Annotated in this window: 111 protein-coding genes and 1 tRNA gene (2 of these 112 cut by a window edge); 64 read left to right on the top strand and 48 right to left on the bottom strand. The window is 62.9% G+C overall.

Going from position 1 to position 111,863, the window contains the following annotated elements:
- From MUN81_RS05890 to MUN81_RS05915, 6 genes are all read right to left on the bottom strand, one after another.
- On the bottom strand, positions 1–591 hold the 5' portion of the coding sequence (locus MUN81_RS05890; protein ID WP_245115856.1) for an ATP-grasp domain-containing protein. 468 nt of this gene lie to the left of the window's left edge; 591 of the gene's 1,059 nt are visible here — the first part of the coding sequence; the start codon lies at positions 589–591; the stop codon falls past the left edge of the window.
- Positions 592–598: 7 nt separating this feature from the next.
- Complete coding sequence (locus tag MUN81_RS05895; RefSeq protein WP_245115858.1) at positions 599–838, bottom strand: PqqD family protein; 240 nt, start codon at positions 836–838, stop codon at positions 599–601.
- Positions 839–997: 159 nt separating this feature from the next.
- On the bottom strand, positions 998–2,929 hold the full coding sequence (locus MUN81_RS05900) for a gliding motility-associated C-terminal domain-containing protein (protein ID WP_245115860.1): 1,932 nt from the start codon (positions 2,927–2,929) through the stop codon (positions 998–1,000).
- Positions 2,930–3,043: 114 nt separating this feature from the next.
- A complete protein-coding gene (locus MUN81_RS05905) occupies positions 3,044–3,214 on the bottom strand; it encodes a hypothetical protein (protein ID WP_245115861.1) in 171 nt (56 codons plus the stop codon).
- 103 nt (positions 3,215–3,317) lie between these two features.
- Positions 3,318–4,496, bottom strand: coding sequence for a cytochrome-c peroxidase (locus MUN81_RS05910; RefSeq protein WP_245115862.1), 1,179 nt, complete (start codon positions 4,494–4,496; stop codon positions 3,318–3,320).
- Positions 4,497–4,789: 293 nt separating this feature from the next.
- Positions 4,790–5,544 (bottom strand): IS5 family transposase gene (locus MUN81_RS05915; RefSeq protein WP_245110381.1). Its coding sequence is split into 2 segments (ribosomal slippage): positions 4,790–5,214 and positions 5,214–5,544, totalling 756 coding nucleotides; the frame shifts between segments, so codons are not numbered across the junction.
- Between the two features lie 38 nt (positions 5,545–5,582).
- Between MUN81_RS05915 and MUN81_RS05920 the strand changes: the two genes are divergently transcribed.
- The 14 genes from MUN81_RS05920 (at position 5,583) to rpiA (ending at position 18,746) form a co-directional block, all read left to right on the top strand.
- Positions 5,583–6,698 (top strand): sensor histidine kinase, encoded by a 1,116-nt coding sequence (locus tag MUN81_RS05920; protein ID WP_245115864.1) that lies wholly within the window; start codon positions 5,583–5,585, stop codon positions 6,696–6,698.
- On the top strand, positions 6,677–7,456 hold the full coding sequence (locus MUN81_RS05925) for a LytTR family DNA-binding domain-containing protein (RefSeq protein WP_245115866.1): 780 nt from the start codon (positions 6,677–6,679) through the stop codon (positions 7,454–7,456). The genes MUN81_RS05920 and MUN81_RS05925 overlap by 22 nt, the downstream gene beginning before the upstream one ends.
- A 73-nt stretch (positions 7,457–7,529) precedes the next feature.
- The gene (locus MUN81_RS05930) at positions 7,530–7,754 is read left to right on the top strand and encodes a hypothetical protein (RefSeq protein ID WP_245115868.1); all 225 of its coding nucleotides are present in this window, start codon (positions 7,530–7,532) and stop codon (positions 7,752–7,754) included.
- 131 nt (positions 7,755–7,885) lie between these two features.
- Complete coding sequence (gene kaiC / locus MUN81_RS05935; protein WP_245115870.1) at positions 7,886–9,628, top strand: circadian clock protein KaiC; 1,743 nt, start codon at positions 7,886–7,888, stop codon at positions 9,626–9,628.
- A 47-nt stretch (positions 9,629–9,675) separates the two neighbouring features.
- Positions 9,676–9,987 carry a circadian clock protein KaiB gene (gene kaiB / locus MUN81_RS05940; RefSeq protein ID WP_245115872.1) on the top strand — a complete coding sequence of 104 codons (312 nt, stop codon included), beginning with the start codon at positions 9,676–9,678 and terminating at the stop codon, positions 9,985–9,987.
- Between the two features lie 9 nt (positions 9,988–9,996).
- Positions 9,997–10,335 carry a circadian clock KaiB family protein gene (locus MUN81_RS05945; protein ID WP_245115874.1) on the top strand — a complete coding sequence of 113 codons (339 nt, stop codon included), beginning with the start codon at positions 9,997–9,999 and terminating at the stop codon, positions 10,333–10,335.
- Entirely contained in the window at positions 10,328–12,043 is a 1,716-nt protein-coding gene (locus MUN81_RS05950; RefSeq protein ID WP_245115876.1) for an ATP-binding protein, read from the top strand. Before MUN81_RS05945 ends, MUN81_RS05950 begins: the two co-directional genes overlap by 8 nt.
- Positions 12,044–12,093: 50 nt before the next feature.
- Positions 12,094–12,513, top strand: coding sequence for a response regulator (locus MUN81_RS05955; protein ID WP_245115878.1), 420 nt, complete (start codon positions 12,094–12,096; stop codon positions 12,511–12,513).
- A 30-nt stretch (positions 12,514–12,543) separates the two neighbouring features.
- On the top strand, positions 12,544–12,996 hold the full coding sequence (locus MUN81_RS05960) for a GNAT family N-acetyltransferase (RefSeq protein ID WP_245115880.1): 453 nt from the start codon (positions 12,544–12,546) through the stop codon (positions 12,994–12,996).
- Between the two features lie 44 nt (positions 12,997–13,040).
- Entirely contained in the window at positions 13,041–13,952 is a 912-nt protein-coding gene (locus MUN81_RS05965; protein WP_245115882.1) for a LysR substrate-binding domain-containing protein, read from the top strand.
- Positions 13,953–14,037: 85 nt separating this feature from the next.
- Positions 14,038–15,057: a putative sulfate exporter family transporter gene (locus MUN81_RS05970; RefSeq protein ID WP_245115884.1), complete on the top strand. Its 1,020-nt coding sequence runs from the start codon at positions 14,038–14,040 to the stop codon at positions 15,055–15,057.
- 138 nt (positions 15,058–15,195) lie between these two features.
- Positions 15,196–17,481, top strand: a complete 2,286-nt coding sequence (locus MUN81_RS05975) for a heavy metal translocating P-type ATPase (protein ID WP_245115886.1) — start codon at positions 15,196–15,198, stop codon at positions 17,479–17,481.
- A gap of 118 nt (positions 17,482–17,599) precedes the next feature.
- A complete protein-coding gene (locus tag MUN81_RS05980) occupies positions 17,600–17,977 on the top strand; it encodes a cupredoxin domain-containing protein (RefSeq protein ID WP_245115888.1) in 378 nt (125 codons plus the stop codon).
- Positions 17,978–18,002: 25 nt separating this feature from the next.
- A complete protein-coding gene (gene rpiA, locus MUN81_RS05985; RefSeq protein ID WP_245115890.1) occupies positions 18,003–18,746 on the top strand; it encodes a ribose-5-phosphate isomerase RpiA in 744 nt (247 codons plus the stop codon).
- 127 nt (positions 18,747–18,873) lie between these two features.
- On the opposite strand, the gene pgl is transcribed toward rpiA, so the two are convergent.
- The 3 genes from pgl to gndA all read right to left on the bottom strand — a co-directional run bounded on the left by pgl (position 18,874) and on the right by gndA (position 22,691).
- On the bottom strand, positions 18,874–19,599 hold the full coding sequence (gene pgl, locus MUN81_RS05990) for a 6-phosphogluconolactonase (RefSeq protein WP_245115892.1): 726 nt from the start codon (positions 19,597–19,599) through the stop codon (positions 18,874–18,876).
- Positions 19,600–19,603: 4 nt separating this feature from the next.
- Complete coding sequence (gene zwf, locus MUN81_RS05995; RefSeq protein WP_245115894.1) at positions 19,604–21,124, bottom strand: glucose-6-phosphate dehydrogenase; 1,521 nt, start codon at positions 21,122–21,124, stop codon at positions 19,604–19,606.
- A gap of 67 nt (positions 21,125–21,191) precedes the next feature.
- Positions 21,192–22,691 carry an NADP-dependent phosphogluconate dehydrogenase gene (gndA, locus tag MUN81_RS06000; RefSeq protein WP_245115895.1) on the bottom strand — a complete coding sequence of 500 codons (1,500 nt, stop codon included), beginning with the start codon at positions 22,689–22,691 and terminating at the stop codon, positions 21,192–21,194.
- A gap of 365 nt (positions 22,692–23,056) precedes the next feature.
- On the opposite strand from gndA, the gene MUN81_RS06005 reads away from it, so the two are divergent.
- Complete coding sequence (locus MUN81_RS06005; RefSeq protein ID WP_245115896.1) at positions 23,057–23,326, top strand: DUF202 domain-containing protein; 270 nt, start codon at positions 23,057–23,059, stop codon at positions 23,324–23,326.
- Positions 23,327–23,502: 176 nt separating this feature from the next.
- Here the strand turns inward: MUN81_RS06005 and MUN81_RS06010 are convergent.
- Positions 23,503–23,576, bottom strand: a tRNA-Arg gene (locus MUN81_RS06010).
- Between the two features lie 108 nt (positions 23,577–23,684).
- A complete protein-coding gene (locus MUN81_RS06015; RefSeq protein WP_245115898.1) occupies positions 23,685–24,407 on the bottom strand; it encodes a VTT domain-containing protein in 723 nt (240 codons plus the stop codon).
- Positions 24,408–24,616: 209 nt separating this feature from the next.
- Here MUN81_RS06015 and MUN81_RS06020 point away from each other — a divergent pair, with 209 nt between their 5' ends.
- From MUN81_RS06020 to MUN81_RS06070, 11 genes are all read left to right on the top strand, one after another.
- Complete coding sequence (locus MUN81_RS06020; protein WP_245115900.1) at positions 24,617–25,756, top strand: cystathionine gamma-synthase; 1,140 nt, start codon at positions 24,617–24,619, stop codon at positions 25,754–25,756.
- Between the two features lie 192 nt (positions 25,757–25,948).
- The gene (locus tag MUN81_RS06025; RefSeq protein ID WP_245115902.1) at positions 25,949–26,899 is read left to right on the top strand and encodes an alpha/beta hydrolase; all 951 of its coding nucleotides are present in this window, start codon (positions 25,949–25,951) and stop codon (positions 26,897–26,899) included.
- 38 nt (positions 26,900–26,937) lie between these two features.
- The gene (locus tag MUN81_RS06030; protein WP_245115904.1) at positions 26,938–27,534 is read left to right on the top strand and encodes a hypothetical protein; all 597 of its coding nucleotides are present in this window, start codon (positions 26,938–26,940) and stop codon (positions 27,532–27,534) included.
- The gene (locus MUN81_RS06035; RefSeq protein ID WP_245115905.1) at positions 27,521–28,669 is read left to right on the top strand and encodes a histidine kinase; all 1,149 of its coding nucleotides are present in this window, start codon (positions 27,521–27,523) and stop codon (positions 28,667–28,669) included. Before MUN81_RS06030 ends, MUN81_RS06035 begins: the two co-directional genes overlap by 14 nt.
- Positions 28,669–29,412: a LytTR family DNA-binding domain-containing protein gene (locus MUN81_RS06040; RefSeq protein WP_245115907.1), complete on the top strand. Its 744-nt coding sequence runs from the start codon at positions 28,669–28,671 to the stop codon at positions 29,410–29,412. Before MUN81_RS06035 ends, MUN81_RS06040 begins: the two co-directional genes overlap by 1 nt.
- Positions 29,413–29,547: 135 nt before the next feature.
- Positions 29,548–30,378, top strand: coding sequence for a metallophosphoesterase (locus MUN81_RS06045; protein WP_245115909.1), 831 nt, complete (start codon positions 29,548–29,550; stop codon positions 30,376–30,378).
- Positions 30,379–30,382: 4 nt separating this feature from the next.
- Positions 30,383–31,009 (top strand): hypothetical protein, encoded by a 627-nt coding sequence (locus MUN81_RS06050; protein WP_245115911.1) that lies wholly within the window; start codon positions 30,383–30,385, stop codon positions 31,007–31,009.
- A gap of 127 nt (positions 31,010–31,136) precedes the next feature.
- On the top strand, positions 31,137–31,862 hold the full coding sequence (locus MUN81_RS06055) for an SGNH/GDSL hydrolase family protein (protein ID WP_245115913.1): 726 nt from the start codon (positions 31,137–31,139) through the stop codon (positions 31,860–31,862).
- Between the two features lie 121 nt (positions 31,863–31,983).
- On the top strand, positions 31,984–32,712 hold the full coding sequence (locus tag MUN81_RS06060; protein WP_245115914.1) for a hypothetical protein: 729 nt from the start codon (positions 31,984–31,986) through the stop codon (positions 32,710–32,712).
- A gap of 43 nt (positions 32,713–32,755) precedes the next feature.
- Positions 32,756–33,766, top strand: coding sequence for an MBL fold metallo-hydrolase (locus MUN81_RS06065; RefSeq protein ID WP_245115916.1), 1,011 nt, complete (start codon positions 32,756–32,758; stop codon positions 33,764–33,766).
- 637 nt (positions 33,767–34,403) lie between these two features.
- Positions 34,404–37,175 (top strand): TonB-dependent receptor, encoded by a 2,772-nt coding sequence (locus MUN81_RS06070; protein WP_245115918.1) that lies wholly within the window; start codon positions 34,404–34,406, stop codon positions 37,173–37,175.
- 77 nt (positions 37,176–37,252) lie between these two features.
- Here MUN81_RS06070 and MUN81_RS06075 read toward each other — a convergent pair whose 3' ends face one another.
- Positions 37,253–38,614 (bottom strand): hypothetical protein, encoded by a 1,362-nt coding sequence (locus tag MUN81_RS06075; protein WP_245115920.1) that lies wholly within the window; start codon positions 38,612–38,614, stop codon positions 37,253–37,255.
- Between the two features lie 188 nt (positions 38,615–38,802).
- Positions 38,803–39,825 carry an OmpA family protein gene (locus MUN81_RS06080; protein WP_245115922.1) on the bottom strand — a complete coding sequence of 341 codons (1,023 nt, stop codon included), beginning with the start codon at positions 39,823–39,825 and terminating at the stop codon, positions 38,803–38,805.
- Positions 39,826–40,175: 350 nt separating this feature from the next.
- Between MUN81_RS06080 and accD the strand changes: the two genes are divergently transcribed.
- The 6 genes from accD (at position 40,176) to MUN81_RS06110 (ending at position 45,343) form a co-directional block, all read left to right on the top strand.
- Positions 40,176–41,084 (top strand): acetyl-CoA carboxylase, carboxyltransferase subunit beta, encoded by a 909-nt coding sequence (accD, locus tag MUN81_RS06085; RefSeq protein ID WP_245115924.1) that lies wholly within the window; start codon positions 40,176–40,178, stop codon positions 41,082–41,084.
- A gap of 108 nt (positions 41,085–41,192) precedes the next feature.
- Entirely contained in the window at positions 41,193–41,939 is a 747-nt protein-coding gene (locus MUN81_RS06090; RefSeq protein WP_245115926.1) for an OmpA family protein, read from the top strand.
- 171 nt (positions 41,940–42,110) lie between these two features.
- The gene (locus tag MUN81_RS06095) at positions 42,111–42,389 is read left to right on the top strand and encodes a YMGG-like glycine zipper-containing protein (RefSeq protein WP_245115928.1); all 279 of its coding nucleotides are present in this window, start codon (positions 42,111–42,113) and stop codon (positions 42,387–42,389) included.
- Between the two features lie 215 nt (positions 42,390–42,604).
- Positions 42,605–43,321 (top strand): OmpA family protein, encoded by a 717-nt coding sequence (locus MUN81_RS06100; RefSeq protein ID WP_245115930.1) that lies wholly within the window; start codon positions 42,605–42,607, stop codon positions 43,319–43,321.
- A gap of 135 nt (positions 43,322–43,456) precedes the next feature.
- Positions 43,457–44,230, top strand: a complete 774-nt coding sequence (locus tag MUN81_RS06105) for an endonuclease III (RefSeq protein WP_245115932.1) — start codon at positions 43,457–43,459, stop codon at positions 44,228–44,230.
- Between the two features lie 129 nt (positions 44,231–44,359).
- The gene (locus MUN81_RS06110) at positions 44,360–45,343 is read left to right on the top strand and encodes a radical SAM protein (RefSeq protein WP_245115934.1); all 984 of its coding nucleotides are present in this window, start codon (positions 44,360–44,362) and stop codon (positions 45,341–45,343) included.
- Here MUN81_RS06110 and MUN81_RS06115 read toward each other — a convergent pair.
- Complete coding sequence (locus MUN81_RS06115) at positions 45,340–45,819, bottom strand: hypothetical protein (RefSeq protein WP_245115936.1); 480 nt, start codon at positions 45,817–45,819, stop codon at positions 45,340–45,342. The genes MUN81_RS06110 and MUN81_RS06115 overlap by 4 nt on opposite strands.
- 73 nt (positions 45,820–45,892) lie before the next feature.
- Here MUN81_RS06115 and MUN81_RS06120 point away from each other — a divergent pair, with 73 nt between their 5' ends.
- Together MUN81_RS06120 and MUN81_RS06125 are read left to right on the top strand one after the other, a co-directional pair.
- Complete coding sequence (locus tag MUN81_RS06120) at positions 45,893–46,405, top strand: gamma carbonic anhydrase family protein (RefSeq protein WP_245115938.1); 513 nt, start codon at positions 45,893–45,895, stop codon at positions 46,403–46,405.
- 187 nt (positions 46,406–46,592) lie between these two features.
- The gene (locus MUN81_RS06125) at positions 46,593–47,291 is read left to right on the top strand and encodes a TM2 domain-containing protein (protein ID WP_245115940.1); all 699 of its coding nucleotides are present in this window, start codon (positions 46,593–46,595) and stop codon (positions 47,289–47,291) included.
- Positions 47,292–47,327: 36 nt separating this feature from the next.
- Here MUN81_RS06125 and MUN81_RS06130 read toward each other — a convergent pair whose 3' ends face one another.
- Positions 47,328–48,662 (bottom strand): hemolysin family protein, encoded by a 1,335-nt coding sequence (locus tag MUN81_RS06130; RefSeq protein WP_280638274.1) that lies wholly within the window; start codon positions 48,660–48,662, stop codon positions 47,328–47,330.
- Positions 48,663–48,928: 266 nt separating this feature from the next.
- Between MUN81_RS06130 and MUN81_RS06135 the strand changes: the two genes are divergently transcribed.
- The 8 genes from MUN81_RS06135 (at position 48,929) to MUN81_RS22675 (ending at position 61,147) form a co-directional block, all read left to right on the top strand.
- Positions 48,929–51,145: a thioredoxin family protein gene (locus tag MUN81_RS06135; RefSeq protein WP_245115944.1), complete on the top strand. Its 2,217-nt coding sequence runs from the start codon at positions 48,929–48,931 to the stop codon at positions 51,143–51,145.
- A gap of 403 nt (positions 51,146–51,548) precedes the next feature.
- Positions 51,549–52,013 carry an Lrp/AsnC ligand binding domain-containing protein gene (locus MUN81_RS06140; protein ID WP_046244611.1) on the top strand — a complete coding sequence of 155 codons (465 nt, stop codon included), beginning with the start codon at positions 51,549–51,551 and terminating at the stop codon, positions 52,011–52,013.
- A 149-nt stretch (positions 52,014–52,162) separates the two neighbouring features.
- A complete protein-coding gene (locus tag MUN81_RS06145) occupies positions 52,163–53,176 on the top strand; it encodes a glycosyltransferase family 9 protein (RefSeq protein WP_245115946.1) in 1,014 nt (337 codons plus the stop codon).
- 123 nt (positions 53,177–53,299) lie between these two features.
- Positions 53,300–54,538, top strand: coding sequence for a pitrilysin family protein (locus MUN81_RS06150; RefSeq protein ID WP_245115948.1), 1,239 nt, complete (start codon positions 53,300–53,302; stop codon positions 54,536–54,538).
- On the top strand, positions 54,535–54,990 hold the full coding sequence (locus MUN81_RS06155) for a YDG/SRA domain-containing protein (RefSeq protein WP_245115950.1): 456 nt from the start codon (positions 54,535–54,537) through the stop codon (positions 54,988–54,990). Before MUN81_RS06150 ends, MUN81_RS06155 begins: the two co-directional genes overlap by 4 nt.
- 118 nt (positions 54,991–55,108) lie before the next feature.
- The gene (locus MUN81_RS06160) at positions 55,109–55,753 is read left to right on the top strand and encodes an O-methyltransferase (protein ID WP_245115952.1); all 645 of its coding nucleotides are present in this window, start codon (positions 55,109–55,111) and stop codon (positions 55,751–55,753) included.
- A gap of 89 nt (positions 55,754–55,842) precedes the next feature.
- Entirely contained in the window at positions 55,843–58,947 is a 3,105-nt protein-coding gene (locus tag MUN81_RS06165; protein ID WP_245115954.1) for an outer membrane beta-barrel protein, read from the top strand.
- The gene (locus tag MUN81_RS22675; RefSeq protein ID WP_280638267.1) at positions 58,838–61,147 is read left to right on the top strand and encodes a LysM peptidoglycan-binding domain-containing protein; all 2,310 of its coding nucleotides are present in this window, start codon (positions 58,838–58,840) and stop codon (positions 61,145–61,147) included. The genes MUN81_RS06165 and MUN81_RS22675 overlap by 110 nt, the downstream gene beginning before the upstream one ends.
- Before the next feature lie 28 nt (positions 61,148–61,175).
- Here MUN81_RS22675 and MUN81_RS06180 read toward each other — a convergent pair whose 3' ends face one another.
- Both MUN81_RS06180 and MUN81_RS06185 read right to left on the bottom strand, forming a co-directional pair.
- The gene (locus MUN81_RS06180; protein ID WP_245115956.1) at positions 61,176–61,874 is read right to left on the bottom strand and encodes a nucleotidyl transferase AbiEii/AbiGii toxin family protein; all 699 of its coding nucleotides are present in this window, start codon (positions 61,872–61,874) and stop codon (positions 61,176–61,178) included.
- A complete protein-coding gene (locus tag MUN81_RS06185; protein ID WP_245115958.1) occupies positions 61,858–62,310 on the bottom strand; it encodes a hypothetical protein in 453 nt (150 codons plus the stop codon). The genes MUN81_RS06180 and MUN81_RS06185 overlap by 17 nt, the downstream gene beginning before the upstream one ends.
- A gap of 260 nt (positions 62,311–62,570) precedes the next feature.
- On the opposite strand from MUN81_RS06185, the gene dnaE reads away from it, so the two are divergent.
- Positions 62,571–66,284 carry a DNA polymerase III subunit alpha gene (gene dnaE, locus MUN81_RS06190; protein WP_245115960.1) on the top strand — a complete coding sequence of 1,238 codons (3,714 nt, stop codon included), beginning with the start codon at positions 62,571–62,573 and terminating at the stop codon, positions 66,282–66,284.
- A gap of 68 nt (positions 66,285–66,352) precedes the next feature.
- Here the strand turns inward: dnaE and MUN81_RS06195 are convergent, their stop codons facing one another.
- Positions 66,353–66,766 carry a T9SS type A sorting domain-containing protein gene (locus MUN81_RS06195; RefSeq protein ID WP_245115962.1) on the bottom strand — a complete coding sequence of 138 codons (414 nt, stop codon included), beginning with the start codon at positions 66,764–66,766 and terminating at the stop codon, positions 66,353–66,355.
- Between the two features lie 653 nt (positions 66,767–67,419).
- On the opposite strand from MUN81_RS06195, the gene trxA reads away from it, so the two are divergent.
- Positions 67,420–67,749, top strand: coding sequence for a thioredoxin (gene trxA, locus MUN81_RS06200; protein WP_046244603.1), 330 nt, complete (start codon positions 67,420–67,422; stop codon positions 67,747–67,749).
- A gap of 80 nt (positions 67,750–67,829) precedes the next feature.
- Here the strand turns inward: trxA and MUN81_RS06205 are convergent, their stop codons facing one another.
- Both MUN81_RS06205 and MUN81_RS06210 read right to left on the bottom strand, forming a co-directional pair.
- Entirely contained in the window at positions 67,830–68,216 is a 387-nt protein-coding gene (locus MUN81_RS06205) for a hypothetical protein (RefSeq protein ID WP_245115964.1), read from the bottom strand.
- 214 nt (positions 68,217–68,430) lie between these two features.
- Complete coding sequence (locus tag MUN81_RS06210) at positions 68,431–68,754, bottom strand: hypothetical protein (RefSeq protein WP_245115966.1); 324 nt, start codon at positions 68,752–68,754, stop codon at positions 68,431–68,433.
- Positions 68,755–68,946: 192 nt separating this feature from the next.
- Between MUN81_RS06210 and MUN81_RS06215 the strand changes: the two genes are divergently transcribed.
- On the top strand, positions 68,947–69,399 hold the full coding sequence (locus tag MUN81_RS06215) for a hypothetical protein (RefSeq protein ID WP_245115968.1): 453 nt from the start codon (positions 68,947–68,949) through the stop codon (positions 69,397–69,399).
- Between the two features lie 130 nt (positions 69,400–69,529).
- Entirely contained in the window at positions 69,530–70,822 is a 1,293-nt protein-coding gene (locus MUN81_RS06220) for an aminopeptidase P N-terminal domain-containing protein (RefSeq protein WP_245115970.1), read from the top strand.
- A 155-nt stretch (positions 70,823–70,977) separates the two neighbouring features.
- Here the strand turns inward: MUN81_RS06220 and MUN81_RS06225 are convergent, their stop codons facing one another.
- The 8 genes from MUN81_RS06225 to MUN81_RS06260 form a co-directional block, all read right to left on the bottom strand.
- Entirely contained in the window at positions 70,978–71,532 is a 555-nt protein-coding gene (locus MUN81_RS06225; protein WP_245115972.1) for a DUF4252 domain-containing protein, read from the bottom strand.
- Between the two features lie 179 nt (positions 71,533–71,711).
- Positions 71,712–73,301 carry a hypothetical protein gene (locus tag MUN81_RS06230; protein WP_245115974.1) on the bottom strand — a complete coding sequence of 530 codons (1,590 nt, stop codon included), beginning with the start codon at positions 73,299–73,301 and terminating at the stop codon, positions 71,712–71,714.
- A gap of 103 nt (positions 73,302–73,404) precedes the next feature.
- Positions 73,405–73,815 (bottom strand): EVE domain-containing protein, encoded by a 411-nt coding sequence (locus tag MUN81_RS06235; RefSeq protein WP_245115976.1) that lies wholly within the window; start codon positions 73,813–73,815, stop codon positions 73,405–73,407.
- A gap of 135 nt (positions 73,816–73,950) precedes the next feature.
- Positions 73,951–75,315, bottom strand: a complete 1,365-nt coding sequence (locus MUN81_RS06240; protein ID WP_245115978.1) for a DUF3570 domain-containing protein — start codon at positions 75,313–75,315, stop codon at positions 73,951–73,953.
- Between the two features lie 20 nt (positions 75,316–75,335).
- Positions 75,336–75,539, bottom strand: coding sequence for a DUF4266 domain-containing protein (locus MUN81_RS06245; protein WP_198979307.1), 204 nt, complete (start codon positions 75,537–75,539; stop codon positions 75,336–75,338).
- A 57-nt stretch (positions 75,540–75,596) separates the two neighbouring features.
- The gene (locus MUN81_RS06250) at positions 75,597–76,640 is read right to left on the bottom strand and encodes an FAD:protein FMN transferase (RefSeq protein ID WP_245115982.1); all 1,044 of its coding nucleotides are present in this window, start codon (positions 76,638–76,640) and stop codon (positions 75,597–75,599) included.
- An 86-nt stretch (positions 76,641–76,726) separates the two neighbouring features.
- Entirely contained in the window at positions 76,727–77,377 is a 651-nt protein-coding gene (locus MUN81_RS06255) for a thioredoxin family protein (protein WP_245115984.1), read from the bottom strand.
- Between the two features lie 234 nt (positions 77,378–77,611).
- Positions 77,612–78,034 (bottom strand): hypothetical protein, encoded by a 423-nt coding sequence (locus tag MUN81_RS06260; RefSeq protein ID WP_245115986.1) that lies wholly within the window; start codon positions 78,032–78,034, stop codon positions 77,612–77,614.
- Between the two features lie 139 nt (positions 78,035–78,173).
- Here MUN81_RS06260 and polX point away from each other — a divergent pair, with 139 nt between their 5' ends.
- Positions 78,174–79,931 (top strand): DNA polymerase/3'-5' exonuclease PolX, encoded by a 1,758-nt coding sequence (polX, locus tag MUN81_RS06265; protein ID WP_245115988.1) that lies wholly within the window; start codon positions 78,174–78,176, stop codon positions 79,929–79,931.
- A gap of 1 nt (position 79,932) precedes the next feature.
- Positions 79,933–80,994 carry a glycosyltransferase family 9 protein gene (locus tag MUN81_RS06270; protein WP_245115990.1) on the top strand — a complete coding sequence of 354 codons (1,062 nt, stop codon included), beginning with the start codon at positions 79,933–79,935 and terminating at the stop codon, positions 80,992–80,994.
- Here MUN81_RS06270 and MUN81_RS06275 read toward each other — a convergent pair.
- The 3 genes from MUN81_RS06275 to MUN81_RS06285 are packed head-to-tail and all read right to left on the bottom strand — an operon-like array spanning position 80,991 to position 82,974.
- Positions 80,991–81,707: a hypothetical protein gene (locus tag MUN81_RS06275; RefSeq protein WP_245115992.1), complete on the bottom strand. Its 717-nt coding sequence runs from the start codon at positions 81,705–81,707 to the stop codon at positions 80,991–80,993. The two genes, MUN81_RS06270 and MUN81_RS06275, sit on opposite strands and share 4 nt — an antisense overlap.
- Positions 81,685–82,218 carry a hypothetical protein gene (locus tag MUN81_RS06280; protein ID WP_245115993.1) on the bottom strand — a complete coding sequence of 178 codons (534 nt, stop codon included), beginning with the start codon at positions 82,216–82,218 and terminating at the stop codon, positions 81,685–81,687. Before MUN81_RS06280 ends, MUN81_RS06275 begins: the two co-directional genes overlap by 23 nt.
- A gap of 21 nt (positions 82,219–82,239) precedes the next feature.
- On the bottom strand, positions 82,240–82,974 hold the full coding sequence (locus tag MUN81_RS06285; RefSeq protein ID WP_245115995.1) for an intradiol ring-cleavage dioxygenase: 735 nt from the start codon (positions 82,972–82,974) through the stop codon (positions 82,240–82,242).
- 218 nt (positions 82,975–83,192) lie between these two features.
- On the opposite strand from MUN81_RS06285, the gene MUN81_RS06290 reads away from it, so the two are divergent.
- Complete coding sequence (locus MUN81_RS06290) at positions 83,193–83,459, top strand: UBP-type zinc finger domain-containing protein (RefSeq protein ID WP_245115996.1); 267 nt, start codon at positions 83,193–83,195, stop codon at positions 83,457–83,459.
- A 51-nt stretch (positions 83,460–83,510) separates the two neighbouring features.
- Here MUN81_RS06290 and MUN81_RS06295 read toward each other — a convergent pair whose 3' ends face one another.
- Together MUN81_RS06295 and serS are read right to left on the bottom strand one after the other, a co-directional pair.
- Complete coding sequence (locus MUN81_RS06295; protein WP_245116003.1) at positions 83,511–83,795, bottom strand: hypothetical protein; 285 nt, start codon at positions 83,793–83,795, stop codon at positions 83,511–83,513.
- 77 nt (positions 83,796–83,872) lie between these two features.
- Positions 83,873–85,144: a serine--tRNA ligase gene (gene serS / locus MUN81_RS06300; RefSeq protein ID WP_245116005.1), complete on the bottom strand. Its 1,272-nt coding sequence runs from the start codon at positions 85,142–85,144 to the stop codon at positions 83,873–83,875.
- A gap of 434 nt (positions 85,145–85,578) precedes the next feature.
- Between serS and rho the strand changes: the two genes are divergently transcribed.
- Positions 85,579–87,804 (top strand): transcription termination factor Rho, encoded by a 2,226-nt coding sequence (rho, locus tag MUN81_RS06305; protein WP_245116007.1) that lies wholly within the window; start codon positions 85,579–85,581, stop codon positions 87,802–87,804.
- A gap of 164 nt (positions 87,805–87,968) precedes the next feature.
- Here the strand turns inward: rho and MUN81_RS06310 are convergent, their stop codons facing one another.
- Positions 87,969–88,871: a DUF3667 domain-containing protein gene (locus tag MUN81_RS06310; RefSeq protein WP_245116009.1), complete on the bottom strand. Its 903-nt coding sequence runs from the start codon at positions 88,869–88,871 to the stop codon at positions 87,969–87,971.
- Positions 88,872–88,969: 98 nt separating this feature from the next.
- On the opposite strand from MUN81_RS06310, the gene MUN81_RS06315 reads away from it, so the two are divergent.
- Positions 88,970–89,641 (top strand): DsbA family protein, encoded by a 672-nt coding sequence (locus MUN81_RS06315; RefSeq protein WP_245116011.1) that lies wholly within the window; start codon positions 88,970–88,972, stop codon positions 89,639–89,641.
- A gap of 20 nt (positions 89,642–89,661) precedes the next feature.
- Here MUN81_RS06315 and MUN81_RS06320 read toward each other — a convergent pair whose 3' ends face one another.
- From MUN81_RS06320 to MUN81_RS06335, 4 genes are all read right to left on the bottom strand, one after another.
- Positions 89,662–90,291 (bottom strand): hypothetical protein, encoded by a 630-nt coding sequence (locus MUN81_RS06320; protein WP_245116013.1) that lies wholly within the window; start codon positions 90,289–90,291, stop codon positions 89,662–89,664.
- 79 nt (positions 90,292–90,370) lie between these two features.
- Positions 90,371–91,243, bottom strand: coding sequence for a UbiA family prenyltransferase (locus MUN81_RS06325; RefSeq protein ID WP_245116015.1), 873 nt, complete (start codon positions 91,241–91,243; stop codon positions 90,371–90,373).
- Between the two features lie 73 nt (positions 91,244–91,316).
- Positions 91,317–92,114 carry a class I SAM-dependent methyltransferase gene (locus MUN81_RS06330; protein WP_245116017.1) on the bottom strand — a complete coding sequence of 266 codons (798 nt, stop codon included), beginning with the start codon at positions 92,112–92,114 and terminating at the stop codon, positions 91,317–91,319.
- A 70-nt stretch (positions 92,115–92,184) separates the two neighbouring features.
- Entirely contained in the window at positions 92,185–92,697 is a 513-nt protein-coding gene (locus MUN81_RS06335; protein ID WP_245116019.1) for a hypothetical protein, read from the bottom strand.
- Positions 92,698–93,127: 430 nt separating this feature from the next.
- Here MUN81_RS06335 and MUN81_RS06340 point away from each other — a divergent pair, with 430 nt between their 5' ends.
- From MUN81_RS06340 to MUN81_RS06385, 10 genes are all read left to right on the top strand, one after another.
- Entirely contained in the window at positions 93,128–93,811 is a 684-nt protein-coding gene (locus MUN81_RS06340) for a hypothetical protein (RefSeq protein WP_245116021.1), read from the top strand.
- The gene (locus tag MUN81_RS06345) at positions 93,808–94,101 is read left to right on the top strand and encodes a transcriptional regulator (RefSeq protein ID WP_245116023.1); all 294 of its coding nucleotides are present in this window, start codon (positions 93,808–93,810) and stop codon (positions 94,099–94,101) included. The genes MUN81_RS06340 and MUN81_RS06345 overlap by 4 nt, the downstream gene beginning before the upstream one ends.
- Positions 94,102–94,283: 182 nt before the next feature.
- Positions 94,284–95,756 carry a radical SAM protein gene (locus tag MUN81_RS06350; protein ID WP_245116025.1) on the top strand — a complete coding sequence of 491 codons (1,473 nt, stop codon included), beginning with the start codon at positions 94,284–94,286 and terminating at the stop codon, positions 95,754–95,756.
- 403 nt (positions 95,757–96,159) lie between these two features.
- On the top strand, positions 96,160–96,960 hold the full coding sequence (locus tag MUN81_RS06355; RefSeq protein WP_245116027.1) for a ferritin-like domain-containing protein: 801 nt from the start codon (positions 96,160–96,162) through the stop codon (positions 96,958–96,960).
- A gap of 87 nt (positions 96,961–97,047) precedes the next feature.
- Positions 97,048–98,673 (top strand): DUF4173 domain-containing protein, encoded by a 1,626-nt coding sequence (locus tag MUN81_RS06360; protein ID WP_245116029.1) that lies wholly within the window; start codon positions 97,048–97,050, stop codon positions 98,671–98,673.
- A 56-nt stretch (positions 98,674–98,729) separates the two neighbouring features.
- Positions 98,730–98,951 carry a hypothetical protein gene (locus MUN81_RS06365; RefSeq protein WP_245116031.1) on the top strand — a complete coding sequence of 74 codons (222 nt, stop codon included), beginning with the start codon at positions 98,730–98,732 and terminating at the stop codon, positions 98,949–98,951.
- Positions 98,936–99,289: a hypothetical protein gene (locus tag MUN81_RS06370; protein ID WP_245116033.1), complete on the top strand. Its 354-nt coding sequence runs from the start codon at positions 98,936–98,938 to the stop codon at positions 99,287–99,289. The genes MUN81_RS06365 and MUN81_RS06370 overlap by 16 nt, the downstream gene beginning before the upstream one ends.
- Before the next feature lie 20 nt (positions 99,290–99,309).
- Entirely contained in the window at positions 99,310–99,669 is a 360-nt protein-coding gene (locus MUN81_RS06375; RefSeq protein ID WP_245116043.1) for a hypothetical protein, read from the top strand.
- A 282-nt stretch (positions 99,670–99,951) separates the two neighbouring features.
- Positions 99,952–100,344, top strand: coding sequence for a hypothetical protein (locus MUN81_RS06380; protein WP_245116045.1), 393 nt, complete (start codon positions 99,952–99,954; stop codon positions 100,342–100,344).
- A 49-nt stretch (positions 100,345–100,393) separates the two neighbouring features.
- Positions 100,394–100,855 (top strand): hypothetical protein, encoded by a 462-nt coding sequence (locus tag MUN81_RS06385; RefSeq protein ID WP_245116047.1) that lies wholly within the window; start codon positions 100,394–100,396, stop codon positions 100,853–100,855.
- 3 nt (positions 100,856–100,858) lie between these two features.
- Here the strand turns inward: MUN81_RS06385 and MUN81_RS06390 are convergent, their stop codons facing one another.
- Together MUN81_RS06390 and MUN81_RS06395 are read right to left on the bottom strand one after the other, a co-directional pair.
- Positions 100,859–101,728, bottom strand: coding sequence for a lipase family protein (locus MUN81_RS06390; RefSeq protein ID WP_245116049.1), 870 nt, complete (start codon positions 101,726–101,728; stop codon positions 100,859–100,861).
- Entirely contained in the window at positions 101,662–101,955 is a 294-nt protein-coding gene (locus MUN81_RS06395; RefSeq protein ID WP_245116051.1) for a hypothetical protein, read from the bottom strand. The genes MUN81_RS06390 and MUN81_RS06395 overlap by 67 nt, the downstream gene beginning before the upstream one ends.
- 259 nt (positions 101,956–102,214) lie before the next feature.
- On the opposite strand from MUN81_RS06395, the gene MUN81_RS06400 reads away from it, so the two are divergent.
- The gene (locus MUN81_RS06400; RefSeq protein ID WP_245116053.1) at positions 102,215–104,611 is read left to right on the top strand and encodes a transglycosylase domain-containing protein; all 2,397 of its coding nucleotides are present in this window, start codon (positions 102,215–102,217) and stop codon (positions 104,609–104,611) included.
- Here the strand turns inward: MUN81_RS06400 and MUN81_RS06405 are convergent.
- The 5 genes from MUN81_RS06405 to MUN81_RS06425 form a co-directional block, all read right to left on the bottom strand.
- Positions 104,608–105,063 (bottom strand): hypothetical protein, encoded by a 456-nt coding sequence (locus MUN81_RS06405; RefSeq protein ID WP_245116055.1) that lies wholly within the window; start codon positions 105,061–105,063, stop codon positions 104,608–104,610. The genes MUN81_RS06400 and MUN81_RS06405 overlap by 4 nt on opposite strands.
- A 113-nt stretch (positions 105,064–105,176) precedes the next feature.
- Entirely contained in the window at positions 105,177–105,902 is a 726-nt protein-coding gene (locus tag MUN81_RS06410; RefSeq protein ID WP_245116057.1) for a DUF2625 domain-containing protein, read from the bottom strand.
- Between the two features lie 387 nt (positions 105,903–106,289).
- Positions 106,290–107,222: a TIGR01777 family oxidoreductase gene (locus MUN81_RS06415; RefSeq protein WP_245116059.1), complete on the bottom strand. Its 933-nt coding sequence runs from the start codon at positions 107,220–107,222 to the stop codon at positions 106,290–106,292.
- Between the two features lie 93 nt (positions 107,223–107,315).
- Positions 107,316–107,975 (bottom strand): GTP cyclohydrolase I FolE, encoded by a 660-nt coding sequence (gene folE / locus MUN81_RS06420; protein WP_245116061.1) that lies wholly within the window; start codon positions 107,973–107,975, stop codon positions 107,316–107,318.
- Positions 107,968–108,375 (bottom strand): 6-carboxytetrahydropterin synthase, encoded by a 408-nt coding sequence (locus MUN81_RS06425; RefSeq protein ID WP_245116063.1) that lies wholly within the window; start codon positions 108,373–108,375, stop codon positions 107,968–107,970. Before MUN81_RS06425 ends, folE begins: the two co-directional genes overlap by 8 nt.
- 339 nt (positions 108,376–108,714) lie before the next feature.
- Between MUN81_RS06425 and MUN81_RS06430 the strand changes: the two genes are divergently transcribed.
- Together MUN81_RS06430 and MUN81_RS06435 are read left to right on the top strand one after the other, a co-directional pair.
- A complete protein-coding gene (locus MUN81_RS06430) occupies positions 108,715–109,350 on the top strand; it encodes a DNA repair ATPase (protein WP_245116065.1) in 636 nt (211 codons plus the stop codon).
- A gap of 155 nt (positions 109,351–109,505) precedes the next feature.
- Entirely contained in the window at positions 109,506–109,913 is a 408-nt protein-coding gene (locus MUN81_RS06435) for a hypothetical protein (RefSeq protein ID WP_245116067.1), read from the top strand.
- A gap of 108 nt (positions 109,914–110,021) precedes the next feature.
- Here the strand turns inward: MUN81_RS06435 and rplS are convergent, their stop codons facing one another.
- From rplS to rimM, 3 genes are all read right to left on the bottom strand, one after another.
- The gene (rplS, locus tag MUN81_RS06440) at positions 110,022–110,402 is read right to left on the bottom strand and encodes a 50S ribosomal protein L19 (protein ID WP_190927796.1); all 381 of its coding nucleotides are present in this window, start codon (positions 110,400–110,402) and stop codon (positions 110,022–110,024) included.
- Between the two features lie 168 nt (positions 110,403–110,570).
- Positions 110,571–111,245, bottom strand: coding sequence for a tRNA (guanosine(37)-N1)-methyltransferase TrmD (gene trmD / locus MUN81_RS06445; RefSeq protein ID WP_245116069.1), 675 nt, complete (start codon positions 111,243–111,245; stop codon positions 110,571–110,573).
- Between the two features lie 83 nt (positions 111,246–111,328).
- Positions 111,329–111,863 carry the 3' portion of a ribosome maturation factor RimM gene (gene rimM, locus MUN81_RS06450; protein WP_245116071.1) on the bottom strand. 47 nt of this gene lie beyond the right edge of the window, so only the last 535 of its 582 coding nucleotides appear in the window; its start codon lies off the right edge, out of view; it ends in the stop codon at positions 111,329–111,331.

Genomic DNA, 111,863 nt, shown 5'->3' on the forward strand with positions numbered 1-111,863 from the left:
CCAAAGCCCGCTCAGCCGCAAGAACGCCTGCTCGGCCTGGGCCAGCGAGTGCACCACGGCGGCGTCGTAGTAGCGGCCTTTCAGCACCAGCGGCCAGCCCAGGGTTTCGGCGGCGGCGGCCAGCTCGGCGGCGTGGTGGAGCGGGCGGCTGGCCGGCACGTGCAGCCCGTGGGCCGCCCCAAAAGCCGGCAGGTTCAGCTTGTCGCGGGCTTCGAGCTGCGCCAGCGTGGGCAAAAAGGTCTGAATGCCCAGCGCCCGCAGCTGCGGCGCCAGCTTGATAAAGTTGTACAGCTCGGCGTCGAAATTTGGAATGAGTACCGCCACTTCTTCCTGTTGCCGAATGTAGCTCAGTCGCTCCAGCAGTGCCGTGGTGCCGGCCGAAGGGTAGGGCAGCTGGTAGGTGCGGTCCACCATTTCGCGCAGGTAGATGCCCGGCTCCAGCGCCTCGTAGCTCAGCCCGATGATGCGCAGGTCAAAGTCCAACGTTTCGCGCAGGGCGCGGATAACGGCCACGCCCGGGCCGGGGCTGTCGGTGGCGTTGAGGCCGGTCACGGCCACGGTGAGCCGGGGGCGGGCAGCGGAAAGAGGCACAGTGAGATTAGTCTAGCAGGTTGAATTCGCGCAGCTGGGCCAGCAGGTCGTCCCAGTCTTTTTCGAGCTGGCCGGGGGCCACGTCGTAGCGCTCCAAAATGGTGGCCTTGATGGCGGCGGGCGCCAGCCCTTCCTTGGCGCGGGCCAGAATATCGGCTGCCAGCGGGTTGGCCGCGAACGAGTCGCCGGTGGCGGGATTGAAAATGAAGCCGGATTCGCTGGTGGCAATGTTCTTTTTAAGCTTCATGCGTAGGAGTGAGGAACAGCGAACGAGGTAGAGACGCACTATTTTGCGTCTTGTCGTCGAACGGCCGGAGCCGTGCCATTTGCGGTTCGTGCTTGGTCGTTTAGGCGTTGTCGTTCAACGGCGAGACGCAAAATGTTGCGTCTCTACCTCAATTAGTAATTACGGTATCACCTCCACCCAGCCCTTGTACTTCTGGCCGTCGGTGTACGTCACGAGGTAATAATACATGCCGCCCGCACCCGCGCCATTCCATTTGAAGCCGCGCTCCGCCGACGAAAATACCGCCTGGCCCCAGCGCGAGAAGATTTTGATGCTGGCAAACTTACGGTCGCAGAAATCCACGGGCAGGCTGGGCATCATGAAAAAGTCGTTCTGGCCGTCGCCGTTCGGCGTGATGACGTTGGGCGGGCGGAAGGCGAGCGAATCGCCCTTCGGCGCCACCACGAAGCGGATGAGGCGCTCCTGCGGCAGCGGCTCGCAGGGGCCAGCTTCGGCCAGCCGGAAGCGCACCAGCAGGCTATTGTTCGTTTTGGCCTGGGCCACGGCGGCGCAGGTGGGCTCCCAGCTGAAGGTGGCGCTGGCCCGGCCCTGTCCGTTCTGGGCGATGAATTTCATGTCGGCATCGGCGAGGTCGAAACCTGAGCCGGTGGCGCTGAGCGTGAGAAAATTCTGGTCGGCGTCGGTGCCAGTGAGGGTGGCGGTGTAGCGCTCGCCCAGCGTGAGGCGCACCACGGCGGGCGCGTCGTCGGACACGGGCAATGGAGCAGGCGGAAACGTGGTGCTGAGCACCGGCGCGTGGTTGGGCAGCGAGGCCGCCGTGAAGGCAATGCGGATGGTGTCGTGTTTGGGCAGGCTGCAGCCGTTGTCGGCCACAATGACGTCCACCAAGTACACTTTGCCCTTGGTATCGATGCAATCCGGAAAGCAGAGCGTGGTGACCAGCGTATCGGGCTGGCCCGCTGCGTGTACCATGCCGGTGGTGGTGGTGCTGAAAATGGGCCCCGTGGTGGTGAAATTCACCGCCCGGCTGCTCATGCTCAGCACCGAGCTGGGGTCGGGGTCGGTGTAGCGAATGGTGAGGCAGCGGTTGCCGCCCGGCTGCAGGCGCAGGGTGTCGCGGCCGGGGCGGTAGGCGGTGGGGCTGCCCGGCGCCCGCACCTGCAGGGTCGGGGCCACGTTGGTGGGGCAGTTCAGCACATAAAGCTGGAAATCGCGCCGCGTCTCGCCAATTTTCACGCCGCGCCGGTACTCCGAGCAGCGCACCCCAAACACGTACAGGCCCAGGTCGCGGGGCCGCACCGTAAGGCGGCCCGTGCGCGCATCAATGCCCAGGGCGGGGCTGCCCGGAATCTGGTTGTTCACGTTCAGGCCCGCGTTCCAGGTGATGGGGGAGTAGGGTGCCGCGCCGGCCTGCGGCAGCAGCGGGTTGGCAAAGGTGGCGTGGCCGTTGAGGGGCGTCACCATGTCGTAGGCCAGCGAGTCGCCGTCGGGGTCCTGCCCGCCAAAGTCGTAGTAAAACAGTTCGTTGCGGCAGGCATAGTCGCCCAGCGGCGGAAAGATGCGGGGCGTGGAGTCAATAAAAGCCGCGCCGTTGCGCACCACGGCCGGAAATTCGAGGTAGAAGGTTTGGGCCGCGTTGCCAGGCGCCACAATGTTGGTGATGGTCACGTTGCGGCAGCAGCGCTCCACGGCCACGTAGTAGCCGCCAGGATTGTTGAAAACGCTTGCGCTCAGCGTAATGTCGGTGGTGTACACCAGTTTGCGGGTGCTTAGCGAGCCCACGGTGCAGGCCGGGTTGGTGTAGTTCACAAACGTGTTGCTCACGCGGGGCAACACCACGTCGGCAAGGCGCTGGTTGGTGGTTTTATTAAAAATACTGGCCGTGAGATTGTCGTCCAACGCGCCCGCGCTGCCATTGATGGCGTCGAAATACAGATTGAGGGTGAGAGCATACGTGCTGCCGGACTTGTACTGCAAATCCAGCTCGCCGCCCACGATGTGCGTGGCCGAAGCCGCCAGCGGCGCCAGCAGAGCCAGCAAGGCCAGCCACCACCCCCGAAAGTTGCCCCAAGCCGTCCGTGTAGATTTCATAACCAATAAGATAGCGAAAAAGAATAATAGCAGCTCCGTCAGGGCCTGGCCGTGCATTAAAGAGCTCAGCCAGGCCCAATCGAAGCCCGGACCCGCGGCCCGGCAACCAGCAAGTTAGTTGGCGCCGCCGGTCTTGGTGGAGTCGGCCGTGGTGGTCGTGCTCGGCTTCTTGCAGTCTTTGCCGCCGGCCGGGCGCACGCATTCTTTCTCGCAGCCTGAGAAGCTGCTCATGGAGCACAGCAGCGCGGCAGCGCTGAGCAAGCGAAGGGTGGTGGATAAACGCATAAGGGTGAAAAATGAAAAAGGGTGAAAAATTGAAAATGTTGAAAAGAAGGGTGTAAGGGTAATGGAATAGGCAAGCGGAAATAATGATGACGAAGGGGTTGGTCTACTGAATGTTGCCGCCCACGGCCAGGCCGCTGGGCACGGTGGCGGGCACGCTGCGGTCGAAGCTGGAGGCCGTGAGCGACTGCAGGAAGGCGATGATGGCCTGCGGGTCGTTCACGCGGGTGGGAAACAGCGGGTCGCGTTGGCCGGGCGCCACGCGGGGGTTGGCGGTGGGCGGGGCGCCGGGCGGCGGCGCGTAAAAGGCCAGCACCGCGCCTAGGTTGGGCAGGGCACCGCTGTGCATGTAGGGCGCCGTGAGGGCCACGTTGCGCAGGCTGGCCGTGCGGAAGGCGTAGGAGTTGTTGGCGCCGGCGTCGGAGGCAGCGTTTTTGGGGTTGTCGGGCACGCCCAGCACGTGCAGCTGGTAGTCCGACAGCATGGGGCCGCTGTGGCACTTGGCGCAGCCGCTGCTGATGAAGGCGTTCAGGCCCTGCACCTGCTGGGCGCTGAGGGCGGTTTTGTCGCCGCGCAGGTACTTGTCGAAGGGCGCATCGGTCGCCAGCAGGGTGCGCTCGAAGCTGGCCAGAGCTTTGCCGATGTTGGTGGCCGTGACGGGCACGGGCTCGGCAAAGGCGGCGCCGAACATCGTAGTGTACGCCGGAATGCGCCGCAGCCGGGCCACGGCCGTGTCGAGGGCCGCGCTTTCGCTGCAGGCGGTGCCGCGCATTTCTTCCAGCGCCGCAATGGGCTGCACCGACTGCGCTTCGAGCGACTGCGCCCGGCTGTCCCAGAACATGGCCGCCCGCGTGGGGTCGTAAGTACCGTTGTTGGCGAGACCGTTGAAGGCCGTGTTGAGGACCGTGGGCGTGTTGCGCTTGGTGAACGGAATGGTGTTGGGCTGGCGGAACCGGCGGGCCGTGCCCAGGCCCTGCCCGTTCACGCCAATGGCCAGGTCGATGGCGTCGGCGTAGCCGTTGGCGGGGTGGTGGCAGCTGGCGCAGCTCACGTCCTTACCACCCGAGAGCACCGGGTCCCAGAAAAGGGCGCGGCCCAGCGCGATTTTGGCCGGCGTGCCGGGGTTGTCGGCCGGCGCCGGGGCCGAGAGGGGCAGGGCGCCCAGCACGCTCAGGTCGTCGTTGGAAGGCGTGGCGTTTTCCGATTCTTTATGGCAGGCCACGGCCAGCAGCAGTGTGGCCGCTGCCAGCATGGAGGCAACCCGGGGAAGTAGTGATGCGGCCATGAGCAGGGAAGCAGGCGGGTTGGAGAATAGGGAGTTGCGGCTTGTTTTTTCAAAGTTGCTTCTCACCTTTCCGCAGCGCCCGCTGCAATCGCCGAGTTGGGATGGGGCGTCGCCCATTTCCCGCATTCAGCAGCCAAATCCCGCCACCAAAACCCCGGCTCAGCCCGATTTCCCGGCAATTGGCCCAAAAACGCCGACTGGCCGGCAAACTTGCCCGGCTGGCCGATGTGGCCCGCACCGCCACAGGCGTGGGTTGTAGCTTGCGCCGTCTTCAATTGATAGTCTAGGAAGTGTTAACAGTCGCGTAGCCACAGGACGGTTGCAGCGAGGTGAATAAAGGCCAAAAAATGCGCATCGAGTTTGTCATACCGGGTGGCCACGCGGCGAAACTGCTTGAGGCGGCTGAAAAGGCGCTCAATGGGGTGACGTTGGGCGTAACGCGCCGCGTCGTAGCCCCGCGGGTAGCGGCGCTTGCACCGGGGCGGAATCACGGCACAGGTGCCGCGGGCAGCCAGGGTGGCCACGAGCGGGTCGGAATCGTAGCCCCGGTCGGCCACGAGGTAGGCCGGGGCCAGCCCGTCGAGCAGCGGCAGCGCTTGCGGGGCGTCGTGGCGCTGGCCGGCTGTCAGGCTGCCGCGCACGAACCGGCCCCCAGCGTCGGCCACCGCGTGCAGCTTGGTGGTCAATCCGCCGCGGCTACGCCCCAGGGCTTGCGGCCCGTTTTTTTGCGTGCCCCGCTCGCGTGTTGGTGCACCCGCACGGTGGTCGAGTCGACCAGCAGCGTGTGCAGCGCGTCGTCCTCTTGCACGGCGGCCAGCACCCGGGCCCACACGCCCGAGGCGGTCCAGCGCTGGAAGCGCGTGTATGTTGTGTGCCAGTTGCCCCACGCGGCCGGCAAGGCACGCCAGCGGCAGCCGTTGCGCAACAACCACAGCACCGCTTCTACAAAACGGCGGTTGTCCTGGCCCCGGCCACCTTTCGTGCCTTCCCGACCCGGCAGCAGCGGCGCGATGCGGGCCCACTGCGCGTCTGTGAGCAAATAATCCATACCCCAAATTAATACCTACTGTTAACACTTCCTAATCAATGCCCCTCCCGCCGCTCCGCTCCGCCTCCACGCTGCTGCTACACGCCTTGGTGTGGGGGCTGGTGGCGGTGCTGCTCTGGGCCCAGCAGCCCGATTACCCCGGGCCGAAGCCGCCGGAGTTCTGGCTGACGCAGACTGTGGTTTTTGGCCTGCTGGGAGGCGTGTTTTACCTCAACGTGGGCTGGGCGGCGCCCCGCCTGCTCTACGCCCGCAAGGCCTGGGCCTACTTGCTCCTGAACGCCGGCCTGGTGCTGGGGATAGCGCTAGTGCACCACCAGGTGGAACAGCGACTGCACGTGCCCGAGCTGGTGGCTGCCGCCCGCGAAGCCGTCCTCAACCCGCCCAACCCGTGGTCGAGCCCGCGCCCGCACCCCCTCACCGGACCCGACGAGGGCAGCCCCGTCGTCAACACCGGCGTGCTGCTCATCACGCTGCTGGTGCTGGGCATTGCCACCAGCCTCGCGGCCATGCAAAAAGGCCAGCGCGACGCCGAGGTGCGCCTGGAGCTGGAGCGCCGCCAGGTGGCCACCGAGCTGAGCCTGCTCAAGGCCCAAATCAACCCGCACTTCTTCTTCAATACCCTCAATAACATTTACGCCCTCACGCTGCTCGACGGGGAGCAGGCCCGCGTGGCCCTGCACCGCCTCTCGCGCATGATGCGCTACGTGCTGTACGAGTCGCCGGCCGGCCACACGCGCCTGAGCCAGGAAATCAGCTTTTTGCAGGACTACATCGACCTCATGCACCTGCGCCTCACCACCAAGGTGCGGGTGCAGTTTGAGCGGCCCGACCCGCTGAGCCCCGACCCGTTCATCGCGCCCATGCTGTTTCAGCCCTTCGTCGAGAATGCCTTTAAGCACGGCGTGAGCGCCACCGCGCCCAGCTGCATCACCATTCAGCTGCGCCAGCCCTCGGCCAGCACCGTGGAGCTGCGCGTGCGCAATACCGTGTTTCCCGACCGCCCCGACGACGAAGCCGACGACGAGCCCGGCGGCATCGGGCTGGCCAACACCCAGCGCCGCCTCAACCTGCTCTACCCGCACGCCCACACCGTCACCGTCACGCCCCGCAACGCCTCCAACGAGTACGAAGTATGTCTGAATCTGAAGCTGTAGCCCCGTTCATCATCAACTGCGTGGCCGTCGACGACGAGCCGCTGGCCCTGGGCCTGGTGTGCTCCTTCATCGAGCGCACGCCGTTTATGCGCCTGGTGGGCCGCCACGAAAGCGCCGTGGCCGCCCTGCGCTCCCTGCACGAGCGCCCCGACGCCCACCTGCTGTTTCTCGACATCAAGATGCCCGACCTCAGCGGCCTGGAGCTGGCGCGGGTGCTGCAGCACGGCCCGCGCGTCATCTTCACCACGGCCTTCAACCAGTATGCGCTGGAAGGCTTCCGCGTCGATGCGCTCGACTACCTGCTCAAGCCCTTCAATTACGAGGAGTTTTTGCGCGCCGCGCTCAAGGCCAAGGCCTACTTCGAGATGAAGCAGGCCAGCGAGGCCGCCCCCGCCGTGGCCCCCGCGCCCGCGGCGCCCCCCGTGGCCCAGCCCGAAGAAGACCACATCTATCTGAAGGTGGAGTACCAGCTGGTGCGCGTGGCCCTGGCCGACATTGTGTACGTGGAAGGCCTCAAGGACTACGTGAAGGTGCATTTGGCCAGCCAGACGCGGCCGCTGCTCTCGCTCACCAGCCTGCGCAGCATGGAAGAAAAGCTGCCGGCCGGCAAGTTCATGCGTATTCACCGCAGCTATATTGTGGGGCTGGGCCACATCCAGGCGGTGGGGCGCGGCACGGTCCAGATTCAGGGCGAAACCTTGCCCGTGAGCGACGGTTATCGGGAGAGTTTCGACCAATTTTTCAGCCGCTGGAAATAAGCAGAAAACGCACCGGAAAATGGTGATAAATTCACGCTGACTTAATAAAAGACGACCTAACTTGCAAGGGTCTATGAGCGAGTCTTTGCCCAACTATTTCGACACCGACGGCCGCCCCGAGCCGGCCGCCAACGCCAGCGCCGACGCCGAGCGCAAGCTCAAGGTGTGGGCCGCCCTCAACGCCGTGGACCAAGGCTTGCTCAGCCCCGAGGAAGTGCGCGACGCCTACGGCATCAGCGCGCAGGAAATGGAGCAGCACCGCGCCGGCTGGCAGGATTTTGAAACCGGCAGCCGGTAGGCGCAACGACCTGCTTACCGCTCGGGGCGGGCGCAGTTGAGGCGGTGTAGCCAGTGTCCTGCGAGGCCCGCGCGAACCGGCCCGCCATGTGCGGTCCCGCCGATTACCTTTGCAGGCTAGCCTTCCTATCCATGCAAGAATATTCTTCTTCCGCCTCTTCTACGCTGCCCCAACTCCCCAAAGCGCCCACCGGCATCGAAGGGCTGGACGAAATCACCGAAGGCGGCCTGCCGCTGGGCCGCCCCACACTCATTTGCGGCAGCGCGGGCTGCGGCAAAACCCTGATGGGCATTGAGTTTCTGGTGCGCGGCATCACCGAGTTCGGCGAGCCCGGCGTGCTCATGGCCTTCGAGGAAACGGCCGAAGAGCTGGCCGCCAACGTGGCCTCGCTGGGCTTCGACCTGAAAGACCTGCAGGCGCGCAAAATGCTGCGCGTCGACCACGTGCACGTCGACCGTTCCGAGATTGAAGAAACCGGCGAGTACGATTTGGAAGGCCTGTTCATTCGCCTGGGCTACGCCATCGATTCCATCGGGGCCAAGCGCGTGGTGCTCGACACCATTGAGTCCTTGTTTTCGGGCTTTCCCAACGAAAGCGTGCTGCGCTCCGAGATTCGGCGCCTGTTTCGCTGGCTGAAGGACAAGGGCGTGACCACCATCATCACCGCCGAGCGCGGCGACGGCACCCTCACCCGCCAGGGCCTAGAAGAGTACGTGTCGGACTGCGTGATTCTGCTCGACAACCGCGTGATTGACCAAATCACGACCCGCCGCCTGCGCGTGGTGAAGTACCGCGGCAGCACCCACGGCACCAACGAGTACCCCTACCTCATCACCGGCGAAGGCATTTCGGTGCTGCCCGTGACCTCGCTGCGCCTCGAGCACCAGGTGTCGAACGAAATCGTGTCGTCGGGCGTGCCGGCGCTGGACGAGATGTTTGGCCGGCGCGGCTTCTACGAAGGCAGCAGCGTGCTCATCACCGGCACCGCCGGCACCGCCAAAACCACGCTGGCGGCGGCTTTCGCCGAAAAAATCTGCAAAGACGGCAAGCGCTGCCTGTTTTTTGCCTTTGAAGAATCGCCGCAGCAACTCATCCGCAACATGGCTTCGGTGGGCATCGACCTGGAAAGCCACGTGCGCGAAGGCCGCCTGCGCATCGAGGCTTCGCGGCCCACCCTCAACGGCCTGGAGCAGCACCTCGTGACCCTGCACCGCCTGGTGAAGGAGTTCCGCCCCGACGCCGTCGTCATCGACCCCATCACCAACCTCATCACGGTAGGCAACCTGTCCGAGGTGCGCAGCATGCTCACCCGACTCATCGACTTCCTGAAGGTGAGCGGCATCACGGCCTACTTCACGGCCTTGGTGAACGGCGGCATGGGCCGCGCCGAGATGACGGAAGAAGGCGTGTCGTCGCTGGTCGATACGTGGATTTCGGTGCGCGACCTGGAAGGCGTGGGCGAGCGCAACCGCGGCCTGAGCATCCTCAAATCGCGCGGCATGGCGCACTCCAACCAGGTGCGCGAGTTCATCGTGACCGACAAAGGCATCGAATTGCTCGACGTGGTGCTGGGCCCCACGGGCATCGTGACCGGCGCCAGCCGCCTCACGCAGCAGCTGGAGGAGCACGCCCAGGCCCTGGCCGCCCAGCAGGAAGCCGAGCGCCGCGACCGCGAGCTGGAGCGCCGCCGCCGCATGCTGGAAGCCAACATTGCCAACCTGCGCACCGAGTTTGAGAGCGTGGAAGAGGAGCTGCGCCAAATCAGCACCCACGAGCAAACCCGCCACGAGGCCCTGCTGAGCGGCAAACAGCGCATTACCGCGGCCAACCCGCCGGCGATAAAAACGCCTTCGGCCGGCGAAACCGGTAAGTAATCCGTATACCCGAGTTGCCTCCGGCCTCCGATTTTAGTACCCTTTCCATGGCTGAAGATTTTAACGACCCCCTCGACGAAGAGACTTGGGAACTGCGCCTGTACGTGGCCGGCCAAACGCCCAAGTCGGTGACGGCCGTGGCCAACCTGCGCAAGTATTGCGAGCAACACCTCAAAGGCCGTTACAAGCTGGAGGTCATCGACTTGCTGGTGAACCCGCAGTTGGCCGAGGGCGACCAGATTCTGGCCATCCCCACGCTGGTGCGCAAGGTGCCCGAGCCGATTCGCAAAATCATCGGCGACCTCTCCAACGAAGAAAAGGTGCTGGTGGGGCTCGACGTGCGCCCCGTGCTGAAATAACCCTGGCCGATGGAACCTGAACCATTTCCGGACTCTCTGGAGCCGGCCGGCCCCGAGTACCTGCTGCACCTCTACATAACGGGGGCCACCGTGAACTCGACGCGCGCCGTGCGCAACATCAAAGACATTTGCGAGCAGTACCTGAAAGGGCGCTACGAGCTGCTCATTGTCGACATTTTTCAGCAGCCCGAGCTGGCCCAGGAGCAGGACCTCATCGGCGTGCCCACGCTTATCAAGCTGCGCCCGGGCCTGGTGCGCCGCCTGGTGGGCGACCTTTCGGACCGCGAGCGGGTGCTAAAGGCCTTGGGCATAGTCTTGCCCCCCGACGAAGCTCCTGCCCATGAGTGAGCCCCGGCCCGCCTCCGACCTGGCCCGCGAAAACGAGGAGCTGCGCTACCAGCTAGAGGAAGCCCAGGACCTGATAAACGCCATTCGTTCGGGCGCCGTGGACGCGCTGGCCGTGCAGGGCAGCGAAGGGCCGCGCATTTTTACGCTGCAGGGCGCCGACCAGGGCTACCGCACCCTCATCGAGCAGATGAACGAAGGCGCCCTGCTGCTGAGCGAAGACGCCACCGTGCTCTATTGCAACGCCTGCCTGGCCGGGCTGCTGGGCCTGGCCATGGGCGAAATCATGGGCAGCGCTTTCGAAAGCTTTGTGCCGCTGGCGTTTCGCGACTACTGGACTGAGCTGCTGCGGCAGGGTTGGGAGGGCAAAAGCAAGGGCGAGCTGCCGCTGAAAAACCGGGCCGGCGCACTGGTGCCGTTTTCGGTAAGCATGAACGTGCTGAGCTTCAACGAGACGCCCACGCTGGCCATGATAGTGACGGACCTTTCGGCCCAGCGCGAAATCACGGCCATTCGGGCGCAGGTGGAGGAGCAAAACGCCCTGCTCGACCGCCAGAGCGAGGAACTGAAGCGGGAGGAAGCCGCTCGCCTGGCCGGCGAGCGCGCCGCTGCCGAGGCCAGCCGCCTGCTCGAAGGCATCTCGCAGATAGCCTGGACGGCCAGCGCCGCCGGCGAAAACACGTATCGCAACCGCCGCTGGTACGACTACATCGGCCTCGAGCCCGGCCAAGGACCCGCCGCCGACCGCTCCTGGCGCGCGCGCCTGCACCCCGACGACGCCGACGCCGCGCATGCCCGCTGGCAGCACAGCCTGACCACCGGCGAGCCCTTCGAAGTGGAGTGCCGCATCCGCAACGGGGCCGGCGAATACCGCTGGATGCTGGGCCGCGCCCTGCCCTCGCGCACCGAACACGGCGAGATTATGCAGTGGATTGGTACCTATACCGATATCCACGAGCACAAACTGGCGCTCGACCGCATCGACCAGGCCCAGCGCCAGCTGCGCGAAAACAACGCCCAGCTCAGGCGCGTGAACGTGGACCTCGACAACTTCATTTACACGGCCTCGCACGACCTCAAAGCCCCCATCAGCAACATCGAGGGCCTGCTCGACGCCCTGCTGCTGGAACTGCCACTTCCCACCGTGCAGAGCGAGCCTGTGCGGCCCATTCTGGACCTGATGCAGGACTCGGTGAACCGCTTCAAGCGCACCATTGAGCAGCTCACCGACGTGAGCAAGCTGCAGAAGGAGCACGGCCTGCCCACCGAGCCCATAAACCTGGCCGAAGTGGTGCGCAACGTGTGCCTCGACCTCGACCCGCTTATCCAGAGCACTGGCGCGCAGCTGCTGGTGGACGTGGACGCGGTGCCCACGGTGCTGTTTTCGGAGAAAAACCTGCGCTCGGTGGTGTTCAACCTGCTCAGCAACGCCCTCAAGTACCGCGCCCCCGGCCGGGCGCCGCGGGTGCGCGTGCAGGCCCGGCCCGAGGGTGCGGGCGCCGTGCTCGAAGTAGAAGACAACGGCCTGGGCCTGGACCCGGCCAGCGAGCAGAAGCTGTTCGGCATGTTTCAGCGCTTTCACGACCACGTGGAGGGCTCGGGCATCGGGCTCTACATGGTGAAGAAAATGGTGGAGAACGCCGGCGGCCGTATTGCCGTGCGGAGCGAGCTCGGCCGGGGCACCACGTTTTCGGTGTACTTTAGCCGGTAATCCTTGGACCCGCGTGCGGTTCAGGCGCCCGTTTTTCGTCTGTCCCGCTCATGCAAAAGCTTACCTGCGCTCTCCTTGTCGACGACGACCAGACGACGAACTATCTCAACAGCTTGCTGATTAAGCGCTTGGATATTACCGACCAGTTGCTGGTGGCGCTCAACGGCCAGGAAGCGCTGGAGCTGGTGAAAATTCATTGCCAGGCCGCCAGCCCCGACTGTCCGGTTTTGATTCTGCTCGATGTGAAAATGCCCGTCATGGACGGCTTTCAGTTTCTGGAGGCTTACAACCAGCTGCCGCTGGCCGAGAAGCAGGCCATCGTCATTGTGATGCTCACCACCTCGTTGCACCCGCAGGACGTGGACCGCGTGCAGCAACTCAACATTGCCGGCTTTCTCAACAAGCCCCTGACCCGCGAAAAGCTCAACGACGTGCTGAAAAACCATTTTAACCGCCACCTGCCGGAGTAGGGACCAAGTCGATTATACTTGCCGTTCAGCATGCCACGTCTCCTCCGCACCACTTCCGACCACGCCGATTTTCGCGCCCTCGTGCAGCTGCTCGACCAGGACCTGGCGCGGCGCGATGGCGACGAACATGCGTTTTACGCGCAATTCAACAAGATTGACCGCATCAAGCACGCGGTGGTGGCCTATGCTGTCGATGAGCCCGTAGGCTGCGGCGCCATGAAAGAATTCGGCCCCGGCCAGGTGGAAATCAAGCGCATGTTTGTGCAGCCCGCGCACCGGGGCACGGGCGTGGCCCCGGCCGTACTGGCGGAGCTGGAGCGCTGGGCCCGCGAGCTGGGCTACGCCGCTTGCGTGCTCGAAACCGGCAAGAAGCAGCCCGAAGCCATTCGGCTGTACGAGAAAAGCGGCTACGTCCTCACGCCCAACTACGGGCAGTACATCGGCGTGGAAAACAGCGTGTGCATGCGCAAGGAGTTGCGCTAGGCCACTATTCTCACGGTTTTCAGCCGGCCCCGTACCTTGCGGGCATGTCTGATTTCCGTTTGCGCGTGTTTGCGGCCGTGGCGCGGCACCTGAGTTTCACGAAGGCGGCGCAGGAACTCTTTGTGACCCAGCCCGCCGTGACCAAGCACCTGCACGAGCTGGAAAAGCAGCACGGCCAGCGCCTGCTGGAGCGCCGCGGCAACCGCGTGGCCCTGACTGAAGCCGGCCGCCTGCTGCAGGCCCACGCCGAAGCCGTGGCGGCCTCGGCCCAACACCTCGAAGACCAACTGCTGGCCCTGCGCGACCCCGACGAAGCGGCCGGCCGCCTGCGCCTGGGCGCTAGCACCACCCTCAGCCAGTACGTGCTGCCGGGCCTGCTGCCTGCCTTCCAGGCCCGCCACCCCAAGGTGCGCCTCACCCTGCTCAACGCCAATTCCGAGCGCATTGCCGAGGCCCTGCTGCGCAACGAGTTGGACCTGGGCTTTGTGGAAGGCCGCACCAAAAGCCGCGACCTGCACTACGAGCTGCTGCTGCCCGACGAGCTGGTGGCCGTGCGCCGCGCCACGGCCGCCGGCCCGCCCGCCAAGCCTGTGCCGCTGGCCGAGGCGCTGGCCCACCCATTGGTGCTGCGCGAGCGCGGCTCGGGCACGCTCGAAGTGCTGGAGTTTGCCCTGCGGGAGCTGAAAATCAAGCTCAGTAGCCTACAGGTGGCATTTTACTTCGATAATACCGAAGCCATTAAGGCGTACCTGGAGGCGGCGCCGGAGGCCTTGGGCTTCGTCTCGCGGCGAGCGTTGACGCGGGAGCTGGCCGCCGGGCTACTCGAAATAGTGCCGATTGAAGGACTGCAACTGGCCCGGCAGTTTGAGGCCTTGTGGGTGCAGGGGCAGCCGTTAGCGCGCGCGGCGCAGCGGTTTCTCACCTTTGCGCAGGCCGAGTGCAAGCCTTTGGTATAACCGCAGGTTATTTCAAATAACATTTTGCCATTAACCAGCGGATAGGCAAGGGCGTAATTTTGCGGGCACAACTTCCTTCCGCCCCATGCCCCAGCTACTCACCAACCCCACTGAAAATGCCGGCGCGGCCCACGAGGGGCCGTTTGGGCAGTTTCACACGCCGCACACCCTGCTGGGGTTCACGTTCACGCTGCGGCAGGTGGTGTTTGGGCTAGTGCAGCTGTATTGCGTTTCGCCGTGGGCGTCGCCGCCGGTGGCGCTGGCGCTGGGCCTGGTGCTGGCCCAAACCGTGGGCAACCCATTCAGCGCCCAAACCAAAAAGGCCACGGCCAAGCTGCTGCAGTTTTCAGTTATCGGGCTGGGGTTTGGGATGAACGCGCACGCGGCGGTGCAGGCCGGGCGCGAGGGCCTGCTGTTTACGGTGGCGTCCATTTGCGGCACGCTGGTGCTGGGCTACTTCGCGGGCCGCTGGCTGAAGCTGAACCGCTCGGTGACGCACCTGATTTCGTGCGGCACGGCCATTTGCGGGGGCTCGGCCATTGCGGCGGTGGCCCCGGTGCTGCGGGCCAAGGACGAAGAAATCTCGGTGGCGCTGGGTACGGTTTTCGTGCTCAATGCGCTGGCGCTGTTTGCGTTTCCGCCCATCGGCCACGCCCTGGCCATGACGCAGAACCAGTTCGGCCTGTGGTGCGCCATTGCCATTCACGACACCAGCTCGGTGGTGGGCGCGGCCGCAGCCTACGGCGACCAGGCCCTGCAGGTGGCCACCACCGTGAAGCTGGCCCGCGCCCTCTGGATTATTCCCGTGGCGCTGGGTACGGCCTTCGCGTTCAAGCAAAAAGGCGTGAAGGTAAAGATGCCCTACTTCATCCTCGGCTTCATCGCCGCCATGCTGCTCAACACCTGGCTGCCGGAGCTGAAGCCGGTGGGCGATGTGCTGGTGCGCCTGGCTAAGATGGGCCTCACCGTGACGCTGTTTTTTATTGGCGCGGGGCTGTCGGCCGGGGTGCTGCGGGCGGTGGGCGCGCGGCCCTACGTGCTGGGCGTGCTGCTGTGGACGGTGGTTTCCGTAGCGTCGCTCTACGTTATTCTGCACGCGGTGTAGGCGGGAATTTCGCAGGTTTGGCGCCGCATTTCGCACCGATTGCGGGAGCGGCGGCTTGTTCCTTTGCAACGCGGTTCGGCCCCTGGTTGTTAGGAGACGGTGCCGCCGTATAAGCGGACGTTAGCCGTTGCCTGCGCCATGTCTCCTACCTCTGAAAATACCGAAACCGCGACCCTTGACATCGAAGGCATGACCTGTGCCTCGTGCGCGGCGGCCGTCGAAAAGTCGCTCAGTCGCGCCCCCGGCGTGCAAAGCGCGCTGGTCAACTTCGCCACCGAGAAAGCCACCGTGCAGTACCTGCCCGGCCAAGCCAGCCCCAGCACGCTCAAAGAAGCCGTGGTGAACGCCGGCTACGGCGTAGTGGAGCGCGCTCTCGACACCAGCGCCGCCGACCGCCAGGCCGAAATCGACCGCCAGAAAGCCCTGGCCTACGCCAAGCTCAAGCGCCGCTTCTGGGTGGCGGTGGGCCTGGCCGCCGTCATCATGCCGCTGAGCATGCTCATGCTCTGGCCAGCCGCCATGCAACGCGTGAACACGCAGTGGCTGAACTACGGCCTGCTGCTGCTCACGCTGCCCGTGCTGCTCTACAGCGGCCGCGAATTTTACAGCTCGGCCTGGAACGGTTTCCGGCACCGCTCGGCCAACATGGACACGCTCATTGCGGTGGGCACCGGCGCCGCGTTTCTCTACAGCGTGGCGGCCACGGTGGCGCCCGGCTTTTTCATGCGTCACGGCCTGATACCGGAGGTGTACTACGACACCACGGCCACCATCATCGCCCTCATTCTGCTGGGCAAATTGCTGGAGCTGCGCGCCAAAACCCAGACTTCGGCCGCCATTCGGGGCCTGATGGGCCTGCAGGCCAAAACCGCCCGCGTGGTACGTCCCGGTGGCCAGGAAATGGACGTGCCCATCGAGCAGGTGCAGCTCGGCGACGTGGTGCTGGTGCGCCCCGGCGAGAAAGTGGCCACCGACGGCGTCATCACCGAAGGCCAGTCGGCCGTGGACGAAGCCATGCTCACCGGCGAAAGCCTGCCCGTGGCCAAAAAGGCCGGCGACGCCGTGTTCGGCGCCACGCTCAACAAAACCGGTGCCTTCCGCTTCCGCGTCACCAAAGTGGGCGCCGACACCATGCTGGCCCAGATTGTGAAGCTGGTGGAAGACGCCCAGGGCAGCCGCGCGCCCATCCAGCGGCTGGCCGACAAGGTGAGCGCCATTTTCGTGCCCACGGTGGTGGTTATTGCCATTCTCACGTTTGTGCTGTGGTTCGATTTGGCGCCCGTGGCCACGCGCCTGCCGCTGGCCCTCACCAACTTTGTGGCCGTGCTCATCATTGCCTGTCCCTGCGCGCTGGGGCTGGCCACGCCTACGGCCATCATGGTGAGCACCGGCAAAGGGGCTGAATACGGCGTGCTCATCCGCAACGCCGAGGCGCTGGAAAAAGCCCACCAGGTAAACACCGTGCTGCTCGACAAAACCGGCACCATCACGCGCGGCGAGCCTACCGTGACCGATTTCCTGACTGCGCCGGGCCAGGATGCCGCGTCGCTCCTACAACTGGTTGCCGCCCTGGAACGGCAGAGCGAGCACCCCCTGGCCGAAGCCGTGGTGCGCTACGCCGACGCGCAGGCCGCGCCCGCGCTGCCCGCCACCGACTTCCGGGCCATCGAAGGCAAGGGCGCGGCCGCGACGGTGAATGGCCAGGCCGTGCTCATTGGCAACCAACGGTTGCTGCAGGATGAAAACGTGGCCCTGCCGGCCGACTTGCTCCAACAATCCGAGCAATTGCTGAATCAAGCCAAAACGGTGCTGTACGTGGCCGTAGCCGGCCAGGCGGTGGCCGTCATCGGCGTGGCCGACGTGGTGCGCGAAACTTCCAAAGCAGCCATTCAGCAGTTGCAGGCGCTGGGCATAGAAGTGGTGATGATGACCGGCGACAACGCCCAGACGGCCGCCAAAGTAGCCGCGCAGGTGGGCATCACGCGCTATTTCGCCGAAGTGCTGCCCAGCGGCAAAGCCGCCAAAGTGAAGGAGCTGCAAGCCGAAGACCGCACCGTGGCCATGGTCGGCGACGGCATCAACGACGCGCCCGCGCTGGCCCAGGCCGACATCGGCCTGGCCATGGGCGGCGGCACCGACGTGGCCATGGAAGCCGCCGGCATCACCCTCATGCGCTCCGACTTGCAGGGCGTGGTGACGGCCATCGCGCTGTCGCGCCAAACCATTCGCACCATAAAGCAAAACCTGTTTTTTGCCTTTGTATACAACACGCTGGGCATTCCCATTGCGGCGGGGCTTCTGTATCCGTTTTTTGGCTGGCTGCTGTCGCCCATGCTGGCGGCGGGAGCCATGGCGCTGAGTTCGCTGTCGGTGCTCACCAATTCGCTGCGGCTAAAGGGCTTTGCTCCTGTCAGCAAAGGATAGTAATGTCATGCAGAGCGCAGCGAAGCATCTCGCCCGCGCAATCCAACTAACTAAATGAATAGTGGTGGCGAGCAAGATGCTTCGCTGCGCTCTGCATGACCGTAAAGAGTAAATAAGCATGGACTCATCCGAAATCATTGTCACCGTTGCTGGCTTGGTACTGGCGGCCTTCGTCATCTGGTATTTCTTCTTTTCAACCCGCCAAACGGCCAGCGCTGTGTCTTCTTCGGGTGGCGTGCAGGAGGTCGACATCACCGTGAAGGGCGGCTACTCGCCCGATGTGATTGAGGTGGAGCGCGGCAAGCCGGTGCAGCTGCACTTCTACCGCGACGAGGAAAACAGCTGCTCCGAAGAGCTGCTGATGCCCGATTTCAGCATACGGCGCGACTTGCCCGCCTTCCAAACCACGCTCGTGGAGCTGCTGCCCCAAGAGGCCGGGCGTTTCGACTTCACCTGCGGCATGGGCATGCTGCGCGGCACGCTCGTAGTCAAATAAGCCCAACCATTTCCCAACCTTTGCCATGAGCGCACAGCCCGAACAACTCGCCCGCGAAAAACAACTAGCCGCCACCGCCGCCCTCCGCTGGGTGCGCGATGGCATGGTGCTGGGCCTGGGCAGCGGCAGCACCGCCGCCTGCTTCATCACAGAACTGGGCAAAGCTGTGCGTGAGCAAGGCCTCCGGGTGCATGGCACGGCCACCTCGCTAGCCAGCGAAAAGCTGGCCCGCGAAGCCGGCATTCCGTTGCTGGAGCCGCGCCGCGGCCTGCGCTTCGACCTGACCGTGGACGGCGCCGACGAGCTGGACGCGCACCTGCGCCTCATAAAAGGCGGCGGCGGGGCGTTGCTGCGCGAAAAAGTGCTGGCCACGGCGTCCGATTACCTGCTCATCGTTGCCGATTCCAGCAAAGAAGTGGCGCAGCTGGGCCGCTTCCCCCTGCCGTTGGAAGTCGTGCCGTTCGCCCTGCCCTGGGTGCTCGACGCGGTGGCCGCCCTGGGTGGCGCGCCCGTGCTGCGCATGAGCAAAGAGGCCTCAGCCGAACCGGCCAAATCTGACCAGAACAACCTGCTGGTGGATTGCCATTTTGAGGTGATTGCGGAGCCCGAACAGTTGGCTGCGCAGCTGCAGCGCATTCCAGGCATTGTGGAGCAAGGCTTGTTTCTGGGCCTGGCGCGCGCCGCAGTTGTGGCGAAAGGACAGGACGTGCAGGTGCTCCGGCCGGGCCAGCCGCCAGTGGCAGCCGGCAGTTTTGGAGAACTGCCATAACGGGGCTGACAGGGTCGTGAAAACGATGTAGAGACGCAATATTTTGCGTCTCGTCGGCCGCATCGTTAGCGCAATGCCCAAAATGTTGTTCAACGACGAGACGCAAAATATTGCGTCTCTACCCGTTCTATTGTTTGGGCAGGAGGGAGGCGGCCGCCTGGTCCAGAAACCAGTGCGTTTCGCCGGCGGGGGCAATGAGTTGGGCCGGAAACTCTTCCACGTCGCGGGCGTCGTGCAGCACGTGGCGCACGGCCGCCGCTTTGTCTTGGCCATACACCAGGAAAGCCACGGCACGGGCCTGGTTGATGAGGGGCGCCGTCAGGGTGATGCGGAAGACGTTTTTATCGGTCAGAAAAACCTTCCGGGCGCCTACGCTGGCATCGTGCAGTACGGGCGTGTGCGGAAACAGCGAGGCCGTGTGCGAGTTGTCGCCCAGCCCAAGCAGTACCAAATCAAAACGAGCCTCTTCTGCGCCGAAAAATTGCCGGATAGTCTCAGTATAAGCCGCGGCAGCTTCGGCGGGCGGGAGTGTTGTATCAACCGCAAAAACCTGCGCGGCGGCGATGCCTAGCGGCTTCAGCAGCGCTTCGTTGGCCATGCGGTAGTTGCTTTCGGCGTCGGTGGCGGGCACGTTGCGCTCGTCGCCGAAAAAGAAGAACACCTGCGGCCAGGCCACCTTTTCGCGGTAGGCGGGCGAGGCCAGCAGCTCGTACAGCTTCTTCGGTGAGCTCCCGCCCGACAGCGCCACCACAAACCGGCCGCGCGCCGCAATGGCCTCGGCAGCCTGCGCCACAAAAAAATCAGCCAAATCAGTCAGAACCCGTTCGGCTGTGGGGTGAATGTGCAGCTGCATGGCGCTAGTGCTTGGCGCCGTTCAGCGGCAGGGTGTACCAGTGGAAACCGTCGCGTGCAATGAGCGCCTCGGCCGTTTCAGGACCCCACGAGTCGGCCGAGTAGTTGGGGAAGCTCTGGCTGGCGCGGCCCTGCCAGGAGTGCAGAATGGGCATAATCAGGTCCCAGGCCGCCTCCACCTGGTCGCCGCGCATGAACAGCGTCTGGTCGCCGAGCATGGTGTCGAGCAGCAGGGTTTCGTAGGCTTCGGGGGCTTCGCTGGTGTAGGTGCCTTTGTAGTCAAACACCATGTCGACGGTGTTGAGCATCATGTCGAGGCCGGGGCGCTTGGCCTGCACCTGCAGGCGGATGCTCATCTCTGGCTGAATGCTGATGATGAGGCGGTTCTGCTGCCAGCTTTCGGCCGTTTCGGGCGGGAAGATGTTGTGCGGCGCGTCGCGAAACTGAATCATGATGATGGACGCCGAGCGGTGCATGCGCTTGCCGGTGCGCACGTAGAACGGCACGCCCTGCCAGCGCCAGTTGTCCACAAAAAACTTCACTGCCGCAAAGGTTTCGGTGTTCGATGTGGGGTTGGCGTCCTTTTCCTGGCGGTAGCCGGGCACCTGCTCGCCCTGCATCCAGCCCTCGCCGTACTGCCCGCGCACGGCCGACTCGCGCACGTCTTCGGCCCCGAAGCGGCGCATGGCGCGCAGCACGTCCACCTTGCGGTTGCGCACCTCGTCGGCCGTGAAATCGACCGGCGGCTCCATGGCCACCAGGCACAGCAGCTGCAGCAGGTGGTTCTGAATCATGTCGCGCAGGGCGCCGGCGCCGTCGTAGTAGCCGCTGCGGTCGCCCACGCCGAGCTGCTCGCTCACCGAAATCTGCACGTGGTCGATGTAGTTGCGGTTCCAGAGCGGCTCCATCAGGGCGTTGGCGAAGCGGAAGGCCATGATGTTCTGCACCGTTTCCTTGCCCAGGTAGTGGTCGATGCGGTAAATCTGACGCTCGTCGAAAATCTCGCCCAGCAGCTTGTTCAGCTCGCGGGCCGACTCCAAATCGTGCCCAAAGGGCTTTTCCACCACAATGCGCGTGCGGTCCGAATCGTCGGCCAGCTTGCTCTTGGCCAGGTTGGAGGCGATGATGGGGAAGAACTCCGGTGCTACGGCCAGGTAATAAATGATGTTGGCCGGGGCTTGCCATTCGTGCTCGTAGGCCTTGATGTGCTTGCCAAACTCTTTGTAGGTACCGGCGTCTTTCACATCGGCCACCTGGTACACAATGTGCTGGCTGAAGGCCGCCCATTGCTCCTTGGCGGCCTTGCCGTTGCGCGAAAACTGGTTGATGCCGTCCAGGATTTTCGCCCGGAACTCCTCGTCCGTGAGCTTGGTGCGACCCGTGCCGATGATGGCAAACTGCGCGGGCAGCCAGCCGTCCAGAAACAAGTTGTAGAGCGCCGGGGCCAGTTTGCGGGCGTTCAAATCGCCGGTGCCGCCGAAGATGACGAAAATCGTGGGCGGAATTTTTTGAGAGGAAGAGCTCATGCGCAAAGGAGAAGCAGATGCTGTTGATTAATTAGTAAAGGGCCGGCCGTCATGCCGGGCGCCACCGCTACGAATTCGGCGTCACGGGTTTCTCACCGGTGTTTTCCGGGCCCACGGCCACTTCCTGCTTGTTGGCCGCGTCTTCGTGCGCCGGCGTCCATTGGGTATGGAACACGCCTTCCTTGCCAATCAGCTCGTAGGTGTGGGCACCGAAGTAGTCGCGCTGTGCCTGAATGAGGTTCGAGGGCATGCGCGCGGTGCGGAAGGAATCGAAATAGCTCAGGCATGCGGCGTAGGCCGGCAGCGCCAGCCCGGCCGTGACGGCCGCCACCACCACCGTGCGGGCGCCGGGCACGCTGGCTTTCGCCAACTCCTGCACGTGCCCGTCCAGCAGCAGGTGTTGCAGGTCCGGCGCCTGCTGGAAGGCGTTGAAAATGTCGTTCAGGAACGTGGAGCGGATGATGCAGCCGCCGCGCCAGATTTTGGCAATTTCGGCCAGGTTCAGGTTGTAGGAAAAGTCCTTCGAGGCCTTGGCCAGCAGGTGCATGCCCTGGGCGTAGGTGACGACCATGTTGAAATAAAACGCCTGCTCCAAGCTGGCCAGGAAGGCTTGCTGGTCGACTTCCAGCGGCGCCGCCTCCGGGCCGTACAGCCCGGCCAGTTGCTCGCGCAGGGCCTTGTACTTGGACAAGTCGCGCATGGCCACAGCCGTGTCGATGGTCGGGATGGCCATTTCCAAATCCATGGCCACCTGCGAGGTCCACTTGCCGGTGCCCTTGGAGCGGGCCTCGTCCTTGATGTCGTCGAGCAGTAGGTGGTCGGTGCCGGGCGCGATGAAGCCGAAAATGTCCTTCGTGATGTCGAGTAGGAAGGACTGCAGGCGGCCCTCGTTCCACTCGGTGAACACCCGGCCGATGGCGGCGTTGTCCAGGCCCAGGCCGCGCTGCATCACGGCATACGTCTCGGCAATGAGTTGCATCAGGCCGTACTCGATGCCGTTGTGCACCATTTTCACAAAGTGGCCGGCCGCGCCGGGCCCGATGTAGGTCACGCAGGGCTGGCCGTCGACCTGCGCCGCAATGGCCTCAAACATCGGCCGCATGGCCTCGTAGGCCTGCTTGTCGCCGCCGGGCATCATGCTGGGGCCGAAACGGGCGCCTTCCTCACCGCCCGAGATGCCCATGCCGAAGAAGTGAAAGCCCTCGGCGGCCAGGGCCGCGTCGCGGCGGTTGGTATCGGTGAAATGCGAGTTGCCGCCGTCGATGATGACGTCACCGGGCGCCAGCAGGGGCCGCAGCTCGTCAATCACACTGTCCACAATCTTGCCAGCCGGCACCAGCATCATGATGGCGCGGGGCGTGCGCAGGCTGTTCACGAACTCGGTCAGCTCGGTGAAGCCTTTCACGGGCTTGCCGGCGCCTTCTTCGGCCAGCAGGCTGATTTTGGCGGCGTCTTTGTCGTAGCCGGCGCCGGCAAAGTGGTGGTCGGCCAGGTTCAGCAGCAGGTTGCGGCCCATGGTGCCCAGGCCAATCATACCGAAGGAAAAAGTGGTTGGCGTGTCGCTCATCAGAAGAAAGTTTTCGGGAGGTGAGGGGGTATGGACGCAGCAGGACGAGGCGGCCGACGCTGCGGAGCATTGCTGCGCGGTATAGCCTACTAAGTTCAGAAGCGTTAGGTTGTTTGCGCCCCGTAACACTTTGTGCACCTCGGCCGCTTTTGCTGCCCACAGCAGGGCCACAATCCACTTGCGCAGAGGCGAAAAAGGCAAGTCGCCGACGATTGCCGGTCCCGTGCAGGACTCGAAGCCGACGATAAGCGCCCGGGCTCGCAATGGGCTCACAGCCCGCCCGACAAAGCAGCCTCCTGCATCACCCCAACTTTACCCGAAAGCAAAACCAACGTAAGCCAGTTGGTACCCTTGCGTAGTTATCGATGCCTGACCCACTTTCTCTCACCGACCGCCTTGCCCTCCAACGTACCCGCTTGGCCAACGAGCGGACTTTTCTTACCTACGTGCGCACCAGCCTGGCCATGGTAGGCTTTGGGCTGGTGCTCATTCAGTTACATCCGGTGCGTACAGGCGTGCTGGGCTACGGAGCCGTCATGGCGGCCGCGGTGGTGATGCTCGTTGGGTACATCCGTTTCCGGCAGCGGCGCCGCGAAATTGCCGCTGCTGCTGAGGAGCCAGCGGGAACCGCTTGATGGGCCTTACGAGAGTATTTGCCTTTGATATTCCGTCAAAAAGTAAGGCAACGCTTTGAGACAAAGAAGCGCAGAAGCCAAGGCGCTGGCAGCTTGCAAAGCTGGCGGCGATAAAAAAACTCCCTGCACCCCACGTATGCAAAAAGGCCCTCACATTGCTGTGAGGGCCTTTTCTGTGGTCGCATAAGGAGTCGAACCTTAAACCTTCTGATTCGTAGTCAGATGCTCTATCCAATTGAGCTATGCAACCCTGTTCCCGTGTTGGGAGTGCAAAGGTAAGACGAGAAAAAGTGGCCGTACAAGCCCAGTGCGTATTTTTCTGCAAATAAATTTCAAAAAAAACGCAAGCGGCTCACAATCAGGGAGCCGTTGGGGTGTTCGCGGCGCTTTTGTTCAGGGCGCGCTTCAGGGCCTGGTTGAAGAGGTAGTAGAGGCCGAAGAACGAGGCGGCCACCAGCGCTAGCAGCAGGAGCTTGCCGGTGGTGCCGGTGCCGGGGTCTTTGAGCAGCGCAAACACGTCCTGCGCCTTGGTGCCGAGCCAGTAGAAGAACAGGCTGCGCGGCAGCATGCCCGCCACCGACGCAAACAGGAATGGCCCGCGCCGCACCCGCATGATGGCGAGCACAAACGTCATGAGGGCAAACGGCGTGACGGGCGAGATGCGCGTGAGAAAAATCAGCTGCCAACTGTCGGTTTTCAATTCCTTCATCACGGCGTCGACCTTGGGAAAGTGGCCGAGGAAGGCCAGCATCTTGCCGTGGTCGAGGGTGGCGGCAATCTGGTAGCCCACCAGCGCGGCCAGCGCGTAGGCCACCACCATGCCCGGAAAGCCGCTCCAGCCCAGGTAGAAGCCCGTGATGAGCACCACGGCCGTGGTGTTGACCAGCGAAAACGCCATGGCCACCCCCACGATGAGGAAATAGAGCAGGCTCTGGCCGGTGGTGAGGTTTTCGAGCAGCTGCTGGTTGCGGTAGAGCACGAAGCTGAGCGACGAGCTGCCTACCAGCGGCACGGCCACCAGCAACAGCATCGACAGCAGCGTGGAAAAGTTTTTACGAAGAAGCTCGCGCAGAAATTTCATGGGCAGCGAAGGTAGCGGGGATGCCCGTCATGTGCTGCTTACGCGCTGCGGGGGCCAATGGCTGGGTGGCTCGCCAGCCAGCGCACGGGCACGGGGGCGGAGCGCGCCGGTTCGGCATTGCCTTGGCTGGCTTCCGTAACTTGCCGGCCCAACGCGCCGACGCTTGCCGCGCGCCGGGCCCATTTTCATAAAATCCCACCTTCTCCCGCATGAAATTCGCCACCAAAACCATTCACGCCGGCGTGCACCCGGACCCCCACACCGGGGCCATCATGACGCCCATTTACCAGACTTCGACCTACGTGCAGACCTCGCCCGGCCAGAACCAGGGCTTCGAGTACTCGCGCACCCACAACCCCACCCGCTCGCAGCTGCAGGACGCCGTGGCCGCCCTCGACAACGGCAAGCACGGCATCGCTTTCGCCTCGGGCATGGCCGCCATCGACTGCCTGATGAAGCTGCTCAAGCCCGGCGACGAGGTGATTTCGACCAACGACCTCTACGGCGGCTCCTACCGCCTGTTCACGAAAGTGTACGAGCCCTTCGGCATCAAATTCCACTTCGTGCCCATGCACGACATGGCAGCCGTGCGCGCCGTTGCCAGCGAGAAAACCAAGCTCATTTGGGTGGAAACGCCCACCAATCCGCTCCTGAACGTCATCGACATTGCGGCGGCTTCGGCGGTGGCCAAGGAATGCGGCGCGCTGCTGGCCGTGGACAATACTTTCAGCACGCCCTACCTGCAAACGCCCATGGACCTGGGGGCCGACATTGTGATGTACTCGCTCACGAAGTACATGGCCGGCCACTCCGACACGGTGATGGGCGCCTTGGTGGTGAACGACGACGAACTGCACCAGCGCCTGAGCTTCTACCAAAATGCCTGCGGCGGCACGCCCGGCCCTCAGGACTGCTTCCTGGTGCTGCGCGGGCTGAAAACGCTGCACATCCGCATGCAGCGGCACTGCGAGAACGGCCGCGCCGTGGCCGAGTACCTGCGCCAGCACCCCAAAGTGGAGAAAGTGTACTGGCCCGGTTTTGAGAACCACCCCAACCACGCCGTGGCGGCCAAGCAGATGCGCGATTTCGGCGGCATGATTTCCTTCGTGCTGAAGGGCGACCGGCAGGAGGATGCCATTGCCGTGCTCGAGAAGTTCAAGTACTTCACCCTGGCCGAAAGCCTGGGCGGTGTGGAAAGCCTGAGCGGCCACCCCGCCACCATGACGCACGCCAGCATTCCGGCCGAGCAGCGCCGCAAGTCGGGCCTGAGCGACTCGCTCATTCGCCTGAGCGTGGGCATTGAGGATGCCGAGGACCTGATTGAGGACCTGGCCCAAGCCATCGGCTAGCCCGATACCACAACTTTGCAATCAGGGCCCTGGAGGAAATCTCCGGGGCTTTTGCGTTGCTAAGGCTTCCGGTTCGGCGGGGTTTTCGCCCGTTCGCGGGGCAGAATCCCCGTTGGCGGAAATTGACTTTCGGTGGGGGAGGGGCGGGGGTAGGTTTGAGCCATCAATCACACCTCAATCCACGCTTTCGCCATGAAATTCGCTACTCTCCGCCGCTCTTTTGCCGCTCTGCTGCTGGGCGCTGCCTTTGCCCAGCCGGCTTTTGCCCACCCCTCCGCTACCAGCCGGCCGGCGGCTGTGGTGGCCGATAATCCCGCCGCGCATCCCGCCTTCACGGTGCGCGTGGTGGGCAAGGGGCGGCCCGTGCTGCTGATTCCGGGCCTGACCTGCCCTGGCGCGGTGTGGGACGAAACGGTGGCCCGCTACCAAAGCCGCTACCAGTGCCACGTGCTCAGCCTGGCCGGTTTCGGCGGCGCGGCGCCGATGGCCGGAGCCCCCACGGCCGATTTCTTGCCGGCCGTGCGTGACCAGTTGCTGGCCTACATCAAAACCCAGAAGCTGGACCGGCCCGCCGTCATCGGGCATAGCCTGGGCGGCTTTATGGGCCTGTGGCTGAGCACCACCCAGCCCGAGGCAGTGGGCCCGCTCGTGATTGTTGATTCGCTGCCCTTTCTGGCCGCCGTGCAAAACCCGGCCCTGACCGCCGAAGCCGCCCGCCCCATGGCCGCCGGCATGCGCCAGCAGATGAGCGCCGGCAAGTTGCCCCTGGCCCAGCAGCGCCAGATGGTGGCCAGCATGGTGACCGATACCGCCCGCCAGCGCTTGGTGGCGGCCTGGGGCCAGGCCTCGGCGCCGGCCAGCGTGGGCCAGGCCATGTACGAGCTCTACACCACCGACCTGCGCGCCGACCTGGGCGCCGTGCGCCAGCCCGCGCTGGTGCTCGGCAGTTGGGCGGCCTACGAGCCCTACGGCTCCACCATGGCCTCGACGCGGGCCATCTTCGCGGCGCAATACGCCAAGCTGCCGCAGCACCGCATCGAGATGTCGCGGGCCGGCCGGCACTTTTTGATGTATGACGACACGGCTTGGTTTTTCGAGCAAACCGATGCCTTTTTGCAGGCTAATTATGCGGCCCGCAAGTAGCTTAATGCGCTTTTCTCTCCTTTTTTCTGCTGTTGTTCATGCTCGCCGCCGTTAGTCCCGCCCTTGTTCTGAACCAGCTCCGGCTGGAGGTGTCCGTGAAAGCTAAGAATGGCCTCGACTTCATTGTGGCCGCCACGCTGGTGTGGGCCGCCATTGCCGGGGTGTGGCTGCTGCCCAATTCGACTAGCCGCAGCGGCTTCATCACCTTCTTTGTGGGGGCGCTCACCCTGCCGCTGGCCCGCCTGCTCTCGAAGCCGCTGCGCACCACCTGGACGCTGCCGCACAACCCCCTGCAGCCGCTGGGTCTGTGGCTGAACTTCGCCCAGCTCTTCTACTTTCCGCTGCTGATGTTTATGTTCGGCCGCTACCCGCAGCACTTTCTCATGGCTTACGGCATCATCACGGGCGCCCATTTCTTTCCCTATGCCTGGTTTTACCGGGCGCCGGCTTTCGCCGTGATGGCCGGGGTAATCAGCGCGGGCTGCCTGCTGCTGGGGCTGCGCCTGGCGCCGGGCCAGCTCTACCTCATTCCTGCCTTCGTGGCTGTGTGCCTGGTGGTGCTGGCGGGGCTACTGGTCCGCTCTTACCGCCAGAACCAGCGCATCTATCAGCCCCTGGCTTATGCTCAATCCTAGCTTTTCTTCTTCGCGGCCGGGCCGCCGGTACTGGCGCGCGCAGGTGCTGGGTTGGGGCGCCTACGCGGTGTTCAATCTGGTGTTGTTTAAAGCGTTTGCGGGCAAAGCGGCCGGCTCGTGGGCTTGGGTAATGAGCGTGGTGATTGCCGCCGCGCTGCTGGGGGCGTCGCACTTGCTGCGCTACGCGGTGCAGCGCTGGAACTGGTTGGGCCGGCCGCCGCTGGCGCTGCTGGGCCGGCTGTTGCTGGCCAACGCGGCCCTGGCGGTAGGCAGCGAGGTGGTGATTGGCCTATTGGCCTGGCTGCTGCTGCCGCGGCAGTCGGGCGGGCAAAATACACAAGGCTGGCTGCCTTATCTGGGCTATGCTTTGAACATGAACATCATGCTCTTGCTGTGGTCGGCGGCGTACGTGGGCTGGCACTACCTGCAGCGCTCGCAGCGGGCCGAGGTGGAGAAGTGGCGCCTGGCGGCCGCCGTGCGCGAAGCCGAACTGAACACGTTGCGGGCCCAGCTCAACCCGCATTTTCTGTTCAATGGCCTCAACAACATCCGCGGGCTGGTGAGCGAGGACCCCGCCCGTGCCCGCGAGGCCCTGGCCCACCTGGCCGAGCTGCTGCGCTACGTGATGCAGCACAGCGCCACGCCGCTGCTGCCGCTGGGCCAGGAAATGGAAATCGTGGCCGACTACCTGGCCCTCGAAGCCCTGCAGCTGGAAGACCGGCTGCAGTATTCGCTCGATGTGGACCCCGCCGCCCGGGCCGTGCCGCTGCCGCCCCTCACGGTGCAGCTGCTGGTCGAAAACGCCATCAAGCACGGCGTGGCGGTGCGGCCGGCGGGCGGGTTTGTGGCCCTCAGGGCCCAGCTCGACGCCGCGGGCTGGCTTTGCCTCACGGTGCGCAGTCCCGGGCGGTTCAGCCCGGAGGCGGCGGCCGGCAGCAGCGGCCTGGGCCTGCGCGGCCTGCGCGAGCGGCTGACCCAGGCGGTGGGTGCGGCCGCGGAATTTGAATTGGCCAACGACCCCGCCACGCCCGATACCGTGCGCGCTACCCTGCGGCTGCCCGACCTGCGCCCCCAGGCGCCGGCCCCGGCGTCTTCCGCTTTCCCTTCTTCCGTTTTCACCTCCCTTGCTTCCTGATGAAAGTGCTGCTTGTTGATGATTCGCGTTTGGCCCGCGCCGAGCTGCGCCGCCTGCTGGAGGCCTTTCCCGACGTGGAAGTGGCCGGCGAGGCCCGCAACGCCGACGAAGCCCGCGGCCAGCTTGCCGCCCAGCGCATCGATTTGCTGCTGCTCGACATTCACATGCCCGGCGAAACCGGTTTTGAACTGCTGGCAACGCTGGAAGCGGCCCCGCCCGTGGTGTTTACGACGGCTTACGACGCCCACGCCCTGCGTGCCTTCGAGGTGAATGCGCTCGATTACCTGCTCAAGCCCGTGCAGGAAGCCCGCCTGGCCGCCGCCCTTGATAAGGTGCGTGCCCAGCAGACGACCGAATTGCCCAAACATGCCGTGGAGGCCGCGCCTATTTCTGCGCCCGTGGCCCCGCTCACGGCCCAGGACCAGGTGTTTGTGAAGGACGGGGAGCGGTGCTGGTTTGTGCGGCTGGGCGAGGTGCGGCTGTTTGAAATCAACGGCAGCTACACCCAGATTTACTTCGACCAGCACCGTCCGCTCATTCCGCGCACGCTCTCCCAGCTCGAGGCCCGCCTCGACCCCAAGCTGTTTTTCCGGGCCAACCGCCAGCAGATTATCAACCTGCATTTTGTGGAAGGCGTGGAGCCCTGGTTCAGCCACAGCCTGCGCCTGACGCTGCGCGGCGGCGAAGTGGTGGAAGTGTCGCGCCAGCAGTCGGTGAGGTTTCGCGAACTGCTGAGCTTGTAGTCAAAAAGAGCTTGGGCGGGGCGTCTGCTGCGAATTAAGGATTAAAAGGAGGTTAAAGCTCAACGAAGCGGCCCCAAAGCCGTTTCAAGCCTTATTTATCTCCTTGTGGGCCGGCCCGGTGCCGGCATTTTGCCCATGTCTTGTTATACCCTCACGCGCGGCCTGCGCCGCGTGGCACCCGCGCTGGCCCTGCTGGGCCTCGCGGGCTGCGACCTCATCGAATTCAGCCCCAACGACCACCGCGTCCCCGAAGAGTTTACCAACCTCACCGAGAAGAACCTGGCCAAACTGGCGGCCCGGCCCCTGGCGGCGGGCGACACCCTGCGTTTCGTGTTCACCGGCGACTCGCAGCAGTTCTACGATGAGGCCGAAGCCCTGGTGGCCAGCGTGAACCAGCAGCCCGGCATATCCTTCTTGGTGGTGGCCGGCGACATTTCCGACTTTGGCCTGGCCCGCGAGATGCGGTGGGTGGACGAGAAGCTGCGCCGCCTCACGGTGCCCTACGTCACCGTTATCGGCAACCACGACTTGGTGGGCAACGGCCGGCCCACTTACCAGCACATTTTTGGGGCCTTCAACTACTCGTTCGTGTACGGCAACACCAAGTTCATCATGGTGGACACCAACGGCCGCGAATACAACTTCGACGGCACCGCGCCCGACATGGCCTGGCTGCGGCCGCAGCTCGCCAGCTTCGACGGCGCACGGCGCAAGGTGGTCATCTCGCACGTGCCGCCCACCAACGACGACTTCGACCCCGCCCTGCGCATGCCCTACGTGCAGGCCCTGCGCGAAACCCCGGGCCTGGTGTTCGAAATGAACGGCCACAACCACTCCTACAGCATCACGCAGCCCTACAACGACGGCGTGACCTACGTCAACTCCGACGCTTTTTCGGAGCGCCACTACATGGTCGTTACCGTGTGGGGCGACAAGCAGTTTCGCATCAAACGCGTGAAGTTTTAAGAGTATGAAGACGCTATTGTTTGCCCTGCTGCTCACCGGCCTGCGCGCTGCCGCCGCCACCCCGCCCGATACCACTGCCACCGATAAGCCCGCGCCCCGCACCGAGCGCCCCTGGTACCGCCCCCAGCACCTGGCCCTGCAAACCGGCGGTGGCCTGGGCATGGTGGCCGCCGGCGCCGGCTACGAGTTCGCCAAAGACCGCCTCGAAACCGATATCCTCATCGGCTACGTGCCCAAGTACTACGCGGGCTCCACGCTCAGCCTGGCTTCGCTCAAGTTCATGTATTCGCCGTTTCGGCTGCCGGTGGGCGAGAAGCTCCAGGTGGTGCCCCTCACGGTGGGCGCTTATTTCAGCTACACCCACGGCACCATCAACGACGAGCTGAAGGGCCAGTATTCGAGCGACTACTACTGGTTCTCGACCGATACCCGCTATGGCCCGCTGCTGGGCAGCCGCGTCACGTTTCTGGCGCCGCCCATTCTGGCCACGGGGCAGCCGCGTAAAATATCGGCTTACTACGAGCTGGGCAGCAACGACCTGTACTTGGCCAGCTACCTCAACAACCGCAACGGCGGCCTCGGCATTGGCCAACTGCTGACGCTGGCTCTAGGCCTGAAAGTCGATTTCTAATCCCCAACTCCTCCCTGGCACCAAAGCCCCTGCGGCCGGCAATGAAAATCCGGCTGGCAGGGGCTTTTCGCAATCTGCGGGGGCACCATTGGCGTAGGTGCGGCGGTTGTGGCCTGAAATCGTACGCATGAATCGACTGTTTTCCCTCGTGCTGGCCCTGCTGCTGGCGGGCGGCCTGGGCTGCGCCAAGCCGCAGGTAGCTCCGGCCAATGCATCCGGCGGCGGTCCCGCTGCCGCCACGGGGCTCAGCTACCTCGCGCTGGGCGACTCCTACACCATCGGCGAAGGCGCAGCGGCCGCCGACCGCTGGCCCACGCAGCTGGCGGGCCTGCTCACGGCCCAGGGCCTGGCCGTGGCCACCCCCGACTACATTGCCCGCACCGGCTGGACCACGGCCGAGTTGCAGGCCGCCATTGCCGATGCCAAGCCGGCCTCTTCCTATGAGCTGGTGTCGCTGCTGATTGGGGTGAACAACCAGTACCGGGGCCAGTCGCTGACGCAGTACCGCGCCGAGTTTCGGGCGTTGCTGCAGCAGGCCATTGGGTTTGCGGGCGGCCGGTCGAGCCGCGTGGTGGTGCTCTCCATTCCGGATTGGGGACAGTCGCCCTTCGGCCAGCGGCAGGGGCGCGACCCGGTTGCCATCGGGCTCGAAATCGACCAGTTTAACGCCGCAGCGCAGGATGAATGCCGCCAAGCCCACGTGGCCTGCGTCAACATCACGGACCTGACCCGGGCCGCGGCCGGTACCAGCCGGCAGTTCACCAGCGACGGCCTCCATTATTCGGGCCTGCAGATGCGGCTCTGGGCCGAGCGCACGCTGCCCGTGGCGCAGGCGCTGCTAGCTGTGAAATAGCAGGCTGCTGGTGAAAGCGTTAAAGCTAAAAAATAAGGCTGTGCAACGGGAGGGGCGGGGTGCCGGTCATGGGTAAGCAGGCTGCCGGTTTGGCAACGCTGCTCCAGCCTTTCCTTCCCAAATGAGAAACGCCTTCCTCCTGTTGCCGCTCTTGGCGCTGCCTCTGTCGGCCGCCGCCCAGCACACCGAAATCAGTGGCCGGGCCGGACTTGGGCTGTTCCGGTTTGGCGGCCCCAGCGCCGAAGGCACCTCGTTCGTCAACTTCGCCAACAACTTTGGGCAGCCCAACGGCTACACCAACAACCCCTACAGCAGCCGGCTGGGTGCGGGCCTGGCGTTGGGGGCGCGGGTGCAGCACGTGGGCCAGCGCCAGGGCCTGGTGGCTTTCGATTTGGGGTACGAGTGGCTGCGCAGCCGCACCAGCATCACGCAACTCTATTACTCGCAGCCACTCACCAGCTCTTTTTCAGGCGCCTACCGCGCCGATGGCAGCACCGAACTATTAGCTCAACGTGTGACGGCCTTTGTGGGGCTGGGCCACCGTTTCGACGCAGGGGCGCTGGTGATAGATGCACTGGCCGGGCCGGAGGGCGCCTACGTGTTTGGTTTCCGGGAGAAAGGCAGCGGCACCTACAACGGCAACCTGAGCTGGGCCGTCGACCAGCCCAACCGCGCCGCCAGCCGCTATGATGCCGGCCTGCGGGCCGACGCCACCGTGTGGTACCACCGCCTGGGCTTCAATGCCAGCTACTCGCACGGCCTGTTGAACTACCAGAGCGGCCTGCTGGGCGCCAGCCCTGAAGTCTATTCGCGCACCTTGCGCCTGGGGCTGGCATTCAAGCTGCGCTAGGCCGCGACAAAATATGTGCTCGAGTCGTGCGTCTGCAGGCACCATGAGTCTTCAAACTGCCTCCGCGCCGCGCCTGCAGGCCGCCTACAACGGTAAAACCTACGAAAATGTCCTGCCCACCACCGTCAGTCCGCCCTCGGGCTACGGCGCGCTGCTGAAGCGCTGGCTGTTTGAGAAAGCCGAACGAGAGCCCAAGGCCCCGCTCGGTCCTTTCCGGGCCGATGCCGTGGCGCTGGCCACGCCCGTGCCGCCCGCCGCGCTGCGGGCCACCTGGCTGGGCCACAGCACCATGCTGCTCGAAATCGACGGCCGCCGCATCCTCACCGACCCGGTGTGGAGCGAGCGGGTGTCGCCCTCGCAACTCGTGGGGCCGAAGCGGTTCTTCGCGCCGCCGCTGCCGCTCGACAAGCTGCCCAGGCTGGACGCCGTGCTGCTCTCGCACGACCATTACGACCACCTCGACGCGGCTGCTATCCGGACGCTGGGCCGCACCGGCGTGCCATTCTTCTGCCCCTTGGGCGTGGGGGCGCACCTGCGCCGCTGGGGCGTGCCGGCCGCCAACATCACCGAACTGAACTGGTGGGAAACCGCCGCGCTGGCGCCCGACTTCACGCTGGTGGCCACGCCGGCCCGCCACTTTTCGGGCCGCGGCCTCACCCGCAACGACACGCTCTGGGCCTCGTGGTGCCTGCTGGGGCCCACGCACAAGGTATTTTTCGGCGGCGACTCGGGCCCCTTCGAGGAAGGCTTCCGGCAGATAGGGGAGGCCTACGGCCCGTTTGATTTGACCATGCTCGAAATCGGCGCTTCCGACCCCGAGTGGGCCGACATTCACCTCGGGCCCGATAATGCCCTGGCGGCCCACCGGCTGCTAGGCGGCGGGCCGCTGCTGCCGCTGCACTGGGGCACGTTCAACCTGGCGTTTCATGCCTGGCGGCAGCCCGTGCAGCGCCTGCTTGAGGCGGCCGATGCCGGCGTCCCCTTGCTGCTGCCCGCCCCCGGCCAGCGGGTGGATGTGGCCGCCGGTCCGCTGAACTCGGGCTGGTGGGAGTAGTCTGTTTTCCAATCCGTCTGTCATCCTGAGCGGAGCGAAGGACCTTCTCACGCCAGGGTTTTCTTAGGTGAGAAGGTCCTTCGCTCCGCTCAGGATGACAAGCGTTTTTTACGTAAAAAAGCGCGGCCTTAAACATTTGGCCGGCTGCCGGCTTATAGCCACTCGATTCCGTCCGCCGTCCGGCCCCGGCATCTGACTTTATCTTTGCCCCGTGATACAGATACTCGCAGCCGCTGCTCCGCTTTCGGGGCGCCGGCTGGCCCCCAACCGTCTTTTCTTCAGCCCGACCAGCTTGTCGACGCCCGCGGGCGTGGCCGCGGTGGGTTGCTGTTGCTGTTGTTGGTAGGATAGGGCAGTAGCCGGCGCCCGGAGCGGTGCCCGGCTGACTGCCAGACCAGAAAAAAGCGGGAACAAGTTCCGACCCGGCCGCTACGGTAGCTACGGGCCGAATAGTAACCCGTTTGGGTATTTCTGGTATATATGAATTGTTGGTTTTGATGGGTGCTGCTTATACCGGCCCGGCTGCCTCGCGTGCAGTTCGGCCGGCTGGGCGCGCGGCTTTTCTTTTTCCTGGGTTTGTCCGGCTCAACAATGGCCTGCAGGGCCGCCGGAAACCCGTTTTACTTCCCCCTTACTTATGACACACCCTACAACTACCCGAATCGGGCTGGTAGCGCTGCTGCTGTGGCTGACCACGGCCGCCGCCTGGGCCCAGAACCTCACCGTGACCGGCCGCGTGCTCGACCCCGCCGGCCAAAGCCAGCCCGGCGTGACCGTGCTGGAGCAAGGCACCAGCAACGGCACCAGCACCGACGGCGACGGCCGCTTCACGCTCGCCAACGTGCCCGGCACGGCCACGCTGGTATTCTCCGCCGTGGGCTCGCTTACCCAAACCGTGCCGCTGAATGGCCGCACCACCCTCGAAATCCGCCTCGCCGCCAACCAGACCGAGCTGAACGAAGTGGTGGTGACGGGCTCGCGCGCCACCGAGGGCCGCTCCAACATCCTCACCACCGCGCCGGTGGACGTGATTTCGGCCCGCGAAATCAAGTCCTACGCCCACACCGACGTGACGCAGATTCTCACCTACATCGCGCCCTCGTTCCAGAGCACGCGCCAAACCGTGACCGACGGCACCGACTTTGTGGACCCCGCCACCCTGCGCGGCCTCGGCCCCGACCAGGTACTGGTGCTGGTGAACGGCAAGCGCCGCCACACCTCGGCCCTGGTCAACATCAACGGCACGCCCGGCCGCGGCTCGGTGGGCACGGACATGAACGTGATTCCGCCGGCCGCCATCAAGCGGATTGAGGTGCTGCGCGACGGCGCGGCCGCCCAATACGGCTCCGACGCCATTGCCGGCGTCATCAACATTCAACTGAAAGACGACACCACCGGCGTGAGCGTGAGCAGCACGGCCGGCCAAACCAGCAAAAGCGACGGCCAACTGTTTCAAGCCGACGCCAACCTGGGCTTTGGCCTGGGCCGCCGTGGTTTTGTGAACGTGAGCGGGCAGTTCTCGAACCGCAGCTACGTGGACCGTAGCGGCCTCGATACGGCCCCGCTCATTTACCTGGGCACCACCGGCGGCAACTACCCCGCCGGCCTCACCGACGCGCAGAAACTCGACCTGAAAGCCCGCGATAATGCCCTGGTGGCTCAGAACGGCTTCAACCGCCGCGACATCCGGGTGGGCAGCGCCGACACCCGCGCCTACGGCAGCTTCGTGAACGCGGCCTACACGCTGGCTCCCAGCATTGGCCTAGAGGCTTACTTTGCGGGCGGCCTCACGCGCCGCACGGGCTCGTCGGGTGCCCTCTACCGCCTGCCCACGCAGGTGACGCAAACCGACGCCAGCATCTACCCCAACGGCTTCCTGCCCTTCATCAACAGCACCGTGAACGACGGCTCGGCCATCGTGGGCCTGCGCGGTCAGGTGCTGGGCTTCGCCGCTGATTTGAGCAATACTTACGGCCGCAATGCCCTCGACTACGACATCACCAACACGCTGAATGCCTCACTGCCGGTGGGCACCAGCCCTACCCGGTTCTACGCCGGCCAGCTGGCTTTCCAGCAGAACACCACCAACCTGGGCTTCTCGCGCAAATTCACCGAAGTAGGGCCGCTGGCCACGCTGAACGTGGCTTTCGGCGGCGAGTTCCGGGTCGATAATTTCCAGATTAACGCCGGCGAATCGGGCTCTTATATCCTCGGCACGCGCCAGGTGAACGGCACGCCGGCCGCCGCGGGCTCGCAGGGCTTTGCCGGCTACCGGCCCTCTGATGCGCTCAACCAGAGCCGTAATAACGTGTCGGGCTACATCGACTTGGAAAGCGACCTGACCGATAAGCTGCTGGTGGACGTGGCCGGCCGGGCCGAGCGCTACTCTGACTTTGGCTCGAACGTGAGCGGCAAAGTGGCTGCGCGCTACAGCATTCTGAACGGACTGGCCCTGCGTGGCGCCATCAGCAATGGCTTCCGGGCTCCTTCGCTGCAGCAGCGCTATTTCACCAATTCCAGCACCCAGTTCACCAGCGGCGAGCTGCGCGAAGTGCTGACCACCAACAACGACGACCCCATCACCAAAGCCTTCGGCATTGGCTCGCTGAAGCAGGAAAAGTCGACCAACTACAGCGTGGGCCTAACGGCACGCATCCTGAAAACCATCACGCTGACCGTGGATGCCTACCAGATTGATATCCGCGACCGGATTGTGCTGTCGTCGCAGTTCAGCCGCAATAACACCGTGGTGGCCGGCATTCTCACCGCCAACCAGCGCCCCGGCCAAAACCCGGTGCAGGGCGTGCAGTTTTTTGCCAATGCCGTGAATACGCGCACCCAGGGCATCGACATTGTGGCCAACGAGCGCCTGACCCTGGGCCCCGACAGCCGCCTGACCCTGACGGCCGCCGCTAACTTCAACGAGACGGTGGTGCGCAGCTTCAACAGTTCAAGCTTCATCGACAACAACGCCAGCCTGCAAAACACGCTGTTTGACCGCGCCCAGCGCGCCCGCCTCGAAAACGGCCAGCCCCGCAGCAAAATCAACCTGAGCGCTGACTACGGCTACAAAATCTTCGGCGTGAACCTGCGCACGGTGCGCTTCGGCGAGGTGCAAACCAAGGATGCCGACCCCACCCGCTCGTTCATCGACCAGACCTTCTCGGCCAAATGGGTGACCGACCTGACCATCAGCGCCCAAATCATCAAAAACATCGGCCTGAGCGTGGGCGTGAACAACCTGTTCAACGTGTACCCCGACCGTCTCTACCAAGACCCCAACAACAACGAACAGAGCTTGGCCTACTCGACGCTGGATGCCACCAACCGCGGCCGCTTCCTATATAATTCCAACCAGTTCGGCTTCAACGGCGCTTTCTACTTCGGCCGCGTGAATTTCACCCTGTAATTACCCTTTTCTTGTGAGACAAAAAGGCCATTCAGCACGCTGAATGGCCTTTCATGATGAACCACGTAGGGGCGTTGCTAATTGCCACTGAATTGCAGCCGGGCCACCTGCGTGCCCGCCAAATTGCGCGCGAAATAGAGGCCGGCGGGCAGCGGTGTAGCGGGCCGCCACTCCACGCGGCCATCGGGCGTCGACTCAACCCGGGCCACTAGGCGGCCCAGCGCGTCGGTAATGGCCACGGCCTGCACGCCTTGTCCCGTGAATTGAAATTGCACAGCTTCGTTAAATGGCGCCGGGAAAGGCAGTTGCGCCAGGGCCTGCCGCGTGCGAGTTGCCAGCGTTGGGTTGCTCACCAGAAATGTTAGCGTGAGCACACTGTGACCCAACAAGGGGCAAGCATTGTCGAGGGCCGTTACCGTGAGGCCATAGCGGCCGGACGGCAGCGTGGCGGGCACTTGCCAGGTCAATTGGCCCTGGCCGTTGGCGAGTGGCTGAAACGAGGCCCCGGGCACCAGGCCAACCACTTCGCTGCTGAGCGTGGGCGTTTGTCCGGCATCGGCGTCGGTGGCAGTTAGGACGAGGGAGGCTGTCTGCCCGGCCGTTACGCGGATTTCCTGCCCCAGCAGCTGGCCGGTGGGAATGCCCACTGGAGCCACGCGGGTGAAGACGGGCACTTGGTTGGTGCCAGCCGAAACGTAATAATCCATCTCCCGCATCACGCTGCCGATTTTCTGCCAGGTTCCGTTCACGCGTCGGTACTCCTTTACCCGTGCCGTCAGCGCGTAGATGCCCAATTGCCCGGCGGCGCCGGGCACGGTCAGCAGCTCACCGGTGGCGGCGTTCAGCTGGAAGTGAGGCGCCAGAGTACCTCCGGTTGCGGTTGCGCAGGGCATCGACGGGCTGCTGCCGGGCATCAGAGGCTGTACCGCCTCATACACCAGCGAGTCGCCTTCGCTGTCAAAAGCACTGATGCTGTACTGCTGCGGCTGGGCGCCGACGAGGTGCACCGGGCGCGAAGCGGTGAAGCGGGGTGAAGAATCAATCAGGCCCGTGGAATTATCAAGCTCCGCACTTACGTAAAGTCCCACTACGCTCGACTGCGGCACGTTGGCCATTGCGGCCACGCGGGCCGTGATGCTGATGCCCAGCAGCCATTGTGCCGGGGGCAGCGTTACCAGCCCTTGCAGAGTTGTGATGATGGTCGACTCGCCGGTGCTGGTGCACGACGTTAGGACGGTTTGGCTCGCAACACGGGGCAGGGAGGTCGTGCTGATAAGTTGCGCACAACCGTTTTGGGTGCAGGTGAGGGCTATGCTCGTGGGCGGCCCCGCCGTGGCGCCGGTCATGCTCCCGTCGCTAAAAACCCGCGCCGTCACGCGGTACAGGTTTGGCGCAGCGCTGGTACCCGCGTACTCGTAGGTGAGGTCGGCGCCTAGCACATGGGTGGCGCGTGCGTTGAACGCGTTTCCCCAGCAGCAAAAAAGAAGGAGCAATACCCGAAAAATTGAAATGCGGACCATTGTTGCGAAAGAGCTGAATACCAAGCTTTGTTTCGCTGGCTTGCCCCATCGCCAAAGCTATTTAATGTTCTTCGGTCACGAATGCGGAATCTGCAAAATGCAGGTGGTTACTTTCCGGCCGGGGCCGCCGGCGTGCTCGAATTGCTGCCCAGAATCTGAAACAGTTCGTCGAGCTTCGGCGTGAGGATGATTTCGGTGCGGCGGTTCATGGCCTTGTTCTGGGGCGTGTCGTTGGGCGCCACGGGCACGTACTGGCTACGGCCCGAAGCCGTGACCCGCTCCGGTGCCACGCCGGCCGTGGTGAGCAGGCGCGCGATTTCGGTGGCGCGCAGGGCGCTCAGGTCCCAGTTGTCGGTCAGGCCGGCGGTGCCGCGCAGAATGGGCACGTTGTCGGTGTGGCCTTCCACCACCACGTTCACGTCTTTTTGCTCCTGCAGCACGGTGGCCAGCTTTTTCAGGGCTTCCTGGCCCTTGGGGTCCACTTTGGTCGAGCCCGATTTGAACAGCAGCTGCTCGGAGAGCGACACGTACACTTTGCCGTCTTTCAGCTTCACCTGCAGGTCGCTGCCGCTGAAGCTGAGCAGGGCCTTGCTTACGCGGGCTTTCAGGTCGTCCACGGCCTTGTCTTTGTCGGCCAGGGCTTTGGTGAGTTCCGTCAGGCGGGTTTCGCGGGCCTGGAGGTCGGCGGCGAGGCGGTCGTTGTTGGCTTTGGCTTTTTGCAGGGTGGTTTCCAACTCGCCCAGCTCGGCTTCGCGGCGAGCCAGGTCTCTAGCCACTTTGTTGTAGTCAGATGACTTATTAGCCAGCTCCCGGTCGCTGTTTTTGAGTAGCTTGTCGTAGCTGTTGTTCAGCTCGTTGTAGAGGGTGCGGGTTTTGCGGTAGGCGGCGCCGGTTTCGGCCGAGTCGTTCACGAGGCGCTTTTGGGTGAGGCGCAGCTGGGCCAGTTCGTCGGAGGCTTTTTGCAGCTCGGCGGTGGTGGTGCGCAACTGGCGCTCGGCGGCCTCTTTGCCTTGGGCATCGGCCCGCTGGCGGGCACTGAGGTCGTCGTATTTCTTGGCCGTCACGCAGCTGTTGAGGGCCGGGGCGGCGAGTAGCAGTAGGCCCAGCAGGGCAGGGGAGAAGGTTTTCACGAGCAGCTAAAGGTCAAATACCGGGCCGTTGGCGGCCGGACTGCCCGGCCGCGTTGGCCTGGCAAGGTAGTGCGTAACGGGTGGCCCGGCGGCAAAAGCTGCCCGTGTTGCTGCTGCGCTCCGGCCATTTTGCCCGGCCAGCCGCGCCAGCCATGTCCTGACGCGCGCACAGACCAAAACCCAGCGCCTGCGTAAACAACCGCCGGCTACGGCCGGCAGTGTGGCAGAGCGCAGCCGGTTTGACTTATCTTTGACGCCCTGTTTCATCCGTTGCCGCCGGCCCGAAGCCTGCGGCTCTTCCCAAGAAATATCAGCTACTAGCCACCCGCTAACAGCTAAAAGCGAACAATATGGCCTGGTTTAAGCGCGTAGAGAAGGGCATCGTTACCCCCACCGAGCAGAAAAAAGAAACCCCCGACGGCCTCTGGCACAAATGCCAGGAATGCAAAACCGTGGTGACCATGGCCGAGCACAAGCGCCTGCTGTACGTGTGCGGCAACTGCAACTACCACGACCGCATCGACGCCGCCGACTACTTCGAGTTCCTCTTCGACCACGGCCAGTTCACGGAGCTTGATGCCAACCTAACGTCCGGCGACCCCCTGCACTTCGTCGACACCAAGGAGTACCCCAAGCGTGTAGCCGCCACCGAGCGCAACACCGGCCTGAAAGACGCCGTGCGCTCGGCCCACGGCCTGAGTGCCGGCCAGCCGCTGGTGGTGGCGGCCATGGATTTCAAGTTCATTGGCGGCTCGATGGGCTCGGTGGTGGGCGAGAAAATTGCCCGCGCCATCGACTTCGCCCGCCAGAACCGGATGCCGTTTCTGATGATTTCGCGCTCCGGCGGTGCCCGCATGATGGAGGCCGGCTACTCGCTGATGCAAATGGCCAAAACCTCGGCCAAGCTGGCCCTGCTGGCCGAAGCGGGCATTCCCTACGTGAGCCTGCTCACCGACCCCACCACGGGCGGCGTCACGGCCTCGTTTGCCATGCTGGGCGATTTTAATATTGCCGAGCCGGGTGCCCTCATCGGCTTTGCCGGCCCGCGCGTCATCAAGGAAACCATCGGCAAAGACCTGCCCAAGGGCTTTCAGAGCGCCGAATTTGTGCTGGAGCACGGCTTCCTCGATTTCATCGTGGACCGCCGCGAGCTAAAGCAGCGCCTGGCCGACCTGCTGGGCATGCTGCGGCCGGCCCCGGCCGCGGCCGTGCCAGAGCAGCGAGAAGCCCGACGCACCGCGCCAAAAGCCCACCAGTAGGCCCCAGAGCACGTTTTTTACTTTCGGCACACTTCTTGAAAAGCCTGTTCCTGTCACCGGAACGGGCTTTTCCCGTATACGGCCAAATACTCACCAACTTTTTCCCTAATGAACACCTCCAAATCTCTCCTTTCGGTCCTGATGGCCTTCGTGCTGCTGTTTAGCTCCTGCGCCACCTCGCAGCAAGCCAGCACCCAGCCCGACCTGTCGACCAACAACGGCACCGGCGCCCGCAAAACGGGCATGAGCAAAACCACCAAAGGCGGCCTCATTGGCGCCGGTGGCGGTGCTGCCGCAGGAGCCATCCTGGGCCGCGTAATTGGCGGCGGGGCCAAGGGCACGGCCATTGGCGCCATTATCGGCGCCGCTGCCGGCGGTACCGCCGGCGCATTGATTGGCCGCAAGATGGACAAGCAAGCCGCCGACCTGCAGAAGGACATGCAGAACGCCAAAGTGGAGCGCGTGGGCGAAGGCATCAAAATCACCTTCGACTCGGGCATTCTCTTCGACACCAACTCGGCGTACCTGCGCCCGGCTTCGGAAGCCGACATCACCAAGATGGCTGCCGTGCTGCAGAAGTACCCCGACACCAACGTGCTGATTGAGGGCCACACCGACAACACCGGCACCGACGCCATCAACCAGCCGCTGAGCGAGCGCCGCGCCCAGGCCGTGGCCAGCTCCACCATCAACAAAGGCGTATCGTCGAGCCGCATCACGGCTACCGGCTACGGCTCGACCCAGCCCGTGGCCGACAACAGCACCGCCGAAGGCCGCCAGGCCAATCGCCGCGTGGAAATCGCCATCTACGCCAACGAGAAGATGAAGAAAGCCGCCGAAAACGGCACGCTTTAAGCTCGTCTTTGCGGCGGCTCAATCTGCCAACTGTCAATAGAGAAGGCTGCCCTGCGGGGCAGCCTTTTTTTGTGTCGTCGTTCTAAAAAAAAGCTGGCTTGGGGCACAACCTCCGCCAAAGTGGGCGCGTTAAAAGCGTGTTGTTTTTTCAACCTTCAATTCATTTTTGTCATGAAGACGTTCAAGATATATTTCCTGATGGTGTTTGCTTTTCTGCTGCTGGCCGGCTCGGCCGCGCAGGCCCAAACGCCCAAAAAAGGCTGGAGCAATAAAGCCAAAGGCGCGGCCATTGGCGGCGGCGCTGGTGCCGTGACCGGTGCGGTTCTGGGTGGTACAAAGGGCGCCATCATCGGCGGTGCCGCCGGCGTGGTGGGCGGTGGCCTCATTGGCCGCAACAAGGACAAGAAGAAGGACCCGGCCCGCTACGAGGCCTACCGCAAGAAAAAATAGGGAAACCCCATTTCCCGGGCTTTGCCAAAAAGGACCCGGCCGTTGCGGCCGGGTCCTTTTTTTATGCTTCAGCGAAGCATTAAACTCATTCAACTAGCCAATGGCCGGGTTCGGCTCATGAGTTTGGCAAGGTGGTTGCAAATGGCGTACTTGCTGGCTCAATACCCTGGAAACGGCCTTCTGCCGGCATCTTTTATCCAAACCCTTTTTTAAACATGAAATTTCTTCGTTCATCCCTCACGTTTCTGCTGGCCCTGCTGCTGTTGGTAAACAACTTTGCGCAGGCCCAAACCTCCACCGTTTCGACGGCTAAGCCGAAAGGCATGAGCAAAACCCTGAAGGGCGGCCTCATTGGCGGCCTGGGTGGCGCCGTGGCCGGTGGTGTGGCCGGTCGTCTTATTGGCGGCAAGTCGGGTACGGCCAAAGGCGCCATCATTGGCGCCGTGGTGGGCGGCACCGCCGGGGCCCTCATTGGCCGCAAAATGGACAAAGCCGCCGCTGAGCTGCGCCGCGACCTCGAAGGCGCCACCGTGGAGCGCGTGGGCGAAGGCATCAAAATCACCTTCGCTTCGGGCATCCTGTTCGCCACCAACTCGTCGAACCTGACCCCGGAAGCCGCTGGCAACATCGACCAACTGGCCGCCACCCTCAAGAAGTACGCCGACACCAACGTGGTGATTGAAGGCCACACCGACAGCTCGGGTTCGGACGCCATCAACCAGCCCTTGTCGGAGCGCCGCGCCCAGGCCGTGTCGAACGAGGTGCAGGCCCAGGGTGTTGATGCTGCCCGCATCACGGCCAAAGGCTACGGCTCGACGCAGCCCGTGGGCGACAACAGCACCGCCGCTGGCAAAGCTGCCAACCGCCGCGTGGAAATTGCCATCTTCGCCAACGAAAAAATGCAGAAGGCCGCTAAGAAAGGCCAACTGTAAGACCAAGCCGGCGGTGTAAGAACCGCCGGTATTCAACTAAAAAGGCGACCCAAGCGGGTCGCCTTTTTTTTATGCAGCCTAAGTGGTGCAAGCCCGGCAAGGCAACCTTGTGGCTCGGCCGCGGGTACACCCGAAATGCCTTCTCCCGCCGCTACCTACGCCTCCCCGGCCGCCGAAAAAGCCTGGGCCGACCACCAGATTCTCGACCATTTCTACGGGCACCTGCCGCCCGAGCCGCGCCGCACGCCCATGCGCGAGCTCATCTCGACCGTTCTCTCGCACCGCACCACCCACGCCGACGAGGAACTGGCCTACGACCGCATGCTGGAAGCCTTCGGCGACTGGACTGGCGTGGAGGCCGCCCCCACGCAGGAATTGGCCCACGCCATCCGGACCACGCGCTGGCCCGACACGCAGGCGCCGCGCATTCAGGAAATTCTGCGCCGCATTCGGGCCGAAACCGGCGGGCCATTCGACCTGGACTTCCTGGCCGAGTGGCCGGTGGAAAAGGGAATGGCCTGGCTGACGGATATGCCCGGCATCGGACTGAAAACGGCGTCCTTGCTATTGCTCTTCAACTACCACAAGCCCGTGCTGCCCGTCGACACGCACGTGCACCGGGTAGCGCAGCGGGTGGGCTTTCTAGGGCCGAAGGTATCGGTGGAGAAGGCCCACGCGGTGCTACTGGCCCTACTGCCTGCCGACGGCGAAACGCTGTTCAACTTCCACAAGCACAACTACTGGCACGGGCAGCAGATATGCTTTTTTCTGAAGCCCAACTGCGCGCGCTGCCCGCTGAAAGAATTTTGCAACTACTACCAGGAGCACTACGGCGACGCCACGGCCGAAGCGCTGGCGGCTACGCCCGCGCAGTGGGATGCTGCCGCCTGGGGCAAGCTGCCGCATTAGCACAACTATCTGAACGTCATGCTGAGCGCAGCCGAAGCATCTCTACCGCGCAACGTAATCATTTACTGCTGCGGTAGAGATGCTTCGGCTGCGCTCAGCATGACGTTCAGGCGACCGTACCTTTACGCCATGCGCCTCGTTAAGCACCCGGTCCTTTGCAATTATTACGTCACGTACCGCTGCAATGCGAAGTGCGCGTTTTGCGACATCTGGGAAAAACCTTCGCCCTACATCACGCTGGAAGACGTGACGCAGAACCTGCGCGACCTCAAGCGCCTGGGCGTGTCGGTGATTGACTTCACCGGCGGCGAGCCGCTGCTGCATCGGCAGCTGCCCGAGTTTCTGGGGCTGGCGCGCGAGATGGGTTTCATCACCACCGTGACGACTAACGGCCTGCTTTACCCCAAGAATGCGGAAAAGCTGCGGGGCAAAGTCGATATGCTGCACTTCTCGCTCGACTCGGCCGACCGTGCGACCCACGACCTGGGCCGCGGCGTGGCCTGCTACGATTTTGTGCTCGAAAGCATTCGCGTGGCCAAAGAGCTGGGCGAACGGCCGGACATCCTGTTCACCGTCTTCCGCAAAAACCTGGCGGACCTGGAGGCCGTGTACCGCGACATTACCCAGCCCAACGGCCTGGTGCTAATACTAAACCCTGCCTTCGAATACGGCGACGTGGAAACCGGCGAGCAGCTCACGCCCGCGGAGCTGGATTACCTCTCGGCCTTCGGCAAGCGCAAGGGCGTGTATTTGAACGAGGCCTTCATCCAGCTGCGGCGCGACGGCGGCAACCACGTGGCTGCGCCCGTGTGCCGGGCCGCCAGCACTACGCTGGTCATCTCGCCCAGCAACGAGCTGGTGCTACCCTGCTACCACCTGGGCGAACAGAAATTCCCCATCGATGGGAAGCTGTTCGAGCTCTACAACGCCCCCGAAACCCAGCGCCTGGCCGCGCTGGAAGGCCGCCTGCCCGCCTGCGAGGGCTGCACCATCAACTGCTACATGCAGCCCAGCTTCGCGGTCGAAACCAGCAAGTACTTCTGGAAAGCCCTGCCCAGTACGCTCAAGTACAACTGGGAAAAAGGGACGTGGAAGCGGCTAGTGGGCGCTTAGGCGGCCAGGGGCACACCCAGTTCCTGCAGTACCTGGGCTACTTCGGCGGGGCGCTGGGTGCCCAGCAGTAGGCGGCGGCCGTCGGTGAGTTCCAACTGCAAGCCCTGGTGGCCGGCCATGTTGTAGGCGCGGTTGCGGGAGGTGCCTTTCAGGCCCCAGCCGCCGTATTCGCTCAGCGGGTCGTAGCTGCGCACGTAGGCCCGGGCTACGTTGGGCCACGACTGGGTGCGCCACTGCCACTGCAGCGGAAACAAACGGTAGTGGGCACCCGCCTTATCAATCCGGGTGTCGAGGCGTAGCGTGAGCAGCAGGGCCACGCCGGCCACGCCCACCACCGGCCCGATAAGGCCGGGCCACGTGAGCGGAAACCCACTCTTGGGCGGCACAGTGAGCAACAGCACCGTTATGACTACCACGGGCACAAACAACAGCAGGACCCAGTGGCGAACAAATGATTGGCGTTCCTGAAAAAGCATTGTCGATTACAATTAAGTAAATGACCGATTAAAACCGCCGCATATTTACGGCCGAACCAACTACTGTATCGCCATGCCCGCCCTCGTATTACCAGTTCACGGCATTTTTCCGCAAATTCCGGCCGACTGCTTCGTGGCCGACAACGCCACCATCATCGGCGACGTGGTGCTGGGCGCGAAATGCACCGTCTGGTTCACGTCCGTCATTCGGGGCGACGTGCATCGCATCCGCATCGGCGACGAAACCAACATTCAGGATGGCGCCGTGTTGCATTGCACCTACCAAAAAGCGCCCTTGAGCATCGGCAGCCGCGTCAGCATCGGGCACCGGGCGCTGGTGCACGGCTGCACCGTGGAAGATGACGTGCTCATCGGCATGGGCGCCATCGTGATGGACCACGCCGTGGTGGGCACGGGCTGCATCGTAGCGGCGGGCGCCGTGGTGCTCGAAAATTTCGTCTGCGAGCCCGGCTTTCTCTATGCGGGAGTGCCCGCCAAGAAAATTAAGCCCGTGACGGCAGCACAGCGCGAGGGCTTGCGGCGCACGGCCGCCAACTACCAGACCTATGCCAGCTGGCTGCAGTAAATAGCAGCATTTGCAAAGTCCCTATTCTTATAGGGATTTTTAGGGTAATTAATTTTTAATCAGTTGGGTATATTGAGAAAATCCCACCTATGGTGTTATGCTAAAGTCTGACAATCTCAAATTGTAGTTTGTGAGCACGGCGCACGACCAGAGTACTTAGCGGCTCCTTATCAGCTGTACGCGCATTATGAAGCAGTTCTGCTCATTTCACTTGGTTCGTGTCATTACGCTTCTGGCTTGCTTGGTCTCAGCAGGTTGCCAACGGGCCACCTACTCTTTTCAGACTCCTCCCGCCGCTCCAGCAGCGGTTGAACCCCAGCCGACTTCGCTCGCCGCAACAGTAGAGACGGCGCGGCCTGCTCGCGCCAAGGTCTTGGCTGGAGCTAAGCGGGTGCAATCGCGCCGAAAGGCGGTGGCTGCCCACCGGCAGCTTTCACGCACCCAACGCCGCTTTGCAGTGCCGGAAGCCGCCGGCAGCCGACTGCTGCAGCCAGCGGCTAAACGCCCTCGGTTGTCCCAAGTCAGCCGCTGGGTTGTAGACCAACACAAGGCCGCGGCGCGTGTTGCCGACGATACGACGCCCAAGCGTAGCAAAGGAATTGCGTTTCTTTTGGCGCTGTTCCTCGGCGTTTTTGGGGCGCACCAGTTCTACCTCGGGAATATTGGGCGTGGCTTCATATACTTGGGCCTTACCGCACTAGCTACATTGTTTGTTGGCCTGGGGGCGTTGGGTATTTTATTTGGCAGCACCTCCTACGTCGGCTTTCTCACGGTGGCAATCGTGCTGGCGGTGTTGGTGCAGGCCTGGTTGGTAAGCGACATCGTGCGCATCCTGACCGGAGACTTGGCCCCCAAAAACGGCGAGTACTCCGACAGGTTCTTCTAGCCCACGAAGCCAATTGTACACGGTTAAGGCATCGGCCTACAACTCGTCGTCAAGCTCCCCGCGCGGAGCTTCGCGCTCCTGCGAGGTGGTCACGCGGAGTTGCACCAATTCCACAGCGCGGCGCGAGCGTTGCAGCACGCGGAATTCGTAGGGGTCGAGCACGGCCACGTCGCCCACTTCCGGAATGCTACCGTAGATGACGTTGAGCAGGCCGCCCACGGTTTCGTAGTCTTCGCCCTCGGGCAGCGGGAAGGGGAGGTACTCGTTGGCGTCGGAGATGGGCGTGGCGGGGTTCACGCGATACTCGTCCTCAGCCACTTTCTCCACCACGGGCACCTCGTTGTCGTACTCGTCCTGAATTTCGCCCACCAATTCCTCCATGATGTCTTCGATGGTGACGATGCCCGACACGCCGCCGAACTCGTCGCTCACAATGGCCATCACGATGTGCTTGCGCTGGAACTGGCGCAGCAGGCGGTTGATTTTCTTGGTTTCGGGCACGAAGTAGGGCGCGCGCATGATGCGGGCCAGGTCTATCGGTTCGCCGCGCCGGATGATGGGCAGCAGGTCCTTCACGTTGAGCACGCCCACGATGTTGTCGATGTTGCCTTCGTACACCGGCAGGCGCGAGTAGCCTTCGTTGAAAATGGTGTCGAGAATCTGGTCGGCGGGCGCGTTCACGTCGAGGGCCGACAGCTTGGTGCGGGGCACCATAATCTGCTTCACCATCCGGTCGTTGAACTGAAACACGTTCTCAATCAGCTCGTGCTCCGAATGCTGAATCTCGCCGGTTTCTTTGCCCTGGTCGATGAGAAAGCGCAGCTCTTCGGCCGTGTGAATGTCGTGGCCGTGCGTGGCTTTCACGCCAAAGAGGCCCAGCAACCCGTTCGACAGCTTGTTGAGCAGCCAGATGGCGGGGTAGGTGATGACGTAAAAAAAACGCAGGGGCGCGGCAATGGCCAGCGTGGTAGCCTCCGATTTTTGAATGGCCAACACCTTTGGTGCCTGCTCCCCGATGACGATGTGCAGCACCGTGATGGTGGCAAACGAAGCGAACAGGGCGATGGTGTGCACCGTCTCGGGCGCAATGACCCAGCCAAACTGGTGAATGACGGCCAGCAGCACCTCGGCCACCACGCTTTCGCCAATCCAGCCCAGGCCCAGCGACGCCAGCGTAATACCCAACTGCGTGGCCGAGAGATAGGCTTCCAGATTGTGAAGCATGCTCTGCGAGAGCTTGGCCAGGCGGTTGCCCTCTTGGGCTCGCAAGTCGATTTGGGAAGCCCGTACCTTAACTAAGGCAAACTCGGCGGCCACAAAAAACCCGTTCAGCAAAACCAGAAGAACGGTAAAAAGTATCTTTAAACCCATGGTGGCGGCCCCCGCGACGCGGTCGGTCTGGGGGCCTTTGTCGCTCAAAAGTACGCAGTTTGGCGCAGGTGGTTGGCGCGATGAACTTTTGGCGCGGCAGTTTGTGGTAAGGACGCCCTTATTTTGTGGGAGCAAGCGCGTGTAAGCAACCGCAACTTTTTACGACTAATTACGGACACCAACCGCCAGCCGCGTGCAACGGCCCGGCCAGTTGCCCTGTTGTTGGCGCAACCGCGACCAACCCCACCGCGCGAATATTTTAAATAATGAAGAATCTCTGGATAGTAAAATGCGTGGCCCTGTGGCTGGCTCTGGCCAGCACGGCCGCCGCCCAAGTGCTCACGCCCACCCATTTGAGCACGGCGCTGAGCAAGCCCGCCGCCAAGGTGGGGGAGGAAGTCGAATTGGTCATCAACGCCCGCATCGACGACAAGTGGCACCTCTACGCCTCCGATTTTAGCGACGAGGTAGGACCCGTGGTGTTCACGGTGACCTTCAAGCCCAGCTCGGCCTACGCGCTGGTGGGCAAGCTGCAATCGGTGAAGTCGCACCACGAGCAGGACGAGATTTTTAAAGGGGAAGTGGCATTCTGGGAGAAAACCGGTCAGCTGCGCCAGCGCATCAAGGTGTTGCAGCCCGGCCCGCTCACCATCTCGGCCACCGCCGACTACCAAAGCTGTACCACCGTCGACGGCCGCTGCGTGCCCGGCAACGACCCGCTCACCTTCGGCCCGCTCACGGTGACCGGTCCCGCCGCCCCAGCCAAGGCCACCGGTGCCGTGACGCCCCCGGCTGGCCCGGCCCAACCCGCAACCGCCGCGGCCCCCACTGCTTCGGATGATTCTTCGGCGGCCGTAGCCGCTACTCCAGCCGTGGCACCGCCCGCCGATGCCGCACCTGCCGCGGACACGAAGCCCACCGCCAGCGCTGAAGCCACTACCGCCGCCGCTCCGGTGGCTACGGCCACGGCGGCAGCGGGCACCAACGCCAGCACCGGCGTGGGTCTGAGCTTGTGGCAATACCTGCTGCTGGCTTTTGGCGGCGGCCTACTGGCCGTGATAATGCCCTGCGTGTACCCCATGCTACCCATGACGGTGTCGTACTTCACCAGCATGGGCGGCACCCGGCGGCGTAGCGTGCTCATGGCCTGCGGCTACGGCCTGTCCATCATGGCCATCTACACGGGGGCGGGCGTGCTGCTCAGCCTGTTGTTCGGGGCCGATGCGGCCAACTTCATCAGTTCGCACTGGCTGCCCAACGTGGTGTCGTTTCTGATTTTCATTGTGTTTGGCCTGTCGTTTCTGGGCTTGTTTGAAATCAACGCCCCTTCGGCACTGGTGAACAAGGCCGACGCCCAGGCCGACAAAGGCGGCTGGACGGGCCTGTTCTTCATGGCGGCCACGCTGGTGCTGGTGTCGTTCTCGTGCACCGTACCCATTGTTGGCTCGGTGGCCATTGCGGCGGCCAATGGCGAATTGCTGCGGCCCACGCTGGGCATGCTGGCGTTTTCGCTCGCCTTCGCCCTGCCGTTCATCCTGTTTGCCCTGTTTCCTACTTGGCTGAAGTCGCTGCCCCGCTCCGGTGGCTGGCTCAATGTGCTAAAAGTCGTGCTGGGCTTCGTGGAGCTGGGCATGGCTTTTAAGTTTTTGAGCTCGGCCGACTTGTCCTACCATTGGGGCCTGGTACCGCGACCGGTGTTCCTCACCATCTGGATAGTGCTGGCCGCCGTGCTGGGCTTCTACTTGCTGGGCAAAATCCGGCTGCCGCACGACAGCGAAACCCCGCACGTGAGCGTGCTGCGTTTGGTGCTGTCCATGGTGGCGTTCATGTTTGCGGTGTACCTGGTGCCGGGCCTGTTTGGCGCACCGCTGCCCACGCTGTCGGCGTTGGTGCCACCGCCCACCCGCCACGATTTTAGCTTGGCCGCTCCAAGTGGCGCTGCCGCTCCGGCTGTGGCTACGGCCGGCAGCGCGGCCACCTGCACCACCGCCCGCTACGCCGACATCCTAGAACTACCGTTGGGCCTGAATGGCTTTTTCACCCTGCAAGAGGCCATAAAGTGTGCTAAGGAACAGGGCAAACCCATTTTTGTGGACTTCACGGGGCACAATTGCGGCAACTGCCGCCGCATGGAAGCCGATGTGTGGTCGCACGAGGAAGTGCTACGCCAGCTCAGCAACGACTACGTGGTGGTAGCCCTCTACGCCGACGACAAAACCACGCTGCCCAATACCGAATGGTACACTTCGCCGCGCGACGGCCGGGTGAAAGCCACCATGGGCGAGCAAAACCTGGATTTTCAAATCAGCAAGTTCAACGCTAACGCTCAGCCCTATTACGTGCTGCTCGACCCCAACGACACCACCAACAAGCCCCTGCTGGCCCCCATTGCGTACGAGCCCAGCGTGAGCAAATTCAGCGAGTACCTGCAGGCGGGCGTGAAGCAATACCGGGCGCAACAGCGCCCGGTGGCTGCTCGCTAGCCAAGCAGCTGATTAGTTGGGCTGTAGTAGCAGGCGGCCACTGCAATCGTTTTAAAGCACGAAGAGGCGACCCCCACCCAGAGGTCGCCTCTTACTTGTGTGAGACATGCACCCACCCAGATGCAGTGCCTCGTTTTCCCCTCTTCTCCTCCGTATTCAACCACGGCCGTAGAGATTGGAAAGTCCAATCATTATGAGATTAGCGACAAACCGCAAAAAAACTGCGTTTATTTGTTCACTTTTCACTGCTACGCTGTTGCCGTGGCCTTCTGCCTTGGATTGTAACAAATGTAAGAGGACAAGTTAGATGGTGCAAATAATTTCATCGTTTAACTAAAAATTTACAATAACTTCAATTTTCAGGCCTTAATTTCGCTTTCCGTTTAATCTTCCTCTGCAAAACATGGCTAGAAATTACGAACTTGATGATACCGACCGCAACATCCTGAATCTGCTCATTCAGGATGCCAAGATGCCGTACACAGAAATTGCCCGCAAGGTCAACGTTTCGGGCGGCACCGTGCACGTGCGCATGGCTCGCCTCGAAGAAATCGGCATTGTGCAGGGCGCCACGCTCCGCATTGACTACCAGAAGCTGGGCTACGGCGTGAGTGCCTTCCTGGGCATCTACCTATTGAAAAGTTCGGTGTACACCAGCGTGGTGAACCAGCTGCGCGACATCCCGGAAGTGGTGAGCATTCATTTCACCACCGGTGCCTACGGCGTGTTTGCCCGCCTGGTGTGCCGCGACACCCAGCACCTGCGCGACGTGCTGCACGACCGCATTCAGCCTATTGATGGCATTGAGCGCACCGAAACCCTCATTTCGCTCGAAGAAGTGGTGAACCGGCCCACGCAGCTCACGTAGGCCTCCTCATTCAGATAAAAGCAGCGGCCAGTCGGGCGGTTCGGTATCTTTCCGACCCGCCCGACTGGCCGTTTTATATGTTGATGGCTGCTTAGCGCTTGGGTCTCCGGCACAACGCGGGTGAGCGGCCGTAATTTTGCGTTTCGCCCATGCCCGAATCCTCGCCCGCTACCCTCCTTATCCAAACTGCTTTCATCGGCGACGTCATTCTGATGACGGCGCTGCTGGAATATCTGCACCACGCCGAGCCCGCCACGCCCGTGGATGTGCTGGTGCGCCGCGGCAACGAGGGCCTGCTGGCGGGCCACCCCCACGTGCGGCGCGTGCTGATTTGGGACAAGAAGCACCGCAAGTACGCGGCCCTGTGGGAGCTGCTGGGCCAGATTCGAGCCGCTCGCTACCGCCGCGTGGTCACGTTGCAGCGCTTTGCCAGCACGGGGTTCCTCACGGCTTTTTCGCGGGCGCCGGAGCGGGTGGGCTTCGCTAAAAACCCGCTGAGTCGGTTTTTCACCCGGCGTGTGCCGCACGCCATCGGCGACGGCACCCACGAGGTGACCCGCAATCTGCGCTTGCTCACCGATGCCGTGCCCACGCCGCTATTGCCCCCGCGGCTATATCCTTCGGCAGCCGATGAAGCGGCTGTGGCCCCCTACGCCGCAGTGGGGCCCTACATCTGCATTGCGCCCACTTCGGTGTGGTTCACCAAGCAGTATCCCGAAAACAAATGGCTGGAACTGCTGGCTGGGCTGCCCGCGGGCCTGCGCGTGTACGTGCTGGGCGGCCCGCCCGACGTGGCGGCCTGCGAGCGCCTGGCGGCCGCCAGCGGACGCAAAAATCTGGTGAACCTAACCGGGAAAATAGGCCTGCTGGCCTCGGCGGCGCTGATGCGCGGGGCGGTGATGAACTACGTGAACGACTCGGCGCCCATGCACCTGTGCTCGGCGGTGGGGGCACCCGTGACGGCGGTGTTTTGCTCCACGGTGCCGGAGTTTGGGTTTGGGCCGCTGTCGCCGGTGTCGTATGTGGTGCAAACCAACGAGCCGCTGGATTGCAAGCCCTGTGGCCTGCACGGCCACGGCGCCTGCCCGCTGGGGCATTTTCGTTGCGCGCACACTGTTGAGGTGGGGCAACTACTGGCCACATTGCCGGTTATGTCATCTTAAAATCGTTTGTCATCCTGAGTGCAACGAAGGACCTTCTCACGGCTGAGCAGAATTGTTCTGGCGTGAGAAGGTCCTTCGTTGCACTCAGGATGACAAACGGTGTGCCCTACCTTTGTATTCCTTATGCTTGATTATCACATTCACGAATATCCTAACGGCATCCGCCTCTTACACAAGCAGGTACCGCATACCAAAATAGCGCACTGCGGCTTTTTGCTCGACATTGGCTCGCGCGATGAGGCGCCGCACCAGCAGGGGCTGGCCCACTTCTGGGAGCACATGGCGTTCAAGGGCACCGAGAAGCGCAAGTCCTTTCACATCCTCAACCGCCTCGAAACCGTGGGCGGCGAGCTGAACGCCTACACCACCAAAGAGAAAATCTGCTTTTACGCCGCGCTGCTCAGCACGCACTTCGAGCGCGCGTTTGAGCTGCTCACCGATTTGACGTTTAATTCCGTGTTTCCGGGCCGCGAGGTGGAAAAGGAGCGGGGCGTGATTCTGGAGGAAATGAGCATGTACCAGGACGCGCCGGAAGACGCCATTGTCGACGATTTCGACACGGTTATCTTCGGCGACCATCCGCTGGGTGTCAACATTCTGGGTACGCGCGAAAGCGTGAGCCGCTTCCAGACGGCCGATTTTCACGCCTTTCTCAATGAGCAAATGCGCACCGACCGGCTGGTGTTTAGCTCGGTGAGCAACCTGTCGTTTGAGGCCGTAAAGCGGCTGGCTGATAAGTTTCTGGCCCCGCTGCCGGCCCGGCTGGGGCCGCGGGTGCGCCGCCCGGTGGGCACCTACGAGCGCAAAAGCCAGGTGGAGCCGCGGCCCATCTCGCAGGCCCACTGCCTGGTGGGCGGGCCGGCGTATTCGCTCAACGACCCGCGCCGCATCCCGTTCTTCATGCTGAACAACATCCTGGGCGGGCCCGGCATGAACTCGCGCCTCAACTTGGCGGTGCGCGAGAAGTACGGCTTGGTGTACACCATCGACAGCACTTACTCGCCCTACACCGACACGGGCCTGTTCGGCATCTACTTCGGTACCGAGGGCAAGCAGCTGGTACGTACGTTGGGCCTGGTGCAGAAGGAGCTGAAGCTGCTGCGCGAGAAGCCACTCACCACCAATCAGCTGCACATTGCTAAGCACCAGCTCATGGGCCAGCTGGCCATGAGCGAGGAAAGCAACAGCGGCCTGATGCAGCTGCTCGGCAAAAGCACTCTCGACCTGGGCCGCGTGGAGCCGCTGAGCGAAATCTTCGAGAAAATCGAGCGCGTTTCGGCTGCCGAGCTGCGCGACATGGCCAACGAAGTGCTGACCGAGGAGCACCTGAGCGTGCTGCAGTACGTGCCCGAAGGGAAATGAGCCAGCCGGTGTACGGGCACGTGGGCAGCTACCGGCCCGGCGATACCTTTCGCAACCGTATTGACCTGTCGCTGAGCCGGGTGCACCGGCCGCGCCGAACCGGCGTGTGCGGCACCCAGCAGCTGGGCGCCGAAAGCATCGTGCTGGCCGGCCAGTACGAGGAAGACGACTTCGGCGAGGACGAAATTCTGTACTCCGGCAACGGCGGGCGCGACCCCAAAACCGGCCGCCAAATCATGGACCAGGTGCCCACCACCGGCATTCTGGCCTTGCTGAGGAGCATCGAAACCGGCCTGCCGGTGCGAGTGCTGCGCAAAGTACCCGCCGAAGATGACGCGCTCGAAGTGTATCGATACGAAGGCCTGTACCAAGTGGTGGGCTCCACGTATGGGCCGGGCAAGTCCGGCTTTCGGGTGTATGTTTTTCGGCTGCGGCCCTTGATAGGGGGGTAGAGACGCAATATGTTGCGTCTCGTCGTTGAACGCCCCAGGCCGCGCCGTTCGAATTGTGTAAGCGTCATCGTGCAACGACGAGACGCAAAATATTGCGTTTCTACCTCGTTCAACGTCCATGACTGACGCCTCCACCGACATTTACGCCGCGCTCCACACGGCCCCCGAGCCGCCGCTGCTGGCCCAGCTCACCCGCGAAACCCACCTGCAAACCATGCTGCCGCGCATGAGCAGCGGGCACCTGCAGGGCCGGTTTCTGAGCATGCTCAGCCACCTGGCCCGGCCGCAGCGCATTCTTGAAATCGGCACGTTTTGCGGGTACGCCACACTGTGCCTGGCCGAAGGGCTGGCCGCTAACGGGCTGCTGCACACCATTGAAGTCGACCCCGAGCGGGAGGCGCGCATTCGGCGCTACGTGGCGGCGGCAGGCCTCACGGAGCGGGTGCGGTTGCACATGGGGGCGGCGCTCGATGTTTTGCCCGGCTTGGTCGATGAAGTGTGGGATTTGGTCTTTATTGACGCCGACAAGCGCAACAACGACGCGTATTTTGAAGCCGTCATTGACCACGTGCGGCCCGGCGGCTTGCTCATCGTCGACAACGTGCTGTGGAGCGGCAAGGTGCTGCCCGCACACGAGGTGCGAACGGGCGACAAAGACACGCCACTGGTGCGGGCGTTCAACGACAAGATGGCCCGGGATGCGCGGGTGGAGCCGGTGTTTCTGCCCCTGCGCGACGGGCTGCTGCTGCTGCGCAAAAGGTAGCAGTTGACACAATCGATTGTTTGTCTGTTTCTAACCTTAGCCGCAAGAACTGCGTCTGACCAGTTTCCAGCGCTTTATCCTCGTTTTACATGCGGCACTTTACCCTGTTTATTTCCCTGCTTCTTGGCTTGGGCGCGGCCCGCGCGCAGGCGCCCACCACGGTGAGCGGCCGCGTGACCGATGGCAAGGACCAGTCGCCGCTCATCGGGGCCAACGTGCTGCTGATTCGGCTGCCTGACTCGGTGAAAACCGGCACCGCGGCCGATGCCGAGGGGAAATTTCAGTTCGATAACGTGGTGCCCGGTCGCTACATTCTCGACGCCTCGTTTGTGGGCTTTGCCAAGCTGAGTCAGCCCGTGACCGTGGCCAGCCAGCCCGTGGCGCTGGGCACGCTGGCCCTGCAAACCGGCGGCGTGCAGCTCAAGGGCGTGGTGGTGACCGGCGCCGCCGCCCAAAGCGTGCAGAAGGGCGACACGACCCAGTATAACGCCCGCGCTTTCAAAACCAACCCCGACGCCACCACCGGCGACCTGCTGGAGAAGATGCCCGGCGTGGCCCGCGGGGCCGACGGCAAGATTCAGGCACAGGGCGAAAACGTGCAGCAGGTGCTGGTGGACGGCAAGCCCTTCTTCGGCAACGACCCCGACGCCGTGCTGAAAAACCTGCCCGCCGAAATGGTGGACAAGGTGGAAGTGTTTGACCAGCGCAGCGAGCAGAGCCGCTTTTCGGGCTTCGATGACGGCAACACCACCAAGACCATCAACATCGTGACCAAGGTGGAATTCCGCAACGGCACGTTTGGGCGGGTGCTGGCCGGCGCGGGGCCCGACCACTATAAAGCCAGCGGCAACGTCAACAACTTCAAAGGCGACCGCCGCGTGGCCGTGCTGGCCCAGAGCAACAACGTGAACGAGCAGAACTTCGGCACCGAAGACCTGCTGGGAGTGGTGGGCAACTCCAACACCGGCGGCGGAGGCCGCGGCGGGCGCGGCGGCGGCGGCGGCAACGGCGGCAACGCCGGCGACTTCCTGGTGAACCAGAGCGGCGGCATCACGACCACCAACGCGGCGGGCCTGAACTACTCGGACGCGTGGAATAAGAAAACAGAGCTGTCGGCCAGCTATTTCTTCAACCGGGCCAACAACCGCAACCAGAGCCTGACCCAGCGCCAGTACGTGCTGCCGGAGCAGGCCAACACCACCTTCACGCAGAACGCCAACACCAACAGCGTGAACACCAACCAGCGCTTCAACATGCGCCTGGAGCACAAGATTGACTCGGCCAACTCTGTCCTTTTTCGGCCGCGCTTCAGCTACCAGATGAACGACGCTAATAGCGTGGTAGACGGCGTGACGCGCGTGGCCGGCGAGGAGCAGAGCCGCATCAACAGCCTCTACAATTCTAACAATAAGGGCCTGAACACGGGTGGCGACGTGCTCTTTCGGCACCGCTTTCCGAAGGCCGGGCGCACGGCCAGCCTCAGCATTGGGGGCAGCTACAACCAGCGCAACGGTGGCGCCACGCTGAAAACCGACGACACGGGCTCGGCCCTCAACAACCTCAACCAGACCAACACGCTGCAGCAGAACGGCGGCAACATCACCGCCAACCTGGCCCTGACCGAGGCCTTGAGCCGGCAAGACCAGCTGCAGGGCAACTATACCATCAACTACGCGCCCAACAACTCGAACAAGTACACCTACAACCTGGTGAACGGCGACACGCCCGAGCTGAACGAGTCGCTGAGCAACGTGTTTGACAACTATTACTTCACGCAGTCGGGCGGCCTGAGCTTCCGCCACAACACGCAGAAATTCCAGGGCAGCCTGGGCGTGGCGGGGCAGTATTCGGAACTGTACAGCGACGCGCAGTACCCGCGGCCCAGCATTGGGCGCTACTACTTCGTGAACGTGCTGCCCAATGCCAACCTCAACTACCGCTTCACGCGGCAGAAAAACCTGCGCTTCAACTACCGCACCAACACCAGTGCGCCCAGCGTGAGCCAGCTGCAGGCCGTGGTGAACAACTCCAACCCGCTGCAGCTCACCATCGGCAACCCCACGCTGCGCCAGGAATACCAGCACTCGGTCAACTTCCGCTATTCGGCCTCGAACCCCGAGGTGTCGAGTAACTTTTTTGCTCTGCTGAACGGCTCCTACACCCAGAACCCCATTGCCAACCGCACCACCGTGGCCGCGCGCGAAACCACCGTGACACCCGACGGCGCCGACGCCATCCGGCTGCCCGCCGGCGGCCAGCTCACCCAGCCCGTGAACCTGAGCCAGGAATACTCGGTGCGCTCGTTGGTGAGCTACGGCCGGCCCATCAAGCCCATCAAAACCAACGTGAACCTGAGCGCCAACGCCAACTTCACGCAACGGCCCGGCCTGGTGAACGGCGGCCTGAACTACGCCCGCTCGCCTTCGTTCGGCGCCGGCCTCACGCTGAGCTCCAACATCAGCCCCAACCTGGATTTCACGGCCTCGACCACGTCGAACAAAAACTATGTGCGCAACACGCTGCAGTCGCGCCTCAACACCAGCTACTTCACCCAGGTGACGCGGGTGCGCCTGGGTTGGATTGTGGGCCCCGGTATCAACTTCCAAACCGACCTCGTGCACCAGTACTACGCGGGCTTGTCGTCGGGCTACAACCAGCCCTACGCGCTGTGGAACGCCAGCCTGGGCAAGAAGCTCTTCCCCGGGCAGCGCGGCGAAATCAAAATCTACGCCTTCGACCTGCTGGGCCAGAACCGCGCCATCCAGCGCAACGTGAGCGAGGCGTATTACGAAGACGTGCAAACCACCATTCTGCAGCGCTATTTCATGCTGATGTTCACCTACAACATCCGCAGCGGCAACGTGGTAGCGCCCACCGAGCCGGCCGACGGTCCGCGTCAGGGCCGTGGCTTCGGCCGGCCCGATGGGGCGGCCAGCCGGGCGGGGGCGGCGGATTTCCGGGTGGCGGCCGGCCGTAGGTTGGCCAGCGGGCCCGGCTCTGGCGGCCGAATTGCCCAAAATTCAGGTTCTTTGCAGCTTCCGGGCGGGAAGGGGCCGCGGTGGCCGCTTCCCGCCTGCGTAGCTTATGCGAAATTCCGTTGCCTTGCTGCTCTTGCTGAGCGTGTTTTTATCGGGCCGGTTGGCGGCCCAGCCCACTACGCCGGCCGCCCGCCCCAGCGTGCCCGCTGCCTTTGATGTGGCCGGCTTGCACCTGGTATTGAATGAGGAAGCCAGGCGCCTGGTGCAGCAAAAGGCCGACGGCCTGAGCCGGCACCAGCCCTCGTTTCAGGCCCGCGTGAACCAGGCCGACGCCGCCTTTCCCATCATCGACCGGGTGCTGCGGGAGGAAGGCGTGCCGCTCGATTTCCGCTACCTGGTGCTGCAGGAAAGCGCCCTCATCGGCGATGCGCAAAGCGCGCACGAGGCCGTGGGTTACTGGCAGCTCAAGCGCGAAACCGCCACCGGGCTGGGCCTGGTGGTGAACGACGACGTGGACCAGCGCAAGCACTTGGTGGCCAGCACCCGCGCCGCCGCGCGCTACCTCAGCCAGAACAACAAGCCGCTGCACAACTGGCTCAACGCCCTGCTTAGCTACTACACCGGCCCGAGCGGCGTGCAGCCCTACACCCTGCCGTCGGATTTCGACGCCACCGAAATGGCCATTACCGAAGCCACTTCGCCCTACGTGCTGATGTTTCTGGCCCACAAGGTAGCGTTCGAGCCGTTCTGTGGTTTGAACCCCACGCCGGCCCTGCGCTTGCAGGAGTTCCCCGCCGTGGCCGGCCAAACGCTGGAAGCCCAGGCCTTGGCCCTGCACGCCGACCCCGCCGCCCTGGCCAGCCACAACCGCTGGCTGCTGGCCGCCGCCGTGCCCGCCGACCGTCCTTACTCACTGGTGGTGCCCGTGGGCGACGTGACCCAGGCCGCCGGCATCGTGGCCAACCAGCGCCTGCAAACCAACGGCGAGCTGCTGGCCATGCCCGCCGTGGGCAACAACACGGCCGAAGTGCGCCTCAATAAGCTGCGTGCCCTCATTGCCCTGCCCGGCGAAACCACCGCCGACCTGGCCCGCCGCGGCCACCGCCGCCAGGGCGAATTCCTGCGCGACAACGAGCTGAAAGCTTTCGACGTGGCCGTGGCTGGCCGCCCGTATTTCCTGCAGCGCAAGCGCGATGTGGGCCCCGTGGAATACCACGTGCTGCAGCCCGGCGAGCGCATTTTCGACGTGGCCCAGAAGTACGGCATGCGCCAGAAAGCCATTTTGAATAAAAACCGCATGGCCCGCAACGAGGAGCTGCGCCCCGGCCGCCTGCTGTGGCTGCAGCACACCCGCCCCCGCGAGACCGCCGTGGAGTACCGCAGCCTGACCGAAGCCGTGGCTCTGGAGCGGCCCAGCGCCGGTGCCGCCGCGGCCGACAACAACACCGACGTATTGCTGGACCAGGCCAACGCCCCCGTGGCCGAGCGCCGCGGCGTGGCCACCGAGAGCGGCCAGGTGAAAATCAAAACCAAAATCAAGACCGAAGACGGCAAAGTCAAAACCAAGCGCGTGGTGACCGAGGATGCCGACGGCTGGGGCGAAACCCTGTCGACGGCTGCCGCCACGGCCACGCCCGCTGCCCCTGCTCCTTCGCCGGAAGTGGCGGTGGTGGCAGCCCCCGCGCCGGTGCGGCCCGCTGCCCCGGCCCCGCAGTACGTGCCCCTGCCCAAGCCCGCCCCCGCGCCGGTTTCGGAGCCGCTGGCCGACGAGCCGCCGGTGCAGCCTGACCCGGCCCCAGTTGCGGCCGAGCCGGTGGCATCGCGCCCGGCCGTGGAGTACAAGCCGGCCCCCCGGCCCGCTGCAGTGCTGGCTCCCACTCCCGTAGCACCAGCCCCCAAAGCGGTGGCGCCTGCTCCCAGGCCCGTGGTGCCCGTGGTGCCGGCAGAAGCCCCCGCTGCCCAGCCGGCCACACACCGGGTCGAAGCGCACGAATCAGTATACTCGGTGGCCCGGCGCTACAACATTCCGCCCGCCACCCTCATGGCCCTCAACAACCTCACGCCCGCCTCCGGGCTGGTCATTGGGCAGGTGCTGGTGCTGAAGGCGGAAGCTGCCCAAGCTGCCGCCGTTGCGCCAGCCGCTACGGCGCCCGCGCCACGGCCGGCTCCTGTGGCCCGTCCGGCGGCTGCGGGTGCCAATCCGGCGCTGTATGTGCCCAAAGCGGCAGCCACGGCACCCCCAGCCACTGCCTCCGCCACCCAGCACACCGTGGCCAAAGGCGAAACATTGTACAGCATTGCCCGCCTCTACAAAGTCACGGTGGCCGACCTGCAAACGTGGAACGGCAAAGCCGATACTGACACATCAGCCAAAATAGGAGAGGTGTTGCGAATAGCGCCTGAGGTTGCTAGGTAGTCAATTGTGCCCACCGTACAGGCCCCCATCAGGCATTGAGCTGTTCGCTTCCTAAAGCTACCAGTTGGTGCAGAGTGGTCAGCAGCGAATCAACCGTGGCATCTCGGCTCATCACCGCCTCGACCAATTCCTCCTTGTTGGCCTGCCTCAACACTTCGGCGCATTGGTCCGAAATATATGTTCGGACATCAGCCGCCGCCGAAGCTACCTCCTCGACAAGTGAAGCCCTTTCCTCGCATACATATACAATGTCCTCCCAATCGTGGCTTAGGCGCAGGTCCGTGGCTCGGCTCTGCCGGGCGCAGAACTTCGTGGCCAGCAAGTAGGCCGGATGCAGAATCTTGATGGTCGTACCGTCGGGCAAGAGGTAGGGTTGGGCCGTGGCCATGCCGGGCGGATACCACGGGTTGCTAAAGCCCAACACAGTTGCCTCCGTGGGCATCATGTCGACGGGCACGCCTTGGTATTCCCAACGAATTTGGACGCCGCTCTCCGTATCGTGGCGAAACCCACGAGCTCGTAGCCGCTCTTCCATGGCGGCAAATGCCCCGTAAGATGCCAACTCGATGATGCAATCGACATCATCGGTGGGCCTGGAGATGGGGGCGGCGGGCCGGCTAGCGTATAGCCCAATGGTGGCGCCGCCCACAAATACCACTTCGGGGAGCATATCGCCTAAGCCGTGGGCAACGGCTTGCAAAGCGGCGGTGTTATGTAGTTCTGCCATGTAGTAGGTATTTCTTTAGCCAGTCTTGGGCCAGCGCAATTTCCCGGGCGCGGCCCACGCGAAGGGCATCAACCAGCGCCAGCAAAGAATATAAAATGGCGTCTTGCCGAGCCGCTGCAGGCACCGAAGGATACAGCGGCGTGATGGTTTCGCCCCGGACCTCTCCGTCCGGACTGGGCCACACGTACACGTCCTGGCTGCGAATCAGTTGCTTAAGCGGTGGCGCCGAGTGCGCCGTGGGCATGCCCCGGTGTATCGGTCCGGGCTCCGCAGGAAACACGTAGCGTAAGCCGTAGCACAAGAACTCCAGCAGGGCCTGCGGATGCACCTGCGACTTGCCTTGGGCCACCAAACGCGCAACGCGGCTGCGGCGCAGAGACGCCGACACCTCCGACTGGCTCATGCCCAGCGAAGCTGCCAAAGAAACCTGATGCATGCCCAGCGAAGATTTGTCCGGGGTATGGTCTAGGCTGACGAGCTTCAATAGGACCACTACGTCCTGAGGACGCATGCCTTTATGTTCCGCCATGTTAACTAGTTTTATTGCGTATCGCGATTTGCGATACGCAATAATAAGGCCTTTTTCATTATAGCAAAAGTTTGAGCCTGCCTACGGATGGCGGTAACTTTACCAAAAGCCGTTTGCATAACCGGCCGGATTTAAATGATTCGAACGGTTGTTAACCAAAATAAAAAATGCCCACGTTCTCGCACCTCCACTCGCACACGCAATATTCCCTGCTCGACGGCCAGGCCAGCATTTCGGCCCTGATGAAGAAGGCGCAGAAGGACGAGATGCCCGCCGTGGCCCTCACCGACCACGGCAACATGTTCGGGGCCTTTAACTTTGTGGCCGAGGCCAACAAGTACAACGTGAAGCCTATTGTGGGCTGCGAGTTCTACATGGTGGAGGACCGGTTCAAAAAGACGTTCAGCCGCGAGAAAGGGGAGAAGGACAACCGCTACCATCAGTTGCTGCTGGCCAAGGACCAGGCCGGCTACCACAACCTGGCCAAGCTGTGCTCGCTGAGCTTCATCGAGGGGCAGTACTCCAAGTTTCCGCGCATCGACAAGGAACTGTTGGTGAAGTACCACGAGGGACTGATTGCGACTTCTTGCTGCATCGGCGCCGAGATTCCGCAAACCATCCTGTTCGGTACGGAGGCGGAAGCGGAGGAGAAGCTGAAGTGGTGGCTTGACTTGTTTGGTGGGGATTTCTACATCGAAATTCAGCGTCACGGGCTGATGAACTTCGATGGCACCGGCAAAAGCCAGGAAGACGTGAACCAGGTGCTGCTGGGCTTTGCCCGGAAGTACAACGTCAAGGTCATCTGCACCAACGACTCGCACTACGTCGACCAGACCGACTACGCCGCCCACGACCTGCTGCTGTGCGTGAACACCGGCGAAGAGCACAGCATCCCGGTCGGCGACATCCGCACCAACTACTACACCCTGATGACGGGCAAGGGCGAGGTGAAATACGACCTGCTCGACAACCTGCGCCGTGACCACGCCCGCGACGAAAAAGCCCAGCGCCAGCTGCGCCGCATCGACGAGGAGCTGCAGAAACCCAAGCCCCACACCCGCTTCGGCTTCGCCAACGACCAGTTCTACTTCAAGACCCAGGCCGAGATGGCGGCGCTCTTCCACGACGTGCCCGAAAGTCTGGACAACACCAACGAAATCGTCGATAAAATCACGCCGCCCAAGCTGGCGCGCGACATCCTGTTGCCGAACTTCCCGCTGCCCGCCGGCTTCGCCAACGCCGACGACTTCCTGCGCGAGCTGACCTACGTGGGCGCCTTCGGGCCCGGCGCCGGCAATGGCACCGTGACGATGACCAAACCCCCGCGCTACTCCGAGCGCACTCCTGAAGTGGAGGAGCGCCTGGAATACGAGCTGCGCATCATCAAAACGATGGGGTTTGCCGGTTACTTCCTCATCACGCAGGACTTCATCAACAAGGGCCGGAGCATGGGCGTGGCCGTGGGCCCGGGCCGCGGCTCGGCCGCCGGCTCGGCCGTGGCCTATTGCGTGGGCATCACCAACATCGACCCCATCAAGTACTCGCTGCTGTTCGAGCGTTTTCTGAACCCCGAGCGCGTGTCGATGCCCGATATCGACATCGACTTTGACGACGTGAATCGTCAGAAAGTCATCGACTACGTGGTGGACAAGTACGGCAAAACGCAGGTGGCCCAGATTATCACCTTCGGCACCATGGCCGCCAAGTCCAGCATCAAGGACGTGGCCCGGGCCATGGAGCTGCCCCTGCCGCAGACCAACGACCTCACCAAAATGGTGCCCGACAAGCCCGGCACCACCCTGGCCGGCGCCTTCGCCGAAAACCAGGAACTCGACATGATTCGGCGCGACGAATCGCCCGACAACCTCAAGGGCCAGATTCTGCGCCTGGCCGAGCGCCTGGAAGGCTCGGTGCGCAACACCGGCATCCACGCGGCCGGCGTCATCATCGCGCCCGACGACATCACGAAGTACATCCCGGTTTCGACCTCGAAGGACTCCGACCTGCTCGTGACGCAGTTCGACGGCAAGGTGATTGAGAGCGCCGGCATGCTGAAGATGGACTTTCTGGGGCTCAAGACCCTGACCATCATCGTGGATGCTCTGAACCTGATTGAGCGCAACCACGGCGTGAAAATCGACATCGACGAGATTCCGCTCGATGACGAGAAGACGTATGCCCTCTACCAGCGCGGCGATACCATCGGCACGTTCCAGTTTGAATCGGAGGGCATGCGCCAGTACCTCAAGGACTTGAAGCCAACCAACATCGAGGACTTGATTGCCATGAACGCCCTGTACCGGCCGGGTCCGATGCAGTTCATTCCGAACTTCATCAGCCGCAAGCACGGCCGCGAGGAAGTGGAGTACCCGCACGACCTGCTGAAGCCCATTCTGGAATACAGCCAGGGCATCATGGTGTACCAGGAGCAAATCATGCAGACGGCTCAGATTCTGGCCGGCTACTCGCTGGGCGGTGCCGACTTGCTGCGCCGCGCCATGGGCAAGAAGGACATGAAAAAGATGGCCCTGGAGCGCGAGAAATTCATTGAAGGCGCCAAGAACATCCACGGCATCCCGGCGAAGAAGGCCAACGAAGTCTTCGACGTGATGGAGAAGTTCGCCGAGTACGGCTTCAACCGCTCGCACTCGGCCGCCTACTCGGTGGTGGCGTACCAAACGGGTTACCTAAAGGCCAACTACCCGGCCGAGTACATGGCTGCCGTGCTCACCAACAACATGGGCGACATCAAAAAGGTGACCTTCTTCATCGAGGAAGCCCGCAAGCAGGGCGTGCCCGTGCTGGGGCCCGACGTGAACGAATCCCTCTTGAAATTCAACGTGAACCAGGAAGGCGCCATCCGCTTCGGCATGGGCGCCGTGAAGGGCGCGGGCGAACTCGCAGTGGAAAGCATGGTGCAGGAGCGCGAAAAAAACGGCCCGTACTCCGACATTTTCGACTTTGCCAAGCGCGTGAACCTGCGCACCGTGAACAAGAAAACCTTCGAAAGCCTGGCCCAGGCCGGGGCCTTCGATGGCTTTGATAAGCACCGCCGCCTCTACCTGGACGCTCCGGCAGGCGACCAGAACCTCATCGAGAAGGCCATGAAGCTGGGCCAGCAGCACGCCGCCGCCAAGGAGTCGGCGCAGCACAGCCTTTTCGGGGCCGGTGCTTTTGGCGCTGTGGCCGCGCCGCTGCCCAAGATGCACGAGATGGAGCCCTGGAGCAAAACCGAGCAGCTGCGCCGCGAAAAAGAGGTGGTGGGCTTCTACCTCTCAGGCCATCCGCTGGACAGCTACAAGCTGGAGCTGGACGCCTACTGCACCTGCGGCCTCGACAAGGTGGACGAAATCAAGAACAAGGAAATTGCGGTTGCGGGCCTGATTAATAACGTGTTGTTCAAGACCACGAAGACCGGCCAGCCGTTCTGCACCTTCACTCTGGAAGACTACGAGACGAGCATCAACCCGGCCTTGTTCCGCGACGACTACACCAAGTTTGCCCCGCTCATCAACCCCCGCAACTACCCCAACGAGCAGGTGCCGCCCATGTACGTGCGCCTCAAGCAGGAGCTGCGCCGCCACACCCAGGACCAGTGGGACCTGCGCATCCTGACCATGGAGCCGCTGGCCGACGTGGCCGAAAAACGCAGCAAGGGCGTGCGCGTGAAGCTGGACCTGCGCACCGTGACCGGCCCCATGCTCGACCGCCTGCAAGACGCCATCGACCACGCGCCGGGCTCCAAACGCCTGGAAATTCAGTTCGTGGAGCCGCACGAGCACTTGGCCGTGGACATGTTCTCGCGCAAGTTTCAGATTGAGCCCAAAACCTTCATTGAGAAGATGCACGAGATGGAAATGGAGGTTTGCACCCTGATTTAGCAAGCATCTCTAGAAAAGAAAAGGGCCGCTCTTACCGGGAGCATCCCTTTTCTTTTCTAGGGAATAATTCAGTCTTGTTTTTCAAGCCGGCCCTGGTAAGTGGCTTTAGGGGTGACGACGCGATAAAAGTACTGGCCTGCCGGCAGCGCAGAAAGGTCGGTTTGCAGCGGGGTCAACTCGCCGTGTTGGTAGACCTGGTATTTTTCGGTGCGCACCACTTTGCCCGCGGCCGTGAGAATGGTGATTTCGGCCGTGGCCGGCAGGGGGGCAGGCAGCGCAAAAGTGAGGACGTTTTGCGCCGGCTGCGGGTAGGTGAGCAGGGAAGCATTGCCGGAAGCCATGAGAAACGGCGTGGCCGAGCTGCTGGTGGGCACCGCGGAAATGATGAAGCCCACGCCTTTTACCAGCGTCAGGGGCTGCTGCGCAAATGCCTCGAAACTGGCGTAATCGTCGGTGCCGGCCGGCATGTACAATCTCAACACGCACCAATCGGGACCAAACAATGGTGAGCCGGTAAAAAATAATGTATCGGTTGGCGTTGCCCTATTGTACATCTTCGCGGCGTAGATACTGGAAACATCAAAGCTGAAGTGCGCTTGCAGCGCATTAACTGCTGCAGGCGTGAGGAAGGCGGTAAGCGGCCCTTCGTTGCCCAAGGGGTTACCCACGGCCGCCAGATTGATGACGGACCGGTCAAATGTCACCGAAAGCTGGTGATTGAGCCGCCGGGGGCGTCCCAATGAGTCGTATACCATGGTGGTGGGGGGGCGTTGGGCCCAGGCGGCAGAGCTGCCAAGTAGCAGCAGTAGCAACAAACGAAACCAAGCGTAGTGGTATGGCATAGGAAGGGGGGATGTAAGAAAATTGTGGAATTGCTACATAGCAAAAAACGAACCGTAATCTGCACAGGTGCATCAGTATAATGCTACCCCCTGGATAATGCTACCCCCTGGCCATTGGCTTGGTCAAACCCTCGCTTCGCCGAGGTATCGGGTCCATTCGCGCTCATGACTGAGGCGGGAAATCAACCGGGCTGAACTTTCCCCCGTTAGACATGTTAAGCATCCAATATCTGCTACCTTGCGGCCCCTTTGGCCGTACCGCCAGAGCATCATTAACCCCAACCCAAATTGAAATGGGACACAAAGCAATTGAAATAACCGACGCCAACTTCGACGAAATCATTGGCGGCGACAAGCCGGTTCTGGTAGACTTCTGGGCCGAGTGGTGCGGCCCCTGCCGCATGGTAGGCCCCGTGGTAGAGGAGCTGGCCGGCGAATACGAAGGCAAAGTGGTAGTTGGCAAAGTCGATGTCGACGCCAACCCCCAGACGTCGATGAAGTTTGGCATCCGCAGCATCCCCACGCTGCTGGTGTTCAAGAACGGTCAGATTGTCGACAAGCAAGTGGGCGCCGTGCCCAAGCACGTGCTTGCCCAGAAACTCGAAGCCCAGGTAACGGCCTAATTCCCGTTGCCCATTCATAGGAAAAGCCCCTTGCCGTGTTGGCAAGGGGCTTTTTTGTTGGGGTGTTTTGGCGAAAAGGGTTAGTCGTGGGTGTGGCTGCGGCGGGCGCGGGCGCTCAGCTTGGCGCGCATCTTCATCTGTTTCTGGTGCGAGTGCAGCTGGCGCTTGAGTTGGCGGGGCGAGGTCACGGTTTTGCTTTCCTCCATGCCCAGCACCACCAGCATCAGGTGTTCGAGCTTGTTGCCTAGGCGGTGCGACTTCACCGAAAGCTTTTTCATCTTGGAAACCTGCTTCGTCGCGGTGGCTTGCTCACGGGCGGCGGCTTTTTGGGCGCGCACAGCGGCTTTGCGCTGCACCTCGGTGGGACTGTCGGGCGTCGCCTTGGCGCGGGCCGTAGCGGCCTGCGCGGCACCGCAAGCGAAGAGGAAAAAACCGCTTAGAAGAAGGGAGAGTAGTTGTTTTTTCATCGGAGAGAAGATTGAGGTGAAACCGCGCCGTGCCGCGAGGAGCCTGCCAATAGGATGATGCGACGGCTGGAGTGAAGGCGAATGTAGCAATCGGTAAATATTTACGCAAAATATTTCAATGGCATAGGTATAAAAAATCCCTGCATCTGAAAAGATGCAGGGATTAACGGTTGATTTTGCAATGATTACAAAACCGGTGGCGTGGCGGAATTAACTACCGACGCACCTGAGCGTCGTGCCGCTGGCGATGAATGGCCCGGCTGGCTTTGTGCTCGTCGCGGCGGATGTCCTGGCGCTCGTCGCGCGTCACCACCCCGTCGGCCTTGGCCGCTTGCTTGTCTTGGCGAATGTCGGCTTCGCGGGCTTTGAGGCGGGCGGCCTCGGCGCGGGTGAGGTCGCCGCTGGCCACGCCGTTGCGAATGCGGGCGCGCTCGTTGCGCTGGCGGGCGGTGATGCCGGGTGTGGTTTGGGCCGAGGCGGCGTGGGAAGCGGCAAGCAGCCCGAGGGCGGCTGCGAGGGAAAACAAGGTCTTTTTCATGAATGCAGGGGGAATAAGTTGTGGAACAGTGCGGGTTGGAGGGCCAGGGCGCCCCGGGGTTTAATGACGCCGCCAACCGCTGGCCCAACCTGCTCCTTGGGGGCCTGAAAATGGCAACGCTTTCAGCCAACTATGGGACGCCGAGTCGCGTAGGAGGCTCAATCATTTCTCACCCTTTTTTTCTCTTTCAACATGAAACGCATCCTTGGTTTCCTCGTTTCCCTGAGCCTGTTGGGCGGCACGGCCGCCGTGGCCCAAACCACCATGCCGGCCCAGACTCCGCCGGCCACCATGTCGAGCAGCAGCTCGACGAAAATGACGACGACGAAGACGACGCAGCCCGCCACGAAAGTGACCACGAAATCGAGCACGATGCAGAACCCGGCGGGCATGTCGAAATCGAGCACCATGACAAAGAGCTCGGGCACGATGAGCAAGTCGAGCACCATGACCACGCCCTCGGGCATGACCAAAACCTCGTCCACGTCGAGCAGCACCCGCCTGAAGGCCGACGGCACCGCCGACATGCGCTACAAGGAAAACAAGATGACCAAAACCACCGGCCCCATGAAGGCCGACGGCACGCCCGATATGCGCTACAAAGCCAACAAAACGACCGTGAAAACGACCAAGGCCAAGATGTAGAATCGGCTTGGTTTTCAGAAAAGCCCTTGCCTGCGCAGGCAAGGGCTTTTTTTGTGCCTGCCGGGGCCACAAGCCAAGGCTCTATCCTGGCGGCCCTAACTTGCGGCTCCCATTCCAACCAACCCGTCCCATGCGCTACGCTCCCCTTGCTCCCGAGCTTTTTGTGGAAAACCGCCGCCGCTTCCGCGAGCTGCTGCCGCCGGCCTCGCTGGCCATTTTCCAGTCCAACGACATCATGCCGACCAACGCCGACGGCACCATGGCTTTCCGGCAAAACAACGACCTGTTCTACCTCAGCGGCGTCGACCAAGAGGAAAGCATCCTCGTCATTTTTCCGGATGCGCGCCTGCCGCAGCACCGCGAAATCCTGTTCCTGAAGGAAACGTCGGAGCACATCCTCATCTGGGAAGGCTACAAGCTGACCAAGGACGAGGCACGCCAGAACTCGGGCATCCGCACCATTATGTGGCTCGACAGCTTCAAGTCGGTGCTGCCGGCCCTGATGAACGAGGCCGAAAACGTGTACCTCAACTCCAACGAGCACATTCGGGCCGTGGTGGAGGTGGAAACGCGCGACGCCCGCTTCGTGAAAATGCTGCAAAGCCAGTACCCGCTGCACACCTACCGCCGGGCTTCGCGCCTGCTGCACCAGCTGCGCGCCATCAAGAGCCCCGAGGAAATCCGGGTGATGCGTCAGGCCTGCGACATCACGGGCAAGGCCTTCCGCCGGCTGTTGGGCTTTGTGAAGCCGGGCGTGTGGGAGTTCGAGATTGAAGCCGAAATCGTGCACGAGTTCATGCGCAACCGCAGCCGCGGGCCGGCCTACGGCAGCATTGTGGCCAGCGGCAAAAACGCCAACGTGCTGCATTACACCACCAACGACAACCAGTGCCAGGACGGCGACGTGATTCTGCTCGACTTCGGTGCCGAGTACGCCAACTACGCCGCCGACCTCTCGCGCAGCATCCCGGTGAATGGTAAGTTTACCACGCGCCAGCGGCAGGTATACGAGTCGGTGCTGGCCGTGATGGCCTTCGCCAAAACCCGCCTCGTGGCCGGCAACGAGATTGAGGAATACCACAAGCAGGTGGGCGAGTGCATGGAGCAGGAACTCATCAAGCTTGACCTGCTGAACGCCTCCGACGTGAAAAACCAGGACCCCGCCGCGCCGCTTTACAAGAAGTATTTCATGCACGGCACCAGCCACTACCTGGGCCTCGACGTGCACGACGTGGGTTATAAGTACCGCACTTTCGAGCCCGGCATGGTGTACACGGTAGAGCCCGGCATTTACATCCCGGAAGAGGGCCTGGGCATCCGTCTGGAGAATGATATCCTCATCACCGCCTCTGGCAACGAGGACCTGATGGCCGACATTCCGCTGCAAGCCGACACCATTGAAGACCTAATGGCGCGTGGTTGATTTGCTGATTTTTTTAATGTGCTGATGTGCTGCGTTAAGTAGCGTAGGGCAGAAGCCACGATAAAAACAAAAGGCCAGTTCCGTGCAGGAATTGGCCTTTTTTGTGGAGTGCTGAACAACGTAACAGCACATGAGCACATTAAAAAATCAGCAAATTATTTACCCGTGGCTTGCACAATCTGGGGCAGGTACTTGCCCAGCGCCTCCACCTGCGACTTGGTGAAGTTGCCCTGCACCGACACCAGCACGAAAGAATCGGCCACGTCGGGCAGGGTGCCCAGCGCGGCAAACTCCGACACGCTGTTGCCGGAGCCGCGCGTGGAAATGGCGTAGTTGCTGCCCCCAAAGCCGGCCGTGGAAAGCGGGTCGTACTTGTTGTTTTGCAGGATGCCGGCGGCCTCGCCGCGCAGGCCTTCGGCGGCTAGCTCTTTGGCCGAAGTAGTGGTGGGCGCGAAGCTGATGACTTTGGCCGAGCGAATGCCGGTGATGGCGTTGGTGAGGTCGGAGCCGCCGAGCAGCTTGGCGGCTTTCACCAGGGCCAAGCGCTGCAGCAGGTCGGCCGACCATTCGGTGGTTTTAAAGCCCTCGCGGCCTTCGTATTTCGAGAAGAACGAGGCCACGGTGCGGGCCGGGGTGCCCGGCCCGCCGGCCCGGCAGCCGGCCAGCAGCAGAATGAGAAGAAGAGCGGAGAGACGGAGCTTGGTAATCATACAGGAGCGTTGGGGTGAAGAAGAATGCTGTGGGAATAACGGAAACCACAAAAAAAAGAACGTCATGCTGAGCTGGTCGAAGCATCTCTACCGGATAAGTAAATAATTACTACCGCGGTAGAGATGCTTCGACCAGCTCAGCATGACGTTCATGGAGGGCCGGTTAAAACCTAAAAAGCCTAAAACGCTACCGAGTTAAGAAAAAATACTTCCCGGTCGCGGCCGTGCTCTACGCGCACTTTCTGGTAGCCGGTGGCCACAAACCGGCTGCCAAACCACGGCAGCAGATCGGCCTGCGAGGTGTCGGCGGTGCGCTCCTGGGCGGGCGTGGTGCCGTCGCTGCCGGTCTGGATTTCGACCTGGCTATCGTTGGGCGCGTCGTCGGCGCGGTTTATTACCTTGTAGCGCAGCTTCTCCTCGTCGAGGTAGGCCAGCACGAGGCGGCCGTCGGGCAGGGTTTGCAGGCGCACGGCCTCTTCGAGTTCGGCCCGGCGCAGGTTTTCTACTACGAAAGTGTTGTCCCAGAGCAGGGCGCCGGAGCGGTCGAAGCCGCACACCACGGCGTGCGTGGTCTGGTAGCCGTCGAAGATGCGCGAGCCGGCAAAGGGCGACGTGCCGAACTGGTTGCCCAGGTTGTTGAAGGGCCCGGAGTAGCTGCCGTAGCTGTTGTAACGGTAGTGGGGGTAGTACACCTCGGCTACCAGCACGTAGCCGCCGTCGGGCTGGGGCATGAGCTCGTGCAGCAGCAGGCGGTAGTGCCAGCGCGTGGGCGCGCTGGACCGGGCCAGGCGGCGCGCGGTGCGGGCCCGCAGGCGGGCCTGTCGCGAGGGCTTGAGGTAATCGAAAAAGTGCTTCAGGTGCAGGAAATCGTAGAAGCGCAGCGGGGCCTTGGCGCCGGGCGTGGCCGGGGTCAGGTCGGTGGCAAACAGGCCCTGGGCGTAGTCGAGGCCGCGCAGCGAGTAGGTGCCCATGAGCAGGCGCGCGCTGGTGTCCTGCGGAGGCGTTACCTGGGCCGTGAGCAGGCTGCGCTCGCTCTCGGCCTGCACAAACTCGGACTTCACCAGCTGGCCGCGGTCGGTGAGCTGCTTGAGCAGCAGGCGGCTTTTGCGGCCGTTGGTCTGGCTCAGCACGTACTCGGCGCGGCGGGTGGCGGCATCGGCCACGAAGGTGAGCTGGGTGGGCAGCTGCTCATACACCGAAGGCAGGTACTGCATCTGGCCCGTGGCCACGTCGAGCAGCAGCGCCGTCACGTGCTGCTGGTCGTTGAGCAGCACCGTGGCAAACAGGCGGCTGTCGAGGGCCTTGAGCTCCACCACTTCGCGGCTTAGCTTGGTATCGAACTGCTGGGTGCGCACTTCGCCCAGGCGCCCGCTGTAGGCGGCGGCCCACAGCCGACCGGTGTTGCTATGCGAAGTAAACAGCGCGTATACCGTGGTGCCCTCAGCACACATGCGCGTGAAGTCGAACTCGGTGGGCACGTCCAAAGGGGTTTCCTGGCGCAGGCGCAGGGTGCTGTCGTACTGCTGAAAGGAAAACTTGGTCTTGTTGGACAGCAGCTTTTCGCGGCCCACCAGCAGCACCACCGTGCTGTCGGCGGGCACGGCCTGCACGTGCACCTCGCTGTCGCTGGGTTCGAGCGGCAGCTCAGTGCGGGCCGTTTGGCGCGGGGCATTGGGCGGCGGGGCCTGCCCGCGCTTCTGGGCCAGCGCGGGGGGAGCGGCCGCCAGCGCCCAGCCCCAAATCAGCAGAAAAATATAGCGGAGTGTCATGCCCGTGCGCTCAGAAAAAGCAGCTGGAAGCGCTGCCTCAAGGAGCAGCTGCCTGGCTAAAGTTACGCCCAACCGGGCCGGTTTTGTGCCCTCGCGGGGCGTTTTATTTCGCGCTCAGCGCCAGCACCACATCAAATTCTTCGGGGCGCACAGGCAGCACCGACAGGCGCGACTGCCGCAGCAGGGCCAGCTCGCTCAACCGCGCATCGGCCTTGAGCTGGGCCAGGCTCACGGGCCGGGCGAGGGGCCGCACGGGCCGCAGGTGCACGGCCACCCACGGCGAGCCGGCTTCGGCGGTGGCATCGGGGGCGGCGGGGGCGGCCACTTCGGCCACGCCCACCACAGCCTTTTCACTCACGCTGTGGTAAAACAGCACCAGGTCGCCGGGCTGCATCAGGTTGAGGTTGTTGCGGGCCTGGTAGTTGCGCACGCCGGTCCAAGCGGTGCCATCTTCGGCCAGAAAGGTGTTCCAGGAATACGCTTCGGGTTCGGATTTAACGAGCCAGTGTTTCAAATGGTAAGTGAGTAACGGAGTGAATGAGTAAGGCGGGCACCTGAATTAGCTGCCAAAGCACAAAGAAAAGCTTCGGTTCCTTGATTCAGGCTGGACCCATTTTACACATTTCCCCACTTACTCATTTGCCCATCATCACAGCGCAAAGCCCAAGTCGAAGCTCACGATGTTGGCCTTGAGGTCGGGCCGGTCGGCGGGGCTGTAGATGCTGGTGCCGGTTTGCTGGTAGTTGGCGTAGCGCAGGTCGAACGACTTGAGGCGCATGACGTGGGGCCGGCCCTGCGCATCCTGGCCCGGCACGCGGAAGCGCGTGATGCCGTACACCGGCGAGTAACGCAGCCCCAGGCCGATTTTGTTGGCCGAAAACGCCGCCAGGTCATAATCCGACGTGTAAAACTCGTCGCTGACGGAGTGCTGCGCGAAGGGCGCAAAGTAGGTAGCTGCCGTCTGGGTGTGGTAGCGGTAGAAGGGGTAAACGGCAAAAAACTGCGTCACCTTCACCGGCAATTCCACTTCAAACGTGTGGGCCCGAATGCCGAAATTGTCGTTGTAGAAGCGGTAGAAGCCGCGCACCTGCACCAGGTCGGTGGCGTAGTAGTTCAGCCGCAGGCTCACGGGGTACTTGAAACGGGAACGGGGCAGGTTTTCGACCCGGGCCGCCGTAGGAAAGCGCGTAGAGAAGTCGCCGCCCAGCGTGGGCGCCGTATTGGCCACGGGGTTGTCGCGGAAATACACCCGGTGAAAGGGCGTGCTCAGCAGGCCGTTTTGCGACACCAGCTCGGTGCTCACGGCCGCTTGCAGCCGCTTGGTGAGCACCTGCGAATAGGTGGCGGTGAGGTTGTAGGTCTGGCGCTGGTCGGAGCCGTAGTCGCCCTTGCCGGTGGTGGAGCCTGGCGAATAGCCTTTGCGCAGCTCCAGTGGCATAATCAGCGTCACGCGGTCAAAAAACACCTGGCCGGCCAGGCTCAGTTGGCGGTTGCCGTCGCGCGAGGTTTTGGCGAAAGAGGCGGCCACGTTAGTGGAGAAGTAGTCGTACTCCTTCGAAACGCCTGCGCCCACGCCCCAGATGGTGCCGGTGTACTTGTGCTCGCGGGAGTAGCCAAAGTCGCCGTGGTAGCGCACGTCGTGGCTCGACGGCGTGCTCAGCGCAAAGTCGATGCGGTCGGTCGAGGCCGAGGCGTAGAAGTCGGCGCCCACGTTGGCCGTGAGGCGGCTCACGGTATCCAGCGGCACGTTCACGATGATGGCGGGCGGCACGTCGGTGAGCTGCTGGGTGCCGCGCCCACCTTCCACGGCGCCGTGGCTGCCGTCCTGCTGGTAATAGCCGCCAATGATGTCGATGGTCGTCTCGTCGGTGGCCCGGTTGGTGGGCACCGATGGGCTCACCGGCGCCCCGTAGCCGTCGATGCGGTTGGGGTTTTGGGTGGTGCCGGGGTTGGTTTGCGCCAGGGCCGGAGTAGCCAGTGTGGCCAAGGCCAGAAGAGTGAGGAGGTGCTTCACAAGATAAAAATTATCAGCGGCTAATTGCAGCCGCAGCCGCCGCCTACTTTGCCGCCGTTGGCGCCACCGGCGCCTTCGCGGTAGCTCTCGAAATTGGTTTCCGGGGTTTCCACGGTTTTGCTGGCCAGCTTCATGTCCTCGTCGTTGAGGTACACTTTCTGGTAAGCCGCCACCGACACGCAGCTGGGCAGCGCCGCGCCCAGCGGAAACAGCACCAGGGCCAAGGCCAGGCGCGGGCGGGAGAGGAGCAAGGAGTTTTTCACAACAGGCAATACGATAAATCAGGGACGGGTGGCGGTGCTGCCGTGATAATAATTGAGCTGCATGCCTTTGGAAACCAGCGTGCGGTTGTCGTCGGTTATCAACGTGCAGTCCACGTTTTTGAGTCCGTTGATGAACGCCAAACCGGCGGTTGGGCCTTTCACGAAGACGACTTCGTCCAATCCATCGGCCAATTCCACGTCGGGGCAAATAATGGTGACCGAACGCAGGCCCACCGACGGGTAGCCGGTGTGCGGGTTGATGATGTGCCCGTACACCTGCCCGCCCACCGTGAAATACTGCTCGTAGTTGCCGGCCGTCACCACGGCCACGTCGGTCACGTCAATCCAGGCGGCCACGCTGCGCGGGTGGTCGGGGTCACCGATGGCCACGCGCCAGAGCGAGCCGTCGGCCTGCCGGCCCCAGCAGTAGATGTCGCCCGAGCCGTTCATAAGCCCGCCTTTGATGCCCATTTTATCGAGCACCTGCTTGGCGCGGCGCAGGCCATAGCCCTGCAGAATGCCCGCCAAGTTGATGCGCATGCCTTTTTCGGGCAGGAAAACCGTATGCTGCGCGGCGTCGAGCTTGATTTTCTGCCAGCCGATGCGCCGCACCGAAGCCCGCACCGTAGCCGAGTCGGGCAGGCTGGCGTGCGCCTGTCGGTCAAACTTATACAGCTTGTCGGCGCTGGCGAAGGTGATGTCGAAGGCGCCGTCGCTGAGCTGGGACAAGCGCAGCGTGCGGTTTATCAGGTCAAATGTTTCCTGAGACACCGCCACGGGCTTGATGCCCGCCATGCGGTTGATGCGCACCACTTCCGACGTCGAATCCCAGAACGACATGAGCCGGTCGATGCGCCGCACTTCAAGCAGGCCAGCCCGTAGGGCCCGCTGCCCGGCCGAGTCGTTCTCGGCCACCACCGTGAAGGTGAAATGCGAGCCCATGAGGTGGGCGCTACGCGTAAACGTGTGGCGCGGCGGCGCCGTCTGGGCGCGGCCGGGCCCGGCGCTCAGCAGCAAAAGACTCCAGAAGCAGAAAAGAAACAGGCCCGATGGTGTTCGCATGGGGTAGGGTGCGGGGCTTGTCCCCGCCCGTGGCGGCACGAATAAATAAAATGGAGCGAACAGCGAGCGGAGGAAAGCCCGCGCCCTTATAGCGTGGGCACCACCTTCTTCAAGTACGCCTCGAAGGCCGTGGGGCCGCCGGCGATGTAGCCGGTTTTGGCCAACACCTTACCCTCGGGTGAAATCACCACGGCCAGCGGAAACTCGCCCTCGCGGTTGAGCTGGGCTGCGGCCGCTTCGTTGAGCTTGAGCTGGGCGGCGCTGGGCTGGTTGCGCTTCTGGCGCGGGAAGTCGAAGTGGGCCAGCACCAGCTTGTCTTTGGCGTAGGCCGCGAACTCGGGCTTGGCAAACACTTCCTGCTCGTACATGATGCAGGGCTTGCACCAGTCGGAACCCGAAAAAACGGCCAGGATGGGCCGGTTGGTTGCATTGGCCTGGGCCTGGGCGGCGCCCAGGTCGGCCAGCCAGCCAGCGGCTTCCAGGCTGGCGGCAGGTGCCGGCGCAGAAGCCGCCTGCACGGCCTGCGGCGCCGAGGCCACCGGCGAGGTGGGTTGCGGGGCCACCGCCAGGCCCGTGGCTTTGGTTTTGCTCACGGTGCCGTCGGCGGCCGTGGTTTTGGCCTTCAGCTTGTCGTTTTTGGCCTTCAGGGTGGTTTTTTGGGCAAAAGCCGGGCTGATGCTCAGGACCAGGCCCAACGTGAAGGCCGGCAGCGTGCGGTGGAACGTGCGGAATGACATAGGAGAAGAAATAAGGGAATGAGGCTTGAAGAACAGCCAGCTGCCGCCGTAAGGTTCTTACGGGCGGCCCCGGCCACGGTTGGCCCCTTGGCAACGACTGTGCCGCGCTTCCGCAAAGGAGTTTGGCCCACATGAACGCGCCGTGAACTTCCGGCCGAAGCGCCGCTCATTCCCGGGAAGGAATCGCCGAATGAAGGCATACGCCCAGACGGGCTGAGCCCGTGGCTCCGTGGCTCAGGGCTTCGAATTGGCCACGCGTCGCACCTTCAGTACTTTATTGCCAACCGACACCACTTCCAAGGTATAGTCGGGTTCCTGACCCTCGGTGAGGTGAATGCGGACCCTGTTGTCGCCCTCGAGGACCCAACTGCCGGGGTGGCCGGCCAGGCCGTCGGTGGGCGCGATGTCGAACTGCTCAAACCGGCCGAACGATTCGAACTTGAAGCCCGTGCGGCCCCGCGAAGGCGGAAATTTATACGTGTTGGGGCGGTACACGAGCGTGTCGCCCCGGTCTTCCTCGCGCGAGCTGAGCCAAGTGCCTTCGAGCTGTTTCATGGAAGCGGGCGAGGATACGATGACGGGCTTGCGCTGCTGGCAGGTGGCCGCCAGCAACAGCAGCGACAGCGGCAACAGCCGCAGGAATGGGCGAAAAAGCATGAGCCGGGCAAAAAAGGTGAGCGCGCCAAGGTAAGGCGTCTCAGGTGCCTACGCAGAAACGGCCCGGCTGGCCGGGGCCGAGGCTTTCCGCGTAAGCACCCGGGTACGCTACATTCGTTCTCCCAACAACTACTTCCCCGTGGATAACCGCGCCCTGACCCGCGCTTTCCAGCTGGCTGCCCAGCTGATGGAGCTGCACGACGAAAACCCCTTTAAAATCCGCGCCATCGAAGGCACCGCCAATGCCCTCGACGCGCTGAGCTTCCCGGTGGCCGAAGTGGAGCGCTCGGGCCTGCCCGACCGCACCGGCCTAAGCAAAACCGCCGCCGCCAAAGTGGCCGAGCTGCTCGACACGGGCACGTTTTCGGACCTGCAGCGCCTGCTTGACATCACCCCGCCCGGCGTGGTGGAGATGCTCAAAATCAAAGGCATCGGCCCGAAGAAAATTCGCAGCCTATGGCGGGAGCTAGGCATCGAAACCATTGACCAGCTGCGCGAGGCTGCCGAAACTGACCAGGTGAGCAAGCTCAAAGGCTTTGGCAAGAAAACCCAGGAGTCCATTCTGGAAGCCCTGGAGTTTGCCGGCCAGAGCCGGGGCAAGGTGCTCTACCCCCAGGCCGAGCAGCTGGCTGCCGACCTCACCCAGCGCTTGCGCGATGCCTTGAAAACCGAGCAGGTAGCCGAAGCCGGCGAGCTGCGCCGCCGCCTCGAAATCGTGGAAACCGTGCGCCTGGTAGCTGCCACTACCGAGCCGCAAAAGGCCCACGAGCTGCTGAATTCGCTGAACGGCCTCACCGCCGACCCGCGCCGCTCCGGCCCTTTCGCCTGGCGCGGCCGGGCTACTGAGTCGGGGGTGCAGGTAGAAGTACTAGTGGTGGCGCCTGAAGCGTTTGCCACCGAGGTATTCCTGAACTCGGCCGCCGATGAGCACCTCGACGAAACGCTGCCCGGCGTGCAGGGGGCCGGCGGCGCCCCCGCCAGCCTGCGTCAGTGGGCGCGGCGCGAGAAATTTCAGCAGGAAGAAGCCCTGTACGAGAAAGCCGGCCTGCAATTCATCGTGCCCGAGCTGCGCGAAGGACTGGGCGAAATCGCCCTCGCCGCCGAGAAAAAGCTGCCCCGCCTGCTCGAAGACGGCGACCTGCGCGGTTCCTTGCACAACCACAGCACCTACTCCGACGGCAACCACAGCCTGCGCGAAATGGCCACCTGGCTGCGCGACCACGGCTATGAGTACCTCGGCATCTGCGACCACAGCCAGGCCGCGCACTACGCCAACGGCCTCGGCCCGGAGCGGGTGCGCCAGCAGCACCAGGAAATAGACAAGCTGAACGCCGAGCTGGCCCCATTCCGCATTTTCAAGGGCATTGAGAGCGATATTCTCGGCGACGGCTCGCTTGACTACTCCAACGACGTGCTGGCCTCGTTCGATTTCATCGTGGCCTCGGTGCACTCCAACCTGAAAATGGACGAGCGCAAGGCCACCGACCGCCTGCTGCGCGCCATCGAAAACCCCTACACCACCATGCTGGGCCATCCCACGGGCCGCCTGCTGCTGCGCCGCCAGGGCTACCCCATCGACTACAAAGCTGTCATCGACGCCTGCGCCAAGCACCAGGTCATCATCGAAATCAACGCCAACCCCTGGCGCCTCGACCTCGACTGGCGCTGGGTGCGCTACGCCCTGGACCAAGGCGTGCAGCTCAGCATCAACCCCGACGCCCACCACACCAACGGCTACGAAGACATGCGCTACGGCGTGCTCATGGGTCGCAAAGGGCTATTGACCAAAGAAATGACGTTTAATGCCAAGTCGGTAAACGAAGTGGCGGCGTATTTCGAGCAGCGCAAAGCCAACATCAAGCCGCCGCTGGAATACAAAAAGTCCTTGTTTGAATAGGGTGAAAATTCTCGTTCTCCGCTTCTCTTCCATTGGCGATATCGTGCTGACCACGCCGGTGGTGCGGGCGCTGGCCCAGCAGGTGCCCCAGGCGGAGGTGCATTTTGCCACCAAGCCCGCCTACCGCGGCCTGCTGGAACCCAATCCATACATCACCAAAGTGCACTGCCTCACCGGCAGCCTGGGCGAGCTGGTGCGCGAGCTGAAAGCCGAGCAGTTCGATTACATCGTCGACCTGCACAACAACCTTCGCACCCGCCTCATCAAGCTGCGCCTGGGCGTGCCCAACCACAGCTTCGACAAGCTCAACTTTCAGAAATGGCTGTTGGTCAACTTCAAAATAGACCGGCTGCCGCGCGTGCACATCGTGCAGCGCTACCTCGAAGCCGCCGCTCCGCTGGGCGTGCAGGACGACCGCAAGGGCCTCGATTATTTTATTCCGGCTGGGCAGGAAGTGGACGTGGCCACGCTGCCCGCGCCCTTCCGGCGGGGCTACGTGGCCGTGGCCATCGGCGCGCAGCACGCCACCAAGCGCCTGCCCGTCGACAAGCTGATTGAGCTGTGCGCCAAGCTGGCCCGGCCCGTGGTGCTGCTGGGCGGCCCCGAGGACGAAAGCATTGGCCACGTCATCGAGCAGGCCTTTGAAACGCAGGCTGTGTCAGCCGAGGCGGCTTCGGTGGTGCCCGACAATCCGTACTACTTCCCGGCCAAGCCTGCAGACGCCGACGCGCCCAAAACATTCATTCATAACGGGTGCGGGCAGTATTCGCTGCACCAGTCGGCCTCGTTGCTGCAGCAGGCGCAGTTTGTGGTGAGCCACGACACCGGCCTGATGCACATCGCGGCGGCCTTCGGCAAGGAGATTTTCAGCGTGTGGGGCAACACCGTGCCCGCCTTCGGCATGTACCCCTACAAAACCGAATTTAAGGTGCTGGAAGTGCCGAACCTGCCGTGCCGGCCCTGCTCCAAAATCGGCTTCGCAAAATGCCCGCAAGGCCATTTCAAGTGCATGCGCGACCAAACCCTGGACCTGGGCCTGCCGCCCGCCCGCGACGGGCGCTAAGCCCCGGCCAGTGCCGACAGCTCCAGCACCAGCACCAAGGCGTTGTTGCTCAAGGCTTCCAGCTCAACTTCGGCCACGTCCCACAAGGCCAGCCCGTCTTTCGCGTGCAGCAGCCGGCCCTCCACTTCAAATGCACCAGCCAATACAAAGGCAAAAAAGCCGGAACCTGGCGCGCGGAGGCGGTAAACGGCTTCGCACCGGCCATCGAAACAACCCAGGCTCACCCCGGCAGGAAAGGTATCCACCGACGTTGGCGCCAGCGGCAGCAGGCGGTTGTGTAGCTCCTCGAAGCGGAATTCGGTCCGGTGCGCTGCTGGCGGGGCCACGGGCTCATTCGCCCGCAGCCAGATGTGCAGAAAGCTCACCAGCGCATCACTGAACGGGTTTTGCACGTGCAGCACACTGTCGGCGGGCACGTCTAGCACCACCAGCTCTTCCACGCTCACTGTCGTTTCGGGGGCAGCGGCGCACCAGAGCGTCACGGCCCCGGTGATGGGAACGACGAGGACGTGCGAGGCCTCCGCCACCGTAAAATCCAGCGCGTGCTGCCCGGCCAGGGTTTCTTCGTTGAACCCGTACAGCCGCCCGAACGGCCCTTTGTGCGGGTGGGCAAACGGCCCAAAATTGAACGTGCTAAATCGCCGGAATCGGTCGGATTCGGCCAGGCCCCGCTCGTCGGCCAGAAATATTTTACCCGGTGTTTGCGGCAGCATCGGTTTCGGGTGTGAGGATGGAATAAATGCTGAGAAAGGGCTGCAGCGGCACCAGATGAGTGAGCACCTCGCCGCCGGAAGCGGCCGCCGCCACCGGCGACACCAGCAGAAATTGCCCCACGGTATCGTGCCACCGCAACGGCTCCGAGACGAAATTGACCGCAACCTGATGCTTGCTTGGGTCCTGCAAGTCGGAATTAATCAGCTCGAATTGAAAGCGCTGGAAGCGCAGGAACTGGCGGCCCAGATTGTCGGAAATGTCGGGCATCCGCTCGCCGAGCTGTTGAATGTAGCCCGTCACGGCGCCGCTCACCAGGAAGTGCAGCCGGTCGGCGCCCGGCACGTGGTGCAGCATTTCGCCAAAGGTGCGGTAGCGGTTTTCGGGGTTGAAATTCTGTGCCTGCAGCCGGAATTCCGCGTAGCTGTCGTTCCACACCAGCCTGTCCCAGGGCCTGGCAGCGCCGGCATCCATGATTTTGCGGTAGCACAGGGTGATGGTGCAGTCGGGCATGCGCTTTGGCTAATCAAGGGGCTACGCCGGTACGCTCAGCGCCCAGGTCAGCTCGAAGCCGGCCGTGGTGCTGCCGGTCACGGTGGCCAGCTCCAGGGCCACGCCGTCGCTGAACACGTTGTCCTGGGCGTTGGCGGTGTAGCCGCTCAGGCCTTTGGCGTAGCCGTTCACGGCGGCCACGGCCGTGCCGGTGCCTTCGGGGAAGGCAATCTGCGTCACTTTCAGCGAGGTGCCGGTGGCCGAGTACACGTGCACGTGGATGTGCGTGGCGCGGCCCGAATACCAGCCAGGGAAAATGCTCTTGAACGTGACCTTGCCGCTGGCATCGGTCACTTGCCGGCCGCGCAGGAAGTGTACCGACTGGTAGTTGGTGGCCTGCATGCCCGTGCCGCCGTATTCCGAGTAGTTGCCCTCGGCGTCGCAGTGCCAGATGTCGACCAGGGCCCCGGCCAGCGCCGCGCAGCTGGCGTTGCTGTTGCTCACGGTGATGTTGATGGTGAGCCCGTAGCCGGTTTTGCCGTCTGTGATGTCGCTGCGCAGGTACGAGGCCGGCGTCTTGGTGGGGAAGGGACCCTCGGTTTCGGTGGGGGCCACCGTGCAGCTGCCCGAGCCGTTGCTGGTGCCGCCCGTGGTGGTGCCCGAGCCGCTGGTGGTGCCGCTGGTGGGCGAAACCGTTTCTTTGCCGCAGGCCGAAAGCAGCACGGGCGTGGAGGCAGCCCCCAGCAGCAGGCTTTTCAAAAAATGTTTTCTTTCCATGACGTTTAGGGAATAGGTAAGCTGATGCTGCGGAATGCCGCCGCAAACGGACAATCCAAAACTGCCTCTCAGCATTCCCGTTCTCCTCCCTCAATCGCCGGTTGTCGGTTTCAAGTCGACGGTTTTGCGGTTCAACTCGCAGAATGCGGAGTTGTAAATTTCCAATCCGAAGCGTTTGGCACTATTACCCATTCGAGCCCGATGCCTATCTTCAGCCCATGCCCGAACCCTGCCAGCACCTCACCGCCCTCACCAGCCTCAAAACGGCCCCCTCGCATGCCTGCCCCGAATGCGTGGCCCTCGGCGATACCTGGGTGCACCTGCGCACCTGCCAGGAATGCGGCCACGTGGGCTGCTGCGACAATTCCAAGAACAAACACGCCACCAAGCACTTCCACGCCACCCAGCACCCCGTCATCGCCTCGGCCGAGCCAGGCGAGCGGTGGCTCTGGTGCTACGTGGACGAGGAAATGGTCGAGTATTAGGCCATCAACTGAAGTCGCAATTGCTACCCATAACCGTTGGCCTGATGAGACTCAAGCCAGCAGGTGCGTCAGTATCTTGGTTAGCGCCAATTGTGTGCTGATTTCCGAATAACTTTTCTTGCTTCGCAGCGCTGAAATTTGATAGTAGCGAGCCAGCAAAGTCACGTCTATTCCGGCGCGCACGCATTTTTGCAGCGTTTCCACTTTCTGAGGCATTTCAGTGAAGTCCCACTCGCCCGACCACGGGTCAAAGCAAGCTCTCAGGGCAGCCGTGGTGCCGATGGTGCCGAGGGCTTGCTGGATTTGTTCTTCAATAGAAGGTTCTTGAGGTTCCATGGCGCAAAAAATAAGCCAGGCCTTACGCAGATGGGTGCGTAAAGCTCTGGCTTACAATTTACGAAGGAGGCGGTGTGCTACCCAATCTTGCTGAACCCGCAGTAGCTGTGCAGCACCTGCGGCAACTCGATGCCCGCACTGGTCTGGTTGTTTTCCAGCAGCGCGGCCACGATGCGCGGCAGGGCCAGCGCCGAGCCGTTCAGCGTGTGCAGCAGTTGGGTTTTGCCGTCCACTTTGTAGCGGCACTTCAGGCGGTTGGCCTGGTAGGTTTCGAAGTTCGACACCGAGCTTACCTCCAGCCAGCGGCCCTGGGCGGCACTCCATACCTCCAGGTCGTAGGTCAGGGCCGAGGTGAAGCCCATGTCGCCGCCGCAGAGGCGCAGCACGCGGTAGGGGAGGCCCAGCTGCTGCAAGATGCCTTCCACGTGGGCCAGCATGGCTTCGAGGGCCGCGTAGCTGTGCTCGGGCTCCGTGATTTGCACGATTTCCACCTTGTCGAATTGGTGCAGGCGGTTGAGGCCGCGCACGTCGGCGCCCCACGAGCCGGCTTCGCGGCGGAAGCAGGGCGTGTAGCCGGCCATGCGCACGGGCAGCTTTTCCACCGGCACAATCTCATCGCGGTAAATATTGGTCAGCGGCACCTCGGCCGTGGGGATGAGGTACAGGTCGTCCTTGGCGTCGTGGTACATCTGGCCTTCCTTATCGGGGAGCTGGCCGGTGCCGTAGCCGCTAGCCTCGTTCACCAGAATGGGCGGCTGCATCTCGGTGTAGCCGGCGTCGCGCGCTTGGTCCAGAAAGAAGTTGATGAGGGCCCGCTGCAGGCGCGCGCCCTGGTTTTTATACACCGGGAAGCCCGCGCCGGTAATTTTTACGCCCAGCTCGAAATCGATGATGTCGTACTTTTTAATCAGCTCCCAATGGGGCAGGGCATCGGCTCCGAGTTCGGGCTTCGCGCCGTGCTCGCGCACCACCTCGTTGTCGGCGGCGCCGCGGCCTTCGGGCACGCTGCTGTGCGGAATGTTGGGCAGCTTATAAAGCAGCTGCTGCTGGTCCTTTTCTACCTGGGCCAGCTCGGCGGCGGCGGTCTGGGTGTGCTGCTTGAGCTCGGCGGTGCGGGCTTTCAGGGTTTCGGCGCCGGCTTTGTCGCCGGCTTTCATCAGGCCACCAATCTGGCGGGCCAGGTCGTTGGCTTCGGCCTGGGCCGAGTCGTGACTGGTTTGAAGCTGGCGGCGGCGCTGGTCGAGGTCGAGGATGGCGGCCACGTCGGCGGGGCCGGTGGGGTAGTGGCGCTTGGCGAGGCCGGCCAGCACAAGGTCGGTCTGGTCGCGGAGAACGGAAAGTTGCAGCATAAAACAGGATGGAATGGCGGCAAAGGTCGGAAGAAAATGCAGCCGCGCCGCGCCCCGCGCCCCCCGGCTTGCCCGCCCGGCGCAACTTATTTTGCCGCGCGCCGTGTTTAAGCCCAACTAGGCCGCCTTCGATTTGGCGGTTTGCCCGTAATGCCCTAACATTGCGGGAGCAACCGGCCGCCGTGGTCTGGATTAGCGGGCCGCAGTGCCTGCCTCCGGCCCGTCTTTTGCTGAATTACCAGCGGCCATTTTTGCCCCTCACTTCTTGCTTATTCGATTGCGCCCCGGGCGCGTATTCGGTGCATTTCGTGCACCCTGCGAGTATTCACCGCGGCCCGACCGCGCCGTTTGCGGCCCGGCCCATGCCTTCGGGCTTTTAGGCCCTGTCGGCCTCCCTCGCTTCCCGTCGATGTTCCCCCCCCCTTATTCCCTTTATGTACACCATTAACGAGTTGAAGGACCGGCTGCTGTCCGACCTCAAAGAGATTGCCGAAAAAATGAACGTGGGCAATTTCAAACGGCTGAGCAAGCAGGATTTGATATACAAAATCCTCGACCAGCAGGCCCTCGTGCCCTCGGCCGCCGAGCAGTCCGTCGCGGCTCCCGCCCCCGCTGCCGAAGCGCCCGCCGCCGTGGCCGCCGCGCCGCGCTCCGGCAAGCCCTCCGCCCGCCGCCCGGCCCCCAGCACCGTAGAACAACCTTTTTCCGACGTGGCCCCGCCCACCCGCAAGCCCCAGCCCGCTCGCCCGGCCCGCGAGCCACGCCGCGAAGCCCCGGCTGCCGCCGCGTCCGAACCGGCTGTGGCTGTTGCTGAGCCTTCCGTTGAAATCCTGGACCCCATCGAAGGCCTGGCCCTGGTGCCCGCCAGCGAAGCCACCGGCGCCGTGCTGGCCAACGAGCCGGCCCCCGCTCCGGCCGAACCCACTGCCGAAGCTGCCCCCGGCGCCGACGCCCAGCACAACGGCGCCGACCAGCAGCAGGCCAACGCTGGCCAGCAGCCTCGCCGCCGCGAGCGGGTAGACCGCGCCGGCCGCCCCATCACCGAGCAGCGCGCCGCCGAAATGGCCGCCGAACGCGCCGCTGAGGCCGCCGCTGCAGCTGCCAAGCCCGCCGAAAATGGCACCGATACCCGCGAAGGCAACCGCGAAAACCGCCGCGACTTCGGCGGCAACGGCTTTGCCGACCGCCGCGAAAACCGCGCCGACCGGTTTGAGCGCGACAACCGCGAACTGCCCCTGCGCGACGGCCGCGACCAGCGCCCCGCCCGCCAGGACCAGCCCCGCGAGCAACGCAACGACCAGCCGCGCGAAAACCGCGACGGCCAGCCCCGTGAGCCGCGCCAGGACCAACCCCGCAACGACCAGCCGCGCGAGCAGCGTGACGGCCGCGACAACCGCAACCTGACCCGCGAGGAGCGTTACGCCCTGCGCGACCATCAGCGCCAGCAGCGCCAGCAAAACCCCGACGGCTCGCCCCGCACCGACCAGCCCCAAGGCCAGAATCAGAACCAAAACCAGCAGCAGCGCCCCCAGCGCCAGGACCTGGATTTGGTGGTGCCCGGTGGCGGTACGTTTGAGCTGATGCCGGACGGTGGCTACGGCTTCCTGCGTTCGCCGTACTACAACTACCTCAGCTCGCCCGACGACATTTACGTGTCGCCGCAGCAGGTGAAGCAGTTTGCCATGAAGGCCGGCGACACGGTGGTGTGCACCATCCGGCCGCCGCGCGAGGGCGAGAAGTACTTCGCCCTGGTGGGCGTGGAAAGCATGAACGGCCGCACCGTGGAGGAAGTCCGCGACCGGGTGCCGTTCAGCCACCTCACGCCGCTTTTTGCCGATTCCAAGCTGAAGCTGACCACCAAATCGTCGCAAATCAGCACCCGCGTGCTCGATTTGTTTGCGCCCATCGGCAAGGGCCAGCGCGGCCTCATCGTGGCCCAGCCCAAAACCGGCAAAACCGTATTGCTGCAGGAAGTGGCCAACGCCATTGCCGAAAACCATCCCGAAGTCTACCTCATGGTGCTGCTCATCGACGAGCGCCCCGAAGAGGTGACCGACATGGCCCGCACCGTGAAGGCCGAAGTGCTCAGCTCGACCTTCGACGAAACGGCCGACCGCCACGTGAAAATCGCCGAGATGGCCCTCGACAAGGCCCGGCGCCTGGTGGAGTGCGGCCACGACGTGGTGATTCTACTCGATTCCATCACCCGCCTGGCGCGGGCCTACAACACGGTGCAGCCCAGCTCGTCGCGCATCCTTTCGGGTGGTATCGACGCCGGGGCGCTGCAAAAGCCCAAGCGCTTCTTCGGCGCGGCCCGCAACGTAGAAGGCGGCGGCTCGCTCACCATCATTGCCACGGCCCTCATCGAAACCGGTTCCAAGATGGACGAGGTTATTTTCGAGGAGTTCAAGGGCACCGGCAACATGGAACTGCAGCTGGACCGCAAGCTGGCCAACAAGCGCGTGTTCCCGGCCATCGACATCCCGGCTTCCGGCACGCGCCGCGAAGACCTGCTGCTGGGCAAAGACGAGCTCAACCGCGTGTGGGTGCTCCGCAAGTTCATGTCGGACATGACGGCCACCGAGGCCATGGAATTCCTCAAGGACCGCATCAAAGGCACCAAGGACAACGAAGAGTTCCTGCTGGCCATGAACGGCTAACGGCCTCAAGTTCCGGCCAACAAAAAGCCCCGCTGCACTTCTGCAGCGGGGCTTTTTGTTATAAATCAACGTGAATCGAAGCTAGCACTACCGGAGTAGCATATCGGGGGCAGAACGGCTGGGCCAGCGAAAGAATTCAACTTCGGGCAATTCCTTTTCTCGCGCTACTGCGCGGCCCAGTAGCACACCAGAAACAGCACAAAGCGGTAGGGGATTAGCAGCGCCAGGGCGAAGCAAAACGTAAGGGCTAGGGCTTTGCCCCAGCGCAGCGGCCACGACTGCCCCGGGAAAGCCCCCTTGAAAAAAAGTGCGATGTAGGTAGCGGTCAGCGTCACCATCAGCAAGGTATAAAAGCCATCCTGGTTAAAGGAGGGGGGCAGCAAGTGCATCAGAAAGAGCCCCAGCATGGCCAGTGCCATGGCGGCGTACACCAGCAGCATGCCGGCAAACAGGTAGGTGCTCAGCATTATCCACTCCACGAAGTAGCGCCGCTGCCGAAAGAAAAACAACCACAGCGGCGCCGCCAGCAGCGGAATGAACAGGAAAACCAGACTTTTGGAATACACGTGGGCCAGCCCGTTGAAGTGCTCGGCAAAAGCCGCGAGCGTGGTGCCGGTTTTCTGGACGTGCTGCTGCACGAGGCGATTGGCAAAGGCGCCGTAGAGGTTATTGCCGCCGAAATGGTATTTGAGCTTGGTCTCGAAGGCACTGAAATGGGACGCACTGGCCGCGAGGTAAAACAACAGGTTGGTGACCAGAAACAGCTGCACCGGCGGGGCGTGCGCCACGCGGCGGCCCTGCAGCCACTCGGCCGCCAGGAAGCCGGGCCGCCGCAGCTGCAGCCACAGGTCGCGCAGCACGCGCAGGTCAAAGTGCGTGACGGTATCGACGGTGTGCTCCAGGAAGTGCTTGAGGGCGTAGTCGTGGCGGTGCAGGCGCTTTTCGCCGCAGTTGTGACAGTAGGCGCCGGCCAGCGGCGTGTGGCAGCTGGCGCACACCGGCGTGTCGGGCGTGGACGGCACAGGCACCGCCAGCGTGGGGGCCAGGGCCGAGGGCAGGGTTTCCATCAGGCAGCGAATGAGTTACCTGGTAAATTTGGGAAAAATTCCGGTTTGTGGGCCGTCGCGTCACCTGCTGCCCACCGGTTGTGCGGTTATTTTGCGGCATGACCCCCGAAACCACGCCTCCGGCCCACCTCCCCGAACTGCTCTACATTCAGGACCCGCTCTGCGGCTGGTGCTACGGCATGAGCCCGGTCATTCAGCGGCTGCAGGCAGATTTGGTGGGGCGCGTCGACGTGTCGGTGCTGTGCGGCGGCATGGTGAAGACCGAGGACGTGGCTCCGATTGCCGAAGTGTGGCCCGACCTGCGCCGCAGCCTGCACGACGTGGAAGAAGTAACCGGTGTGCAGTTCGGCGATGCCTTTAAAGCGCTGGGCGAACAGGGCGATTACGTCTACGATTCGGAGCCGCCCTGCCGGGCCATTGCGGCCTTCCGTCAGCTCACGCAGGACCCGGCCCGCACGGTGGCCTTTGCCCACGCCGTGCAATTGGCCCTGTTCCGCGACGGCCAGGATTTGAACCACCCCTCCGTTTACAACGAACTGCTGGCCCCGTTCGGGGTCGACGTAGTGGAGTTTCAGCGCCGCTGGGCTTCGCCCGAAATAGCCCGTGCCGCGCAGCAGGAGTTCGCGGCGGTGGCCCGCAGCGGCGTCGAAGGCTTCCCCACGGCCGTGATGCGGGTGGCCGAGCAGGGCTACGTGCTGGCCCGAGGCTACCAATCTTATGAACAACTGCGTGCGGGCCTGGAGCAGCTGCTGGCGCAGGAAGGGGCATAGCGAGGCACCGACGGGTGCTGCTACTGCACGCGCACAACCTCCTTTTTCAGCGCCGACCAGGCAATGCGCTGCCGGTCTTCCTTGCCCTTCAGGTACTCGAAGCCGATGGCGTCGGGGCGCTTGCGCAGGTCGTTCCAGGTGGCCTGGTCCAAGGTCGTGATGCCGGTGGGAAAGCTGGCGGTGGCGGCAATGGCCGGAGTTTTGAACTGGGCCGGCAGGAAAAACCGGTCGATGCGCCGCAGCACGAAGGTTTCGCGCTCAGCGCGGGTGGCGGTGGGCGTTTTCATCTCATACACCAGCGCGGCTTCCAGGTCGGGCTCGGTCAGCATTTCGCGAAAAATGACCTGCCCTTCGGGGTTGGTGATGGTGAATTCGGCGTTGCCTTCCAGGATGGATGGGCCGCGGAAAACCAGCCGGAACAAATCGGGTGGGCCGTCGGGGTGGCTGAAATTGTGCCGCTCACGGGCCACGCGCAGGGTGTCGCTCACGGCCGAAACAGCTTTGGTGGCGGCGGTATCGGGCGGGGGCAGGGCCGTGGTATCGCGCGCCTGTCGGTCGGCCATGCGGGAAACCGTGCCCTCATTCACCGCCGACGGTGTGGAATTGCAGGCCGCCAGCATCGGCAGCAACAGGAGCCAGGAACAGCGCATCGTAAAAGTCGTTTTGTTGAATAAAACACCGTTGATACGTGCCCCGGGGGACGCAAAGTTGCCCAGGCCCGGGCCCGCCTCAGCGCCACAGTAGCATGGCAATAAATGCGGCACTCAGGCACAGCGACGAAACCTGGTTCATCCGCATGGTGTGCTCGAAATCGGCCGCCGATTCGTCGTGCCACACCGCCCAGGCCCAGCGGCTGAACAGCGCCACCACCGGCCCCGTGGCCACCAGAAAAATCAGCAGCGGGCGCAATTCCTGGCGCAGCCAGTAGGCCACGCCCAGCGCTGCCGCGCCCGCCAGCAGGCCCACCGCCGCAAACACAAACGTGCCCCGAATGCCCAGCCGCAGGCTCAGGGTGCGGTCGCCGCGCCGAGCGTCTTCCTCGTGCTGGTACACCTGCGTGAGCGGATAGGAACCGCACAAAAACAGTGTACTCACGAGTGCCAGCAGCAGGTTGGTTTTCTCGAAAAGCTGGGCCGATGTGGCGCCCACGCCCACCTGCGTCATCAGCAAGGTGAAGGCGCCTTGGAAAACGACCACCACCAGCGTGCTCAGCAGCGGGAATTTTTTCAGGCGAATGCCTTCGTAGCTGTACGCCTTCGACACCAGCAAATACACAATCACCATGGCCGCAAACGGCCACGACAGCAGGGCCGCGCCCGCCACCGCCAGCGCATCAAACAGCCACACCAGGTGTAGAAGCTCGGGCGTGACTTTGGGGGGCGCTTTCAGGCCGCCGATGCTGCCCCCGTCCTTGTCGTAGTAGGAGTTGTAGCCGTTGGAAGCCGGATAGGCCAGCAGGTGCAGCACCACGAACACACCCACGGCCCGCCACCCGCTCCAGGGCCCGCGCAGGGCGCTCAGCCCAAACCAGAACACCGGCATGAGGTACACCGAAAAAGGAATGCGCAGCAGGGGCAGCGCCTTTTTGTAAGCAGTTAGCAAGGAAGCAGGGCTATGGGCAGCGAGTGGACTACGGGCAAAGGTGCGCAAAAGCAACAAAAGCAGCCGCAGCGTCTCATTGGTCGCTGGTTGCTGGCCAGCCAATCAAGTAAGTTACTTCGGGCCCCCACCAATGCCGCTTCTTGCCGCTTTGCCAAACGAAACGACCATTCGGGTCGGCGGCGCGCGCCAAGTTCATCAGCTCCGTCGTGGAATACATGCGCAGCAGCGACACCGACCCGTCCCAAATGGTACACAGCGGAATGAGCGGAAGCAAGTAGGTAAACACCAGCCGGCTGAACCGAAACGGTCGAAAAAACGGCGTGAGCAGCAACTGGGCCACGGGTAGCACCGTCCAGGCCAGCAGCAGCTCCCACCAGTGCTTGCCCGCGCCCTCAAACACGCCAATGCCGGTGCCGGCCCGCACCGCATCGCGCAGCATGGCCTCGGCTGCATCCGGCGGGAAATGGTGAAAGGCCGAGAAGATGGCGCGGAAGCCCGTGAGCTCCGGCGGCACGGCGAGCGCATTCACGGCCGCTGGCTCGTAGCCGATGGCGCCGCGGGTGCGCTGGGCAATGTCGGCCCAGGCGGTGGGCTGGGGGTAGAGGTCGGTGAGCAGGATGGTGGTGTCGGGCTGGCCGTGGGCGCGCAGGGCGGCCAGCACGGTTTCGGTGCCGCCGCCGGCGCCGGCGCCCAGCTCCAGCACGCGCTGCTGGCCGGTGCGGGCCAGGCCCTCGGCCAGCAGCGGCGCAATGGGCCGGTAGGTGCCCAGCGCCGAAATCATGAAGCGCAGGTAGTCCATCATCCCGGCCCGGATGACGGCCGGAAACCACGGCAAATCTTCAAACTCAAACAAGCGAAGGCGGAGACGCATGGCCCAACTGTACGCACAAACGGCGAATTTCGCCGATGCGGCGCTTCCCGCCGGCGCCGCACACGCCCCGCTAGTGCGCCAGATGTGCCAAAGGCTGCCTGCCCACGCGCTGCTGCCAGGCATTCAGCAGCGGCGCCGGGCCGGCTGGCCGCAAACCTGTGCCGGCCGCGGGCTGCAGCCAGTAGCGCCACGCCACGGCAACAAGGGCCGCCAGTAGGTAGGGCCACGTCAGGACCAGCAGGCTGGCCGGCGGCCCCAGGGGCAGCGCGCGCAGCAGCAGGCCATTGGCCGCTGCAAAGGCCAGCAGCACGCCCAGCAGCGCCACAGCCCGGCATTGCCAGCCTGCGCAGGCTCGTTGGGCCAGCACGAAAACGGGCCACGCCACCGGCACTGCGGCCAGCGAAACCAAGCCCGCCAGCAAGCCCATGGCCAGCGGCACAAGCAGGTCGGAGGGCGAATCCACGCCAAAACTGGCGAGGAGATGCGCCGTGCCGCCCAGGTTGCTGAACAGCCAGATGTGGAGTGTGCTGGTCAGGGCCGAGGGCTTTGCGATGGGTGCGGAGGCGGGGTAAGTCAGTTTCATTGCAGAAATAGGGTAAAGTGCGAGTGGGGAGGAGAGTGCCAGCATACCGGTTTAGCTCCGCCGCGCTGCTCGACTTACGACTGGCTGTAAATGAGCAGTTTGCGAATTGGTGATTATATTTTTGGGAAATGAAGTTCCCTTTTTGATACATCGCGGCAAGTGTGTGTCAGCTGCGCAACAGATTGACGGTAAGTAAAATGGGGTGACAAAATGCAGCGCGGGTTTGATTGAATTGCGTCGGCTGGACCAAGTGCGTCAGGTTGATTCTTTATTTGGGAAGCCCTGGTGGCTTGTAATGGCCTGATAACGCCTCAGCCAGTGGCCGGATTGCATGCCAGAGGGCCGGAGGTGGATATAAATAAATTTTCCCCGAGTAGCGGGCATCTCATTTCTTTTGCACAACTTTGCAACACAAAGTACTTCTATGGTTATGAAGCCCGCCAACCCCGACCCGTTAGCCCAGCTCACCGAAATCCGCGCCATCATGGAGCGCAGTTCGCGCTTTTTGTCGCTTTCCGGTCTGAGCGGGGTGGGGGCCGGCGTGGTGGCGCTGCTGGGCACCGCATTCAGCATGCGGCTGCTGGAAAGCGCTTTTCAGGACAGCAGCGTGGTGGGCGGCTATGCCCGGCTGCTGCACTCCTCGGCCGAAATGCGGCGGGCCGAGCTGCCCAGCCTGCTGTTTCTTACCGGCGGAATGATTGGGCTGGCCTTGCTGGTGGCGTTCTTCTTCACCCAGCGCCGCACGCACAACGACGGCCAGAAGCTGTGGAGCGCCCCCGGCCGGCGCCTGGCGGTGGCCCTGGCCGTGCCGCTGGTGGCTGGTGGGCTGTTCTGCCTGCGCCTGTACCTCGGCACCGACGTGGCCATGGTGATGCCGGGCCTGCTGGTGTTCTACGGCCTGGCGCTGCTCAACGCCAGCAAGTACACGCTGGACGAAATCCGGTGGCTGGGCGTCACCCAAATTGGCCTCGGGCTGGTGTGCATGCTGTTTCCCGAGTGGGGCTTGCTTTTCTTTGCGCTGGGTTTCGGCCTGGGCCACATCGGCTACGGCCTGGTGATGTACAACCGCTACGAGCGGCCCGGCAAGGCCGGTAAACCCGTTATTTCTTCGTGAAGCACCTCATCCACACCCTCAACAAGGCTTTCGACCACCGCGTGCGGCTGGGCGTAATGGCCGTGCTGATGGCCAACGAATCGGTGAGCTTCAACGACCTCAAAGAAGCCCTTGACCTCACCGACGGCAACCTCGCCAGCCACGTCGCCGCCCTCGAAAAAGCCGATTACGTGCTGGTGAGCAAACAATTTGTGGGCAAAAAACCCAATACCACCTACACCGCCACCGCCGCCGGCAAAGTGGCCTTCCAGCAGCACCTGGAGACGCTGGAGAAGCTGCTGCGGGGGTAGAGGAACCACTTCACAGCACATCATGCAGAGCGTAGCGAAGCATCCTGCCCGCGCAACGCAATTAAAGGAATGGTGGTGGCGGTAAAAATGCTTTGCTGCGCTCTGCATGACCGTTCCTTTTTGCTCTAAAACCAGCAGCTCTTTTTTTTGCCCTTAAACTTTGAAATGCAAAGTTCTTTAAGATGAAAGTAAAGCTCATCCTCCCGGCCCTTACTGAAGCCACCAACCCGTATTGGCGGCCCATCAAGTACTCGCTTTTTCCGCCGCTGGGGTTGGCCACGCTGGCAGCCTACCTGCCGGCCGAGTGGGAAGCCGATATGCAGGATGAGCACGTGGAAACGCTGAATCTGTACGATGAACCCGACCTCGTTATCATCCAGGTGTACATTACCAATGCCTATAAGGCCTACGCCCTGGCCGACCACTACCGCGCCCGCGGCGCCTACGTGTGCCTCGGCGGCCTGCACGTGACCAGCCTGCCCGACGAGGCCGCGCCGCACGCCGACAGCATCTTTCTGGGGCCGGGGGAGGAGATTTTTCCAGAGTTCCTGAAGGACTGGCAGGCGGGGCGGGCCCGGCCGCGCTACGTGTCGACGGCCGGGCGCACGCTGGTGGGCATTCCGCCTATTCGGCGCGACCTGATTAAGCGGGAGCGGTACCTCGTGCCCAATTCCATTGTAGTGACACGCGGCTGCCCGCACCACTGCGACTTTTGCTACAAAGACGCCTTTTTTCAGGGCGGCAAGGGCTTTTACACCCAGACCGTAGACGATGCGCTGGCCGAAATAGACCGGCTGCCCGGCCGCCATCTATATTTCCTCGACGACCATTTGCTGGGGCACACGCGCTTTGCGGCGGGGCTGTTTGAGGGCATGCGCGGCATGGGGCGGCTGTTTCAGGGCGCCGCTACGGTCGACAGCATCCTGCGCGACAACGGGCTACTGGAAAAGGCGGCGCAGGCGGGCTTGCGCAGCTTGTTCGTGGGGTTTGAGACGCTGAGCCCCATCAATCTCAAGTCCAGCAATAAGCCCCAGAACCTGGGCCGCGACTACGCGGCGGCCATCCAGCGGCTGCACGATTTGGGCATCATGGTGAACGGCAGCTTCGTGTTCGGGCTTGATGACGACCGGCCCGACGTGTTTCGGCGCACCGTGGACTGGGGCGTGAGCCAAGGCATCACCACGGCCACCTTTCACATTGCCACGCCCTACCCGGGCACGGCGCTTTTCCAGCAGATGGAGGCCCAGGGCCGCCTGCTGCACCGCCGCTGGAACGAGTATGACACCCGCACGGTGGTGTGCCAGCCCGGCCCGCACCTGACGGCCCGCCAGCTCAAGGACGGTTACGACCAGGCTTACCGCGACTTCTACTCTTGGACCAACATCACCAAAGCCAGCCTGGTGCACGACACCCTGCGCCACCAGCTCAAGCACTTTGCCTACGCCGGCGGCTGGAAAAAATTCGAGCCCCTCTGGAATTTCATGATAAAGTCGCGCCACCTTGACACGATGCGCCCGCTGCTGGAAGCCATTCTGAGCAAGGTGCGCGGCAAGGATGCAAAACCCGGCGCGCAGGCGTTGGCGCCGCCAATGGGAGAACCTGGGATGCTGATGCCGCTGCCGGTGCTACAGTCAGCAGCGGTCAACAACGCCTAATGGATACAGTCATCATGTCTCATAACCCCTTTTCCAAACCGCTCACGCCCGAGGAGTGGGTACTATCCAGCGTCTGCTGGACCTTTCTGTGCATTGCCTGCTGGGTAGCGTTGACGTGGCCGTTTCTACTAACGTCTCTGCCTTCTGAATACAGGACATACGAGCCTACACTGCTTTTCCTGGGCTTTATCGGTCCCTACGCGTTGGCCTGGATAAAAGCAACCCCTCCCAAGCTTGCATTCGAATCACGCTTTGTGCTCGTCGAAGTATGCGTAGCGCTCTGGACCGTTGCCCTATTCATTGTGCTAATGGGCTGGCTACTAATCGCCCTCTTCTTAATAGCTCTTTCGGGCCCGTCTACTGGGTTCGGGTTTTGATTGTCAACCTGTAATGCGTTAATGCCATGACTTTCACCGACGTCAAGACCTACTTCCTGGCCAACCGGGCCAGCGTCGCCGAGTTGCCCTGGCACGAAGCCGCGCCGCTCATACCCGCCGAGCTGCGCGCCGTGCGCGCCTCCCTCCAAACCTTCCAGCGCGGTGAGGGCACGGGCGGCGACCACCTGCTGGACCTGGCCAACCAATATGGCGTGCCCGACTACGCGGCCGCCATGCAGCTGTTCATTGCCGAGGAGGAAGGCCACGCCGAAATGCTGGGCCGCTTCATGGACCAGCAGGGCATTCCGCGGCTGCACACGCACTGGCTGCACGAGGTTTTCCGCACGCTGGGGCGGCCGTTGGGCCTGGAGCACATGGTGCGCGTGATTCTGACGGCCGAGGTGGTGGCCGCCGTCTACTACCGGGCGCTGGCCGAGGCCACGTGCTCGAACCTGCTGCGGCAGATTTGCCGGCGCATTCTGCACGACGAGGAAATGCACCTTGCGTTTCATTGCCTGGCCATTCGGCAATGGTCGTTTGGGAGGGGCCGGCTGAGCGTGTGGCTGTGGCGCCAGTTCTACCGCGGGCTGATGGCGGGGACGGCCCTGGTGGTGTATGCGGCTAGCTGGCGCACGTTCGGGGCCGGAGGCTACGGGGTAGGGCGCTTTTGCGCCGCCATTGCCGCCGAGTATCGTCGGCTGGAGGGTATGCAGCGGCCCGGCGGTGTCCTGGCTTTGCGCAACGCTCACGAATTGATGGACTCACCGGCCAATGGCCATGCAGGCGTTTGTCCGGTATCCAGCCCGCGGATTTCAATGCCGCAATAGGGGAGAAGCCCGTTGGCTGCTTCCCAGACCTAGCCGCACGGCTAATTTTTTTGAAAATCTACTTTGAAATACAAAGCGTTTTAACTCATGGAAACTTCTCTGCAACCGGGCGCGCAATGGCCCGCAGTGTCGCCGGCCACCTTTGCTACCACTGCGGCTCACCCGCCGCTTACAAAAGCACAAAAGCTGCTGCCGCTGGGCGTACTGCTGTTCGACTGGCTTTTCTGGCAGGAGAATCGCGGCGTCAACGTGTTTTTGTTTGGGCTGTTTGTGGTGGTGGCGCAGCTGGTGCTGCTGCCGCGCGTAGCGGCGGTGCGGCGCTCGGGCTACTTCTGGCTGGCGGTGGCGGGCAGCCTGTTTAGCGGGGCCATGGTGGCCGTGTACGGCTCGGGGGTGGCGATGCTGGCCTGGGCGGCCTCGCTGCTCATGTTGCTGGGCTACGTGAACCAGCCGCACCTGAAGCTGGTGCTCTACGCCGTGCTCACGGCCGCCAACAGCGCGGCACAGGCCTGGCTACGGGTGCTGCGCGGCGTGCGGGCCCCGCGGCAGAGCGGCGCGGGCGTGCGCCGGGGTTGGTTCTACGGGCGCCTGCTGGTGGTGCCGGTGGTGATTCTGGGGGCCTTTCACTTGCTGTTTGCGGTGGCCAACCCGGTGTATGACCGGCTGAGCGGGCGGGCGCTGGCGCTGCTGGGCAACTGGCTGGCGCGGCTCATTCCCGACATTTCGCTGGGGCACCTGCTGTTTGTGGCGCTGGGCTTTGTGCTGGTAGCCGGGGCGCTGGTGGCGGTGCCGGTGTATGCCTTTGCCGACCACGAATCGCGCTTCGGCGAGTTTGTGCGGCGGCAGCGCGACCGGGTGGCCTCCTTCGGCGTGCGCCGGCCCGACTTTCGGTGGAAAACCGTGAAGGCGCTTGATTTGCGCAAGGAGTTTTACGCCGCCGCGGCCGTGTTTGGGCTCGTGAATGTGCTGCTGCTGGCTGTGAATGCCATCGACATCAACTGGCTGTGGTTTGGCTTTGAGCCCGCACCGGGGTTCGATTTGGCGCAGTTCGTGCACGAGGGGACGTATGTGCTCATCTTCAGCATCCTGCTGGCCATGGGCATCGTGCTGTGGTTTTTCCGCCGCAACCTCAACTTCTACCAGCCGGGCCTGCGCTGGCTGCGCAGTGGCGCCACGGTGTGGGTGCTGCAAAATGCGGTGCTTGCCGTGTCGGTGGGCTTGCGCAACTATTACTACATCCTGCACAGCGGCGTGGCTTACAAGCGTATTGGCGTGTGCTTTTTCCTGCTGCTGGTGTTTTTCGGGCTGGGCACGGTGCTGCTCAAAATCTGGCAGCGCCGCTCGGCCTACAGCCTCGTGCGGCTCAACGCCCTGGCCGTGTACGCGGTGCTGCTCATGCTGGCCGCTGGCAACTGGGAAGTCTGGATTGCGGAGTACAACCTGCAGCCGCGCTTCCGCAGCATCGACATCGGCTTCCTGCTCAACATGCCCGACCGGGTGCTGCCCACGCTGCAGGCCCGCCGGGCTCTGCTCAACCACACCGCCCAGCTCACCATGGATTCGGAGTACGGCACCGGCCAGGTTATCACCGCCGAAGATGCCCAGCGCCGCCTCGATTACGCCCTCCACAACGCCAAGGCGGAATATGCCGCCTACACCCACTGGCAGGGCCTCAACTACGCCGACTGGCAGGCCCGTCAGACCATGCGCTAAGGCCGAGACGCCACACATCACGAAATCAGCACATCAGCACATCAGTACATCAACTCATGGCTTCCATTCCTCCCTTTCTGCTGACTTTTCTGGGCATTATTTTCTGTATCGGCGACGTGGCCGCGCTGGGCGTGCTGCTCACCTGGCAGCAGCGCGCCGCCACGCCTGATGCCCGCTTCCGGCGCTGGCTGCGCGGCGTGCTGCCGGCCACGGTGGTATTGCTTGGCCTGCTCCTGCTGGCCTTCACCCAACTCATGCTGCTGTGGTCGTCGAAATGAGCCGCGTCGTGCGCCTCGTGCGCCTCCTGCTGGTGGGACTCGGCGCGTGGCTTTGGGCGGTGGGCGGCACCAGCTTCGCGCTGGCCCTCGAAAGCGCCTACCGCACCCGCGTGCCGTACTCGACGGCGCCCTTCTGGGCGGCGCTGCTGCTCACGGCGGTGGGCATTCCGGGCTGGCTGGTGGTCTGCATTCGGGTGGCCTACACCGACTACGTCGACGGCCAGCCGTGGCGCCGCCGCTGGGACGTGGCCGCGCAGGTCTTCTTTTTACTGGGGTTGCTGGTGCTGGAGGTGCTGCCGCTGCTGGCCGTGCGAGGCCAGCCGCCACGCCTTTACTAACGCATTTTTGCTTCATACATATGTTTCAGCATCACCTGCGGCACCTGCTGCCGCATTGGCCCGAGGTACCGCCCCGGCTGTGGCTCACCGCGGCGGGCATAGTCTTGGCGGGCCTCAGCCTGTGGTTTGAGCAGGAAATCTGGCGGGAAACCGAACCCGCCCGATTCTGGACCTGGGTGGTCCTCACGTTGCTATTGCTGGCGGGCGGGCTGCAAACCATTGGCGTGCTGCTGCGGTGGCCGGCCAGCTACAACGGGCCGCGCTGGCTGCGGCTGGCCCTAGGCTGCGCAGCGCTGGCCCTGGGGCTGGGCGTGGCGCTTATCACGCTGGCGCTGTGCCTGCTCAGCGGCGTTCGGGCGGCGTTGCTGGGCGCGAGCTAGGCTGATGCCAGAATGGGAACGTCGGGCATCGAGCATAGGCGCGTTGTCGAAATGGCTAGATGTTAACGCCGAAAAAATTGCGTCTAAACAAGATGCGGTTTTTGTCAAGCTTCGAATTTATGACGGCAATGTTCGCATTCACAGCGGCTCAAGGGGAATGCAGGCCTGCTTCAGTAAAAACCTGAATAGTAATTTATCCAAGTTATTTGGTTAGCTTGGCGGCCCGTTGGGCTTTCCAAGTCTGAGAAAGGCCCGTGACGGCTTCACGCTTGCCTTTGCTCCATGGCCCGTACGCTGCTTTTGGTTGTGCTTTTCATTGCCCTGCTGCTGGAGGTGGCGCTCACGGGCGGTGCCTTCTTCGCGCCGGGGTTCACCCTCGCGCAGTTTGGCGTGAAATACGGCCCTGAAACCACTTTTCTCACCTATATCCTGGGCTGGCTGCTGGGCTTCGTGTCGCTGGTTACGCTGGTGGCGTTTTTTCAGGTGCAGCAGCGCCGGCCGGGGTTTGCCACGTGGTGCTACCTGCTGGGTTTCTGGTGGATTGGCATTGGCGTGGGCATCTACTACGCCTTCGGCAAGCCCGATAACCTGCTGCTCGATTCGGTAAAGGGCCTGCTGATTGTGATACTGACCTGGCGCTGCCAGGCCAGCCGCATCATGGCGCGGCGCTACTAGCGGCGGCTGCCTATATTGGCGGCTCATTCGCCTCCGTTTCAGCCGCGCTATGCCCACGTCGTCGCACCTGCACCCGCTGCCCGTTTCCCCCAAACTGTCGAAGCTGGGCCGCGGCCTGGCCGCCGCGCAGGTATTGAAGGAAACGCTCAGCATCGTGTTTTTGGGGCTGCCGCTGGTGCAGGAAGAGCCGCTGGTGCTGCTCTCGGCACTGCCCGGGGTGGTGCTCTACCTGCTGCACTGGCAGCTGGCGCTGGGCCGGGTGGGACGCGTGTTTGCGGCGGTGGTCTGGACGCTCACACTGCTCGATGAGCTGTGGGGCCTGCTGCTGTTTCAGGAGCTGGAGGCGCCCACGCGTGGGCAGGTCCGGATGCTGCACGGGAGCTATTTCTTGGGCCTGGGCATCATTCTCGCGGCCTTGGCCGAGCTGGGCTGGCGCTGGCAGCGCAACCGGGCGCGGGCGCGCCGCAACGTGCATCATCAGGCGGTGTTGGCCGCCCGGCAGCGCCGCTAACGACTAAGGCAGCCGCTGCGCGAGGTAGTAGTACGGCTGAAACAAGTGGTGCTGAAATAACTTAGCCGGGTCATCGGGGTATTGGGCGTAGTAGGCTGAATCGGCGGGCAGCACCACGGTGTTGCCCACGCGCACGTAGTCGCTGCTGGGGTAAAAGGCCGGCGCCTGATAGCCGGGCACGTTTTTGCCCACGGCCTTGGCCAGGTAGCCGCCCAGGTACCGCTGATAGCGGCGCTGGGCCCGCAGCGAGGGCCGGGCCAACTGCCCGTAGAGGTGCCGGGCCGCCAGGTTTTTGGGGAAAGGCTGCTTCTTAATCATGGCGTTGACGCCCACAAAGGGGTTCACGGGGCTGAAGTCGTTGGGCGTTTGCACCGAGAGCGGCATTTCGGGCACCCAGTCGGCGGGGTTCACCACGTTCACGGCCCAGCCGCCGGCGGTGGCGCGCTCGTAGTCGTAGGCGTAGTAGAGGTTGCCGGGCTTGGGGCCGGCGCTGCAGTAGGTTTTCAGGCGCAGGTCGGCCGGGAGCAGGCCCTGGGCCTGCAGGCTGCGCAGGTGCGAGGTGAGCAAAAACGCAATGGCGCCGCCCTGGCTGTGGCCCATCACAATGAAGTCGCGGGTGCCGGCGCGGTAGCAGGAATCCATTTTGTGCACGATGCCCTCGGCCTGAAACGCCAGCCCCAGCAGCCAGCCCGCGTGCACCGCCGCCTGCGGGTTGCTGGCCAGCCGGTACACAAACTTGCGCGTGGCCGACAGCTGCAACTCGCACGCGGCCGGCAGCATGGCGGCGTAGAAATTCTGCTGCCAGCTCACCTGCGCCAGCGTGGTGCCCGAATGCTGATGACGGCCTGCGGCCGGCTGCCCGCCTTCGTCCACAGGTCCCAGCGGTTGTCGAGGCCCACCACCGCCGAGCGGTAGGTAAGCCGAAACGCCCGCGGCGCCGGAATGCCGGCCCAGAGCATCGAATCGGTGCCCCCCATGCGGGCGTGCAGGCGCAATAGCTCCAGGTATTCGGCCTTGTCGAAGCCCGGCTGCAGGATTTGGGCGGGCGCGTGGCCAGTCCCGGCCAGCAGCAACAGCAACACACAGGCAAGGCGGCGCATACGGGCAGACGCGGCCGGGAAGTAACCGGCACGCACGGCAATATAAGTCGTACCTGTTTCTTTTTCTGCGGATTGAAGCTGTTGCGGTTGGGTTAAAGCACCAGTAGTAGGTCGCGCCATGCCGCCGCGCCAACTCTGGCAAAAGCCGGAGGTTTTGCCAGAGTTGGCGCGGCGGTTTCTGCCGTTTGGGCGGCTGGACTGGTATATTTGTCGTTCTTCGCGGCGGAGCTATGGCTTCGCATTCCCCTTGTTGCCTCGCATGGCCGATTCCCAACCGACAAGCTCCTCCCTTTCATCGGGCCCGAAACCGAAAGCGCCGCGTCGCACCCGCTGGCCCGTGCGGCTGGCCAGCTGGGCCTGGGTGGGGTTCGGCTTGCTGGTCATTCTGTTTTTGGTGTACCCGTTTCTGGTGAGCACCAATTTCATGTTCCTCTTCGGCAAGTCGCCCAGCCTGTCCGATTTGGAGAACCCCAAAGTGGAGCAGGCGTCCGAGCTGTACACTTCCGATGGGGTCTTGATTGGCAAGTATTTCCGCGAAAACCGCTCGCCGGTGCGCCTGCGCGAGATTTCGCCGGTGCTCATCAAGGCCCTTATTGCCACCGAAGACGTGCGCTTCTACGAGCATTCGGGCATTGACCTGCAGGCCGTGGTGGGCGGGGCGTTTTCGTCGTTGCGCGGCGAGAAGCGCGGCGGCTCCACCATCACCCAGCAGCTCGCCAAAAACCTCTACAAAATCCGCCGCCAGCAGAGCCGCGGCGCCCTGGGCTACATTCCGGTGGTGAGCACCATCGTGGCCAAAACCAAAGAATGGCTCACGGCCGTGGACCTTGAGCAGCGCTACACCAAGGAGGAGATTCTGCGGATGTACCTCAACACCGTGGAGTACGGCTCCAGCGCCTTCGGCATCAAGGTGGCGGCCAAAACCTTTTTCCACACCTCGCCCGACAGCCTCAAGCCCGAGGAAGCGGCCATGCTGGTGGGCGTGCTCAACAACCCCACGGCCTACAACCCGAAGTTTCACCCCGCCGCTGCCTTGCGCCGCCGCAACGTGGTGCTCGACCGCATGGGCCAGGCCGGCGTGCTGCCCAAGGCCGAAATCGACCGCCTCAAGGCCACGCCCATCGTGCTCAACTACCACGTCGAGCCCCACATCGACGGGCCCGATACCTACTTCCGCAGCGCCATCAGCCAGTTTGTGGACGCCTGGTGCGACAGCACCGGCCACGATATGTACCGCGACGGGATGAAAATCTACCTCACCATCGACTCGCGCATGCAGGCTCACGCCGAAGAAGCCCTGCACGAGCGCATGAAGGCCCTGCAGCGGCAGTTCGACAATTTCTGGCGCAACCGCGGCACCAATCCCTGGGTGGACGAGAAGGGCAACGAAATCCCCGATTTCATCCTCACCCAGATGAAGCGCACCGAGAGCTACAAGAGCCTCGCCGCACGCTACAAGAACCAGCCCGAGCGGCTGGATTCGGCCCTGAACGCCAAGCGGCCCATGAAAGTCTTCACCTGGAAGCACGACGACAACGACACCACCTTGGTGATGTCGCCGCTGGATTCGCTGGCCTACTACAAGCACTTCCTGCAATCGGGCATGATGTGCATGGACCCCTTTACCGGCCAGATTAAGGCCTGGGTGGGCGGGTTGGATTTCCGCTTTTTCCAGTACGACCACGTGAAGCAGGGCAAGCGCCAGGCCGGCTCCACGTTCAAGCCCTTCGTCTACCTCACGGCCCTCGACAACGGCTACTCGCCCTGCGACCGCATTCGCGACCAGCGCGTCACCATCAAGTACGTCGAAAACGGCCAGCCCATGGAGTGGCAGCCCGACAACGTGACCCGCGAATACACCGGCATCAACATGACGCTGCGCCACGCCATGGCCCGCTCCGTGAACTCGGTGACGGCGCAGCTGACCGAGAAAGTGGGCTGGGAAAACGTGGCCAAATACGCGCACAAAGTCGGCATCACCTCGCCGCTGCTGCCGGTGCCCAGCATCGGCCTGGGCTCGGCCGGCGACGTGAGCGTGTACGAAATGGTGGACGCCTACAGCACCTTCCTCAACAACGGCTTCCGTTCTGAGCCGCGTCTTGTCACGCGCATCGAAGACCGCAACGGCAACGTCATTCAGCAGTTCGACCCGGTGCAAAAGCGCGCCATCCCGGCCGAAACCGCCTGGCTGATGACCTACATGCTGCGCGGCGGCATGGAAGAGCCGGGCGGCACCTCCCAAGCCCTCTGGGACTACGACCTCTGGCACAACGACAACCAGATTGGCGGCAAAACCGGTACCACCAGCAACTACTCCGACGGCTGGTACATGGGCATGACCAAGGACCTGATGACCGGCGTGTGGGTGGGCGGCGAAGACCGCAGCATCCACTTCGTGGGCTCGCAGCAGGGCGAGGGCGGCCGCACGGCCCTGCCCATCTTCGGTAAGTTCATGGAGAAGGTGTACAAGGACAAAGAGCTAGGCTACACGCCCGGCCATTTCCCCAAGCCCACCATCAAAATCAACAAGAAGTACACCTGCGTGTCCGAATCGGAGCCGCGCCGCCGCGCCGTGGCCGTCGATACCATCGCCGCCGACAACCTGCTGGAGCAGATGAATAACGGCGGCGGCGTGCCGGACAGTTTGCGGCGTTAGACAAAAACAGACGCGGCCGCTGCTGTTAGCACTAGTTGCTGGTCTGCAAAGCCCAAGGCTCTTTTGAGTTTGCCGAATAAAGTAGCGGGCTCATCTGAGATGACATCCCACATTTCTTGTTCGGCCACCGTTGGGGGCCAGATGATGTTCGTCTTCCAGCTAGTTGAGTAAGCCAACGACCCAATTAGCGGACTTTTCAGATAGAGGCTCAGTTCCTGTAGCATCTCCAGCATACCGGGCGTGTAATGGGAGATTTGCTTCCATTCTTTTGCCGCGGTCATAAAGACAATGAACCAGTCGTCAGCAATTGGTCCGTTCGCATTTGTATATTCGCCAATAAGCTTTATGGCCTGAACGGGTATTCGGACAACCTCCTGGTTACCCCGAGTGAGAACAACCTGCTCATCGTCTAAGAAGGCCCGCGCCGCCGTTTCTTCTGATGAAGCTGCCATAGGTTATCCGTAAAGGTCATTTCGGTAAATACTTTCTGCTTAGCTGTTGGCTAACTAAGTCGCTTACGGAGCCCTCTAAAAGCTTGCTGAACTACCTCCGACAGCATCCGGCGCTAACGAATCCCGAGTTGCTGCCGGAAGTCATTGTGCAAGCCCCACAGTTCTGTAATGGGCACAGCTTTGCGGCTTACTTTGTTTACGTCCTTGCCCTCTTTGGTGAATAGAAACGGGATGCAACTGATGCCTTGGTTGCCGTTCAGCTGCGCAATTTCTGTTTGCCAGCCCTTCCAGCGCATGCCGTCATAAAACTTTTCCAAATCGCCGGAGAAGCAGAAAACCAGAAAATCGGAGTACCCTCTGTTCAGTGGTTCCCATTCCAGGTTGTCAGGCGAGAGGTAATAAATTTTGCCAAGCGTCGCCTGACCAAAAGCGCCGCCGTTGAGCGCGAAAAAACCTCCCAACGCATCATCGGCAATCAGCAGAAGTCCTTGCTGCTTGCCTTTGTTCCAACCCATCAAGTCACGGTTGAGGCCCGGTGAACCAGAACCTAGGATGCGGAGCCAGCCATTGTCTACGAGGATGCCACCCGTTCCATAAACCACTGCGCCCATTGGCGAACGGGTCGTTATCTGTGCTGCTAATAGGGCGCTGTCGGCGCGGGCCGCAGTCTTGGGCAGTACCTGCACCTTGTTATTCGCGGCTGCAATCCAGCCCTGCACCAACGGCCAGCCCGGGTCTTGGGTATTGATAAGTTCGGTTAGTGAGCGTGTTTGCATCGATTGAGCGCACGAGCAAGCTGCTTTAAATAGGAAAAGGGCAAGTAGTAGGGCGACGCGCATAAGCGAAACTACGCACCGATTCCCAAGCCTCCTCAGCTACTCAACGCTTCAATGGCCGCATACACCGTCCGCACGGTCATGCGGTCCAACTCCTTGGCCGGCTCGCTGAGCTGGGCGTTGGTCTGGATTGCAGGGCCATCGGATGCGTGTTCAGGGCCATTGAATGACTTGCCGAGCCATCGGAACCGTCTCCGGAAGCGTTGGACGCCTTTCCGACCCCGTTGACTGGCTTGCGGATGCGTTGGAAGGCATTCCAGAGCCGTTGAATGACTTGCGGAGCCGTTGGCAGCATTTCCGGAAGCGTTGGACGCGGTTCCGGATGCGTTGAATGACTTGCGGAAGCGTTGAATGAATCGCCGGAACCGTTCGCTGTTTTACGAAAGGCGTTTACTCCCCCCCATACAGCGCCTCCAGTGCCCCGCGCAGCTCCGGATACTCGAACCGGAAGCCCTGCGCCAGTACTTTGGCCGCGCTCACCCGCTGCGAGGCCAGCACGATGTCGCTCATCTCGCCCATGGCCAGCTTCAGCCCGAAGGCCGGCACCTTGGGCAAAATCAAAGGCCGGTGCAGCACCTCGGCCAGTTCCTTGGTAAACTCCTGATTGGTGACCGGGTTTGGCGCCACCGCATTGTATGTGCCCTGCCAGGAAGAATCTTCCAGCATGGCGATGAACAGGCGGCAGATATCGTCCAAGTGAATCCAGGACATGTATTGCTTGCCGCTGCCCAGCGCCGCCCCGGCGCCCAGTTTCACGGGCCGGGCAATCTGGGGCAGGGCCCCACCTTCCGTGCTCAGCACAATGCCAATGCGCGGCACCACCGTGCGAATGCCCAGCTGCGCGATGGGCGCGGCCGCCAGCTCCCACTGGTGGGCCACGTCGGCCAGGAAATCGTGCGTGGGCAGGCCGGGTGGCGTTTCCTCGGTGAGGAGTTGGTCGCCCGTGTCGCCATACACCCCAATGGCCGAGGCGGAAATGAACGCCTGCACGTGGTGGCGCGGGTTGGCCAGCTCGCGGTGCAGCAGCGCCAGCCCGCCCAGCCGGCTGCTCATGATGTCGCGCTTGCGCTCGTCGGTCCACTTGCCGTCGCTCACGCTGGCCCCGGCCAGGTTCACAATGTAATCGGCGTAGAGCACGGCCGCATCATCAATGGTGCCCGCCCGCGGGTCCCAGCGAAAGCTGCGGTAATGGCTGCTCTTGGCGGGCTCGCGGCTCAGCAGGGCCACCTCGTAGCCGCTGTCAATCAGCAGTTCAGCCAGGCGCGTGCCAATGAGGCCGGTGCCGCCGGTGATGAGAACTTTGCGCGGAGAAGTTTCGGTCATAGTGGTCATTTCCAACAAAAGTAAACCGCCATTTCCCACCGCTGCGTGCCGCCGCGTCAGCGGGTTGGCAACCAGCTATGAGGCCGGCCCGGCTTATTTCCCGATTTGCCGCAGAAACTCCCGCCGCAGCGCTTCGTCGGTCGCAAACTGGCCGCTGTATTCGCTGGTCAGCGTCGAGCTGCTGGTGTCGTTCACGCCGCGGCTCATCACGCAGAGGTGGTCGGCTTCGATGAGCACGGCCACGTCGTCGGTGCCCAGGCTTTGCTTGAGCTCCTCCGAAATCTGGCGGGTGAGGCGCTCCTGTACCTGCGGGCGGCGCGCGTAGTACTGCACCACGCGGTTGAGCTTGCTCAGGCCCACCACGTGCTGGCCGGGCAGGTAGGCCACGTGGGCCTTGCCGATGATGGGCACGAAGTGGTGCTCACAGCACGAAAACAGCGTGATGTCGCGCTCCACCAGCAGCTGGTGGTAGTCGTAGCGGTTCTCGAACATGCGCACTTCCGGCCGGTTCGCCGGGTCGAGGCCCTTGAACCACTCCTTCACAAACATCTTGGCCACGCGGCGCGGGGTGCCGGCCAAGCTGTCGTCGGTCAGGTCGAGGCCCAGCTCGCGCATAATGGCTTCAAAGTGGCCGCTGATGGCCGTAATTTTCTCTTCGTCGCTGCGCGCGAAGGCGTCGTCGCGGAGCGGAGTGCGCAGGCCCATAGGCAGGTGCGAATCGGTTGCCGGGGCCGGCCCGGAAGGGTTATCCATGGTATTCTACAAAGTTACGGTCCGTCTCGTAGAGCGTGACCGACAAAGACAGGCCAGCATCCAGGTGCGGACGCAGGCGCTGCCAAATAACGACGGCAATGTTTTCGGCCGTGGGGTTGAGGGTGCGGAATTCTTCCGTGTCCAGGTTGAGGTTGCGGTGGTCGTAGCGGTCCAGCACCTCGTGCTTGATGAGGTCGCTCAGCCGCTTCAGGTCATACACATAGCCCGTTTCGTGGTCGATGGCACCCGTCAGGCGCACGGTCAGGTTGTAATTGTGTCCGTGATAGTTAGGGTTGTTGCACTTGCCGAAAACCCGTTGGTTGTGGTCGTCGCTCCAGGCGGGATTGTACAGGCGATGCGCGGCATTAAAATGCTCGGTGCGGCAAACGGTGACTTGCATAGGGGCTTACAACCCGCGCACGGCGGCGTTTGTTATGTTCCGGTATCCGAGGCCGGCATTCACAAAATCAGTCTATCCTAATTTAGTAGACTTAAAACATTATGAATTGAACAAAAATAATAAAAACTGCATTATTCCTAAAAAAATTCTTGCGAAGAGAATTTGCATGAAAGAAAGGACTTAAATTTGAAAAGCCGGAAAACGATACCGGGGACACCAGCTTTTCCTTCGACCTCTTTTTTAGTTCTCATTAAGTTTATTGTTACCATGAAACGAAGCCTACTAATCCTACTTGTTGTATGCTTGGCAACGCTGGGTGGCTATGCTCAGAAATCCCCTGTGGATGAAGCCGATATGTCCATTGGCAACGTTCCGCGCACCGGCCAGCGCGTGAGCGTGCAGCTCGATAACAAGCGCGTGGAAGCCGCCTGGCTGAAGCAGCTGAACGACAAGTTTGGCAGCAAGGTGAAGAACAACAAAGGCGTTGTGACCATGGACGGCGTCATCATCGAAGAAATTGCACCCACGCCCATTCGCGTGATTTCCAAGGTGGACGCTACACCCACCGGCACCACCGTGTGGTGGAGCATCGACCTGGGCAACGCCTACTTGGCAAAAGACAAAACCCCCGTGCAATGGAAGTCGGCCGAGAAGTACCTGAAAGACTTCGCCCGCATGATGTACCGCGAAGACTTGGTGTCGCAGATTGCCGAAGCCGAGCGCGCCCTGGTGGCCTCGCAGAACAACCACATGGCCGTGATTGAAAAGGCCAACACCATCAAGAAGGACATCGAGAAGAACAAGGCCCGCAAGATTGAAATCCAGCAGATGCTGGCCGCCAACGCCGCCGAACTCCAGCAGTTCAACAACCTCATCGACCTCAACCTGAAAGAGCAGGAAGCGGCCCGTGGCGACATTGTGAGCATGCGCGTGGCCCTCGAAGCCGTGAAGGACCGCATGAACAAGATTGAATAGTTGGCCAAAACCAACGGCTTAGTAAAAGCCCCGCCAGCGCTGGCGGGGCTTTTTTGTTTTCGGTGTGCGGCCAACCCCGCGGGGCTTTGCAACGTTGGCAAGGAAGGCGGCCCGCTCCGGGCCGCATTTGCTTACTGATACATTACACCCCACCCATGGAAAAGAAAGATTCGCAGCACCAAGTGCACCTCGACAGCGCCATTCACCTCCTCACCGGCGACCTTGCTTCCACCGCCGAGCGCGCCGGCCTCGACAACCAACTGCAACGCTGGATTGAGGACCTGAAGGACGCCAACAACCCCGCCCTGCACCAGCTAGTGGTCGACCTGCAGGCTTTGAAAGCGCACTTTGGCAGCGGCACGCTCGACGTGAACGTCATTGCCCCACTGCTGGCTCGCCTGGGCACCGAAACCACCCAAGCCGCCAATTTTGCCGAAAACGTGAACACCGCCACGCGCATCACCAAGCTGGGCGAAGTCCTCAGCGGCGTGGCCCAGCAGCTGCAAGGCGGCACGGTGGAGGTCGACGGCAACCTGCCGCAGGATTTCTCCTCGCATAGCTAAGGAAATGCTCTGGCTATCGCAAGTGCGACTACCCAGAACTTAAAAAAGCCGGCCCCACGCGTGGGGCCGGCTTTTTTATTACAGGCAGCTGAAAAGCTGCGGCTTTGCTTAGGCGGTAGCCTTGCTGGCCACGTTCAAGCGACGCTCTTTGATACGAGCTTGCTTGCCCGAGAGGCCGCGCAGGTAGAACAGACGGGCGCGACGCACTTTACCGCGACGCACTACTTCGATTTTCTCGATGTTGGGCGACAGGAGGGGGAAGATACGCTCGGTGCCGATTTGGTTCGAAATCTTGCGCACGGTGAAGGTTTCGCCGTTCGAGCTGGGGTTGCGGCGCTGCAGCACCACGCCCTGGAACTGCTGGATGCGCTCCTTGTTGCCCTCGCGGATTTTTACGTGCACGTTCACGGTGTCGCCGGCGGCGAAGTCCGGAAAGCTGGCGCGGCGCTCTTGCGATTCGGCCTGGATAAAGTCAAGTAGTACGCTCATGGCTGAGAAATTGCGAAAGACGGCGCCGCCGTCGGGAATTAGTATTTTATCGAAACGGAGCGCAAAGATAGGGCTTTCCGCTGAGGATAGCAAGTCATTTGTAGAACATGCGTTAGCTTGTTCACTGATTTGCTGTTGATTCAGGAGACGAAGCGTCTGAATCTGGTTTTAGCCCAATAAATCGGGCCGCCGCTGCTGGGTGCGGGCCAGTGCCTGCTCGTGCCGCCACTCCTCAATTTTGGGCGTATTGCCCGATAACAGGATTTCCGGCACCACCTGGCCGCGCCACTCGGCCGGCCGGGTGTACACCGGCGGCGCCAGCAAATCATCCTGGAACGAATCGGACAAGGCCGACTCCTCGTTGCCGAGCACGCCGGGCAGCAGCCGCACCACGGCATCGACCAAGATGGCCGCGCCAAGCTCGCCGCCGCTGAGCACGTAGTCGCCCACGCTTATTTCGTGGGTGATGTAGGTCTGGCGGATGCGCTCGTCAATGCCCTTGTAGTGGCCACAGAGCATGATGACGTTCTGCAGCAGCGACAGGCGGTTGGCCAGCGGCTGGCGCAGCGTCTCGCCGTCGGGCGTGAGGTAGATGATGGCGTCGTAGGGCCGTTGGGCCTGCAGCTCGTCTATCCAGGCGGCAATGGGCTCCACGCGCAGCACCATGCCCGCGCCGCCGCCAAACACGGCGTCGTCAATCTGGCCGTGCTTGTTGATGGCCTTGTCGCGCAACTGGTGCAGGTGGATTTCCACGAGGCCTTTGTCCTTTGCTCGCTTCACGATGGAATGAGCGAAGGGGCTGACCAGGAGTTCCGGCAGGCAGGTGAGGATGTCGATGCGCATATATCAGGGAGTAGCGTGGACTCTGCGAGTCCGCGTTTGGACGAACGTTCTAGTGGGCGCGGACTCGCAGAGTCTAGGCTACGTTATGCTTCGTCGAATTCGTCGGGCTCGTCTTTGTCGCGCGAAGACGGCTTGAGGTACACGTCGAGCAAGCCTTCGGGCAGGTTCACGTGGACTTGCTTTTTCTCGTGGTCGGCGTGGCTCACCAACTCATCCACCACCGGAATCAGCACTTCCTGGCCCTGGTAGCGCATGGCTAGCATGTCCTGTTGTGGCAGTTCGTAGAAGTTCTCCACCGTGCCCAGTTCACCTAAGTTCTCGTCTACCACGGTGAAGCCGATGACGTCGTGGAAGTAGAACTGGTCGTCTTCCAGTTCCGGCAACTCGGCCAGGGGCAGGTAAAGCTGCGAGCCGCGCAGGGGCTCGGCCTCCTCAATGCGGTCGATGCCACGCAGCTTGAGCAGCACGCGGTTGCCGGATTGGGACTGCACCTTTTCCACCTTGTGCTCCACCAGTTTGGTGGGGGCAGCGGGCAGGGCCAGGTACACTTTTTTGAGCTTCAGGTATTCTTCCACGTCGTCCACGTCGAAGTGGGCGGCCACGTGGCCGCGCAGGCCG

This window comes from Hymenobacter sp. 5317J-9 (assembly GCF_022921075.1).
In the GTDB taxonomy this organism is placed as follows: Bacteria; Bacteroidota; Bacteroidia; order Cytophagales; family Hymenobacteraceae; genus Hymenobacter.

Coding starts and splice junctions, on each gene's coding strand:
- MUN81_RS05895 (WP_245115858.1), bottom strand. CDS start 838: ATGAAGCTTAAAAAGAACATTGCCACCAGCGAATCCGGCTTCATTTTC.
- MUN81_RS05900 (WP_245115860.1), bottom strand. CDS start 2,929: ATGAAATCTACACGGACGGCTTGGGGCAACTTTCGGGGGTGGTGGCTG.
- MUN81_RS05905 (WP_245115861.1), bottom strand. CDS start 3,214: ATGCGTTTATCCACCACCCTTCGCTTGCTCAGCGCTGCCGCGCTGCTG.
- MUN81_RS05910 (WP_245115862.1), bottom strand. CDS start 4,496: ATGGCCGCATCACTACTTCCCCGGGTTGCCTCCATGCTGGCAGCGGCC.
- MUN81_RS05920 (WP_245115864.1), top strand. CDS start 5,583: ATGCCCCTCCCGCCGCTCCGCTCCGCCTCCACGCTGCTGCTACACGCC.
- MUN81_RS05925 (WP_245115866.1), top strand. CDS start 6,677: ATGTCTGAATCTGAAGCTGTAGCCCCGTTCATCATCAACTGCGTGGCC.
- MUN81_RS05930 (WP_245115868.1), top strand. CDS start 7,530: ATGAGCGAGTCTTTGCCCAACTATTTCGACACCGACGGCCGCCCCGAG.
- kaiC (WP_245115870.1), top strand. CDS start 7,886: ATGCAAGAATATTCTTCTTCCGCCTCTTCTACGCTGCCCCAACTCCCC.
- kaiB (WP_245115872.1), top strand. CDS start 9,676: ATGGCTGAAGATTTTAACGACCCCCTCGACGAAGAGACTTGGGAACTG.
- MUN81_RS05945 (WP_245115874.1), top strand. CDS start 9,997: ATGGAACCTGAACCATTTCCGGACTCTCTGGAGCCGGCCGGCCCCGAG.
- MUN81_RS05950 (WP_245115876.1), top strand. CDS start 10,328: ATGAGTGAGCCCCGGCCCGCCTCCGACCTGGCCCGCGAAAACGAGGAG.
- MUN81_RS05955 (WP_245115878.1), top strand. CDS start 12,094: ATGCAAAAGCTTACCTGCGCTCTCCTTGTCGACGACGACCAGACGACG.
- MUN81_RS05960 (WP_245115880.1), top strand. CDS start 12,544: ATGCCACGTCTCCTCCGCACCACTTCCGACCACGCCGATTTTCGCGCC.
- MUN81_RS05965 (WP_245115882.1), top strand. CDS start 13,041: ATGTCTGATTTCCGTTTGCGCGTGTTTGCGGCCGTGGCGCGGCACCTG.
- MUN81_RS05970 (WP_245115884.1), top strand. CDS start 14,038: ATGCCCCAGCTACTCACCAACCCCACTGAAAATGCCGGCGCGGCCCAC.
- MUN81_RS05975 (WP_245115886.1), top strand. CDS start 15,196: ATGTCTCCTACCTCTGAAAATACCGAAACCGCGACCCTTGACATCGAA.
- MUN81_RS05980 (WP_245115888.1), top strand. CDS start 17,600: ATGGACTCATCCGAAATCATTGTCACCGTTGCTGGCTTGGTACTGGCG.
- rpiA (WP_245115890.1), top strand. CDS start 18,003: ATGAGCGCACAGCCCGAACAACTCGCCCGCGAAAAACAACTAGCCGCC.
- pgl (WP_245115892.1), bottom strand. CDS start 19,599: ATGCAGCTGCACATTCACCCCACAGCCGAACGGGTTCTGACTGATTTG.
- zwf (WP_245115894.1), bottom strand. CDS start 21,124: ATGAGCTCTTCCTCTCAAAAAATTCCGCCCACGATTTTCGTCATCTTC.
- gndA (WP_245115895.1), bottom strand. CDS start 22,691: ATGAGCGACACGCCAACCACTTTTTCCTTCGGTATGATTGGCCTGGGC.
- MUN81_RS06005 (WP_245115896.1), top strand. CDS start 23,057: ATGCCTGACCCACTTTCTCTCACCGACCGCCTTGCCCTCCAACGTACC.
- MUN81_RS06015 (WP_245115898.1), bottom strand. CDS start 24,407: ATGAAATTTCTGCGCGAGCTTCTTCGTAAAAACTTTTCCACGCTGCTG.
- MUN81_RS06020 (WP_245115900.1), top strand. CDS start 24,617: ATGAAATTCGCCACCAAAACCATTCACGCCGGCGTGCACCCGGACCCC.
- MUN81_RS06025 (WP_245115902.1), top strand. CDS start 25,949: ATGAAATTCGCTACTCTCCGCCGCTCTTTTGCCGCTCTGCTGCTGGGC.
- MUN81_RS06030 (WP_245115904.1), top strand. CDS start 26,938: ATGCTCGCCGCCGTTAGTCCCGCCCTTGTTCTGAACCAGCTCCGGCTG.
- MUN81_RS06035 (WP_245115905.1), top strand. CDS start 27,521: ATGCTCAATCCTAGCTTTTCTTCTTCGCGGCCGGGCCGCCGGTACTGG.
- MUN81_RS06040 (WP_245115907.1), top strand. CDS start 28,669: ATGAAAGTGCTGCTTGTTGATGATTCGCGTTTGGCCCGCGCCGAGCTG.
- MUN81_RS06045 (WP_245115909.1), top strand. CDS start 29,548: ATGTCTTGTTATACCCTCACGCGCGGCCTGCGCCGCGTGGCACCCGCG.
- MUN81_RS06050 (WP_245115911.1), top strand. CDS start 30,383: ATGAAGACGCTATTGTTTGCCCTGCTGCTCACCGGCCTGCGCGCTGCC.
- MUN81_RS06055 (WP_245115913.1), top strand. CDS start 31,137: ATGAATCGACTGTTTTCCCTCGTGCTGGCCCTGCTGCTGGCGGGCGGC.
- MUN81_RS06060 (WP_245115914.1), top strand. CDS start 31,984: ATGAGAAACGCCTTCCTCCTGTTGCCGCTCTTGGCGCTGCCTCTGTCG.
- MUN81_RS06065 (WP_245115916.1), top strand. CDS start 32,756: ATGAGTCTTCAAACTGCCTCCGCGCCGCGCCTGCAGGCCGCCTACAAC.
- MUN81_RS06070 (WP_245115918.1), top strand. CDS start 34,404: ATGACACACCCTACAACTACCCGAATCGGGCTGGTAGCGCTGCTGCTG.
- accD (WP_245115924.1), top strand. CDS start 40,176: ATGGCCTGGTTTAAGCGCGTAGAGAAGGGCATCGTTACCCCCACCGAG.
- MUN81_RS06090 (WP_245115926.1), top strand. CDS start 41,193: ATGAACACCTCCAAATCTCTCCTTTCGGTCCTGATGGCCTTCGTGCTG.
- MUN81_RS06095 (WP_245115928.1), top strand. CDS start 42,111: ATGAAGACGTTCAAGATATATTTCCTGATGGTGTTTGCTTTTCTGCTG.
- MUN81_RS06100 (WP_245115930.1), top strand. CDS start 42,605: ATGAAATTTCTTCGTTCATCCCTCACGTTTCTGCTGGCCCTGCTGCTG.
- MUN81_RS06105 (WP_245115932.1), top strand. CDS start 43,457: ATGCCTTCTCCCGCCGCTACCTACGCCTCCCCGGCCGCCGAAAAAGCC.
- MUN81_RS06110 (WP_245115934.1), top strand. CDS start 44,360: ATGCGCCTCGTTAAGCACCCGGTCCTTTGCAATTATTACGTCACGTAC.
- MUN81_RS06115 (WP_245115936.1), bottom strand. CDS start 45,819: ATGCTTTTTCAGGAACGCCAATCATTTGTTCGCCACTGGGTCCTGCTG.
- MUN81_RS06120 (WP_245115938.1), top strand. CDS start 45,893: ATGCCCGCCCTCGTATTACCAGTTCACGGCATTTTTCCGCAAATTCCG.
- MUN81_RS06125 (WP_245115940.1), top strand. CDS start 46,593: ATGAAGCAGTTCTGCTCATTTCACTTGGTTCGTGTCATTACGCTTCTG.
- MUN81_RS06130 (WP_280638274.1), bottom strand. CDS start 48,662: ATGGGTTTAAAGATACTTTTTACCGTTCTTCTGGTTTTGCTGAACGGG.
- MUN81_RS06135 (WP_245115944.1), top strand. CDS start 48,929: ATGAAGAATCTCTGGATAGTAAAATGCGTGGCCCTGTGGCTGGCTCTG.
- MUN81_RS06140 (WP_046244611.1), top strand. CDS start 51,549: ATGGCTAGAAATTACGAACTTGATGATACCGACCGCAACATCCTGAAT.
- MUN81_RS06145 (WP_245115946.1), top strand. CDS start 52,163: ATGCCCGAATCCTCGCCCGCTACCCTCCTTATCCAAACTGCTTTCATC.
- MUN81_RS06150 (WP_245115948.1), top strand. CDS start 53,300: ATGCTTGATTATCACATTCACGAATATCCTAACGGCATCCGCCTCTTA.
- MUN81_RS06155 (WP_245115950.1), top strand. CDS start 54,535: ATGAGCCAGCCGGTGTACGGGCACGTGGGCAGCTACCGGCCCGGCGAT.
- MUN81_RS06160 (WP_245115952.1), top strand. CDS start 55,109: ATGACTGACGCCTCCACCGACATTTACGCCGCGCTCCACACGGCCCCC.
- MUN81_RS06165 (WP_245115954.1), top strand. CDS start 55,843: ATGCGGCACTTTACCCTGTTTATTTCCCTGCTTCTTGGCTTGGGCGCG.
- MUN81_RS22675 (WP_280638267.1), top strand. CDS start 58,838: ATGCGAAATTCCGTTGCCTTGCTGCTCTTGCTGAGCGTGTTTTTATCG.
- MUN81_RS06180 (WP_245115956.1), bottom strand. CDS start 61,874: ATGGCAGAACTACATAACACCGCCGCTTTGCAAGCCGTTGCCCACGGC.
- MUN81_RS06185 (WP_245115958.1), bottom strand. CDS start 62,310: ATGCATCAGGTTTCTTTGGCAGCTTCGCTGGGCATGAGCCAGTCGGAG.
- dnaE (WP_245115960.1), top strand. CDS start 62,571: ATGCCCACGTTCTCGCACCTCCACTCGCACACGCAATATTCCCTGCTC.
- trxA (WP_046244603.1), top strand. CDS start 67,420: ATGGGACACAAAGCAATTGAAATAACCGACGCCAACTTCGACGAAATC.
- MUN81_RS06205 (WP_245115964.1), bottom strand. CDS start 68,216: ATGAAAAAACAACTACTCTCCCTTCTTCTAAGCGGTTTTTTCCTCTTC.
- MUN81_RS06210 (WP_245115966.1), bottom strand. CDS start 68,754: ATGAAAAAGACCTTGTTTTCCCTCGCAGCCGCCCTCGGGCTGCTTGCC.
- MUN81_RS06215 (WP_245115968.1), top strand. CDS start 68,947: ATGAAACGCATCCTTGGTTTCCTCGTTTCCCTGAGCCTGTTGGGCGGC.
- MUN81_RS06220 (WP_245115970.1), top strand. CDS start 69,530: ATGCGCTACGCTCCCCTTGCTCCCGAGCTTTTTGTGGAAAACCGCCGC.
- MUN81_RS06225 (WP_245115972.1), bottom strand. CDS start 71,532: ATGATTACCAAGCTCCGTCTCTCCGCTCTTCTTCTCATTCTGCTGCTG.
- MUN81_RS06230 (WP_245115974.1), bottom strand. CDS start 73,301: ATGACACTCCGCTATATTTTTCTGCTGATTTGGGGCTGGGCGCTGGCG.
- MUN81_RS06250 (WP_245115982.1), bottom strand. CDS start 76,640: ATGCGAACACCATCGGGCCTGTTTCTTTTCTGCTTCTGGAGTCTTTTG.
- MUN81_RS06255 (WP_245115984.1), bottom strand. CDS start 77,377: ATGTCATTCCGCACGTTCCACCGCACGCTGCCGGCCTTCACGTTGGGC.
- MUN81_RS06260 (WP_245115986.1), bottom strand. CDS start 78,034: ATGCTTTTTCGCCCATTCCTGCGGCTGTTGCCGCTGTCGCTGCTGTTG.
- MUN81_RS06275 (WP_245115992.1), bottom strand. CDS start 81,707: ATGCTGCCGCAAACACCGGGTAAAATATTTCTGGCCGACGAGCGGGGC.
- MUN81_RS06280 (WP_245115993.1), bottom strand. CDS start 82,218: ATGCCCGACTGCACCATCACCCTGTGCTACCGCAAAATCATGGATGCC.
- MUN81_RS06285 (WP_245115995.1), bottom strand. CDS start 82,974: ATGGAAAGAAAACATTTTTTGAAAAGCCTGCTGCTGGGGGCTGCCTCC.
- MUN81_RS06290 (WP_245115996.1), top strand. CDS start 83,193: ATGCCCGAACCCTGCCAGCACCTCACCGCCCTCACCAGCCTCAAAACG.
- MUN81_RS06295 (WP_245116003.1), bottom strand. CDS start 83,795: ATGGAACCTCAAGAACCTTCTATTGAAGAACAAATCCAGCAAGCCCTC.
- serS (WP_245116005.1), bottom strand. CDS start 85,144: ATGCTGCAACTTTCCGTTCTCCGCGACCAGACCGACCTTGTGCTGGCC.
- rho (WP_245116007.1), top strand. CDS start 85,579: ATGTACACCATTAACGAGTTGAAGGACCGGCTGCTGTCCGACCTCAAA.
- MUN81_RS06310 (WP_245116009.1), bottom strand. CDS start 88,871: ATGGAAACCCTGCCCTCGGCCCTGGCCCCCACGCTGGCGGTGCCTGTG.
- MUN81_RS06315 (WP_245116011.1), top strand. CDS start 88,970: ATGACCCCCGAAACCACGCCTCCGGCCCACCTCCCCGAACTGCTCTAC.
- MUN81_RS06320 (WP_245116013.1), bottom strand. CDS start 90,291: ATGCGCTGTTCCTGGCTCCTGTTGCTGCCGATGCTGGCGGCCTGCAAT.
- MUN81_RS06330 (WP_245116017.1), bottom strand. CDS start 92,114: ATGCGTCTCCGCCTTCGCTTGTTTGAGTTTGAAGATTTGCCGTGGTTT.
- MUN81_RS06335 (WP_245116019.1), bottom strand. CDS start 92,697: ATGAAACTGACTTACCCCGCCTCCGCACCCATCGCAAAGCCCTCGGCC.
- MUN81_RS06340 (WP_245116021.1), top strand. CDS start 93,128: ATGAAGCCCGCCAACCCCGACCCGTTAGCCCAGCTCACCGAAATCCGC.
- MUN81_RS06350 (WP_245116025.1), top strand. CDS start 94,284: ATGAAAGTAAAGCTCATCCTCCCGGCCCTTACTGAAGCCACCAACCCG.
- MUN81_RS06355 (WP_245116027.1), top strand. CDS start 96,160: ATGACTTTCACCGACGTCAAGACCTACTTCCTGGCCAACCGGGCCAGC.
- MUN81_RS06360 (WP_245116029.1), top strand. CDS start 97,048: ATGGAAACTTCTCTGCAACCGGGCGCGCAATGGCCCGCAGTGTCGCCG.
- MUN81_RS06365 (WP_245116031.1), top strand. CDS start 98,730: ATGGCTTCCATTCCTCCCTTTCTGCTGACTTTTCTGGGCATTATTTTC.
- MUN81_RS06375 (WP_245116043.1), top strand. CDS start 99,310: ATGTTTCAGCATCACCTGCGGCACCTGCTGCCGCATTGGCCCGAGGTA.
- MUN81_RS06380 (WP_245116045.1), top strand. CDS start 99,952: ATGGCCCGTACGCTGCTTTTGGTTGTGCTTTTCATTGCCCTGCTGCTG.
- MUN81_RS06385 (WP_245116047.1), top strand. CDS start 100,394: ATGCCCACGTCGTCGCACCTGCACCCGCTGCCCGTTTCCCCCAAACTG.
- MUN81_RS06395 (WP_245116051.1), bottom strand. CDS start 101,955: ATGCGCCGCCTTGCCTGTGTGTTGCTGTTGCTGCTGGCCGGGACTGGC.
- MUN81_RS06400 (WP_245116053.1), top strand. CDS start 102,215: ATGGCCGATTCCCAACCGACAAGCTCCTCCCTTTCATCGGGCCCGAAA.
- MUN81_RS06405 (WP_245116055.1), bottom strand. CDS start 105,063: ATGGCAGCTTCATCAGAAGAAACGGCGGCGCGGGCCTTCTTAGACGAT.
- MUN81_RS06410 (WP_245116057.1), bottom strand. CDS start 105,902: ATGCGCGTCGCCCTACTACTTGCCCTTTTCCTATTTAAAGCAGCTTGC.
- MUN81_RS06415 (WP_245116059.1), bottom strand. CDS start 107,222: ATGACCGAAACTTCTCCGCGCAAAGTTCTCATCACCGGCGGCACCGGC.
- folE (WP_245116061.1), bottom strand. CDS start 107,975: ATGGATAACCCTTCCGGGCCGGCCCCGGCAACCGATTCGCACCTGCCT.
- MUN81_RS06425 (WP_245116063.1), bottom strand. CDS start 108,375: ATGCAAGTCACCGTTTGCCGCACCGAGCATTTTAATGCCGCGCATCGC.
- MUN81_RS06435 (WP_245116067.1), top strand. CDS start 109,506: ATGGAAAAGAAAGATTCGCAGCACCAAGTGCACCTCGACAGCGCCATT.
- rplS (WP_190927796.1), bottom strand. CDS start 110,402: ATGAGCGTACTACTTGACTTTATCCAGGCCGAATCGCAAGAGCGCCGC.
- trmD (WP_245116069.1), bottom strand. CDS start 111,245: ATGCGCATCGACATCCTCACCTGCCTGCCGGAACTCCTGGTCAGCCCC.